The organism is Pseudarthrobacter sp. NamE5, assembly GCF_005796225.1.
Taxonomy (GTDB): domain Bacteria; phylum Actinomycetota; class Actinomycetes; order Actinomycetales; family Micrococcaceae; genus Arthrobacter.
In genome coordinates, this window is the sequence record NZ_VAHO01000014.1 from 1 (window position 1) to 114397 (window position 114397).

Annotated in this window: 100 protein-coding genes, 1 tRNA gene, 2 pseudogenes and 2 riboswitches (1 of these 105 cut by a window edge); of the genes and pseudogenes, 43 read left to right on the plus strand and 60 right to left on the minus strand. The window is 64.8% G+C overall.

Annotation, left to right across the window (positions count from 1 at the left end):
* Nucleotides 1-405: 405 nt before the first annotated feature.
* The 3 genes from FDW84_RS15145 to FDW84_RS15155 all read left to right on the plus strand — a co-directional run bounded on the left by FDW84_RS15145 (nucleotide 406) and on the right by FDW84_RS15155 (nucleotide 4964).
* On the plus strand, nucleotides 406-693 hold the full coding sequence (locus tag FDW84_RS15145; protein ID WP_009358243.1) for an HU family DNA-binding protein: 288 nt from the start codon (nucleotides 406-408) through the stop codon (nucleotides 691-693).
* A gap of 123 nt (nucleotides 694-816) precedes the next feature.
* Complete coding sequence (locus FDW84_RS15150; RefSeq protein WP_138610343.1) at nucleotides 817-2991, plus strand: bifunctional copper resistance protein CopD/cytochrome c oxidase assembly protein; 2175 nt, start codon at nucleotides 817-819, stop codon at nucleotides 2989-2991.
* Nucleotides 2991-4964 carry an NHL domain-containing thioredoxin family protein gene (locus FDW84_RS15155; RefSeq protein ID WP_138610344.1) on the plus strand — a complete coding sequence of 658 codons (1974 nt, stop codon included), beginning with the start codon at nucleotides 2991-2993 and terminating at the stop codon, nucleotides 4962-4964. Before FDW84_RS15150 ends, FDW84_RS15155 begins: the two co-directional genes overlap by 1 nt.
* Nucleotides 4965-5041: 77 nt before the next feature.
* On the opposite strand, the gene FDW84_RS15160 is transcribed toward FDW84_RS15155, so the two are convergent.
* The 3 genes from FDW84_RS15160 to FDW84_RS15170 form a co-directional block, all read right to left on the minus strand.
* On the minus strand, nucleotides 5042-6034 hold the full coding sequence (locus FDW84_RS15160; RefSeq protein WP_171046800.1) for a hypothetical protein: 993 nt from the start codon (nucleotides 6032-6034) through the stop codon (nucleotides 5042-5044).
* A 160-nt stretch (nucleotides 6035-6194) separates the two neighbouring features.
* Nucleotides 6195-7886, minus strand: coding sequence for a helicase HerA-like domain-containing protein (locus tag FDW84_RS15165; RefSeq protein WP_138610345.1), 1692 nt, complete (start codon nucleotides 7884-7886; stop codon nucleotides 6195-6197).
* 101 nt (nucleotides 7887-7987) lie between these two features.
* Nucleotides 7988-8203 carry a hypothetical protein gene (locus tag FDW84_RS15170; RefSeq protein ID WP_138610346.1) on the minus strand — a complete coding sequence of 72 codons (216 nt, stop codon included), beginning with the start codon at nucleotides 8201-8203 and terminating at the stop codon, nucleotides 7988-7990.
* A 389-nt stretch (nucleotides 8204-8592) separates the two neighbouring features.
* On the opposite strand from FDW84_RS15170, the gene FDW84_RS15175 reads away from it, so the two are divergent.
* Nucleotides 8593-10638, plus strand: a complete 2046-nt coding sequence (locus FDW84_RS15175; protein ID WP_138610347.1) for a PxKF domain-containing protein — start codon at nucleotides 8593-8595, stop codon at nucleotides 10636-10638.
* Between the two features lie 93 nt (nucleotides 10639-10731).
* Here the strand turns inward: FDW84_RS15175 and FDW84_RS15180 are convergent, their stop codons facing one another.
* The gene (locus FDW84_RS15180) at nucleotides 10732-11430 is read right to left on the minus strand and encodes a type 1 glutamine amidotransferase domain-containing protein (protein WP_138610348.1); all 699 of its coding nucleotides are present in this window, start codon (nucleotides 11428-11430) and stop codon (nucleotides 10732-10734) included.
* 54 nt (nucleotides 11431-11484) lie between these two features.
* Entirely contained in the window at nucleotides 11485-12357 is an 873-nt protein-coding gene (locus tag FDW84_RS15185; protein ID WP_138610349.1) for an aldo/keto reductase, read from the minus strand.
* A gap of 140 nt (nucleotides 12358-12497) precedes the next feature.
* On the opposite strand from FDW84_RS15185, the gene FDW84_RS15190 reads away from it, so the two are divergent.
* Both FDW84_RS15190 and FDW84_RS15195 read left to right on the plus strand, forming a co-directional pair.
* Nucleotides 12498-13487, plus strand: coding sequence for an LLM class flavin-dependent oxidoreductase (locus FDW84_RS15190; RefSeq protein ID WP_138610350.1), 990 nt, complete (start codon nucleotides 12498-12500; stop codon nucleotides 13485-13487).
* 80 nt (nucleotides 13488-13567) lie between these two features.
* Entirely contained in the window at nucleotides 13568-15034 is a 1467-nt protein-coding gene (locus FDW84_RS15195) for an MFS transporter (protein ID WP_240721552.1), read from the plus strand.
* Nucleotides 15035-15075: 41 nt separating this feature from the next.
* On the opposite strand, the gene FDW84_RS15200 is transcribed toward FDW84_RS15195, so the two are convergent.
* From FDW84_RS15200 to FDW84_RS15215, 4 genes are all read right to left on the minus strand, one after another.
* Entirely contained in the window at nucleotides 15076-16230 is a 1155-nt protein-coding gene (locus FDW84_RS15200; RefSeq protein ID WP_138610352.1) for an FAD-dependent oxidoreductase, read from the minus strand.
* 19 nt (nucleotides 16231-16249) lie between these two features.
* Nucleotides 16250-17176 carry an AEC family transporter gene (locus FDW84_RS15205; RefSeq protein ID WP_138610353.1) on the minus strand — a complete coding sequence of 309 codons (927 nt, stop codon included), beginning with the start codon at nucleotides 17174-17176 and terminating at the stop codon, nucleotides 16250-16252.
* A gap of 66 nt (nucleotides 17177-17242) precedes the next feature.
* On the minus strand, nucleotides 17243-17668 hold the full coding sequence (gene panD / locus FDW84_RS15210) for an aspartate 1-decarboxylase (protein ID WP_171046801.1): 426 nt from the start codon (nucleotides 17666-17668) through the stop codon (nucleotides 17243-17245).
* A 148-nt stretch (nucleotides 17669-17816) separates the two neighbouring features.
* Nucleotides 17817-18740 carry a LysR substrate-binding domain-containing protein gene (locus FDW84_RS15215; protein ID WP_138610355.1) on the minus strand — a complete coding sequence of 308 codons (924 nt, stop codon included), beginning with the start codon at nucleotides 18738-18740 and terminating at the stop codon, nucleotides 17817-17819.
* Nucleotides 18741-18894: 154 nt separating this feature from the next.
* Between FDW84_RS15215 and FDW84_RS15220 the strand changes: the two genes are divergently transcribed.
* Entirely contained in the window at nucleotides 18895-20358 is a 1464-nt protein-coding gene (locus FDW84_RS15220) for an amino acid permease (RefSeq protein WP_138610356.1), read from the plus strand.
* A gap of 359 nt (nucleotides 20359-20717) precedes the next feature.
* Nucleotides 20718-24224 carry a proline dehydrogenase family protein gene (locus FDW84_RS15225; RefSeq protein WP_138610357.1) on the plus strand — a complete coding sequence of 1169 codons (3507 nt, stop codon included), beginning with the start codon at nucleotides 20718-20720 and terminating at the stop codon, nucleotides 24222-24224.
* A gap of 86 nt (nucleotides 24225-24310) precedes the next feature.
* Here the strand turns inward: FDW84_RS15225 and FDW84_RS15230 are convergent, their stop codons facing one another.
* Together FDW84_RS15230 and FDW84_RS15235 are read right to left on the minus strand one after the other, a co-directional pair.
* Nucleotides 24311-24628, minus strand: a complete 318-nt coding sequence (locus FDW84_RS15230) for a hypothetical protein (protein WP_138610358.1) — start codon at nucleotides 24626-24628, stop codon at nucleotides 24311-24313.
* Nucleotides 24629-24786: 158 nt separating this feature from the next.
* The gene (locus FDW84_RS15235) at nucleotides 24787-25641 is read right to left on the minus strand and encodes a LysR family transcriptional regulator (RefSeq protein ID WP_138610359.1); all 855 of its coding nucleotides are present in this window, start codon (nucleotides 25639-25641) and stop codon (nucleotides 24787-24789) included.
* A gap of 144 nt (nucleotides 25642-25785) precedes the next feature.
* Between FDW84_RS15235 and FDW84_RS15240 the strand changes: the two genes are divergently transcribed.
* The gene (locus tag FDW84_RS15240) at nucleotides 25786-27234 is read left to right on the plus strand and encodes an MFS transporter (protein ID WP_138610360.1); all 1449 of its coding nucleotides are present in this window, start codon (nucleotides 25786-25788) and stop codon (nucleotides 27232-27234) included.
* Between the two features lie 21 nt (nucleotides 27235-27255).
* On the opposite strand, the gene FDW84_RS15245 is transcribed toward FDW84_RS15240, so the two are convergent.
* A tRNA-Gly gene (locus FDW84_RS15245) sits at nucleotides 27256-27329 on the minus strand.
* A 240-nt stretch (nucleotides 27330-27569) separates the two neighbouring features.
* On the opposite strand from FDW84_RS15245, the gene FDW84_RS15250 reads away from it, so the two are divergent.
* Nucleotides 27570-28049, plus strand: coding sequence for an SRPBCC family protein (locus FDW84_RS15250; protein ID WP_138610361.1), 480 nt, complete (start codon nucleotides 27570-27572; stop codon nucleotides 28047-28049).
* 71 nt (nucleotides 28050-28120) lie between these two features.
* Here the strand turns inward: FDW84_RS15250 and FDW84_RS15255 are convergent, their stop codons facing one another.
* Nucleotides 28121-29863 (minus strand): CAP domain-containing protein, encoded by a 1743-nt coding sequence (locus FDW84_RS15255; protein ID WP_240721541.1) that lies wholly within the window; start codon nucleotides 29861-29863, stop codon nucleotides 28121-28123.
* Between the two features lie 148 nt (nucleotides 29864-30011).
* Here FDW84_RS15255 and dcd point away from each other — a divergent pair, with 148 nt between their 5' ends.
* Nucleotides 30012-30587: a dCTP deaminase gene (gene dcd / locus FDW84_RS15260; protein ID WP_138610362.1), complete on the plus strand. Its 576-nt coding sequence runs from the start codon at nucleotides 30012-30014 to the stop codon at nucleotides 30585-30587.
* A 99-nt stretch (nucleotides 30588-30686) separates the two neighbouring features.
* Here the strand turns inward: dcd and FDW84_RS15265 are convergent, their stop codons facing one another.
* From FDW84_RS15265 to FDW84_RS15295, 7 genes are all read right to left on the minus strand, one after another.
* Nucleotides 30687-31868, minus strand: coding sequence for a cation:proton antiporter (locus tag FDW84_RS15265; RefSeq protein ID WP_138610363.1), 1182 nt, complete (start codon nucleotides 31866-31868; stop codon nucleotides 30687-30689).
* A gap of 5 nt (nucleotides 31869-31873) precedes the next feature.
* Nucleotides 31874-32356 carry a cation:proton antiporter regulatory subunit gene (locus FDW84_RS15270; protein WP_138135122.1) on the minus strand — a complete coding sequence of 161 codons (483 nt, stop codon included), beginning with the start codon at nucleotides 32354-32356 and terminating at the stop codon, nucleotides 31874-31876.
* Entirely contained in the window at nucleotides 32353-33408 is a 1056-nt protein-coding gene (locus tag FDW84_RS15275) for a LacI family DNA-binding transcriptional regulator (RefSeq protein ID WP_171046802.1), read from the minus strand. Before FDW84_RS15275 ends, FDW84_RS15270 begins: the two co-directional genes overlap by 4 nt.
* Entirely contained in the window at nucleotides 33405-34139 is a 735-nt protein-coding gene (locus tag FDW84_RS15280; protein WP_138610365.1) for a cupin domain-containing protein, read from the minus strand. The genes FDW84_RS15275 and FDW84_RS15280 overlap by 4 nt, the downstream gene beginning before the upstream one ends.
* Nucleotides 34136-35107 carry a DUF6807 domain-containing protein gene (locus FDW84_RS15285; protein WP_138610366.1) on the minus strand — a complete coding sequence of 324 codons (972 nt, stop codon included), beginning with the start codon at nucleotides 35105-35107 and terminating at the stop codon, nucleotides 34136-34138. Before FDW84_RS15285 ends, FDW84_RS15280 begins: the two co-directional genes overlap by 4 nt.
* Nucleotides 35104-36204 (minus strand): Gfo/Idh/MocA family protein, encoded by a 1101-nt coding sequence (locus FDW84_RS15290; protein ID WP_138610367.1) that lies wholly within the window; start codon nucleotides 36202-36204, stop codon nucleotides 35104-35106. Before FDW84_RS15290 ends, FDW84_RS15285 begins: the two co-directional genes overlap by 4 nt.
* Before the next feature lie 146 nt (nucleotides 36205-36350).
* Nucleotides 36351-37754: an MFS transporter gene (locus FDW84_RS15295; protein WP_138610368.1), complete on the minus strand. Its 1404-nt coding sequence runs from the start codon at nucleotides 37752-37754 to the stop codon at nucleotides 36351-36353.
* A gap of 195 nt (nucleotides 37755-37949) precedes the next feature.
* Here FDW84_RS15295 and FDW84_RS15300 point away from each other — a divergent pair, with 195 nt between their 5' ends.
* Genes FDW84_RS15300 through mnhG form a run of 6 tightly spaced genes read left to right on the plus strand, consistent with a single transcriptional unit; the run spans nucleotide 37950 to nucleotide 44405 of the window.
* A complete protein-coding gene (locus FDW84_RS15300) occupies nucleotides 37950-41027 on the plus strand; it encodes a Na+/H+ antiporter subunit A (RefSeq protein ID WP_138610369.1) in 3078 nt (1025 codons plus the stop codon).
* Nucleotides 41024-41545 carry a Na(+)/H(+) antiporter subunit C gene (locus FDW84_RS15305; protein WP_138610370.1) on the plus strand — a complete coding sequence of 174 codons (522 nt, stop codon included), beginning with the start codon at nucleotides 41024-41026 and terminating at the stop codon, nucleotides 41543-41545. The genes FDW84_RS15300 and FDW84_RS15305 overlap by 4 nt, the downstream gene beginning before the upstream one ends.
* Nucleotides 41542-43188 (plus strand): Na+/H+ antiporter subunit D, encoded by a 1647-nt coding sequence (locus FDW84_RS15310; RefSeq protein ID WP_138610371.1) that lies wholly within the window; start codon nucleotides 41542-41544, stop codon nucleotides 43186-43188. Before FDW84_RS15305 ends, FDW84_RS15310 begins: the two co-directional genes overlap by 4 nt.
* Complete coding sequence (locus FDW84_RS15315; protein ID WP_138610372.1) at nucleotides 43185-43730, plus strand: Na+/H+ antiporter subunit E; 546 nt, start codon at nucleotides 43185-43187, stop codon at nucleotides 43728-43730. Before FDW84_RS15310 ends, FDW84_RS15315 begins: the two co-directional genes overlap by 4 nt.
* A complete protein-coding gene (locus tag FDW84_RS15320) occupies nucleotides 43727-44005 on the plus strand; it encodes an MrpF/PhaF family protein (protein ID WP_138610373.1) in 279 nt (92 codons plus the stop codon). Before FDW84_RS15315 ends, FDW84_RS15320 begins: the two co-directional genes overlap by 4 nt.
* Complete coding sequence (gene mnhG / locus FDW84_RS15325) at nucleotides 43995-44405, plus strand: monovalent cation/H(+) antiporter subunit G (protein WP_138610374.1); 411 nt, start codon at nucleotides 43995-43997, stop codon at nucleotides 44403-44405. The genes FDW84_RS15320 and mnhG overlap by 11 nt, the downstream gene beginning before the upstream one ends.
* A 20-nt stretch (nucleotides 44406-44425) precedes the next feature.
* Here mnhG and FDW84_RS15330 read toward each other — a convergent pair whose 3' ends face one another.
* From FDW84_RS15330 to FDW84_RS15360, 7 genes are all read right to left on the minus strand, one after another.
* Nucleotides 44426-44689, minus strand: coding sequence for a DUF4235 domain-containing protein (locus FDW84_RS15330; protein WP_138610375.1), 264 nt, complete (start codon nucleotides 44687-44689; stop codon nucleotides 44426-44428).
* Between the two features lie 82 nt (nucleotides 44690-44771).
* Nucleotides 44772-44987 (minus strand): CDGSH iron-sulfur domain-containing protein, encoded by a 216-nt coding sequence (locus FDW84_RS15335; protein WP_138610376.1) that lies wholly within the window; start codon nucleotides 44985-44987, stop codon nucleotides 44772-44774.
* Nucleotides 44984-46099: a glycosyltransferase family 2 protein gene (locus FDW84_RS15340; RefSeq protein WP_171046803.1), complete on the minus strand. Its 1116-nt coding sequence runs from the start codon at nucleotides 46097-46099 to the stop codon at nucleotides 44984-44986. The genes FDW84_RS15335 and FDW84_RS15340 overlap by 4 nt, the downstream gene beginning before the upstream one ends.
* Nucleotides 46096-47151 carry an iron-containing redox enzyme family protein gene (locus tag FDW84_RS15345; protein WP_138610377.1) on the minus strand — a complete coding sequence of 352 codons (1056 nt, stop codon included), beginning with the start codon at nucleotides 47149-47151 and terminating at the stop codon, nucleotides 46096-46098. The genes FDW84_RS15340 and FDW84_RS15345 overlap by 4 nt, the downstream gene beginning before the upstream one ends.
* A gap of 72 nt (nucleotides 47152-47223) precedes the next feature.
* A complete protein-coding gene (locus FDW84_RS15350; protein ID WP_138610378.1) occupies nucleotides 47224-47730 on the minus strand; it encodes a DUF4383 domain-containing protein in 507 nt (168 codons plus the stop codon).
* Between the two features lie 148 nt (nucleotides 47731-47878).
* Nucleotides 47879-48088 carry a hypothetical protein gene (locus FDW84_RS15355; protein WP_138610379.1) on the minus strand — a complete coding sequence of 70 codons (210 nt, stop codon included), beginning with the start codon at nucleotides 48086-48088 and terminating at the stop codon, nucleotides 47879-47881.
* Nucleotides 48085-48636, minus strand: a complete 552-nt coding sequence (locus tag FDW84_RS15360) for a heme-degrading domain-containing protein (protein WP_138610380.1) — start codon at nucleotides 48634-48636, stop codon at nucleotides 48085-48087. Before FDW84_RS15360 ends, FDW84_RS15355 begins: the two co-directional genes overlap by 4 nt.
* Before the next feature lie 72 nt (nucleotides 48637-48708).
* Nucleotides 48709-48845, plus strand: a riboswitch (TPP riboswitch).
* A gap of 62 nt (nucleotides 48846-48907) precedes the next feature.
* On the opposite strand from FDW84_RS15360, the gene FDW84_RS15365 reads away from it, so the two are divergent.
* From FDW84_RS15365 to FDW84_RS15375, 3 genes are read left to right on the plus strand one after another with little or no spacing between them, the layout of a single operon-like run.
* Entirely contained in the window at nucleotides 48908-49531 is a 624-nt protein-coding gene (locus FDW84_RS15365; protein WP_138610381.1) for an ECF transporter S component, read from the plus strand.
* Complete coding sequence (locus FDW84_RS15370; RefSeq protein WP_138610382.1) at nucleotides 49531-51084, plus strand: ABC transporter ATP-binding protein; 1554 nt, start codon at nucleotides 49531-49533, stop codon at nucleotides 51082-51084. The genes FDW84_RS15365 and FDW84_RS15370 overlap by 1 nt, the downstream gene beginning before the upstream one ends.
* Nucleotides 51081-51881, plus strand: a complete 801-nt coding sequence (locus tag FDW84_RS15375) for an energy-coupling factor transporter transmembrane component T family protein (protein WP_138610383.1) — start codon at nucleotides 51081-51083, stop codon at nucleotides 51879-51881. Before FDW84_RS15370 ends, FDW84_RS15375 begins: the two co-directional genes overlap by 4 nt.
* A 12-nt stretch (nucleotides 51882-51893) precedes the next feature.
* On the opposite strand, the gene FDW84_RS15380 is transcribed toward FDW84_RS15375, so the two are convergent.
* Entirely contained in the window at nucleotides 51894-52733 is an 840-nt protein-coding gene (locus FDW84_RS15380) for a glycoside hydrolase family 25 domain-containing protein (protein ID WP_240721542.1), read from the minus strand.
* Nucleotides 52734-52910: 177 nt separating this feature from the next.
* Between FDW84_RS15380 and FDW84_RS15385 the strand changes: the two genes are divergently transcribed.
* Both FDW84_RS15385 and FDW84_RS15390 read left to right on the plus strand, forming a co-directional pair.
* Nucleotides 52911-54434, plus strand: a complete 1524-nt coding sequence (locus FDW84_RS15385) for a UDP-N-acetylglucosamine 1-carboxyvinyltransferase (protein WP_138610384.1) — start codon at nucleotides 52911-52913, stop codon at nucleotides 54432-54434.
* A gap of 77 nt (nucleotides 54435-54511) precedes the next feature.
* Nucleotides 54512-55735, plus strand: coding sequence for a glutamate--cysteine ligase 2 (locus tag FDW84_RS15390; RefSeq protein WP_138610385.1), 1224 nt, complete (start codon nucleotides 54512-54514; stop codon nucleotides 55733-55735).
* 11 nt (nucleotides 55736-55746) lie between these two features.
* On the opposite strand, the pseudogene FDW84_RS15395 reads toward FDW84_RS15390, so the two are convergent.
* A pseudogene (locus tag FDW84_RS15395) lies at nucleotides 55747-57207 on the minus strand (DUF222 domain-containing protein).
* 125 nt (nucleotides 57208-57332) lie between these two features.
* Between FDW84_RS15395 and FDW84_RS15400 the strand changes: the two are divergent.
* Nucleotides 57333-57650 (plus strand): DUF1905 domain-containing protein, encoded by a 318-nt coding sequence (locus FDW84_RS15400; RefSeq protein ID WP_138610386.1) that lies wholly within the window; start codon nucleotides 57333-57335, stop codon nucleotides 57648-57650.
* A gap of 44 nt (nucleotides 57651-57694) precedes the next feature.
* On the opposite strand, the gene FDW84_RS15405 is transcribed toward FDW84_RS15400, so the two are convergent.
* The 3 genes from FDW84_RS15405 to FDW84_RS15415 are packed head-to-tail and all read right to left on the minus strand — an operon-like array spanning nucleotide 57695 to nucleotide 59589.
* A complete protein-coding gene (locus tag FDW84_RS15405; protein ID WP_138610387.1) occupies nucleotides 57695-58903 on the minus strand; it encodes an O-succinylhomoserine sulfhydrylase in 1209 nt (402 codons plus the stop codon).
* Nucleotides 58904-59314 (minus strand): rhodanese-like domain-containing protein, encoded by a 411-nt coding sequence (locus tag FDW84_RS15410; protein WP_138610388.1) that lies wholly within the window; start codon nucleotides 59312-59314, stop codon nucleotides 58904-58906.
* Nucleotides 59311-59589, minus strand: a complete 279-nt coding sequence (locus tag FDW84_RS15415; RefSeq protein ID WP_138610389.1) for a DUF1737 domain-containing protein — start codon at nucleotides 59587-59589, stop codon at nucleotides 59311-59313. The genes FDW84_RS15410 and FDW84_RS15415 overlap by 4 nt, the downstream gene beginning before the upstream one ends.
* A gap of 13 nt (nucleotides 59590-59602) precedes the next feature.
* Nucleotides 59603-59717: riboswitch (SAM riboswitch) on the minus strand.
* Between the two features lie 226 nt (nucleotides 59718-59943).
* Here FDW84_RS15415 and opgC point away from each other — a divergent pair.
* Nucleotides 59944-62409, plus strand: coding sequence for an OpgC domain-containing protein (opgC, locus tag FDW84_RS15420; RefSeq protein ID WP_138610390.1), 2466 nt, complete (start codon nucleotides 59944-59946; stop codon nucleotides 62407-62409).
* Nucleotides 62410-62492: 83 nt separating this feature from the next.
* Here opgC and FDW84_RS15425 read toward each other — a convergent pair whose 3' ends face one another.
* Entirely contained in the window at nucleotides 62493-62747 is a 255-nt protein-coding gene (locus FDW84_RS15425; RefSeq protein ID WP_138610391.1) for a hypothetical protein, read from the minus strand.
* 295 nt (nucleotides 62748-63042) lie between these two features.
* Here FDW84_RS15425 and FDW84_RS15430 point away from each other — a divergent pair.
* Nucleotides 63043-63258: pseudogene (locus FDW84_RS15430) on the plus strand (TetR/AcrR family transcriptional regulator); the annotation flags it as partial.
* Nucleotides 63259-63365: 107 nt separating this feature from the next.
* On the opposite strand, the gene FDW84_RS15435 reads toward FDW84_RS15430, so the two are convergent.
* Nucleotides 63366-64295: an aminodeoxychorismate lyase gene (locus FDW84_RS15435; RefSeq protein ID WP_138610392.1), complete on the minus strand. Its 930-nt coding sequence runs from the start codon at nucleotides 64293-64295 to the stop codon at nucleotides 63366-63368.
* A gap of 129 nt (nucleotides 64296-64424) precedes the next feature.
* Here FDW84_RS15435 and cls point away from each other — a divergent pair, with 129 nt between their 5' ends.
* Nucleotides 64425-65864, plus strand: coding sequence for a cardiolipin synthase (gene cls / locus FDW84_RS15440; RefSeq protein ID WP_138610430.1), 1440 nt, complete (start codon nucleotides 64425-64427; stop codon nucleotides 65862-65864).
* Between the two features lie 17 nt (nucleotides 65865-65881).
* Here cls and FDW84_RS15445 read toward each other — a convergent pair whose 3' ends face one another.
* From FDW84_RS15445 to FDW84_RS15470, 6 genes are all read right to left on the minus strand, one after another.
* Nucleotides 65882-67156, minus strand: a complete 1275-nt coding sequence (locus FDW84_RS15445; protein WP_138610393.1) for a multidrug effflux MFS transporter — start codon at nucleotides 67154-67156, stop codon at nucleotides 65882-65884.
* 62 nt (nucleotides 67157-67218) lie between these two features.
* A complete protein-coding gene (locus FDW84_RS15450) occupies nucleotides 67219-67446 on the minus strand; it encodes a hypothetical protein (RefSeq protein ID WP_138610394.1) in 228 nt (75 codons plus the stop codon).
* 76 nt (nucleotides 67447-67522) lie between these two features.
* Nucleotides 67523-69886, minus strand: coding sequence for a beta-xylosidase/alpha-l-arabinosidase (locus FDW84_RS15455; RefSeq protein WP_138610395.1), 2364 nt, complete (start codon nucleotides 69884-69886; stop codon nucleotides 67523-67525).
* A 2-nt stretch (nucleotides 69887-69888) separates the two neighbouring features.
* A complete protein-coding gene (locus FDW84_RS15460) occupies nucleotides 69889-70707 on the minus strand; it encodes a carbohydrate ABC transporter permease (protein WP_138610396.1) in 819 nt (272 codons plus the stop codon).
* A complete protein-coding gene (locus tag FDW84_RS15465) occupies nucleotides 70708-71661 on the minus strand; it encodes a carbohydrate ABC transporter permease (RefSeq protein WP_138610397.1) in 954 nt (317 codons plus the stop codon).
* A 9-nt stretch (nucleotides 71662-71670) separates the two neighbouring features.
* The gene (locus FDW84_RS15470) at nucleotides 71671-72969 is read right to left on the minus strand and encodes an extracellular solute-binding protein (protein WP_138610398.1); all 1299 of its coding nucleotides are present in this window, start codon (nucleotides 72967-72969) and stop codon (nucleotides 71671-71673) included.
* A 133-nt stretch (nucleotides 72970-73102) separates the two neighbouring features.
* Between FDW84_RS15470 and FDW84_RS15475 the strand changes: the two genes are divergently transcribed.
* Nucleotides 73103-74131, plus strand: coding sequence for a LacI family DNA-binding transcriptional regulator (locus FDW84_RS15475; protein WP_138610431.1), 1029 nt, complete (start codon nucleotides 73103-73105; stop codon nucleotides 74129-74131).
* 32 nt (nucleotides 74132-74163) lie between these two features.
* On the plus strand, nucleotides 74164-75075 hold the full coding sequence (locus FDW84_RS15480; RefSeq protein ID WP_138610399.1) for an aldose-1-epimerase: 912 nt from the start codon (nucleotides 74164-74166) through the stop codon (nucleotides 75073-75075).
* A gap of 82 nt (nucleotides 75076-75157) precedes the next feature.
* On the opposite strand, the gene FDW84_RS15485 is transcribed toward FDW84_RS15480, so the two are convergent.
* Nucleotides 75158-76324, minus strand: a complete 1167-nt coding sequence (locus tag FDW84_RS15485; RefSeq protein ID WP_138610400.1) for an endo-1,4-beta-xylanase — start codon at nucleotides 76322-76324, stop codon at nucleotides 75158-75160.
* Between the two features lie 186 nt (nucleotides 76325-76510).
* Here FDW84_RS15485 and FDW84_RS15490 point away from each other — a divergent pair, with 186 nt between their 5' ends.
* Entirely contained in the window at nucleotides 76511-77539 is a 1029-nt protein-coding gene (locus FDW84_RS15490) for a LacI family DNA-binding transcriptional regulator (protein WP_138610401.1), read from the plus strand.
* Between the two features lie 217 nt (nucleotides 77540-77756).
* Complete coding sequence (locus FDW84_RS15495) at nucleotides 77757-78488, plus strand: polysaccharide deacetylase family protein (RefSeq protein WP_240721543.1); 732 nt, start codon at nucleotides 77757-77759, stop codon at nucleotides 78486-78488.
* A gap of 19 nt (nucleotides 78489-78507) precedes the next feature.
* Here FDW84_RS15495 and pabB read toward each other — a convergent pair whose 3' ends face one another.
* The 5 genes from pabB to FDW84_RS15520 all read right to left on the minus strand — a co-directional run bounded on the left by pabB (nucleotide 78508) and on the right by FDW84_RS15520 (nucleotide 83370).
* Entirely contained in the window at nucleotides 78508-80574 is a 2067-nt protein-coding gene (gene pabB, locus FDW84_RS15500; protein WP_138610403.1) for an aminodeoxychorismate synthase component I, read from the minus strand.
* The gene (locus FDW84_RS15505) at nucleotides 80571-81134 is read right to left on the minus strand and encodes a low molecular weight protein-tyrosine-phosphatase (RefSeq protein WP_138610404.1); all 564 of its coding nucleotides are present in this window, start codon (nucleotides 81132-81134) and stop codon (nucleotides 80571-80573) included. The genes pabB and FDW84_RS15505 overlap by 4 nt, the downstream gene beginning before the upstream one ends.
* A 122-nt stretch (nucleotides 81135-81256) precedes the next feature.
* Complete coding sequence (locus FDW84_RS15510; protein ID WP_138610405.1) at nucleotides 81257-81880, minus strand: LysE family transporter; 624 nt, start codon at nucleotides 81878-81880, stop codon at nucleotides 81257-81259.
* A gap of 62 nt (nucleotides 81881-81942) precedes the next feature.
* Complete coding sequence (locus FDW84_RS15515) at nucleotides 81943-82761, minus strand: methyltransferase domain-containing protein (protein ID WP_138610406.1); 819 nt, start codon at nucleotides 82759-82761, stop codon at nucleotides 81943-81945.
* Between the two features lie 75 nt (nucleotides 82762-82836).
* Entirely contained in the window at nucleotides 82837-83370 is a 534-nt protein-coding gene (locus FDW84_RS15520) for a MarR family winged helix-turn-helix transcriptional regulator (RefSeq protein WP_138610407.1), read from the minus strand.
* A 209-nt stretch (nucleotides 83371-83579) separates the two neighbouring features.
* Here FDW84_RS15520 and FDW84_RS15525 point away from each other — a divergent pair, with 209 nt between their 5' ends.
* The 7 genes from FDW84_RS15525 (at nucleotide 83580) to FDW84_RS15555 (ending at nucleotide 91263) form a co-directional block, all read left to right on the plus strand.
* The gene (locus tag FDW84_RS15525; protein WP_138610408.1) at nucleotides 83580-85772 is read left to right on the plus strand and encodes an MMPL family transporter; all 2193 of its coding nucleotides are present in this window, start codon (nucleotides 83580-83582) and stop codon (nucleotides 85770-85772) included.
* A gap of 48 nt (nucleotides 85773-85820) precedes the next feature.
* Complete coding sequence (locus FDW84_RS15530) at nucleotides 85821-86255, plus strand: hypothetical protein (protein ID WP_138610409.1); 435 nt, start codon at nucleotides 85821-85823, stop codon at nucleotides 86253-86255.
* A gap of 250 nt (nucleotides 86256-86505) precedes the next feature.
* Nucleotides 86506-88377: a molecular chaperone DnaK gene (gene dnaK, locus FDW84_RS15535; protein ID WP_138610410.1), complete on the plus strand. Its 1872-nt coding sequence runs from the start codon at nucleotides 86506-86508 to the stop codon at nucleotides 88375-88377.
* Nucleotides 88378-88379: 2 nt separating this feature from the next.
* A complete protein-coding gene (locus FDW84_RS15540; RefSeq protein WP_138610411.1) occupies nucleotides 88380-89075 on the plus strand; it encodes a nucleotide exchange factor GrpE in 696 nt (231 codons plus the stop codon).
* Nucleotides 89076-89248: 173 nt separating this feature from the next.
* Nucleotides 89249-90220, plus strand: a complete 972-nt coding sequence (locus tag FDW84_RS15545) for a DnaJ C-terminal domain-containing protein (protein ID WP_171046804.1) — start codon at nucleotides 89249-89251, stop codon at nucleotides 90218-90220.
* 15 nt (nucleotides 90221-90235) lie between these two features.
* Nucleotides 90236-90661, plus strand: coding sequence for a heat shock protein transcriptional repressor HspR (locus FDW84_RS15550; RefSeq protein WP_138610412.1), 426 nt, complete (start codon nucleotides 90236-90238; stop codon nucleotides 90659-90661).
* Between the two features lie 215 nt (nucleotides 90662-90876).
* Nucleotides 90877-91263, plus strand: coding sequence for a hypothetical protein (locus FDW84_RS15555; RefSeq protein WP_138610413.1), 387 nt, complete (start codon nucleotides 90877-90879; stop codon nucleotides 91261-91263).
* 6 nt (nucleotides 91264-91269) lie between these two features.
* Here FDW84_RS15555 and trxB read toward each other — a convergent pair whose 3' ends face one another.
* From trxB to arsB, 3 genes are read right to left on the minus strand one after another with little or no spacing between them, the layout of a single operon-like run.
* Nucleotides 91270-92247, minus strand: a complete 978-nt coding sequence (gene trxB, locus FDW84_RS15560; RefSeq protein WP_138610433.1) for a thioredoxin-disulfide reductase — start codon at nucleotides 92245-92247, stop codon at nucleotides 91270-91272.
* 55 nt (nucleotides 92248-92302) lie between these two features.
* A complete protein-coding gene (locus FDW84_RS15565; protein ID WP_138610414.1) occupies nucleotides 92303-92725 on the minus strand; it encodes an arsenate reductase ArsC in 423 nt (140 codons plus the stop codon).
* Nucleotides 92726-92751: 26 nt separating this feature from the next.
* Complete coding sequence (gene arsB, locus FDW84_RS15570; RefSeq protein WP_138610434.1) at nucleotides 92752-93825, minus strand: ACR3 family arsenite efflux transporter; 1074 nt, start codon at nucleotides 93823-93825, stop codon at nucleotides 92752-92754.
* A gap of 111 nt (nucleotides 93826-93936) precedes the next feature.
* On the opposite strand from arsB, the gene FDW84_RS15575 reads away from it, so the two are divergent.
* The 3 genes from FDW84_RS15575 (at nucleotide 93937) to FDW84_RS20070 (ending at nucleotide 95704) form a co-directional block, all read left to right on the plus strand.
* The gene (locus FDW84_RS15575) at nucleotides 93937-94287 is read left to right on the plus strand and encodes an ArsR/SmtB family transcription factor (protein ID WP_138610415.1); all 351 of its coding nucleotides are present in this window, start codon (nucleotides 93937-93939) and stop codon (nucleotides 94285-94287) included.
* Between the two features lie 369 nt (nucleotides 94288-94656).
* Entirely contained in the window at nucleotides 94657-94887 is a 231-nt protein-coding gene (locus FDW84_RS15580) for a histone-like nucleoid-structuring protein Lsr2 (protein WP_138610416.1), read from the plus strand.
* A 445-nt stretch (nucleotides 94888-95332) separates the two neighbouring features.
* On the plus strand, nucleotides 95333-95704 hold the full coding sequence (locus FDW84_RS20070) for an MscL family protein (RefSeq protein WP_171046805.1): 372 nt from the start codon (nucleotides 95333-95335) through the stop codon (nucleotides 95702-95704).
* Nucleotides 95705-95717: 13 nt separating this feature from the next.
* On the opposite strand, the gene FDW84_RS15590 is transcribed toward FDW84_RS20070, so the two are convergent.
* The 5 genes from FDW84_RS15590 to FDW84_RS15610 form a co-directional block, all read right to left on the minus strand.
* The gene (locus FDW84_RS15590) at nucleotides 95718-96737 is read right to left on the minus strand and encodes a class C sortase (RefSeq protein ID WP_240721545.1); all 1020 of its coding nucleotides are present in this window, start codon (nucleotides 96735-96737) and stop codon (nucleotides 95718-95720) included.
* A gap of 9 nt (nucleotides 96738-96746) precedes the next feature.
* Nucleotides 96747-98249 carry a SpaH/EbpB family LPXTG-anchored major pilin gene (locus tag FDW84_RS15595; protein WP_138610417.1) on the minus strand — a complete coding sequence of 501 codons (1503 nt, stop codon included), beginning with the start codon at nucleotides 98247-98249 and terminating at the stop codon, nucleotides 96747-96749.
* A 71-nt stretch (nucleotides 98250-98320) separates the two neighbouring features.
* Nucleotides 98321-102229, minus strand: a complete 3909-nt coding sequence (locus tag FDW84_RS15600; protein WP_138610418.1) for a DUF7933 domain-containing protein — start codon at nucleotides 102227-102229, stop codon at nucleotides 98321-98323.
* A gap of 838 nt (nucleotides 102230-103067) precedes the next feature.
* On the minus strand, nucleotides 103068-104339 hold the full coding sequence (locus FDW84_RS15605; RefSeq protein ID WP_371419178.1) for a glycoside hydrolase family 26 protein: 1272 nt from the start codon (nucleotides 104337-104339) through the stop codon (nucleotides 103068-103070).
* A gap of 291 nt (nucleotides 104340-104630) precedes the next feature.
* A complete protein-coding gene (locus FDW84_RS15610) occupies nucleotides 104631-105305 on the minus strand; it encodes a fasciclin domain-containing protein (RefSeq protein ID WP_138610419.1) in 675 nt (224 codons plus the stop codon).
* Nucleotides 105306-105680: 375 nt separating this feature from the next.
* Here FDW84_RS15610 and FDW84_RS15615 point away from each other — a divergent pair, with 375 nt between their 5' ends.
* Nucleotides 105681-106772, plus strand: coding sequence for a LamG domain-containing protein (locus FDW84_RS15615; protein WP_240721547.1), 1092 nt, complete (start codon nucleotides 105681-105683; stop codon nucleotides 106770-106772).
* An 84-nt stretch (nucleotides 106773-106856) separates the two neighbouring features.
* Here FDW84_RS15615 and FDW84_RS15620 read toward each other — a convergent pair whose 3' ends face one another.
* Together FDW84_RS15620 and FDW84_RS15625 are read right to left on the minus strand one after the other, a co-directional pair.
* A complete protein-coding gene (locus FDW84_RS15620) occupies nucleotides 106857-107624 on the minus strand; it encodes a hypothetical protein (protein WP_138610420.1) in 768 nt (255 codons plus the stop codon).
* Between the two features lie 124 nt (nucleotides 107625-107748).
* Complete coding sequence (locus FDW84_RS15625; protein ID WP_371419179.1) at nucleotides 107749-108633, minus strand: response regulator transcription factor; 885 nt, start codon at nucleotides 108631-108633, stop codon at nucleotides 107749-107751.
* A 318-nt stretch (nucleotides 108634-108951) separates the two neighbouring features.
* On the opposite strand from FDW84_RS15625, the gene FDW84_RS15630 reads away from it, so the two are divergent.
* Nucleotides 108952-109611 carry a LamG domain-containing protein gene (locus FDW84_RS15630; RefSeq protein WP_240721549.1) on the plus strand — a complete coding sequence of 220 codons (660 nt, stop codon included), beginning with the start codon at nucleotides 108952-108954 and terminating at the stop codon, nucleotides 109609-109611.
* 147 nt (nucleotides 109612-109758) lie between these two features.
* Here FDW84_RS15630 and FDW84_RS19375 read toward each other — a convergent pair whose 3' ends face one another.
* The 4 genes from FDW84_RS19375 to FDW84_RS15640 form a co-directional block, all read right to left on the minus strand.
* A complete protein-coding gene (locus FDW84_RS19375) occupies nucleotides 109759-109923 on the minus strand; it encodes a hypothetical protein (RefSeq protein ID WP_171046806.1) in 165 nt (54 codons plus the stop codon).
* A gap of 6 nt (nucleotides 109924-109929) precedes the next feature.
* Nucleotides 109930-110979 (minus strand): glycosyltransferase family 2 protein, encoded by a 1050-nt coding sequence (locus FDW84_RS15635; protein ID WP_138610422.1) that lies wholly within the window; start codon nucleotides 110977-110979, stop codon nucleotides 109930-109932.
* 294 nt (nucleotides 110980-111273) lie between these two features.
* Nucleotides 111274-111432 carry a hypothetical protein gene (locus FDW84_RS19380; RefSeq protein WP_171046807.1) on the minus strand — a complete coding sequence of 53 codons (159 nt, stop codon included), beginning with the start codon at nucleotides 111430-111432 and terminating at the stop codon, nucleotides 111274-111276.
* Between the two features lie 147 nt (nucleotides 111433-111579).
* Nucleotides 111580-112689, minus strand: coding sequence for a hypothetical protein (locus FDW84_RS15640; protein WP_138610423.1), 1110 nt, complete (start codon nucleotides 112687-112689; stop codon nucleotides 111580-111582).
* 1426 nt (nucleotides 112690-114115) lie between these two features.
* Here FDW84_RS15640 and FDW84_RS15645 point away from each other — a divergent pair.
* A protein-coding gene (locus tag FDW84_RS15645; protein ID WP_138610424.1) for a PAS domain-containing protein crosses the window boundary here: on the plus strand, nucleotides 114116-114397 show its 5' portion. Its footprint extends 69 nt past the window's final position; the window shows 282 of its 351 coding nt (coding positions 1-282); it begins with the start codon at nucleotides 114116-114118; its stop codon lies off the right edge, out of view.

Below are 114397 nucleotides of genomic sequence, written 5' to 3' on the forward strand. Positions count from 1 at the left end.
CCACACCCAACACACCCAATCCCGGGGACCCTCTCTCAGTCGATGAGCCCTTTCCCGTGACGCTCCAACACCTCTCCCTGAACACTCCAAGGCCACCCGCCCACCGCAGCCGCCCGCCGTCGACACCCCCTAACTGATAGAGCGTCGAAGGCTGACAGAGCGTTGCAGGAAAACACACATCGAGTGAGAGAGCGTCGCAGGAAAACACACATCAACTGAGAGAGCGTCCTCTGGGGCGGTAATCGGGGACGGGAAACTCGAAAAACCCGGTGATTAACCTCAAGAAGTGGCGGAAACACGCGGAATTTGCGGACCGCAGGTGCCCAAGCTGGTAAGTTTTCGAACAGTGGCTTGTGCGCACGCCGCGTGCAGGCTCCAGAATGATGACCGTCCAGGAGGACATAAATGGCTAAGAACCGTAGTGAACTTGTTGCAGAGGTAGCGGGCAAGGCCGGCACCAGCCAGGCAGCCGTCAACTCCGTCCTCGATGCACTGTTCGAGGTTTTCGAGACTTCTGTCGCCGCGGGCGAGAAGATCACTATCCCGGGCTGGCTCGCCGTCGAGCGCACCGACCGTGCAGCGCGCACCGGCCGCAACCCGCAGACGGGTGAGACCATCCAGATCGCCGCAGGCCACAGCGTGAAGCTGACCGCCGGCTCCAAGCTGAAGGCTGCTGTCTCCAACAAGAAGTAAGCTTTTCCCCCGGCGCGGCTCTAAATCGATGCCCGGCGCGGACAAAGGAGCGGCAGCCGCAGGGTTGCCGCTCCTTTTGCTTTAAGCCGATTCGCGGCGCGGGCAGCCGTAGCGGACAATGGAATGGTGTCTTCTGCCGCAACACCACGTTCCACCCAGCCCCAGTCCGCTCCCGGCAAGGGAGAGCGGGGCAACGGTGTGCCGGGTAAGGGCAACAGCGCCTTGGGAATCTCCCTGGGTTGGCAGCTGGCGGGGCTCGCGGCACTGTTCCTGGGGCTTGCCGCGGCGCTGATCTTTGCGGGTGCCGCCGGTGCCCGTGCCGTCGCCGATCCTGGGACACTGGTCCGCTGGGGCCTGCCCATCAGCAAGGCTATCCACAACGTCTCGCTGGCAACGGTCATCGGCGGCCTGATCTTTGCCGTCGCCATCCTGCCGAAGAGCCTGTCCCCGCGCAGCCGGGGCAGGGAACCCGCCGGTGATGAGGGACCGGAGCATCCTGCCTTCGCCCGTGCCCTGGCTGTCGCTTCCGCTGCAGGTGCGGCGTGGACGCTGTCCGCCATCGCCGTTCTGGTCCTCACCTACGCGGATGTGGCCGGACAAGGCCTCTCCGGCGACGCCGAGTTCACCCAGGCGCTGGTCTTCTTCATGACGGACATCGATACGGGACGGGCGTGGCTGGCCGTCACCATCATCGCCGCAGTGGTCACCACTGCCCTGTTTGGCGTGAGGTCCCTCGGCGGACTGGCGCTGACCCTGGTCCTTGCCTTCGTAGGACTGGTGCCCACGGCGCTGATCGGCCACTCCTCAAGCTCCTCCGACCACGAGGGCGCCATCAACTCCCTGGGCCTGCACCTGGTGGGCGTCAGCACTTGGGTTGGCGGCATCATCATGCTGGTCCTGTTGTCCGGCATCCTGACCGGCCCCAAAGCCGGTGCTGCCGCGGACATCACCGAACCCACACTGCGCCGGTTCTCCTCCCTTGCCGGCTTCGCTTTTGTGCTGGTCTTCGCTTCCGGCATCATCAACGCCAGCATCAGGATCACCAGCTGGAGCGACCTCTTTGGCTCTCCGTACGGGCAGCTGATCCTGGCCAAGTCCGTGGCCACCCTGGTACTGGGCGGCATCGGATTCATGCACCGGCAATGGGTCATCCCGCAGCTGGCCCGCAAGGGCTCCACCATGTCCTCACGCCGGGTCCTGTGGCAGCTGGTCTTGGCGGAATTCCTGGTAATGGGGGCAACGTCCGGGATCGCAGTCGCTCTGGGCCGCTCCGCACCGCCTGAGCCCGCCACCTATGCCCCTGATGCCTCCCCGGCGTTCATCCTTACCGGGTACGAGCTTCCCCCGGAACTGACGCCTGAAAGGTGGCTTACCGAGTGGCGCTTGGACTGGATCTGGATTTTCGTGGCGCTCTTCGGGCTGGTCTCTTACTTCCTGGGCGTGGCAAAGGTCCACCAGCGGGGTGACAAGTGGCAATGGTTCCGCTCGGTGAACTGGGTCATCGGCCTGCTGGTGCTTACCTACATCACGTCCGGCCCGCCGTCGGTCTACGGCCGTGTGCTGTTTTCGGCGCACATGGTGGACCACATGGCGCTGACCATGGTGGCACCCATCTTCCTGGTCCTCGGGGCGCCGGTAACCCTCGCCCTCCGGGCACTGCCGGCCCGCCGGGACGGTTCACGCGGGGTGCGGGAATGGCTGCTGGTGTTCGTTCACTCGAAGTTCTCGCAGCTGGTGACCCACCCGCTGTTCGCGGCGGCGAACTTTGCGGGCTCCATTGTCCTTTTTTACTACTCGGACCTGTTCGGCTTCGCCATGCGTGAGCACGTGGGCCATGAGCTGATGATCGTGCACTTCCTGCTCACCGGGTACATCTTCGTCCTGAGCATGATCGGCACGGATCCCCTGCCCAGGCGGGCGCCATACCCCATGCGGCTCCTCCTGCTCCTGGCCACCATGGGCTTCCACGCCTTCTTCGGTGTTGCCATCATGGGTGGGAGCAATCTCCTCGCCGCCGACTACTTCGGCAACCTTGGACGGGACTGGGGACAATCCGCGCTGGAAGACCAGCAAACCGGCGGCGCGGTGGCCTGGGGCATAGGTGAGGTGCCCACCCTCCTGGTGGCGATCGGCGTCGCCATTATGTGGTCCCGTTCGGACCAGCGGGAAACAAAACGCGTGGACCGCGCGGCGGACAGGAATAACGACGCCGATCTCACCGCTTACAACGATATGTTTGCCAAATTGGCCGAACGCGACGCCAGGCTGGCTGAACGAAACAAGCTGGAAGGACGCTGATGAGCGAAACCGTACGAACCCACCACCGGGTCCGAGCCTCCGAACTGGTGGGCCGTAACTGGTTGAACACCGGCGGTAAAACACTCGACCTTGAGGCGCTGCGCGGCAAGATCGTGCTGCTGGACTTCTGGACCTTTTGCTGCATCAACTGCCTGCACGTCCTGGACGAATTGCGGCCGCTCGAGGAACAGTATTCGGACGTCCTGGTCACCGTGGGCGTCCATTCGCCCAAGTTCGAGCATGAAGCCGACCCGGTGGCGCTGGCCGCGGCCGTGGAACGCTACGAGATCCATCACCCCGTGCTGGACGATCCCGAGCTGGAGACCTGGAAGGCGTACACCGCGCGTGCCTGGCCCACCCTGGTGGTCATTGACCCCGAGGGCTACATCGTTGCCCACCTCTCCGGCGAGGGCCACGCAGACGGCTTGGCCGTGCTGATCTCCGAGCTCGTCGCCCAGCATGAGGCCAAGGGCACCCTGCACCGCGGTTCCGGTCCGTACGTTGCGCCTGAACCCACCTCCGGCACCCTGCGCTTTCCCGGCAAGGCGCTGTTCCTGCCGCCCGGGCGGGGCTCCAGTGCTGCGGACGAGCGTGGCTCCTGGCTGGTAACCGACACGGGCCACCACCGGCTGGTGGAACTGGGCACAGACTTCCAGACTGTCCTGGGCACGTTCGGCTCCGGCACCAAGGGCTACGCGGACGGCCCTGCAGCCGGTGATGCGGCCGTAGCGCAGTTCAACGAGCCCCAAGGCCTGGTCCTGCTGCCGGAAGACGTGGCAGCCAAGGCGGGTTACGACGTCGTCATTGCGGACTCCGTCAACCACCGCCTCCGGGGCCTTTCCCTGGCAGACGGCAAAGCCTCCACCCTTGCCGGCAGCGGTGTCCAGCGGCTGCTGGAGGCGGGACCCGCCCGTGTTGATGAGGACGCCGTGGGCTTCACGGGGGAACTCGGCGGGCATCCGCTGGACGTTGCCCTGAGCTCGCCGTGGGACCTCGTCTGGTCCCGCAAGCTGAACGCCGTGGTGATTGCCATGGCCGGCACGCATCAGATCTTCAGCTTTGATCCGCTCACCGGTGCCGTGGCCATCATCGCAGGCAACGGACTGGAGGGCCTGCTGGACGGTGCCCCGCACGAGGCGTGGTTTGCCCAGCCTTCCGGTCTTGCCGAGGACGCTGAGGGCAGCATCTGGGTGGCGGACTCTGAGACGTCGGCCCTCCGCAAGCTGGTTATTGACGACGACGGCGCCATCACCGTGGAGTCGGCCATCGGCAAGGGCCTGTTCGACTTCGGCTTCCGGGACGGGCCTGCCGCCGAGGCCCGGCTGCAGCACCCGCTGGGAGTGACCGTGCTGCCGGACGGCTCCGTGGCGATCGCCGACACCTACAACGGGGCCGTGCGCCGCTACGACCCCGCTTCCGGCACAGTGTCCACGCTGGCACGCAGCCTCCTGGAGCCCTCCGACGTGATTGTGGACCACACACAGTCGGCCGGCTCCGAGCCGTTGCTGGTGGTGGTTGAGGCGAACCAGCACCAGCTGGTGTACGTCCCCATCCCCAAGGAAGCCCAGCAGGTGGATGAAGGTGCGGTGCAGACGCACCGGCCCAGAAGCCCCATGGCGCCGGGCCCGCTGGAACTGACCGTGCGCTTCACCGCCCCCACCGGGCAGAAACTGGACGACCGCTGGGGCGATCCCACCCAGCTGAAGATCTCGTCCACGCCGCCTGAGCTGCTGGTCTCCGGCGGCGGGACTTCGGTGGGGCTGCTCCGGACGCTGGAGCTGTCCTCCGAGGTGCCGGAGGGCGTCCTGCACATCACGGCGCGGGCTGCCGCCTGCGACGGGCCGGAGACGGAGGACGGCGAGATCCCGGACCACGCTGCGTGCCACCTCTACCAGCAGGACTGGGGCATCCCCGTGGTGCTGCAGGGTGACGGTGACTCCGAGCTGGTACTGGACCTGCGCGGCATGGACTGACGCGTCCTTTGTCGTCCAACTGGCCCGGTTTATAGCCCCATTCGGTTCAAGACCGGGCCAGCGTGCGAGGGAACGGACTAGAAACTCAGCACCGGCGTGACTTTGACCGTGTCCCCGGAAACGTCCAGCCGGGTGGTGAAGCTGAAGTCCACCTCTTCGTCCAGGGGGTACCAGGCGCCGGTGAACAGGTTCTGCTGGAGGGCTTCCACCTTGGCCTTGCCGTCCAAGGGAGCCACCACCCAGCGCCCGTCAAAGGGCTCAATGGACACGTTGGGGTACTCGGTGACGGTCCACCTGATGCTGCCGTCCTGCACCCTGTTGTTGCTGGCGTAGTAGAAGGGGCAGTCGGGCTGGAGCCGCTGTTCCTTGACTGCAACAGCAGCGCAGTTGTCCAAGAACTCCCTCACCTTGGCCGCCACGTCCTTTTTCAGGTTGTCCGTGGCCTGGGTGAGGAGGTTGAGCGGCGCAACGGGTACGTCCCGGGCGGTGACAGTGGCCCGGGTGGGGGCAGCTGAGAAGTACTGTCCATTAACGGTGGCCTCATACTCACCTGGGTAGAACACCGCAAAGGAGTTCCGGCCGTTCGGCATGTTCACGGGCACGCCGTTGACCGTGGCTTCGCTGGCGTTGACCACGGTGATGTCCAACGTGGGCAGGCGGGATGGGACGAAGGCCCAGGTGTTGAAGAAGATCCACTCGGTTCCGGTTTTCTGGAGCAGGAACTCAGTGCGGAGCCGGCTGCCGTCAATGGTGTACTCGATGGGCACCATGACCTGGTTGTTTGCGCGTTCCTCCGCTTCGCCGATTTCCACGTTCCCAAAACGGGCAGCGGCAGTCTGCAGGGCTGTCCCGTCGAGCATCGCCGCGTTGCTGGGCGGGACGGTGGCCCGCAGGAGCCCCAACGCTTTCCCGCCGTCGCCGCTTTGCAGCGCGTCCAGGTATTCGCGGACCGGCTGCTGCGGACTGGCCACCGTGTTGTTGACCAGGTTCACCGCAACCACGGCGCCGGCGACGGCAAGCATGAGTCCCAGCAGCCATCCGGCCGCGATCCTCACCAAAGCTTGACTCATCTGCACGTTCCTTACAGTACTAACGTTGAGATGGATCGCCCTAAAGTTGAGCGGCCTGGGGGCAGGGCGGACGGGCATGGAAAGGCGCGACGGCGGCGCCTGGGTCAGGCATATGCGGCAGGGCCGGCGGCGGCAACAGCCAGCGTCGGCATCAGCGTTGTCAGCGGCGGCGCCGGCGGGACGAGGTGCCGAACACCCCGCGCATCAGCTCCCGCCCGAGCTGAGTGCCGATGGACCTGGCCATGCTTTGCAGGCCGCCGCCGAGCGCGCCGCCCAGCACTCCGCCGAGATCGCCCATGGGACCGCCGGCGGAGGAGCGTGACGGGCCGGGCTTCCCGGCCTGGGGCCGCCGCCGCTTTTCTTGCCCAGCAGCAGGCCTGCTGCTCGGCCGGCCCAGGATCTCCTCCTCGATACGGCGGGCTTCTTCGTCGATGTCGGAGGTCTCCCCAGCGGCGGGAACGGGCGGTTCAGCAGTCACCGCCGGCCCGGTGGAGGCGGACGGCTTCCCGGAAAGTTTCTCGTAGGCGGAGGGATTGTCGACGGCGGTTCCGTACTTCGGCAGCAGGGCGGAGGCGGCCACGGTGCTCCTGACCACGGATGGGTCGCTGGGTCCCATCACCGATTCCGGTGCCCTCAGCCGGGTGTGCGCCACGGGCGTGGGGGAGCCCTTCTCGTTCAGGACGGTGACCACAGCTTCACCGATTCCCGCAGACGTTAAGGTCTCCTCGAGGTCGTAGTCGCTCACCGGGAAGGTGGACACCGTTGCCTTGAGTGCTTTGGCATCCTCTGGGGTGAAGGCGCGAAGGGCGTGCTGCACCCGGTTGGCCAGCTGGCCCAGGACCTCGGCGGGGACGTCTTTGGGCGTCTGCGTGACGAAGAAAATGCCCACGCCTTTGGACCGGATCAACCGAACCGTGGTGGTGATGGCTTCAAGAAAGGCGTCAGAGGCGTCGTTGAACAGCAGGTGCGCCTCGTCCAGGAAGAACACCAGCTTGGGCTTGTCCAGGTCGCCGGCCTCCGGGAGGTCCTCGAATAGGTCGGCCAGGAGCCACATCAGGAAGGTGGAGAACAGCATGGGCTTGGTCTGCAGGGTGGGCAGCTCCAGGCAGGTGATGACGCCGCGGCCATCGGGTGCGGTGCGCAGCAGCTCAGCGGTATCAAACTCCGGTTCGCCAAAGAACTTCTCCAGTCCCTGCGCCTCAAGGGTGACAAGCTCGCGCAGGATGACGCCTGCGGTGGCCTTGGACAGTCCGCCAAGTTCCGCCAGCGCCTGTTTTCCTTCGGCCGAGGTGAGGAACTGGATCACCGCCCGGAGGTCCTTGAGGTCTGTGAGTTCCAAGCCGTTCTTGTCAGCGAAGTAGAACACCAGCTGCAGGCTGGATTCCTGCGTGTCGTTAAGCTCCATGATCCGCGAGAGCAGGATGGGCCCAAATGACGATACCGTTGCCCTCACGGGCGCCCCGTCGCCGTCGCCGCCCAGCGCCAGGAACTCCACCGGAAACGCCTTCCCCTGCCAAGGCTGTCCAATACTCTCGGTGCGGGACGTGAGCTTGTCATTGCCGGCGGCGGCGGTGGCCAGCCCGGAAAGGTCACCTTTGATGTCGGCCAGGAAGACCGGCACCCCGGCGGTGGAGAGTTGTTCGGCCATCATGTGCAGCGTGACGGTTTTGCCTGTGCCGGTGGCGCCGGCCACCAGCCCATGCCGGTTCATCATGGCCAGCGGCAGCCGCACGGGCGCGTCCTTGCGGAGTTCGCCGTCGACGATGGCGGCCCCCAGCTCGATTGTGGCGCCCCCCAGGGTGTAGCCCTTCTGGATGGTAGCAAGCTTTTCTTCTGTAGTTTTCCCTGCCATCACGCCAGCTTAGCGGCGCCTGTTCCGGGAACCGAGGTACTGGAGCCGCAAGCCTCAAGGCATCCTTGTCCATAACACCGCTGTCGACCGCGGGGGACGTTCTATTGCTGTACATCCCCGTCCAGGCGGCGGAGGTTTTCAAGCCGCTGCCGCGCCAGTTCGATATCGGTGGAGTTGACCAGTTGCGCCTTGTCGGTCCGATTTCCAGGACCTCGCAGCTCGCCGCTGTTGAGCATTCCCAGTACCTGACTTATGTCGACCTTCAGCGCTTGGGATGCCTGTTCAATGGTGAGGTAGCGGTGGTAGCGGCGGGTCATGTCTCACTCCCTGTCGGGTGCAGCCCGAGTGTGAAAATAAAGCGGCCCTGCTGCTGAACCTTGGGAAGCCCGGTACGAACGCAAGCTCTGGCTCAATGGTAGAGCGGAACAGCAGCGCGAGCCACTGTCTGGACCGGCCCGCACTGACCAAGGCCGCGCAACGCTGGGATACAGGGGGTAATGGCCGTTAACTGGGCGACCACGGCGGTCATATTAGGAGCGGTGCTGCGGGCGCAAAACCAAGTAGTGCCGCCGCTTGGCTGCTTCAGAAAACGAGTACTCGGGGAGCAAAGATAGGTGGGCCATTACGCGTGTGCTCTCTTCATGTCGGAACTTACGGTGAAGTACGTTGCGCCCAAGGAGGGCGCTTGGCCTTGAGGGAGACGCGCATGAACAGTTCGCCAAGTGGGAAAACTGCTGCCGGGGGGAAGATCCTGCTGAGGCGGACCAGCACCAGGACAGCTGCAGCGGTTGCTGCGGGAAGCCTCCTGCTCGCGGGTGGAGGAGTGGCTTTCGCCGATGACATTTACAACAACCTGGACGCGTCCATTGATTCGATGGCAGAGATCATGCCACTCAATGTTGGTGGTGCCAGCGGCAGCACCACACTGGCTGTGGCGCCCCAAGGTGGGGATGGCAAGGAGGGATGTAACCTGACGCGGCAGAGCACGCTCACGCTGCACCTGTCATCCAGTAACCCCTCAGTCGCCACAGTGTCCCCCTCTACAGTCACCTTTGATTCCTGCGGTGCGACCAAGGCGCTGACTATCGATCCTTTAGCCGCTGGTTCAGCAACGGTACTTGCGAAACAGGTCAGCAACACTTCGGGCGGATCGTTCAACCTCGCACCCGCCACCTTCACGGTGAACGTGACGGCACCGGCGCCTTCGAACACCGCGCCGGTACTTAACATCTCAGGTGTAGCCAACGGCGGCTCCTACCCGAAGGGTTCCGTCCCCGCGGCCCTCTGCAACGTCACGGACGCGGAGGACGGCAACAGCACATTGGATGCCAAACTCAGTGCCATTTCCGGAACCGACGCCGCGACCGGCATCGGTTCCCAGACGGCGTTCTGCAGCTACATGGACAAGGGTGGCCTCACCGTCGCCGGTTCGGTCACCTACAGCATCACCGACGGATCGGCGCCGGAAATTTCCTACACCCTCTCACCCGTTGACCCGGACGGCTCAAACGGCTGGTACCAGAGCGCCGTGGCCCTCCATTGGATCGTCACCGAACCGGACTCAAACAGCACCCTGAAGGTGACGGGCTGTGAGGACCAGACCATCACTGCCGACCAGATGGCCACCGACTACAGCTGCTCCGCCTCCAGCTCCGGCGGTACGTCTGAGCCAGTCACCGTGAACCTCAAAAAGGATGCAACTGCTCCCACCGTTGCCGCCAATGGCGGAAAAGGGACCCTTGGCAACAACGGCTGGTACACCTCCGACGTCGAAGCCTCCTTCACCGGCACCGACGCCACTTCGGGTCTGCTCGCCGCAACCCAAACGGTGACTTCTGCCGGTGAGGGCGTCGCAGTGAAGGTGGACAGCCCAGCGTTCACGGACATTGCCGGCAACACAACGCCCGCGGGCACTGCCTCACAGACCTTCAAGATCGACAAGACTGCACCCGAGGTGGAGTACAGCGGCACCACGACTCAGCCCAACACCTACGGCTGGTACAACACTGATGTCACGGCCACCTTCGCAGCAACCGACCTCACCTCCGGACCGGCTACGCCAACCCAAACGGTAACCTCGTCCGGTGAGGGCGAAACTGTGGTGGTGCTGAGCCCAGCCTTCAGTGACAACGCCGGCAACGCCACTCCCGAGGGTGTGGTTTCCAGGAGCTTCAAGATCGACAAGACGGCCCCCGCCGTTTCCTTCGACTCCGTGGTCGGGGACAGCTACTTTGGTTCAACCGCGGCGCAGCCGACCTGCACGGCTACGGATGGATTGTCTGGGCTCGTCGGAACCTGTGAGGTCATGGGGTACAAAACGGGAGTTGGCATGCACATCCTGACAGCGACAGCGACCGACCTGGCCGGCAACACCACCAGGGTCACCCAGCCCTACCAGGTGAAGGCATGGACGCTAAAGGGCTTTTACCAGCCGGTGGACATGAACGGGGTCCTGAACACTGTTAAGTCGGGCAGCACGGTTCCTGCGAAGTTTGAGATCTTCGCAGGTGGCACTGAGCTGACCGATCCCAGCCTGGCCAAATTCACCATGCAGCAGTCCACGTGCTCTCTGTCGGCCCTTCAGGATGCCATCGAGACCACCGCAACAGGCAACACGTCCTTGCGGTACGACGCCACCGCCAGCCAATTCATTTACAACTGGAAGACGCCCACCGCCGCCGGTACCTGCTACAAGCTGACCATGACGGCGAACGACGGCAGCTCCATCAGTGCCAACTTCAAGCTGAAGTAGCGCGGCAGTCCGGCGCCCAATGGGTGCGCCGGACAGAGGGGACCAGTCACTGCGACTGGTCCCCTCTGTCATTGGCTATTGAGTGTTGCCCTCTCAGCCCAGGGCCTTAATAACTTCCTTGGCCACGTCCTCGCTGGACTGCGGGTTCTGGCCGGTGATGAGGTTGCCGTCACGGACCACGTTTGAAGTCCACGCAGCGGCGTTCTCCACCACCGCGCCCTTTTCCTTCAGCGCGTCCTCCACGAGCCACGGCGTGTTCGCACCCGTGCCGCCGCCCAGCTCCTCCTCATTGGTGAAGACGGTCAGGCGCCGGCCGGCAAACGCGAACGTGCCGTCGTCGTCCGTTGCGCTCAGCAGCCCGGCGGGACCGTGGCAGAACGGCGCGATGACCTTGCCGTCCTTGTCCGCGGCCACCAGCAGCCGGCCAAGCTCGGCGTCCTTGTACAGGTCCGCCATCGGGCCGTGCCCGCCGGGCATCACCACGGCGTCATAGCCGGAAGGGTCGACGTCGGCCAGCACCAGCGGGTGCGACAGTTCGCCGTCAATCTGCTCGAGGTAGTCCCGGAAGCCTTTCGCCCGCTCCTCGCCGCCGGCGGAGTCGGCCGCCAGGCTGACTTGGTCGGCGGTGGGCTTGCGCCCACCCGGAGTAGCCAGGTGGACGGTGTGGCCGGCGTCGCGCAGGGTCTGGTGGGCCACCACCAGTTCCTCGACCCAAAACCCGGTGGGGTGCTCGCTGCCGTCCTTCATGGTGAGGGAATCGGCTGCGGATACGACCATCAGAATGTTTGCCATGGTGTTGCTCCTGTCGTTGCGGTTACGTGCACGCTGATTCCTGAAGGGGCGGTTCTATTCGCCCGCTGCCTCAAGTTCAGCGTAGGTGTCGTCGTCGAGGATGATGCCGGCGGCAGCCATGTTTTCTTCCAGGTGCTTCACCGAGCCGGTGCCGGGAATCGGCATCATCACCGGGGAGCGGCGCAGCAGCCAGGCGAGGGCAACCTGGGAGGTGGTGGCGCCCAGACGTTTGGCGGCCTCGTCCAGCTGGCCGCCCGGCTGCGCCAGTTGGCCGGCGGAAATGGGAGCCCACGGAACGAACCCAATGCCGTTCTCCTCGGAATACCGCAGGACGTCCTCCGAGCTCCGGTCCGTCAGGTTGTACCGGTTCTGGACCGTGGAGACGGTGAAGTGCTTCCCGGCTTCCTCGAGTTCCTCAACGCTGACCTGCGACAGGCCCAGCGCCCGGACCTTGCCCTCGTCCTGCAGTTCGCGCAGCACGCCGAACTGCTCCTCGGCATCCACCTTGGGGTCGATCCGGTGCAGCTGCAGCAGGTCCAGGGTGTCCACCTTGAGCTTGCGCAGGCTCAGCTCCGTCTGCTGGCGCAGGTATTCCGGGCGGCCCACAGGAATCCACTTGTTGGGCCCAGTGCGGGTGAAGCCGACCTTTGTGGCGATCTTCAGCCCGTCCTTGTACGGATGCAATGCCTCGGCCAGGATCTCCTCGCTGATGTTGGGGCCGTAGGAATCAGCGGTGTCGATGAAGTCAACGCCAAGTTCGACGGCGCGGCGCACCACGTCCACAGCAGCGCGGCGGTCCGCCGGCTCGCCCCAGACCCCATCACCGACAATGCGCATGGCACCAAAGCCGAGCCGGTGGACGGTTCCCAGGTCCTTCAGTTCAATCGTTTCGGACAGTTCCAACTGGTTCGTTGTCTCTAGGCTCATAGGGGCGGCAACATACTCAGCCTGCTGAGTATTCCGCAGATCACAGAAATAAGCCGGGCTCCGCCGTCGTTATGCCCATCGTGCGCGCCGTGACCCGGCGGGCAAAACTACGCAACTTTTTTGAAAGGCCGGCACTAAACGTGACTCTTCCGCTTTCCATTCTTGACCTGGCAACCATCGGCAAAGGCCAGACGGCGGCGGAGAGCTTCGCGGGCAGCGTGGCCATGGCGCAGAGCGCCGAGAAGCTGGGGTACCGGCGCGTCTGGTACGCCGAGCACCACAACATGTCCTCCATTGCCTCCTCGGCCACCAGCGTCCTGATTGCCCACGTCGCCGCGCACACCGAGAGCATCAGGCTGGGTGCCGGCGGCGTCATGCTGCCCAACCACTCCCCGCTCACCATCGCCGAACAGTTCGGGACACTGGAAACCCTGCACCCCGGCCGGATCGACCTCGGCCTGGGCCGCGCCCCCGGCAGCGACCAGAACACCATGCGCGCGCTGCGTCGCGACCCGATGTCCGCTGACAGCTTCCCCCAGGATGTCCTGGAACTGCAGGGCTACCTCACCGGGCCCACCCGTATCCAGGGTGTGGAGGCAACCCCGGGCAAGGGCACCAACGTGCCGCTGTATATCCTGGGCTCGTCCCTGTTCGGCGCCCGGCTTGCCGCCCAGCTGGGCCTGCCGTACGCCTTTGCCTCGCACTTCGCCCCGAACGCGCTGCAGGACGCCGTGGCCCTCTACCGCCGCGAGTTCAAGCCGTCTGCCCAGCTGGATGCGCCGTATGTGATCGCCGGTGTCAACGTACTCGCCGCCGATTCTGCCTCCGAAGCCCAGGCCATGCTGAGGGCTACCATGCGCGCCCGGGTGTCCCTGTTCTTCGGCAACGGCCGGGAGTTCACCGACGACGAAGCGGACATGATCCTCGATTCCCCGCAGGGCCAGCACGTCTCGCAGATGATGACCTACTCGGCAGTGGGGACGCCCGACGTCGTGCTCGATTACCTGGACGGCTTTGGCAAGCACGCGGACGCCGACGAACTCATCGTGGCGCACCAGAGCCCGGGAACAGAGGACCGGCTCCGCTCCGTCGAGCTGCTGGCCGAGGCGGCAGGACTGGCCCGGGTGTGAGCGGCCGCAACCAGGCTGCAACGGCCAAAGCAGAGGGCGTAGGGTTCCGCTCCGACCGCGGACCCATCCTGATCGCCCTGATGCTGGCCACCGGGCTGGTGGCCATCGACTCCACCATTGTTGCCACCGCCGTTCCGTCCATCGTCCGGGACGTGGGCGGCTTCGAGTCCTTCCCCTGGCTCTTCTCCGCCTACCTGCTGGCCCAGGCGGTGTCGGTGCCGATCTACGGCAAGCTCTCCGACATGCTGGGCCGCAAACCCATCATCCTGGCCGGAATCGGGCTCTTCCTGCTCGGGTCCATCCTCTGCGGCGTCGCCTGGAGCATGCCCGCCCTGATCGCCTTCCGCGCCCTCCAGGGACTGGGGGCGGGCGCAGTGCTGCCGGTCTCCATCACCATCGCCGGTGACATCTATTCGCTCGAGGAGCGCGCCAAAGTCCAGGGCTACCTGGCCAGTGTCTGGGCGGCGTCCTCCGTGGTTGGCCCCAGCCTCGGCGGCATCTTTGCCGCACTGGGTTTCTGGCGCGGCATCTTCCTGGTCAACATCCCGCTCTGCCTGCTGGCAGGGTGGATGCTGGTCCGCACCCTGCACGAGAACGTGGACCGGGCGAAGCACCGGGTGGACTACGCAGGCGCTGCCCTGCTGGCGGTCTCCCTCGGCCTGCTGATCCTCGGCGCCCTCCAGGGCGGCCAGGCCTGGGCCTGGAACTCGCCCGTCAGCATCGCGATTTTCGCGGTGGGCACGGTGCTCCTGGCACTGTTCCTGCTGGTGGAGCGGCGGGCAGCCGAACCGATCCTGCCCTCCTGGGTCATTTCGCGGCGGCTCCTCGGCACCACAGCCCTGGTGTCCTTCGGCGTCGGTGCGGTCATGATCGGGCTGACGTCCTACGTGCCCACCTTCCTCGAAGGCGCGCTGGCCACCTCGCCTCTGGTTGCCGGGCTGGCCCTGGCGGCACTGACGCTCGGCTGGCCGATCAGCGCCTCACAGGCCGGCCGCTTCTACCTGCGGATCGGATTCAAGGCCACGGCCCTGATCGGTATTTCCGTCACCGTGGCGGGGCTGCTGGTGCTGACCCTCACGTCACCGACGCCCAACGTGGCGCTGGTCGCCCTCGGCTGTTTCGTCGTCGGACTCGGCCTGGGCCTGGTGGCAACCCCAACCCTGATTGCCGCCCAGTCCAGCGTGCACTGGCACGAGCGTGGCGTGGTAACCAGCACCAACATGTTCGCCCGGTCCATCGGCAGCGCCTTGGGCGTGGCCCTGTTCGGGGCGGTGGCGAACGCAATCTACTCCGGCACAGGGGGAGGCGACAGCAACGGGCCGGCCGTGGTGGCCGCGTCCGGCGCCGTCTTCCTCGCCGCCGCGGTTGCGGGCCTGCTCACCGTCGCGGCGGTGCTGGCCATGCCCGCCGTCCGCGCTGGCGCCAGGGGATCCGGCGAGGACGACGGCGGAAAGGACGACGGCAGCACCGTCAACGGCGGCAGCGCGGACGACGGCGGCACAGACGGCGGGCCGGTCCTCACCGAAGCGGAAGAGAGACCGCGCTGAGGGCGCCTGCCGGCTGACCGTAGCCGCTGACGCGCGTGCAGCTAGCGACCCGCCCGGAAGATCTGTGGCGCCGGGCGGGTGCCCGTTGCCAGGTCCGCGAGCATCCGGCCGATCACGGGCGTGAACTTGAAGCCGTGGCCCGAAAACCCTGCGCCGATGACCACCGGCCCGATCCGGTCAAGGACGAAATCCTCATCCGGAGTGGTGGTGTACGTGCAGCTGATCGTTTCGAAGGCGTCCGGGTCCACCCCGGGAAGCCAGGTGCGGGCGTAATCCTGCAGGGCGGCGAGCTGCACCGGCTCCGGCAGGAAGGAACGCCGGTCCGGGTCTGTCACCGGACCCACCCCGTGCCACCCGGCCTTGATCCCCTCGCCGGGCGTATGCATCCCGTAGACAGGCGAGTACCAGTTCCGGTATTCGGCACCAGCGCCCGGGTAGTGGTTGAATCCGGGCCAGACCGCGCCCTCGTCTGCAATCCGGAAATGCGCCGGCTGCTCCTGGGTGACGCGAAGCTGTGGTATCCGCAGCCCGGCACCGCCGCCCGCAAGTGCATAACCCGCAAATGCGCCGCCCAGCAGCTTTTCCGTCCACCCACCGGCGGTCACTACTGCCTGGGCTGCGGTGACAGCCTCGGTACCGGCAGCGGACTCGAGAACCAGCCGGACGCCGTCGTTCATCACCTGGAAGTCCACCACCTTGGTGTGGTGCCTGATGTCGGCTCCCCGGGCGGCGGCGAGCCGCTGGAATGCCGGCAGGGCAGCGTCCGGGTTGAGCTGGCCGCCGTCGGGCATGTGCAGGACCTGCTGGTCGAAGCGGATTCCGCGCCAGCGCTCGCCGGCCTCAGCAGGGGAGAGGAATTCGGCGCGGATGCCGGCCTCGTTCAAGGCAGCGGCAACGTCGGTGAACCGCGGCTCAGGTCCGTGATTGACCACGCCCGTGCGTGCCAGCAGCTGTTCGCCGCTTTCCTGCTCAAGCTCGTCCCACAGGGCAAGTCCCTCAGCGAGTATGGCCACGTATTCCGGCCGGTGGTAACCCGGGTTCAGGTTGCGCGTGGTGCCGTGGGAGGCGCCGATCTTGTGGCCCGGCCCGAACTGCTCCACCAGCGTCACGTGCCGTCCCCGTCGGGACAAAGCCCACGCGGCGGCCGAACCCATGGCCCCGCCACCGATCACCACGGTGTCCAGAACAGTATTCATCAGCCCTCCCTAGCTGTGGTCAGGTCAGCAGCAGCGCCAGGCCGATCATCGCCGGAACGGCCACCACGGTGGTAATCAGCACGGTGTCCTTGGCTACGGTTAGCCCGGTTTTGTAGCGGCTTGCGGCCACAAAGACATTCTGCGCCGTGGGCAGGGCAGCGGTCACCACGACGGCGAACAGGACATGGCCTTCCAGCCCCAGCGCGAACCGGGCAAAGACATACGCAAGCGCCGGCTGGACTGTCAGTTTGAACCCGCTGGCCAGCAGGGTGTCCAGACGGCGGGCCTCCGAAGCCTGCAACGGGCGGCTGCCGTTCAGGCTCATGCCAAAAGCGATCAGCATGGCCGGAATCGCTGCACCGCCGATCAGATGGATTGGCTCCATAACCAGCTCAGGCACCTTGAAACCCGTGCCCGCCACCAGCAGCCCCAGGGCCGAACCGACAATCATCGGGTTCCGCAGGATCATCACAACGAAGGTCAGGGGCGTGGTGCGGTGCTTGCTGGTGCTGGAGTCCAGAATCATCAGGAACAGCGGCGTGAAGAAGGCCAACTGGAAGATCAGCAGCGGCGCCACATAGCTCGCATCGCCCAGAACATAGACCGCAACCGGGATGCCCAGGTTCGCGGAGTTGACCAGCGACGCCGCCATGGAGGACATCAGCGCTTCCGGCAGGGACCGTCTGAGCCAGAACTTGGCGATGGCGAAAAAGATGACGGCGGTGGCGACGGCGGATACGGCCGCCACCAGCAGGGGAGCTGCGAAAACCTCGGCGAGGCGGGCGTTGCTGAGGGTTTCGAACAACAGGGCGGGACTGGCCACGAAGAAGGTGAGGGAGCTCAGGACCTGGCGGGCGTTGTCGCCCAAAATGTTCTGCCGGCCCACGAACCAGCCCACCAGGATGATGCACCAGACCACGAAGAAGCCAGCCAGTACGCCTAGCAAGGTGTGGCTTCCAGGAAGTGATCCCGCAGGGCGCAGCGGGGCAGGGGACCGGGGCTCACGCTCCGGTTACAGTGCGGCGTTGTTAAGCGCGAAAGGGGGGCGCAGCAAACCGGGTGTGAGGCCCTCGGCGGGGTCGTTGCCGAGCTGGACCACCCTGTTGTTCTCGTCCACGTGGACCACCTTGGGCTCGTAGGCCTTCGCTTCCTGGGTGGTCATCTGCGCGTAGGTAATCAGAATGACAATGTCGTTTTCCTGCATCAGGTGCGCCGCCGCGCCGTTGATGCCGATCACGCCGGAACCGCGCTCGCCGGCGATCGTGTACGTCTCCAGACGGGCGCCGTTGGTCACGTCCACAATGGAGACCAGCTCGCCGGGCAGGATGTCGGCAGCCTCAAGCAGGTCCAGGTCAACGGTGACTGAGCCTACGTAATGCAGGTCAGCATGGGTGACGGTGGCCCGGTGGATTTTGGACTTGAACATTGTTCGATTCATAACGGCATCAGTCTAGCGCCGGGCGCGCACTGGCGCAGTGACGCACGGAACAGTTGCGCGGGGACGGTCCCGGCGCGTGGACGCCAGAAGTCGCGGTGCAGGGAGGAGCGGAACCACCTTCGAAAGCCAGCGCACGACGGCGCGGCCCTCACCCGCCGTCGTTATCTGCCGCCGCTGCCACCGCTTCCGCCGCGGCAGCAAGCGTCTCCCGGGCTGCCAAAATCGCGGGGCGCTTTGCACTGGAGCGTCGGACCGACGTGAAGATGGTGCGATGCGGCCTGCCGGGCAGGTCCAGCAGTTGGGCGGTGGTGCCTCGTCCCGTCCATACCAGGTCCGGCATCAGTGCCACGGCATTCCCCGATTCGATGAGCCTGATCTGGGCCTGCAGGTCCGCCGTTTCAAAGCGCACGTCCGGTTCGAAACCCGCGCTTCGGCAGGCCTGCTCGGCCCAATGCCTGGACGCCGCACCTCGCGGTTCCATTACCCAGGCAAGGTGCGCAGTGTCCTCGATGGAGTGGATGGCGGGCCGGCCGTCGGACTGCGGTGGAACGGCCAGCCGGATGGCATCCTTGGTCAGTTTTATCCGGTCCAGCTCGGGGTACCGCGGCGCGGCGTGGCCCGGGTACTGCTCGGCAATGACCAGGTCGAAGTCGCGTGCCCAGGTTTCGTGAAGTGCTGTTTCCGGCTCGCGCTGGATCATCTCGATCCGGACCTCGGGGTACTCGCGGGCCATGCGGGTCAAGGTTTCCGGCATGAGCGCCAGCGCCGCGGACTGGAAAACGGCGATCCGCACGGTGCCCGTGACGGTGGTCAGCGATGCCGCCAGATCCGCCTCGGCCTGCTCCATGGTCTGGAGCAGCTGCGCGGTGTGCGCCACCAGGACCTCCGCCTGCGGGGTCAGCTGCACCCGCCGGCCCGTCTTGCGGAGCAGCTCCACGCCCACTTCCTTCTCCAGCAGTGCCAGTTGCTGGGAAACCGACGACGGGCTGTATTGGAGGGCGTCCGCCACCTCCGCCAGCGTTCCCCGAATGCTTAATTCGCGGAGCAGGCGCAGCCTGCGCACGTCGAGCATGGGGAATTCCTAACTGAAACTAACGAATATAGGTTAGAAGTAGCCACTTTATCTAACGCAACCCCGCTTGCATACTGTTGGAACCGAGTTACCCCCGTCACAAGCGATTTCTTCGCGCGCCGTGACGGGGTCGCACCCCAAGCAGGAGTTCCTGATGAGCACTAGAGATATGACCCAGTCGATCATGCGGCGGAAGCCCATTGACGACATTGAAGAAGAGAACAAGCACAGCGGCCTCTTCAAGTCACTCGGGCTGTGGCAGCTGACCGCAATCGGCGTCGGCGGCATTATCGGCGTCGGCATTTTCTCCCTGGCCGGCCTGGTGGCCGCCGGAAGCGAAGGAACACCCGGGGTGGGGCCCGCGGTGCTGATTTCCTTCCTGATCGCAGGCCTCGCCTCGGCGGCGGCCGCACTGTCCTACGCCGAATTTGCGGGCATGATCCCGCGCGCCGGCTCCGCGTACACCTATGGCTATGTGGCCCTAGGCGAAATCGTTGGCTGGTTCATCGGCTGGGACCTGCTGCTCGAATACATTGCCATCGTGGCCGTGGTGGCCATCGGTATCTCGGGCTACTTCGACGCGTTCCTGTCCGGCATCGGCATCAACATGCCGGCCTGGATGACCTCGACGCCGGATGAAGGCAAGGGCGGCATCGTCAACATCCCCGCCATCCTGGTCTGCCTGCTGGTCACCTGGATCCTGTCCCGCGGCACCAAGGCCTTTGGCCGGTTTGAACTCGTGGCCGTGGCCATCAAGGTCCTCCTGATCCTCTTCATCATCGGCCTGGGTGTCTTCTACATCGACACCAACAACTACAACCCGTTCATGCCCAGCGGCTTCGGCCCGGTTCTCGCCGGTGCAGCCACCGTCTTCTTTGCGGTCTTCGGCTACGACGCCATGAGCACCGCCGCCGAGGAAGCCACCGACGGCAAAAAGCACATGCCCAAGGCCATCGTGCTGTCCCTGATCATCGCCATGCTGCTCTACGTGGCCGCCACCCTGGTGCTGACCGGCATGCAGAACTACAGGGACATCGATCCCACCGCCGGCTTCGCCTCGGCCTTCACGGGGGTTGGACTGCCAGTGATCGCGACCATCATTTCGGTGTTCGCTGTGCTGTCCATCCTCACCGTGATGCTGACGTTCCTCCTGGGTGTGACCCGCGTGTGGTTCGCCATGAGCCGCGATGGTCTCCTGCCGGGCTGGTTCGCCAAGACGGACCGCCACGGCACCCCGCAGCGCGTCACGTGGATTGCCGGCGTCGGCTCCGCGTTCCTGGCCGGCGTGTTCCCCATTAAGGAAGTGGCCGACTTGACGAATATCGGCATCCTGGCCGCGTTCGTCGTCGTCTGCGTTTCGGTGATCATCTTCCGCTACAAGCGCCCGGATGCACCGCGCACCTTCCGCCTGCCGCTGATGCCGTTTATCCCCGCCTTCGGCGTCCTGGCGTCCGCGTTCCTGATGTTCCAGCTCCATTGGGAGACCTGGGCGCGCTTCGGGGTGTGGCTGGTCATTGGCCTGGCCATTTACTTCTTCTATGGCAAGAAGCACTCGCTGATGAACCCAAACAGTCCGCGGCACGAGGAGCTGGTGGAGATGCACCGCCCCATCGGCTGACGCTGCCACCGCCCTTCCGACGCTCTCCCATTTGATGTGCGTTTTTACGGGACGCTCTTTCACTTTCCTTAGGAAAGTGAAAGAGCGTCTCTGTTTTTCCTGCGTCAAGCGAGAGAGCGTCACCAGGAAGGCGACGTTAAGTGAGAGAGCGTCCTGGGGGTGGTTGAGGGAGGGGGCGAGGGGGAGGGCCGGCGGGAGTGCAGGCCCGCCTTTTCCCTTTTTAAGCCGGGGGCGGGGCCCCGTGGAAAGCTTTGGTTTTTCTAACCTGTATTACTTAGGAAAGATCGCTTTATCTTATGTGAGTGGAAGCTCATACTGGTGGAAAGACCTTCTCGAAAACAAGAAAGTACGGGAAAACCATGACCCACGTAGCAATGGAATCGGCAGTTGCCGCCGGTACCGTTCCGCAGGCTGTCGACGTCGATGTCCCCCAGGCCAAGGCGCTCGCCAATGAAGCAGTGGCACTGGTCCGCCACTGGTTGACCGAGGCCTCGAGGGTCCCCGTTGACGCCTCCGCCCAGCAGCTGGCCGGCGTGTTGAAGGACCCCAACGGGCTGGAATTCACCGTCGGCTTCGTTGACGGCGTGGTCCGTCCCGAGGATCTGCACGTCGCCGCACGGAACCTGGCAGCACTCGCACCCAAGGTCCCCGCCTTCCTTCCGTGGTACATGCGCCGTGCCGTGCAGGTTGGCGGTGCCATGGCCCCGGTGCTCCCGCAGGTTGTTATCCCGGTTGCCCGCAAGGTCCTGCGCGAAATGGTGGGCCACCTGATCGTGGACGCCACCGACGCCAAGCTCGGCCCCGCCATCGCCAAGATCAGGAAGGACGGCATCAAGCTCAACGTCAACCTCCTCGGCGAAGCTGTCCTCGGTGAGCACGAGGCCTCCCGCCGACTTGAAGGCACGCACACCCTCCTCGCCCGCCCGGACGTGGACTACGTGTCCATCAAGGTGTCCTCCACCGTGGCCCCGCACTCCGCCTGGGCCTTTGACGAAGCCGTGGAGCACGTCGTCGAAAAGCTCACTCCGCTGTTCCGGCGCGCCAACTCCTTCGCGGCCGGTGGCGGCAAGGCCAAGTTCATCAACCTGGACATGGAGGAGTACAAGGACCTGGACATGACCATCGCGGTCTTTACCCGGATCCTCGACAAGCCCGAGTTCAAGAACCTTGAGGCCGGCATCGTGCTCCAGGCCTACCTCCCGGATGCCCTCTCCGCTATGATCCGGCTGCAGGACTGGGCCGCAGAGCGGCGCGCCAACGGCGGCGCCGGCATCAAGGTCCGCGTGGTCAAGGGCGCCAACCTGCCCATGGAACAGGTTGAATCCTCCCTGCACGACTGGCCGCTGGCCACCTGGGGCACCAAGCAGGACTCCGACACCAGCTACAAGAGCGTCATCAACTACTCCCTGCATCCGGAGCGGATCAAGAACATCCGGATCGGCGTGGCCGGCCACAACCTGTTCGACATCGCCTTCGCCTGGCTTCTGGCCAAGCAGCGCGGCGTGGAATCCGGCATCGAGTTCGAGATGCTGCTGGGCATGGCACAGGGCCAGGCCGAAGCCGTCAAGAAGGACGTCGGTTCGCTGCTGCTCTATACCCCCGTGGTGCACCCGTCCGAGTTCGACGTCGCCATCGCCTATCTGATCCGCCGCCTCGAAGAGGGCGCCAGCCAGGACAACTTCATGTCCGCCGTGTTCGAACTGAGCGAGAACGAGGTCCTGTTCGAGCGCGAGAAGCAGCGCTTCCTCGCCTCCCTCGCCGCGCTGGACAACAGCGTCCCGCCGGCCAACCGCCAGCAGAACCGCAGCCTCCCGCCGGCCCCGATGCCACACGACCACTTCGAGAACACCCCGGACACCGATCCGTCCCTGCCGGCTAACCGCGACTGGGGCCGGGCCATCCTGGAGCGCGTCCCGTCCTCCACCCTGGGCAACGCCTCCGTTGCAGCTGCCTTCATCAACGACGAAGCGACGCTCAACAAGGCGATCGGGACCGCCGTCGAAAAGGGCAAGGCCTGGGGCGAGCTCTCCGGCGACGAACGCGCCGAGATCCTGCACCGCGCCGGCGACGTCCTGGAGGCCCGCCGCGCCGACCTGCTCGAGGTCATGGCCAGCGAGACCGGCAAGACCATCGACCAGGGCGATCCCGAGGTCAGCGAGGCGGTTGACTTCGCCCACTACTACGCGGAATCCGCGCGAAAGCTGGACAGGGTCGACGGCGCCACGTTCGTCCCTGCCAAGCTCACCGTTGTCACCCCGCCCTGGAACTTCCCGGTCGCCATCCCGGCAGGGTCCACCCTCGCGGCACTGGCCGCCGGTTCCGCCGTCGTCATCAAGCCTGCCAAGCAGGCTGCCCGCAGCGGTGCAGTGATGATCGAAGCCCTGTGGGAAGCCGGCGTGCCCCGGGACGTGCTGACCATGGTGCAGCTCGGGGAGCGGGAGCTCGGCAAGCAGCTGATCTCCCACCCGGCCGTTGACCGCGTGATCCTCACCGGCGGCTACGAGACCGCAGAGCTGTTCCGTTCCTTCCGCCAGGACCTGCCGCTGCTGGCCGAAACCAGCGGCAAGAACGCCATCATCGTCACCCCCAGCGCAGACCTGGACCTGGCAGCCAAGGACGTGGCCTACTCCGCGTTCGGCCATGCCGGCCAGAAGTGCTCCGCCGCCTCACTGGTGATCCTGGTGGGCTCCGTGGCAAAGTCCAAGCGGTTCCACAACCAGCTGATCGACGCCGTCACCTCCCTAAAGGTGGGCTACCCGCAGGATCCCACCACCCAGATGGGCCCCATCATCGAGCCCGCCAACGGCAAGCTCCTCGACGCCCTCACCACCCTGGGCGAAGGCGAGAACTGGGCAGTGGAACCGAAGAAGCTGGACGGCACAGGCAAGCTGTGGAGCCCGGGCGTGCGCTACGGCGTCAAGCGCGGCTCCTACTTCCACCTGACCGAATTCTTCGGACCGGTCCTGGGCGTGATGACGGCGGAGACCCTTGAAGAGGCCATCGCCATCCAGAACCAGATTGAGTACGGCCTCACCGCCGGCCTGCACTCCCTCAATTCGGAGGAGCTGGGCATCTGGCTCAACTCCATCCAGGCCGGCAACCTGTACGTCAACCGCGGCATCACCGGCGCCATCGTGCAGCGCCAGCCGTTCGGCGGCTGGAAGAAGTCCGCTGTCGGTGCCGGCACCAAGGCGGGCGGACCCAACTACCTGGCCGGCCTGGGCGAGTGGGTCCCTGCCCGCAGCACTGCAACGGCCGCGGTCACGCAGCCCGGTGTCCGCCGGATCCTTAGCGCCGCCGGCCCCGCACTGGAGCCCGCCGACCTTGAGTCCGTCCAGCGCGCCCTGGCATCCGACGCCGAGGCGTGGGCCGAGGAATTCGGCACCGCCAAGGACGTGTCTGGCCTGAGCGCGGAACGCAACATCTTCCGCTACCGCAGCCTGCCGGTCACCGTCCGCCTCTCGGAAGGTGCGCCGCTGGCCCACCTCGTCCGGACGGTAGCGGCCGGCGTGCTGGCCGGCTCGGAACTCACCGTGTCCACCGCTGTCGAACTCCCCGCCCAGCTGCGCTCCGTGCTCACCGCGCTGGACATCGAGGTGGCGGTGGAGTCCGACATTGAGTGGCTGGTTTCGGCTGGGCGCCTCGCTTCCGCGGGCAAGCTGTCCAACGGACGCGTCCGCCTGATCGGCGGGGATTCCGCTGAGCTGGCGAAGGCCACCGGCGGCCGCCCGGATATCGCGGTTTACGCCCACCCGGTTACTGAAGCCGGACGCGTGGAACTGCTGCCGTTCCTGCACGAACAGGCCGTCAGCATCACCGCCCACCGGTTCGGAACCCCCAACCACCTGTCCGATGCGCTGATCTAATCCAGTCCCCCGGACGCCACTCAAGAAGGCCGGGCCCTCACCTTTCGGTGAGGGCCCGGCCTTCTTGTCCTGCTGTGTTACTCGTGTCAGCCCAGGTACCACCCGGGCGGCGCCCACGTAACCGGAACGCTGTGGGCCGAAAAATCCTCGCAGCGGGTGCAGGTGTAGGCGACTTCACCCAGGGCGGCTACCGACCCGTCACGCCGGTAGGTGGGCGGGATGTAGGACTCGAGGTAGACGAATTCGTCGGTCCGGCACCTGTCGCAGGTGGGTTTGCCGATGTATCCGGAATCGGTGGTGGCTATGCCTGCACCGAGCTTGGCGTTACGGGTGCCAAGCGGCCGCGCAGTGGTGTGCACGCGGGTATGGGCCGGGCTGTAGTGGGAATTCTTGGCTGTCGTCATTGGCTGCCTGTCCCGAGCTGGGATCCTGGCATTCAGGAGCACGCTCGTGTTGATGAACGGCCAGCTGCTTGACCCTGGGAAAATCAGCATAAGTGATGCAACCTTCCGCAATCAATGGAAAACTGCTTGTCGCTGCACGCAACGGGCTGATACCGGCGTTATGCTGGGCGGTTAATGGTCCGGCCCACAATGGACTGCGTCAGGGCATCAATGACTTCTGTGTTGGCCAGCGGGTTGCGGATCAGGGTGAAGTCGACATCCCCCACCGCCGGCAAGTCAAAGCGCCGGGTGATGATCTTCAGGTCCCCGGGAACCAGCGACGACGGCATCACCGCTACGCCGATCCCTGCCCTGACTGCCGCGAGCACACCACTGATCTGCCGCGTGGTGCAGGTGATCCGCCAGGTCCTGCCATGGGACTCGAGGGCATCAATGGCAAGCTTCCTGCTCAGGCTCGGCGACGGGTAGGCGATCAGCGGCACGGGAGCCCCGGGGTCCAAGGTGGTTTGCTCCAGCCCAACCCAGGAGAACGAATCATGCTGGACCACCGTTCCGTCCTTGGCGCCGGCCACCCACTTCACGAAAACCAGGTCGAGTTGGCCTGCATTCAGCTTCCTGTACAGCTGGTCGCTCTGGCCCACCGTCAGCTCCAGGTTGATCTGCGGGTAGATCTGCCGGAATTCCCGCAGGATCCGGGGCAGGCCCGTGATGGCCAGGTCATCCGCGGTGCCGAACCGGAGCCTACCGCGCATCGCAGACCCCGAAAAGTAGCGGGACGCGGAGTCGTGGGCGGCCAGGATGTTCCGGGCGAAACCGGCCATTGCGTCCCCGTTGTCGGTCAGCCGCACATCACGGGTATCCCTGCTGACCAGGACCCTTTTGGCAGCCGCCTCCAGCTTGCGCACATGCTGGCTTACCGTGGGCTGGGCCAGGCCAAGCCGGTCGGCCGCCTTGGTGAAACTGAGCGTTTCCGCAACGGCAAGGAAGGAGCGCAATTGGGCTGGTTCAAACATTGGGGACTCCGGAGGGCATCGGGACGGGCGTCGGCGACATTGCATTCTGCAATAGGAGTTATAGGGACGATAGGTCTCTATAATCCGTGAGCCCAGCCTAGCGTTAAGGGCATTCCAGACCGCACGCACTGTGAGGACATACCTGTGGCACCCCCACCGCCTTCAACGGCAACCGTCACCCAGCCCGTCGTCGACTCCGCAGGATCTGCGCCGCCAGGCCCTCCAGCACCCCAAGGCCCTCCGGTGCCGCAAGACGCTCGAGCCCAGCCAGGCCCTTCAGCCCAGCACCCGCAAACCCAGCCCCTCGCCGTCGTCAGCGAGCGGCTGCCGTGGAAACACACCTTCATTTCGCTCAAGGTGCCCAACTTCCGCATCTTCGCCATCGGGCATTTCATCGCTGTCATCGCCACCTGGATGCAGCGGATCGCCCAGGACTGGATGGTGCTGGAACTGTCGGGTTCCGTCACCGCTGTGGGAATCACGGTGGCGCTGCAGTTCCTGCCGTCCCTCCTGCTGGGCCCTTGGGGTGGCATGATCGCCGACCGGTTCGCCAAGCGGAAAATCCTGATCCTGTGCCAAAGCATCGCCGCAGTGCTGGCGGCGGCGCTGGCAGCCCTTGCGCTCAGCGGCGCCATCGAGGTGTGGCACGTCTACGTCATCGCACTGGTGCTTGGCTTGGTGACTGTCCTTGACCAGCCGGCCCGGCAGGTGTTCGTCCACGAACTGGTGGGGCCTGCCTATCTCCGCAACGCCATCAGCGTCAATTCCACCACCTTCCAGCTCGGCGGCCTGATTGGTCCCGCCCTGGCAGGATGGCTGCTCACCACGGTGGGGGCAGGATGGGCGTTCGCCGGCAACGCCCTCGCCTGCTGCTCCACCGTTGCCATGCTGCTCATCCTGCGGAAGGACCAGCTGTATGTCAGCGCGCCGGCGCCCAAGAGCAAGGGGATGCTCCGCGAGGGCCTGAGGTACGCGCTCAGCAAGCCCACCATCTATTGGCCCTGGCTGATGGCCGGCTTCATCGCGGTGTTCGCCATGGGCCTGCCAGTGGTGCTCGCCGCCTTCGCGGACCATGTGTTCGAGGTGGGCGCCGGCGGGTACGGGCTGCTGAACGCCCTGGTGGCGCTTGGCGCACTGACAGGTGCAGTGGCCTCCACCCGGCGCCGACAGCTGCGGCTGCGCTCCGTGGTGTTCTGCGCAGGGATGTACGGTGCCACGCTGTGCCTTGCGGCCCTGGCGCCGTCGATGCCGGTGTTCGGCGCGGTGATGGTGCTGTCCGGCTTCTGGTGCCTGATGTTCCTCACCGGATCCAACCAGCTGGTCCAGGTGAGCACCAATATGGGCATCAGGGGCAGGGTGATGAGCCTGTACATCATGGTGCTGATAGGCGGCCAGGCCATCGGCGGGCCCATGCTGGGCTGGATCGCCGAGCATGCCGGCCCCCATCTGGCCCTGCTGGTGTCCGGTGGCGTGCCGGCCTTGGCTGCCTTGACGGTGGCGGTGATCCTCGCACGGAAGGGCTCGCTGCTGCTGAAGATCAACATCAGGGACCGCAGGCAACCGGTACAGATCATCCGCCGGGTTGCCGCGTAGCCTCCGGGGGAACAGCAGGCGTGGAGCGGCTGACGGGAATCGAACCCGCGTATCAAGCTTGGGAAGCTAGCGCTCTACCATTGAGCTACAGCCGCAGCGCCCCGCTTGTGGAGGGGCAGAACATAGCTTAGCGCAGAAGTCTGCCCGCTTTGCCCACCACGCCTTCAACCGCTCCGTGTCACTGCGGCCTGCGCGTCATCCAGTAACTCTTCAATAACGTCCCCGGCTGTGGCTAGGTGGGCGTACGGAGCGCTGGCTAACCTGATCCGGGTAGCTGCAGTGCCGGGGGGATGCAGCTGCTGCGGCAGGGCGACGTCAACCACAGAAAGATTCCGATGGCATTCGCAGAGCACGAGGTCCTCATCCGGCGGGACGCCATGGCTGTGTATCTGTACCTGCTGGACGCGGCCAACCTTCCGCTTTGGCGCGACAGCGTCCGCAGCGTCAAGCTGGTGCAGGGAGCTGCCGCATCCAAGGGCGCGGTGTACCGGAAGATGGTGGCAGGGCGCTCCGGACTCAGCATTCCGGCAGAACTGGAAATTACCCAGGCGCGGCCCGGTGCGGAAATCCAGTTCACGGTCGTCTCCGGCCCCGCGCACCGGACGGGCGGCTACTATCTGAGCACCGAGGCGGCGGGGACCCGGGTCCGGTTTGCCCTGGAAGCCCGCCCGGAGGGGCCGCTTGGCTTCGTTGACAAGCTCGGCTTCCTGAGCCGGCTGGGCTTCCTGAACAGGATGCTGCAGCGGAGCGTCAGCTCTGACGTAGCCCAGCTGGAGCGCCTCAAGGACGCCCTGGAGCTCCAGCCGGCGATCTAGCTGCCGGCTGGCCACTCACTGACCGTGCCCCGCTGTTCCCGCCTTGCCGCTCCAGCCTTACTGGTTAGGCCCTACTGCGCCAGGCGCTGGCCAGCCCAGGGACCGGCAATGTTCGACGGCGAGGCGAGGCTTCCGGAGGTCAGGTCCCAGTACTGCACCACATCAGAGGCCCGACGAAGCGCCAGCCCGGTGGAGTTCAGCCCCGTAACGTCCCGCAGCGGCCTGATGCCGGTGACGTCTCCCCAGCCGGTGGCCACTGTGGCCCTTGCCTCTGCGCGCAGCGCCGTGGTCCCCAAGCCGCGGTAGAGCTGGACCGCGCCGTCGGCCCGGAGCGCCAGGACGTCCTGGAAGCCGTCGGCGTCGTAATCCACCATGGACAACTTCCGGGCGGTGCCCACCGAGCCCACAAACGTGCGGACGGACAGGTCGCCCATGCCCTTGTTGGGGTACAGGTAGAGGTTCCCGGCGCCGTCCAGCGCCAAAATCTGGGGCATCCTGTTGTTGGCGCACCAGCCGCCGACCGCCAGCGTCAGTGTTTCCCACCCCCCGTTGCCCAAAGTGACCGGCGCGTGGAAGCCTCCGCCGGCTATGCCACGGTGCAGTGTCAGGGTGCCGTTCGTCCGCTGTGCCAAGAGATCGTATGCGCCGTCACGGTCCCAGTCCGTGGTGAACACTTCCTTGGCGCCGGCGAAGCCCGACCCGATCACCCGGGCCGCACCAAAAGTCCGCGCCCCCGTGGCCGCCTTGCCAAGGAGCTGCCCGGCGGAGTCCACCGTCACCAGGTCGCCTGGCCCCTTGATGGCCGCGGCCGAGAGGTCAAGCGTGGGCGGCATGTGCCGGACCGGGGCGTCGCACATGGAGGGTGCCGGCGACGGAAGAGCGGTGCTGGGAGCACTGCCGCCGGGGGAGTTGGTGGTGCCTGCAGGAAGGGTGGTGTAGCCGAAGAAGTTAACCACGCCCCAGATCTGGTACGTCCTGTCCGTATAGCTGATCCCGGCGCCCATCACGTTGAAGCGGGGATCAAGCAGCATGGCGTTGTGGCCGGGAGAGCCCTTCCACCATTCGACCAGCAGCGCCGCATCCCGGTCAGTGCGGATGGCGATGACCTCGCCGGCGCCGTTGTTGGGGCTCAAGGCACGCGGATCGGTCCAGAAACTGGCCCGGTGCTCTATCACCTCGCGGGACGCGATGTTGTCCGACCACTCCTGCGCCAGGGCCGCGACGGTGGCGTGATAATTGACCGGGTTCAGGCCCCTGGATACCCGGTATTCGTTGATTTTGTTGAATACGGTCAGGACGGCGGCCGCATTGTTGTCCGGAACCAGCGCCTCTGCCGCGGGAACGGCTGTGGATTCAGGAGCGGCCTGCCGGGAAACTGAGGGGGAGGCCAGTTCCTCGTCCGGAGCCCACAGCGGCGGAATGGAGGGGACCTCGGTTCCTGTCCCTGCCGGCTCGGCTTCGGGGGTGGCTGTTGGCGCCGCTGGTGCCGTTGCCCCGCCGGCCCTGGCGGTTGCGCCAGCATCCGGGGCGCCAGGGGTGGCCGGTTCCGGTGCGGTTCCGGATCCAGCAGCAGTCACCAAGGGCTCCGTGGGTGACGCCGGGCGGATGTCCGGTTCCACGGCGGGGGTGAGCGGGGACCCGGTTGCGCCTGCCCCGGAGGGGGAATGGCCGTCGTCATGGACAACGGAAGGAGCGAAGGCAACGCTGTTGGCGCCGGAAGCCGTGACAAGCCCGCTCCCGGCAGGGGGCAGGGAAGACGTGCCCCCGGAGGTGGCCAGCACCAATGCACAGAGCACGCCAATGAAAGACGGCACGACCTTTTTATTCACAACATCCCCAGCTCTGTTGGGCCATCCGGGAGACCATCCGGCGCCTGAATCACTGAAGCAACATTAGCCCCACTGGGCATCAGCAACAACGAAAAAATGCAGCTGTGGATAACCGATACGGTAATTTGGGACGGTGCTGATCTCTGACCGCGACATTCGTGCCGAAATAGACTCCCAGCGGATCGTGCTCGAGCCGTACGATCCCGCGATGGTCCAGCCGTCGTCGGTGGATGTCCGGATCGACAAGTTTTTCCGCCTGTTCGACAACCACAAGTACGCACACATCGACCCCGCAGAGGAGCAGCCGGAGCTGACCCGGCTCGTTGAGGTGGAGCAGAATGAGCCTTTCATCCTGCATCCGGGCGAGTTTGTCCTTGGTTCCACCTTTGAGACAGTTACGCTGCCCGACGACATTGCAGCCCGGCTGGAGGGGAAGTCGTCCCTGGGCCGGCTGGGACTGCTGACCCACTCCACTGCCGGATTCATCGATCCCGGCTTCTCAGGCCATGTCACGCTGGAGCTGTCCAACATGGCCACGCTCCCCATCAAGCTGTGGCCCGGCATGAAGATCGGCCAGCTGTGCTTCTTCCGGCTTTCCTCGTCTGCGGAGTACCCCTACGGCTCAGGCGAATACGGCAACCGTTACCAGGGCCAGCGCGGGCCTACCGCCAGCCGCAGCCACCTGAACTTCCACCGCACCGGCATCTGACGCAGCAGGACTTCCGCAGCCGGCCCAAGGGGACCCGGCCAGCCAGCAGTCCGTTCCAGGCCTTCGCAGCCAACTGGCAGCCGAAGCGCCACCGCGTGGTCAGGCCTTCGCGGCCACCCTCGGAGCAGGCAGGACGGCCTTGGCCAGCGGCTCCGCATAGCGTGCGGCGAGCGGGCCCGTGACGGCCAGGAGCAGCACGTAGGCGGTGGCAAGGGCGGCAAGTTCGCCGGGTATCGCTCCGGATGCCACTGCCAGTCCGGCGATGACGATCGAGAACTCGCCGCGGGCTATCAAGGTAGCCCCCGCACGGAACCGGCCCGGCCTGGCAATGCCCACGCGCTTCGCTGCCCAGATCCCTGTCGCCATCTTGGTGGCAGCGGTGACAACCGCCAGCACCAGGGCCCAGCCGAGCACCGGCGGAATGGATGAGGGATCGGTATTGAGCCCGAACGCCACGAAGAAGATGGCGGCGAAGAGGTCGCGCAGCGGTTCAAGGATGCGGGTGGCGTTGTGCGCCGTCGCGCCTGAAATTGCGATCCCGAGCATGAAGGCGCCAACTGCCGCGGAAACCTGCATGGCAGAGGCCAGGCCGGCCACCAGGAGAGCGGCACCCAGCACGTTCAGCAGGAACACTTCGGAGTTTTCGCTGTGGACGGCCTTGGACACCTGGTGCCCGTGGCGCAGTGCCACCATCAGCACCAGGCTGACGACGGCCAGCGCGATGCCGACGGTGGTAAGGCCGCCGAGGAAGCTGACCCCGGCAAGGATGGTGGTGAGGACCGGAAGATAGACGGCCATGGCCAGGTCCTCAAAAACCAGGATGGAGAGCACCACCGGGGTTTCCCGGTTGCCGATCCGGCCCAGGTCCGTGATGACCTTTGCTGCGATTCCTGACGAGGAGATGTAGGTGACCCCGCCCAGCACCATGGCTCCTACCCCGCCCCAGCCCAGCAGGTAGGCAAGAGCCGCCCCCGGAAGGAAGTTAAGGACCAGGTCAAGCACGCCCGCCTGCCAGGATCTCCTCAATCCGGTGAAAAGCTCTGCGGCCGTATATTCCAAACCGAGCATCAGCAGCAGAAGGATAACGCCGATTTCGCCGGAAAGGTGCGCAAACTCGTGCATCCCCTCAAGCTTGATAATCCCGCCGGCCCCAAAGGCAAGCCCGCCAAGAAGGTACAGCGGGATAGGCGACATTCCGATCCGTCCGGCCAGCCTGGCCAACAGGCCGAGGCAGAACACAACGGCCCCCAGTTCAATGAGGGTCAGGGCCAACGGGTCCATAGCGTTTATCCGTTACGAAGGATATCGGCCGCCGTATCGAGGCCTTCCTGGGTGCCGACAGCTATCAGCAGGTCACCGGTGTGAAGAACGACGTCGGGCCCCGGCGACGGCAGCACCTCACCTTCACGCATGATCGCCACGATGGAAACGCCGCAGCGGGTGCGGATACAAGCCTTTCCCATGGGCTGGTTTTGGAACGGGGAGTCCGGCGTGATGGAAAATTGCCGGGTGACGATGCCGGGGACATCTTTGTGCTCCTCCGACAGTTTCATGGCCAGGTGCTGTCCGCCGAGCAGGTTGCCCAGCGTTGCTGCCTCTTCCGCCGTCAGCGGGATGGAAGCCTGGCAGGTATCGGGATCGTCCCAGGTGGACACGATAAGTTCCGTCTGGCCCTCCCGCAGCTCCACGACGCCGATCCGGCGGCCCGAAGCCGTCATGAAGTCCTTCCGCCGGCCAAGGCCCGGAAGGTTCGTCTCATCCACGTTCATGGTTCCAGCCTAGTCTCCCGCGGCGCCCTTGGGGCGGGCCCGGACGATTCGCGAAGGACCAGCCGCGTGCCTGCGGTTCCAGCTTCCGTCGGCAGGGTGCCGCCGGGCTTCAGCGCCGCGAGCAGCTGCTTCATGGCATGGCCGCCCTGTGCCTCGAGGTCCATGTGGACGGTGGTCAGTGACGGGACCAGGAAAGCAGACTCCGGGTGGTCGTCCCAGCCCACCACACTCACATCGTCAGGGACCCTGCGGCCTTCTTCGTGAAGGGCCCGGATGGCTCCGATGGCCAACTGGTCGTTGGCGGCGAAGATGGCGGTGATGGACCGGTCAGCAATGAGGGTTTGCGCGGCGGCGTAGCCGGAAGCTGCGCTCCACTCTGCTTCGGCCACCCCGCCGTCCTCCAGCCCGGCATGCTGGACCGCCCGCCGGTAGACACTGAGGCGGTTCCTCGCTGCCGGCCATGCCTGCGGACCTGCGATGTGGGCGATCCGCCGGTGCCCCAGGGCGGCGAGGTGCGCCACGATGGCCTGTGCCGCCGATCCGTCCGACATCCTGCCCTGGCCGCGCATCTGGTCGTCATATTCCCCGGCAACCACGACCGGGATCCGTTCCTGCGCCTGCAGGAGATCGGTTCCGGCAAGGGGAACGAAGGACAGCGCACCTGCGAAAGGACCGCCGTCGAGAATCCTGCGGAGCCGTTCTGTCCGCTCCGGTCCGCTTCCCTCAAGGGCGACGACGTCCAGGTGGTAGCCGGCGTCCTGGGCTGTTGCCGCGGCACCGGTCAGCATTCGGGACGGAAAGAACGGCGAGGCCCCTGGCACCAGGGCAAGGAGGCGGTAGGTGGCCCTGGTGCGCAGCGAACGGGCCGCGAGGTTGGGCGTGTAGTTCAGTTCCGCCATGGCCCGCTCAACCTTGTCGGACGTCGCGGCCTTCAGTTTTGAACGGTCAGCCATATACCGCGAGACTGTCTGGTGCGAGACCCCGGCGAGCCGCGCCACTTCGTAAATTGTGGCTGCGCGGCCCGGCCCGGCGCCGGCTGGCGTGGGTTTCACAGCCGGGCATCCTCCCAGGTGGTGAGGCGGCCGCACATGCCGTACCCCTCGCCCGTCCGCCGGCCGCCCCGCGCCACGGCTGCGCCCGCCAAGGATGCAGCTGATCCCTCGGCCAGTTCCTCCAGTGCCTGTCCGGTCGCCCTGACCTGGGCCAGGACGTTCGCTTCCCACAGTTCTTTCCATCGTTCTACGCGGGGACGGACCAGGCGGGCTGCGGCGCGGTGGAATTCTGCCAGGGCGCCAGGGCCATCCGTGAGCACGGAAGTATGCAGTTGTGCGTATCCTTCCAGGGCAAGGTCACGCCGACGGCGGGAGGCGGCGGCCAGGACGGACTCCTCCACGTCGCGCGGCAGGACAGCATGCTCCGCGTACAGGTCCGGGTCCTGCACGATGTGGCGTGGAAACGTCAGGACCGCGTCTCCGGCCTCAGGCAACCCGGCGTTGGACATGATGACCGTCAGGGTCAGGTCTTCCGTGTTCACCAGGCGGTGGACGGTGCCGGGGCTGAACCAGAGCAGGGCTCCCGCCGCCAGGCTGTGTTCCTCGGCGCCTGCCATGGAAAGGGTATGCACCTCGCCCCTGCCGGCCGTGACCAGGTAGGCCTCGGACGACACCGTGTGCAGGTGCGGCGAACCCCCGCACAGCCCGTCGACGGACTCCCAGTCATAAACCCGAAGCCCGCTGACAGCAGTGCCGCCCGGAAAGCGGGGAACCGGGGCAGTGCTGCTCACTTGTCTGCCCGCGCCCGGGAGGTGCCGGCCAGTACTTCACGGGCGGCAGTGGCCAGGGATTCTGCCCGCGCTGCATCTGACTGCCCGTCAGCGATGACCACGGCATGCCGGAAGCGCAGGGTTGAGTCTGCTGGAAACAGGACTTCCTTGCTGAAGAAGGGAGCCGGGCCCATGCAGGCAAACGGCTCGGAGCGGGCAAACCACTCGGGTTCCGGGTGGGCGCTCCCCGGATCGTCCACCATGACCACGGTGGAGAAACGGCAGGTTTCGTCGTGCTGCCCCACGAAGGACAACCACGGTGCTCGCTGGCCGCGGAGTTCCTCGCCGGTAGCACCGCCGGGGCCAATGATGGTCCCCCCGGCAAAGGACCGCGGGCCGCGCCAGAACAGCCCGCCGTATCCTGCATTGTCCCGTCCCTCGGTGGTGGGGGAGCCAATATGGATCTCTTCGCCGGAGACGTTGGTCATTGCAGTCTCGAAGATCAGGGTGTAGCTGCCGTCAGTCCCCGGCACAACCTGGAAGGACCGCTCCTCCTCAACCACGAGCGACCCCTGCTGGGTGACCCACTGCAGCGTATGGGCAAAAGCGAACGTCCCGCCGTCGTCCGTTGCCTTGACGAGCTCGCGGTGCCGCATGGCGCCGTTGTTCGGCAGCCACTGGTAGTCCTGGCCGCGCCGGTAGCTGGGGCCGCCCCAGAAGTTGTCCGCACCCAGATGCGGCAGGGACCAGGCGATGCCCTTATGCCACACGTGGTCGTGGGGGCGGTAGGCGCTGACCAGATCGCCGGACCTGGTGCGGACGGGGTGGAAATACGGCCTGGGCGATTCCTCCTGGGGATCGTCGGCGGTGTAGGTGTAGGTGAGTACATCCATTCCGTCAAGGAAAATCACGACGGCGGTACCATCGTCCGTCCAGGTGACCTGGTTTTTGGGGGCTTCGGCAGCAGTTGTTCCGGCGGAGGCGTTCATGCGTGGCTCGTTTCCAGTTTCCAAGGTTCCAGCCGGCCGTCGGCACGGTCGAAGAACGGGTTTCCTTCAGTGATTTCGCCCCGCCGTACGGTCTTGCCCGTGATGGCGGAGGCATAGATTGCGGCGGCCAGTTCCATGGTGGGGTAAGCGTCTGCCAAAGTAACCGGCGGTACCGTTCCGGAGCTGACGGCCTCGATGATCCGTGCGTACTGCGCGGGGTGGCCGCTGGGCGTCGCCGTCCGGCCGTCCGCCCACAGGTCCGCCAGGTGCTCCTGCCCGGGCGCGGGGGTTAAGCGCCAGTGTGACTCGTCATATCCGTAGAGATGCTCCAGTTCCACGGTGGCATGCTCGTAGTCAAAGCGGAGCTGGGAAGTTTCCCGGGGCGAAATGACGGAGTTTATGACGGTGCTGAGGGCTCCGGATTCGAACCGGACGATCGCAGTGGACACGTCCTCCGTTTCCGTGCGGCGGGCGAGCCTCCCCGCGAAGGCTGTCACCTCCTGCCACGGACCCCACAGGTGGAGAAGAAGGTCGAACTGGTGGATGCCGTGCCCCATGGTGGGTCCGCCGCCCTCAACGTCCCACTGGCCGCGCCACGGTACGTCGAAATACTCCTGTTTGCGGAACCACAGCGTATTGCAGAAGCCTGTCAGCGGATTGCCCAGGGCCCCGGACTCCTGCAGCTCCGCCAGCCTGCCGGCACCCGTGCCGAAGCGGTGCTGGAAAATGCAGCTGACGCGTTTCCCGGTGGTGCGTTCGGCTCCCTGGAGCTCATGCAGCTGCCGCAGTGACAGCGCCGGTGGCTTCTCCAGCACCACGTTCAGGCCAAGTGCGAGTGCTTCCAGGGCCAGCGGGGCATGCGACGACGGCGGGGTGCAGACAGCAACCAGGTCCAGTCCCGCTTCCGCGGCTGCGGCCAGGCTGGGAGCAGTGCCGGCGAATCCCATCTCCTCAGCGAACCCGGCGGCGCGGCCCTGGTCGATATCCACCGCAACCACCAGTTCTGCTCCTGCAAGCCTCAGTGCCTCTGCATGAGCGTGGGCTATGCCGCCCGTGCCGATGATTCCCGCTCGGGGACGTGGTGGGGCCTCACCCATGGGTTCTCCTCATCCTTGAGAAATTTGAAAGGTTTCATTCATTGGTGGCATCCATTATGTGATCGATAACAAGGAGCAGTCAAGGGTCTGCGGAAACCTGCTTCATTTAGAGGAAGCGCTTGGGCGCCCCTAAAGCCGCCAGCCGCTCAGGCCGCGGGAACCACCGCGATGGGAGCCTTTCCGGGGGATTTCACCGGCAGCAGGACCAGCAGGCCGGCCAGGAGGACCACCATGATGCCCAAAATGCCCCACCGCTGTGCTTCACCGGGTGATACGAAGGGGGTGGCCAGGGTAATGCTGAGGGTAAAGAGGGCCGGTGCCAGGAAGCTGACCGCGCGGCCGGTGGTGGCGTACAGGCCGAACAGTTCGCCGGACTCGCCGTGCGGGGCAAGCCGTGCCAGATAGGCCCGGGACGAGGACTGTGCCGGGCCCACGAAGAGGCAAAGGAACAGTCCGAAAACCCAGAAGGTGGTGCTGCCCGGCCAGGCCATGCCCAGGAAGACGTAGTCGCCGTTGCCGAGGACCAGGATGACCGTGCCGGCGATCAGCAGGCCCACGAGGGAACCGGTGATCACCCGCTTGGGACCGATCCGGTCGTCCAGGAAGCCGCCGATGACAGCCCCCGCAGCGGCCACGACGTTTCCGAAGATGGCGAAGAAGATGACCTGGGACAGTTCAAAGCCAAAGGTGCCTGCAGCGATGATTCCGCCGAATGTGAAGACAGCCGCCAGCCCGTCCCGGAAGACTGCGCTCGCCAGCAGGAAATAGATGGTGTGCGGGCTGGTGGCATAGATCGCCTTGATTCGCCGGACCAACAGCCCGTAGCTGGCCAGGACCCCGAGCCGCTTTGCCTGCGGTGCCTTGGGAAGCTCCGGGACGGCAAACAGCACCGGCAGGGCGAAGATGAAAAACCACAGGGCTGAGAACACGGCCACCAGCCGGATGTTCAGGCTGTCCTCTGTGGAGGCGCCGAACCATTCGATGCTGGGCTGGACGAACAGCTGCAGGACGATCAGCAGGGCAACGATGCCCCCGAGGTAGCCGGCGCCCCAGCCGAAGCCGCTGACTTTGCCGATGTTCCGCGGCGTGGAGACCTGGGCCAGCATGGCGTTGTAGTTGACGCCCGCGAATTCGAAGAACACGTTGCCCAGCGCGATGAGGGACACTCCCAGCAGCAGGAATTCAGGCTGCGGGAATACGAAGAAGCACAGTGCCGTCAGGAGGGCGACGGCGGCCGTGTTGACTCCCAGCCACAGCTTCCGCCTGCCGCCGGCATCCGAACGCTGGCCCGTAACGGGCGCCAGGAGCGCGATGGCCAGGCCGGCAACAGCCAGGGCGCTGCCGAGGACTGCCGATGCCTGGTCCTCGCCGCCGAAAGCGTCCGAGGTGAGGTACACGGTGAAGACGAACGTTGTCATCACCGCATTGAAGGCAGCTGAGCCCCAGTCCCAGGAAGCCCAGGCCAAAACCCGCCCCTTGCTGGCGGCCTGATTCCCGGATTTGAGTTCCGAGGACGGCTGCGTTGCCCCGGGAGCGCTGGCGCTGTTCATATGCAGCATCGTATCCGCCGGGGGTGAACATCCGGCGGAGATAGGGCCCATCAGGCCGGGGAAAGCAGGGAAGGATACAACATTGGCGGCGGAAGCGGTACAGACGGCTTGATAAACTGAACCTTCCCGGACCTAACTTATGAACCGCCTGCTCCAACTTTTGACAATCGAATCCCTGACGTTGCGGAGATACCAGTGATTACAGTCCTTGCCGTGCACTTTTCGGTGGCTGCCCTGGCACCTTTCCTCTTCAGGGCCTGGGGCCGGAACGCCTTCTACGCGCTCGCTGCTGTTCCCGCCGCCTCCTTTGCCTGGCTGCTGTTCCAGCATGGGTCCGTCTACTCGGAGCAGGGTGCAGTCGAAGAGACGGTCCCGTGGATTCCGGGCCTCCAGCTTGAGTTCGCCTTCCGGATGGACGCCCTGGCCTGGGTCATGTCGCTGCTGGTGCTTGGTGTCGGTGCCCTGGTGCTGGTCTACTGCGCCAGGTACTTCAAGAAGAGAGACCAGGACCTCGGCGCCTTCGGTGCCCAGCTGCTGGCCTTCGCCGGCGCCATGTTCGGACTGGTGGTGGCGGATGACCTGCTGCTGCTGTTCATCTTCTGGGAACTCACCACCATCCTGTCCTACCTCCTGATCGGGTACGCGCGGACCCGGCTGGCGGCACGGCGCTCCGCGCTGCAGGCGCTCATGGTCACCACCGCCGGCGGGCTTGCGATGCTCGTGGGGCTCATCATGCTGGGCCACGCCGCAGGAACCTACCGCATCTCCGCCATCATGGAGCAGGCGCCCGCCCTGGTGGACGGAGCCGCGGGCCCAATGCTGGGTGCCGCCGTCGTCCTCATCCTGGTGGGCGCGATCACCAAGTCCGCCCTGGTCCCGTTCCACTTCTGGCTTCCCGGCGCCATGGCGGCCCCCACCCCCGTCAGCGCCTACCTGCACGCCGCCGCCATGGTCAAGGCCGGGATCTACCTCGTGGCGAGGCTGGCCCCCGGTTTCTCCGAGACGGCCTACTGGCAGCCGGTGGTGCTGGGGCTGGGCCTCGCCACCATGCTGGTGGGCGGCTACCGGGCACTGCGGCAGACTGACATCAAGCTCATCCTGGCCTACGGCACCGTCAGCCAGCTTGGCTTCCTCACCATGGTGGTGGGTTTGGGCACCCCCGACGCGGCGCTCGCCGGCCTGGCGATGCTCCTGGCCCACGGACTGTTCAAGGCCACCCTGTTCCTGGTGGTGGGCATCATCGACCACCAGTCAGGGACACGCGATGTCCGCAAGCTCTCCGGCGTCTTCAGATCCTCCCGCGCCCTGGGCATCGTGGCGGGAATTGGGGCGGCCTCCATGGCCGGAGTCCCCCTGCTCGGCGGCTTCGTGGCCAAGGAATCGGTGCTGGAGGCCTTCGTCCACCATGCGGCTAGCCCTGCGGCAGGAGCGTGGGGAGCGGTGGTGCTTGCCGGAATCGTCATTGGTTCCGTCCTCACCTTTGCCTACAGTGCGCGCTTCATGTGGGGTGCCTTCGCCGTCAAACCGGGCGTGGAACACACGCCCTTCAAGGCCGTCAGGCCCTCCTTCCTCGCCGCGCCGGCCGTCCTGAGCCTCCTGACCATCATCTACGGGGTATGGCCAGTCCCCGTGGACGGGTGGATCCAGCCGTACGCCGCGTTGTTTGCCTCCACCGATCCCGACGCCGGCACTCTGGCTGAACGGGCCGGCCACCTTGCGCTTTGGCACGGTTTCACGCCTGCCCTGGGGCTGACGGCTCTCACCTTTGCACTGGGCTTGGCGATGTACTTTGGCCGCGACGCCGTTTCACGGGTTCAGTCCCTGGTGCCGGCGTGGGTGGACGGGGACAAGGCGTACCAGTACACCATCGGCGCGCTTGACGATGTGGCGGTGTGGATTACGGGCCGCACCCAGCGCGGTTCCCTCTACTACTACCTCGCGGTCATCCTGAGTGTCGCGTTCATCCTTCCCCTGTCCGCCATCCTGCTGGCGGGCAAACCACTGCCGGACGACATCTACCTGGTGGACCCCAACTCCCCGCTCCAGCTGGTGGTGGGTGCGGCAATCGTGATCGGCGCGCTGGCCGCCGTCAAGGCCAACAAGCGGTTCCTTGCGGTCCTGATGGTCTCGGTCACCGGATACGGCATCGCCTTAATGTTTGCGCTGCAGGGCGCCCCGGACCTCGCGCTGACGCAGATGCTGGTGGAGACCATCATCCTGGTGGCTTTCGTCCTGGCACTGCGCAGCCTGCCGCCCGAACTCCGCGACCGCACCGGCGGCAAGTACCGGGTAGTCCGGGTGATCATCGGGCTCAGCTTCGGCGTCACCATGGTGTTCGCCGCGATCTATTCGATGGGTGCCCGGACCGCAATACCGGTCTCCCTCGAGTTCCCGCGCCTCGCCTATGAGGGCGGCGGCGGACTCAACATTGTTAACGTGACGCTCGTTGACATCCGGGCATGGGACACGTTTGGCGAGATCACAGTCCTGGCCCTCGCAGCCACCGGCGTTGCGAGCCTGATCTTCATCCGCGGACGCGGTGACCGGATCAAGAACGCCGCCACGGTGGCGGAGGGAACGGTGGGCCGCTACCGCCTGGCCAATGCCGGTTCCCGCGATGCCGCCGCACTGGCCGTCAGCAGAAGGTTCGCCGCTGCGGCCCGGGACGCGTGGATCGTGGCAGGCAGGACGCTTGCCCCGGAACGCCGGTCCATCATTTTTGAGGTGGTCACCAGGCTGGTCTTCCACTCCATGATCATCTTCTCGCTCTACCTCTTGCTGGCAGGCCATAACCTGCCCGGCGGCGGCTTCGCCGGCGGGCTCACCGCGGGCCTGGCACTGACCATTCGTTACCTCGCAGGCGGGCGGTTCGAGCTCAGCGAGGCCACGCCGGTGAGCGCCGGCACGCTTCTGGGGATCGGGCTGGCCGTTGCCGCAGCGTCCGGGGTGGTGCCACTGCTGCTGGGCGGCCAGGTGTTCCAGACGGCCATCATCGAACTCTGGCTTCCGGTGTTCGAGGACATCAAGTTCGTCACCTCCACCATCTTCGATATCGGCGTGTACATCGTGGTGGTGGGCCTGGTGCTGGATGTCCTGAGGAGCCTCGGGGCCGAGATCGACGAACACGTTGAAGAGCGGTCGGCCGCCGAGCACGGCGAGGGACCGGCCGGGCAGCAGGAATTTGTCCTTGGTGCTTCCGCCGCCTCTGTGGCCAAAGAACAGGATTTCAGCGGCAACACAGCCGGGACCACCGCAAAGGGCGGGCAAGCATGAGCGTGAACCTGACACTGCTGATCGTGATGGGTGCGCTGTACGCCTGCGGCATCTACCTGATCCTGGAACGCAGCCTGACGCGGGTCCTGCTGGGCCTGATGCTGCTGGCCAACGCCACCAACCTGCTGATCCTTGCCACCGGCGGGTACGCCGGGCTGGCCCCGCTGTATGCGAAGGACGCCGCTGCCGGGGACTACAACGATCCCCTCCCACAGGCACTGATCCTGACATCCATCGTCATCTCCTTCGCCGTGACCGCCTTCATGCTCGGCATCATTTACCGCACCTGGGTCCTGGCACGCCGCGATGAGATCCAGGCCGACGTCGAAGACCTCCGGGTGGCGGAAACTCCCAGCTTCGATGCTGAGGACGATGCCGTGATCCCCGCAGAGACGTCCGAGTTCCCGGTTACCACCGTCATGGCCGGCGGCCGCGAAATGCCTGCCGAAGCCGCAGCCGAAGAAGAAAAACCCGGTTCCGCCAACGTAGCCCCCAGCCCGGAAGGAGGCGGAAGGTGAACCTCGCATCCCTGGCCCCGCTCGCCGTCGTACTTCCCATCCTGGGCGCCGCCCTGACCTTCCTGCTGATCCGGCATTCACGCGCCCAGCGCGCCGTCAGCATTGGATTGCTGTCCCTCACCCTCCTGCTGGAATGCCTCCTGCTGGGATCCGTGTGGGACGGCGGCACGGTGGCCGTGACCCTCGGCGGCTGGCTGCCGCCGTGGGGCATCGTGCTGGTGGTGGACCAGTTCTCGTCCCTGATGCTGGTGGTTTCCTCGGCGGTCAGCCTAGCCGTGCTGGTGTATGCCACCGGGCAGGGCATGGCCGACGGCGACCAGGACGCGCCGGTGTCGATCTTCCACCCCACCTACCTCATCCTGGTGGCCGGGGTGTCCAACGCCTTCCTCTCCGGCGACCTCTTCAACCTCTATGTGGGCTTTGAAATCCTGCTGACTGCGAGCTATGTGCTGATGACGCTGGGCGGCACCGGGCCCCGCATCCGGGCCGGCGTCACCTATGTGGTGGTGTCCGTGGTGTCCTCGGTGCTGTTCCTGATCTCCATAGCCATGGTTTACGGGGCCACCGGAACCGTCAACATGGCGGACCTTGCCATCAAGCTGAGTGAGCTGGACGAGGGGACCAGGACACTCCTTCACGTGATGCTGCTCGTGGCGTTCGGCATCAAGGCCGCTGTGTTCCCGCTGTCCTTCTGGCTGCCGGACTCCTACCCAACAGCGCCGGCACCGGTGACGGCAGTGTTCGCCGGCCTGCTGACCAAAGTGGGCGTCTATGCCATGGTGCGGACGGAAACCCTGCTCTTTCCCGGCGACTCCCTCAACGCCCCGCTGATGGTGGCGGCGCTGCTGACCATGGTGGTGGGGATCCTGGGTGCCCTGGCGCAAAGCGACATCAAGCGTCTGCTCTCCTTCACCCTGGTGAGTCATATCGGCTACATGGTGTTCGGTTTGGCCATGTCCTCGGTTGCAGGGCTGGGGGCCGCGGTCTTCTACGTGGCACACCACATCACCATCCAGACCAGCCTGTTCCTGGTGACGGGCCTGATCGAGCGAAGGGGCGGCAGCTCGTCCGTGGACCGGCTGGGCGGCCTGGCCAAGCTCTCGCCGCTGCTGGCACTGCTGTTCTTCGTTCCGGCCATGAACCTGGCCGGCATTCCGCCGTTCTCCGGTTTCCTGGGGAAAGTGGGCCTCATGCAGGCCGGCATCGAGCTTGGGACGCCGCTGGCGTACGCCCTGGTGATCGGCGGCGTGGTCACCAGCCTCCTGACCCTGCTGGCCATTGCCAGGGTGTGGAACCGTGCGTTCTGGCGGAGGCCTTCCGACGCTGAACACCCGGACCCTGTGCTGCTGGCGACACCTGCCGCACCTGCTGCCCGGACCATGGCCGGGCCGGGCGCAAAACGGAACAGCGCAAAACGGAACGCCGCCAATCAGGACGCTGTCACCCTACTGCCCCGCACCATGGTTGGCCCCACTGCGGGGCTGGTGGTGCTCGGCGTAGCCCTGACCGTTTTTGCCGGGCCGCTGTTCACGGTCTCCGACCAGGCCGCGGAGGACATGCTGGACAGGTCCGCCTACGTCCACGCCGTGCTCGGTGATGACACTGTGGTGCCGCCGGCCCCGACCTCGGGAGGAGGGCGATGAGCCGCCGTCGGATTTCACTTCGCCAGGAGTTGCCGCTCCTGGTGTGGCTGGTGATTGTCTGGGGTGCCCTGTGGCAGGATTTCAGCCCGGGCAACCTCTTGTTCGGAGCGCTGCTGGCCGTGGCAGTGGCACGGCTGTTCTACCTTCCGCCGGTGGAACTCAGCGGCCGCTTCAACATCCTTTTCGCCATCCCCTTTGCGCTCGTGTTCCTGGGAAAGGTTGCCGCCGCCAGCGCACAGCTCCTCTACCTCGCGGTCGCGCGGGGACCAAGGGTGACCAACGCCGTCGTCGCTGTGCCGCTGCGGAGCCGGCAGGACCTGATGGTCACGGCCACCGGTCACGTAATTTCCCTGATTCCGGGTTCGCTGGTGGTGGAGGTGGACCGGTCAACCTCCACCCTCTACCTGCACGCCCTGAACATCAGCTCGGCCCAGCGCGTCCAGGCACTGAAGCAGGAAGTGCGGTCCATTGAGGCGGGGTTGATCAGGATCATGGGCACCAAGGAAGAACTGGAAACCCTGCGTATGGAGGCAGCCGCATGATGAACTTTGTCCTGGTGGTAACCGCCGTGATTTTTTCGCTTGCTGCCGCCGGCGCTATCGTGCGGATCTCCCGCGGACCCTCCCTGCTGGACCGGGTACTGGCAACGGATGTCCTGCTGGCCATCCTGGGCGGCGCCCTGTGCGTTGACATGGCCGTCAACCGGCACCTGAACAACCTGATGCTGGTGGTTGCCATCTCGGTCATTGGCTTCATCGGGTCCGTGACGGTGGCAAGGTTCGTGGCAGACCGGAGGGAGCAGCCCAATGAATCCTGATCCCACCAGCCCGGATGCCTGGGTGGACATGCTGTCAGCGGTATTCATGATTGTTGGCGCCATCATGTCCCTGGGCGCGGCCATCGGCCTGCTGCGGTTCCCGGACCTGTTGAGCCGGATGCACGCTGCCACCAAGCCGCAGGTGCTGGGCCTGTTCCTGCTCCTGGCGTCCATCGGGCTGCAGATGCGTACCTGGTGGGTATGGCCCGTCCTGTTGGTGGCCTGGATCTTCCAGCTGCTCACCGCGCCGGTGTCGGCCCACATGGTGGGCCGTGCGGGCTACCGCACCAAGCACCTGCACCGCGAGCTCCTCACCTCCGATGAGTTGGAAGCCGTAGTGCAGAAAGCCGCCGCCAGGGCCGCCCGGGAGGGCGGTTCCGACGACGGCCGGGGAGACTGATCTCCCTGCTGCACTAAGCCTTAGACGATGTCCTGGGTCTTGGCGAACCGGGTGATGGCACGCTGGGTGCCGCGGTTGGCCAGGACCTGGATGATGGTGCTGACTGAAGCGGAAATCAGCGCGAACGTCAGCGCGGACTGCAGGCTGGTGGGAACATCCTCGTCCTTGCCAGTGGGCGGCTTCCGTCCGGTGGTCTTTTCCCAGATGGTGTTGACCAGCTTGGTCCCGAGGAAGCCGGCGCCGAGGCTGATTCCGGTGCCAAGCAGCTTGATGAAGAAATTCATTCCTAGTACTCCTTGCGGGCGGTAAACGGACTGCCACCAGCCTAGCTGCACAGCAGCCGGGCGAATGGCACGAGGCGGCGAATCAGGGGGAGGGCGGTTCCGTCCGGAACTTGATCATTTTGTGGGTACCGTCGCAGTACGGCTTGATGGCCGAAGCGCCGCACCGGCACAGCGCTACTGTCTTCCTCTCGCGCGGAACCGGATCCCCGGAAGGCGTCACGATTTCGAAGTCCCCGCGCACAATGAGCGGTCCGTCCGGGCAGACCACGATGGAGCTTTCCGGTGGTTCCTGGTTCATGCTTGCTCCTGCTCTGTTGTGCTGGTGGAAACCTGTACATCCCGCTGGCCCGTTCCAGCGAGTTTGCCGTAGTGCCGCCGCCGGAGCTCGGCTTGCGGATGGGCTGCGGTCTTGAGCCTGGTTCCCGCGTACGGCACGCCGCCGGCCAGCCGGTACCCTAGCGCAATCCACATGCATACGGCCCGTTCCAGGGCCCACAGCGGAGCGAACGGTACCGCACCCAGCGGAAAGACCGCACTTCCGTGGTGCCGCCGCCGGCCAACCTCGGCGGCAACTGCGGGCGCGGCGGCCAGTGCCAGCAAGGCGTTCCGGCGGTGCCGCCCGGGCAGGCAGGCTGCGCCAACAAGCAGCGGAAGCAGCGCGAGCTCCGCGGCAAGCCTTCGCGGCTGGGCGAAGTTGTCGTACGCCTGCCGGACGCGTTGTTTCAGGAAATGCCGTGCCTTGGGCGGCCTGCGGGCCACGAACAGGGCCGAAAGGATTTTCTCCCGGCCTCCTGCTGCCTTCACGGTCCTGATCAGCTCAAGGTTCTCGAACAGCACGGGCTCGTAACCGCCGGTTGCCAGCAGCGCGCTCCGGCGCACCCCCAGCGTTCCGGGAAAGTCGTCCGACCAGGCCCGGTTGATCAGGGTCCGGGAGGTGTCCCACCAGGCGTGCCACGGCAGGGGATCGAAGTAGTTCTGCGGCCGCACAACCTCTGCCGAACCAAGGTGATGGACGACGGCGGCGAGGGACTCGCGCGTGTAACGCACGTCGTCGTCGGCTATCACCAGCAGCTCCGCCGCGGCGGCGCGCACACCGGTCATCACCCCGGCAACCTTGCCGTTGCCTCCGCGCGGCGCCGGCCCTGCGTCCTGTCCTGATTCCGGCCCTGGTTCATGGCCTGGTTCAGGCCGGATATGCCGGACGGCAGGGGGGAACAGTGCACGGTGGCGTTCAAAAAGGGCGGGGGGTGAGCCGTCCACCACCGTAACCATGATCCAGCCAGTGAGCTCCCGGAGGTAGGCAACCAGTTCCGGCAGGTCTGCATCGTCAGTCCAGCGCAGCGGCAGGATGTACTCCGCCGGCTGGTCCAAGGGCTCACCTGATGGCTGGTCGCGTGGCGCCGTGCTCATGCTGCCGCCGGTACTGCCGCCCTCAGTGACGTCCTGCCGCTCTCCCAGGCCTTCAGGATGTGCGCTGACAGCCTGCCGTCAATGGCCATGACAGCGGTGGCGCCAAAGAGGACGTCATCGAGCAGTCCGGGCTCGGCCTCCACCAGGCCGCCGGCCAGGTCGCGGCCTGCGATCTGCTCGTGGACGGCGTCGGCTTCCACGTGCTCATCGAAGTAATGGGTCACCTGGGCATCGAAGCCGAGCCGGCGGAAGCCGTTGCCGTACAGGCGGTTGGGCTGGGAGGACGTCATTTCGTAGATGGCCAGGTGTCCGGTGATCGCACCGCGCAGGCGCCGGTTCAAGCCGAACAGGGACATCAGGTTGACTGCTGCCAGGGAGACGGCGGGGACGTCGTTGACGTAGGCGCCGTAGTCATCAGTCATGCCCAGGCCGCGCATGGTGCGGGCGAAAAGTGCGCTGTGCATCCGTTCGGGCCGTCCGCCCCCGTACTCATCGGCCTGGATTTCCACCAGTGCCGCCTTCGCACGTCCGGAGAGCCGGGGGATGGCGAAGGTGTGCGGGTCCGCTTCCTTCAGCTGGTAGATGGACTTATGGATCAGGAATTCCTTCAGCTGTTCCAGGGTCGCCTTCTTCGCCACATAGCGGGAGAGGCTGGGGCCGCCGTCACGCGCCGCCAGGCCAAACAGCACGTCTGCCACGGCATCACTGGTGAGCCCCGACGCCGGGGGAAGATCCAGGTCACCGGCCGCCTGGGCAGCGGCGTCCCGCAGGGCTGCTTCGAAAGGCTTCTCGAGCAACTGGCGGACCCGGACAAGTTCCGGTGCCCACTCCCACTCGTCACTTACGCCCTCAAGCCCGGAGTAGTGGAGTTCATAGAGGCAGAACAGCGCCAGCTGGAGGTCGTCGTCGGCAATGATGTCCGGGCTTGCGGCGAGCTGGCTGGCCACCAGCCGCTGCAGCTCTTCAAGGCCGCCGGCTTGGATGTCAGGTGCCTCAGCAAGAACGCCAAACAGGGCGGTGCTGACAGGGCCTCGCGGTTCTGGGATTTTCATGATGCTCCTTCAGGTCTGGCTTGGTGCCGGTCCTGGCCGTCTTCCCTGACGGCCGGGGGTCGGGGACAGGGGTCAATGGCGACGGGTGCCGGGCGGGGAAGAGCTGGTGGCAGGCGCGGTACTGTTTTCGGTGGTTGTGCTGGGGGCCGGGCCGCGGGCCAGCATGACGGCCAGGGCGATCATGGCCAGGCCCAGGGAAAGGTGCAGCCAGTTGTCCGCATTATTCGCGGGGACGAAGTTGGCGGGCGTAGTGTCGCCCACCAGGAGGCCATACAGCCACAGGACCAGGTAAACGACGCCGCCATAGACCAGGAAATTCCTGGCCTGTGCGTGGGTGGCCGCCATCAGGACGCCGGCAACCCCAAAGAGCAGGTGGACCAGGTTATGCAAAACGGAAACCTGGAAGATTCCCAGCAGCAGGGCTCCGGAGCCATGCCCGGCCGGGCTGAGGGACTCCAGGTTGGAGGTGACGCCGGGAATGAAACCCAGGATGCCGGCCAGGCAGAAGACGGCACCGGTTCCAAGTGCGGCCCTTTGCAGGCCTGTCCGCGCGCCTCTCAGTCGGGTGCTGGCTGCCATGTACTGTACTCCTCAAAACCCGGGAGACAACATAGTAAGCATGATTACTAATATATGCTAAGCAGCCTTGGTGCTTGTTCGCTGCTGGACACCAGGGCGCGCTTCCCGAATTCTCCCACAACCGGATGATCCGGGGCGCAAGGCAGCTCTACCCTTCCGGACTGTTCCAAGCATAGGGGTTCGCATGCTGGCCGCCACGGCGGCCGTGCTCATACCCCTGCTGCCAGGACTTTCCGACGGCGGTCACCAGCTCCGCCAGCAAGGGGTAGTAGGGGTGGTCCGGGCCGATGTAGATCATCTCCTCCGAGGCCTTGTCCAGCGCCGCCCGGACGGGGTTCTCGGCCTGCCCGCCTGTCACGGCGCACCGTCAGCCGCTGCGGATTGCAGGACCTCACGCAGGGCTTCCACCACCAGGTTGTGGTCCTGTACCTGGGGAAGGCCGGAAACGGTGACGGTGGCTACGGATCCCACCCCGGTGACATAGATGGGAAAGGAACCGCCATGCGCGGCGTAGACGGTTTCGTCGAACCAGCCCTCGTCCTCAATCCGGCCGCCTCGGAGCCGGCCGCGCAGGCCCACCAGCAGCGAAGGGACCTCGTACCGGGCCGCTGTCCGCTGCTTCGCCCGGATCCAGTGTCCGTTATCAGGGGTGGCGCCGGGCAGGGCCACATGGAAAAGGACCTGCTCGCCCTTGGTGATGTCGATGGCTATGGGCAGCGCGCGTTCCTTGCCCAGCTCGACCAGGAGCAGCCCCAGGTTGAGGGCGTCATCCAGGGAGAACCCGGGAAACTGCAGTTGGTGGATTTCCCCTTCGATCCGGCCAATGAGTTGTTCCAGCGAGCCCTCCGGCTGCACGGCATCGGAGTCGGGATCGTAGCCGGTCACATCCGGCAGATTGGCAGTCATGGCCCACAATCTACTCCTCCTGGGATGTAAACTGGACCACGCCCAACAGGGTGAAGCATTACCGACAGAATCATTCAACGACAGGGGAGCGCCGCCGTCGGAGCTGGCCATGCCAGGGACCGCAGGTGGGCGCTGAGAGTGCGGACAGCCGCAGACCCTCGAACCTGATCCGGTTAGTACCGGCGCAAGGGAGTCGAGTTTCTCGAAGTCCGGCAAACGGCAGTCCCTGCCTTTTGCCGCGCTTTCCCCTCCTGTTCCTCAGGAGGATCACATGGCAACTACAGCTATCAAGAAGACCACAAGCAAGTCGTGGCGCGTCGTGGACATCGTGGTGGCGGCCCTCATCGCCATCGCCGGCGGTGTCATTTTCTGGGCCTGGTCCCAGGGCGCCGCCGCCGTGTCCGCACCCATGAACGCCGTCTACCCGCCCCTGACCGGCCTGATCGCCGGCGGCTGGATGATCCCCGCAGTGCTGGGCATGCTCATCATCCGCAAGCCCGGCGCGGCACTGTTCTGCGAGACCGTCGCGGCCACCGGCGAGCTCCTCATGGGCTCCCAGTACGGGGCGTCCGTACTGTTCTCCGGCTTCGTCCAAGGCCTGGGCGCCGAAATCATCTTCGCTTTCTTCGTCTACCGGAAGTTCAACCTGCCGGTCTCGCTGCTGGCCGGCGCCGCGGCCGGTCTCTTCTGCGGCCTGAACGACTCCTTTGCGCCGTGGGGCTGGAACATCGCCTACTCGGGCGGGGACAAGCTGGCCTACATCATCTTCACCATGATCTCCGGAGCAGTCATCGCCGGCGCCCTGTCCTGGATTGCCACCCGCGGGCTGGCGAGGACCGGCGTCCTCAGCTCCTTTGCCTCCCGCAAGGCGGCAACGGAGCCCGTCTTCTCCTGATGACGGCCACGTCCCATCACAGCACCCCGGTTGTAGCGCGGCCGGCTGCCATCAGCGCCCGGGGGTGGGGCTGGCGGCATGCCGGGCGCGCCAGGCCTGCCGTCCGTGCCCTGGACCTGGACATCCGGCCGGGGGAGCGGGTGCTGCTCCTTGGCCCGTCCGGCGCCGGGAAGTCCACGCTCCTCCACGCCTTGGCGGGGGTGCTGGGAGATGTTAACGACGACGGCGAGGCCGGCGACTCTGATGAGTCCGGTTCGCTGCTCGTTGACGGCGCCTACCCCCGGGAACAGCGTGGGCGCGCCGGCCTGATGCAGCAGGACCCGGAGACCCAGGTGGTCCTTTCCCGCGTGGGCGACGACGTCGCCTTCGGCGCCGAGAACCTCGCGGTGCCCCGGGACGCCATCTGGGCCCGCGTGCATGAGGCGCTGGACGACGTCGGACTTTGCCACCTGCCGCTGGACCACCCGACGTCGGCCCTGTCCGGGGGGCAGAAGCAGCGGCTCGCGCTCGCCGGCATCCTGGCCATGCGGCCGGGGCTCATCCTCCTTGATGAGCCGACAGCCAACCTGGACCCTGCCGGCGTGCTGGAAGTCCGTGATGCCGTGGCCCGCTGCCTGGATAAGACCGGTGCCACGCTGCTGGTGGTGGAGCACCGGGTGTCCGTATGGAAGGACTTGGTGGACCGGATCGTGGTGCTGCAGCCGGGCAGCGCCACGGACGGCGCCGTGCTGCTGGATGGCCCGCCGGACCAGGTGCTTGCCGACGCGCGGGCCATGCTCACGGCCGCCGGCGTTTGGGTGCCCGGGTACGTCCCCGAAACGCGCTTGCGTGCGGGCAGCCCTGCCCGGGGAACGGGAAACCTCCTGATCGCCGCGGAAAAACTGGCAGTATCCCGTGAACGCCCTCGCCGCAGCGGCTTCCGCAAACTGCCGCCGGTGCCCGTGCAGGAGGACATCGCAGCCCAGGTCCGGGCCGGGCAGGCGCTGACCGTTACCGGGCCGAACGGTGCGGGAAAGTCGACGTTCGCCCTGACCCTTGCCGGCCTGCTTGAACCGGTGGACGGCGCGGTTTCGGCAACCACTGACCTGAGCCGTGGAGCCGGCATAGATCCCTACAAATGGAAAGCCGAGCAGCTCATCGAGCGGATCGGCACGGTGTTCCAGGAGCCGGAGCACCAGTTCGTCACCGGGAAGGTCCTGGACGAACTGCTGTTTGGCCCGCGGCACCTGGGCCATGGCAAGGAGCGTGTGGACGAACTCTTGGAGCGGCTGAGGCTCACCCACCTCGTGGACGCAAACCCCTACACACTCTCCGGCGGGGAGAAGCGGCGGCTCTCGGTGGCTACGGTCCTGGCGGCGCATCCGCAGGTGCTGGTCCTGGACGAGCCCACCTTCGGGCAGGATGCCAACACTTGGGCGGAGCTGGCCTCCTTCCTGTCGGAGTTGCTGGACGCCGGCACCGCCGTAGTTTCGGTGACCCACGACGCCGAATTCACGGCTGCCCTGGGCGGAACGGAGCTGAGGCTGGTACCCGCGGAACCGGTGGCGCCATGAGGCAGGAGCTGAACCTGCGCGGCAGCCAGGCCCTGCTGAACCGCGCCAATCCCCTGAGCAAGTTCGCCGCCGTCTTCCTGATCACTGCCGTGCTGGCACTTTCGATCGACTGGGTTTCAGCCTCGGTGGCCCTGGTGTTCGAGCTCCTGCTGTTCCCGCTGGCAGGCCTCACGCTGACGCTGCTGTGGCAGCGCGGCTGGCCCCTTATTATCGCCGCTGCCATCGGCGGATGGAGCACCTCCATCCTGGCGCCGGACAGCGGAAGGACGCTGATCGACGTCGGCATCTGGACGATGAGTGAAGGTTCGCTGGAACTGGGGGTGGGGTTCATGCTGCGCGGACTGGCAATCGCGCTGCCCGCCGTGCTGCTGATGAGCTGCACCGACCCCACCGACCTCGCCGATGCGCTGGCCCAGAAGGCGCGCCTTCCACACCGGTTCGTGCTGGGAACGCTCGCTGCCATGCGCCTGGTGGGCCTAATGGCCGAGGAGTGGCAGGCCATCGGCATGGCCCGCCGTGCCAGGGGAGTGGGTTCCCGTGGGAGTGTGCTGCAGCGGGTGAAAGCCACCCTTGGCCAGAGCTTCGGACTCCTGGTCCAGGCAATCCGCCGGGCATCGAGGCTGGCGATAACCATGGAAGCCCGCGGTTTCGGCGGGGGGCCGCGGACGTGGGCCCGCGAATCAACCTACAGTGCGTTGGACGCGTGGGTGCTGGCCGGGGGTGTGGTGATGGCGGCAGCGGCGGTTGTTGCTGCGGTGGCCCTTGGCACGTGGAATATGGTGTGGCTGGGCAGCTGATTTCCAGGCGGGTTATGGGCAGGGGTAGTTGTAATCGAAACCCTGCAGGACGAACTGGGTAAGGGCCACCCTGCCGCCGCCGGTGAGGGGTGCGTTCGAGCAGGCGCTGGCCGCACCCGAGGCGTTGAGGGAGCCTGCCAGCCAGCTCGGCAGGGAGTACAAATTGCTTGAACTGCTGACTGTTCCAACAATTTGTTCCCACTGCTGGCCTGTGGAGTAGATCCCCACTTTCGCGCCGATGCTGTGAAAGAAGTCCGTCATGCCTTCCAGGACGGCCCGGTTGGCATTTTTGTCCGTGCCGGACCAAGTGTTTTCGGTTTCTACGTCCAGCCACCAGAAATAGCCGGCGGGATTGGATACCCCACGGAGGTAGGCGTCGTCGTAGGCCTTTGCGTAGCCGTACATGTAAGCGCAGGCCTTGCCATGGTCGCCGGGCGTGCAAGGGCCGTAAGGGTTGTGGACCGCCCGGCCGGCAGGATATTCGTCATTGTCCGGCCACCAGGAGCCTGCGGCGGTCGGGTTGGCAGTGTTCACGTACAGCGATACGGTGGGCTGTTCCGGATGGCCGGCCGAGTCCTCCGCCCACCTGAGCTGTTCTGCCAGGCAGGGGTTGGAGTTGTTGGCCAGGCCGTTGTTGACACCGACAATGGCAAAGGCTTGTCCGGTGGGTAAGCCGGTGGTGCACTGCGGCCAGGAGATGTCGTTGCCGAGCACGGACTGTTTTCCTTCCCCGGGCGAGGGTGACGCAAAGGAGGGGGAGCCCGACAACTGCAGGAGGGCAGGCACCAGCAGGAAGAGCAGCCACAGCGCAACTCCTATGGGCGGTGCCGGACTGGAACGGGTGCGGCGCATGCTGCCTCCGTTGCCGCTGGACGAAGAACGTACTCTCCAGTGTCCTGCCCCTTTTGGAGCGCGGTCAAGGAGCTGAAAGTCCTATTTCTATCGCATGTAGTGGGTAAACGCTCTCCGTTCTTCAATTGTGAGGGGCGAATTGATGACAAGTAAATCATTTATGATATACATTGGATCATGACGCAGGAAACCGCTGAGCACGTTGCCGCCATGTTGAGGGATGCCCGGAGCGAGAAGGGCTGGACCCAGGGCCAGCTGGCTGCCGAGCTGGGAACGAGCCAGAGCGCAGTGGCCCGGATGGAGCAGGGCAAGCAGAACCTGAGCCTCAAAATGATCCAGCGCCTCGAAACCATTTTCGGCCGGAGCATCGTCAACGTGGGCAAGCCCCAGATGACCCACCTGCGGGTGGAAGGCGGCCGCACCCTCTCCGGGGCCGTGGATGTCAACAGCAGCAAGAATGCGGGCGTGGCGCTGCTTTGCGCCAGCCTCATCAACCGCGGAACCACCATTCTCCGCCGCCTCGCACGGATCGAGGAAGTGAACCGGATCGTCGAGGTGCTTTCCAGCATCGGTGTGGAGTGCACCTGGCTCAACGACACAGACCTGGAGCTTCGCCGGCCAGCCGTACTGGATCTGGGTGCCATGGATGTAGAGGCTGCCCGGCGCACACGCAGCGTCATCATGCTGCTGGGACCCCTGCTGGATGAATCGGCCAACTACCAGTTGCCGTATGCGGGCGGCTGCGACCTTGGCACCCGCACCGTTGAACCCCATATGCAGGCACTGCGCCAATTTGGGCTTTCGGTGGAGGCCACAGCTGGTTTTTACTCCGTCCAGGCCCCCTCCGCGGACACCCGCGACCGCTCCTTCGTCCTGACGGAGCGCGGAGACACTGTCACCGAGAATGCCATCATGGCCGCAGCCCACCGCGAGGGTACAACCGTCATCCGGAACGCCAGCCCCAACTACATGGTCCAGGACCTCTGCTTCTACCTGCAGATGCTGGGGGTGACCATCGAGGGTGTGGGCACAACTACCCTAAGCATCACAGGACGCACGTCCATCAATGCCGACATTGAGTACTTCCCTTCCGAGGACCCCATTGAGGCCATGAGCCTTATCACCGCGGGCATCGTCACCAACTCTGAGGTGACCATCCGGCGCGTTCCCATCGAATTCATGGAAATTGAACTCGCCACCCTGGAACAGATGGGCCAGCAGCTGGAAATCTCCGGCGAGTATATGGCCCGCAACGGCAGGACCCGCCTGGTGGACGTCACCACCAAGCCCTCCGAGCTGCGTGCCCCGGAGGACAAGATCCACCCGATGCCTTTCCCGGGACTCAATATTGACAATTTGCCCTTCTTCGCCGTCATTGCGGCAAATGCCCAGGGGCAAACCATGATCCACGACTGGGTGTACGAGAACCGGGCCATCTACCTCACGGAGCTGAACCGTCTCGGAGCCCAGGTGCAGCTCCTGGACCCGCACCGGATCTACGTCAACGGACCCACCAAGTGGCGGGCTGCCGAGGTGGGATGCCCGCCGGCGCTGCGGCCGGCCGCATGCCTGCTGTTGGCAATGCTTGCTGCCCGCGGAGTCTCGGAGCTGCGGAACATCTACGTCATCGAGCGCGGATACGAGGACCTCGCGGAGCGGCTGAATACCATCGGCGCGAAAGTGGAGTACTTCCAGGACTGATTCCCACCTTCTTTTCACGCTTCGTCATGAAGGCTCCATTGCCTCCAAAACCCCTCAGTCTGGCGCAGAATGGCAGTATGCGAACATTCGGCGTCGAGGAAGAGCTCCTGATCGTTGATCCGGAGACGGGGGAGCCTCTTGCCCTTGCTGACGCCCTGCTCTCGGGGCATGGCACGGCGACGGATCACGTGCCTGATCAACACGCCCTGGAAACCGAAGACAAGACGGTTTACGACGACGAGAAGATGGGCCTGAGCGCCGAGCTCAAGCTTGAGCAGATCGAGACCCAGACGCGGCCCTGCCTGGAGTACGGCGTCCTGTTGGAGCAGATCAGGGCCGGCAGGACGCTCGCAGACCAGGCGGCGAGGAAGAACGGGGCAAGGGTGGCGGCCCTTGCCACCTCGCCGCTGGCGTCCATGAGCCATACGACGCCGGATCCCCGGTACGCCCTGATGCTGGAGCGGTTCGGCCTCACGGCGCAGGAGCAGCTGACCTGCGGTTTCCACGTCCATACCTACATCGAGTCGCCGGAGGAAGGGGTAGCGGTCCTGGACCGTATCCGGGACAAGCTTGCCGTGCTGACGGCTTTGAGCGCCAACTCTCCCTTCTGGAACAGCGTTCCCACTGGTTTCGAGAGTTACCGCACCCAGGCGTGGAACCGCTGGCCTACCGCGGGTCCGGCTGGTGTATACGGGACGTACCCCGCGTACCGGCGGGTGGTCACCCGCCTACTGGACAGTGGAGTGATGCTGGACGAAGGGATGCTTTACTTCGATGCCCGGCTGTCACGGCACCATCCCACCGTGGAAGTCCGGGTGGCGGATGTCTGCTTGCGGGCAGAGGACGCCGCGCTCATCGCTATCCTCGTGCGCGCGCTGGTGGAAACGGCAAGCCGTGAGTGGCGCGACGGCATCGACCCGACGCCGGTGCCTACCGTGCTTTTGCGCATGGCATCGTGGCAGGCGAGCAGTGCCGGGCTGAGCGGAGAGCTGCTGGACTTCGGCAACTTCCGGCCCGCACCGGCTCCGTATGTTGTCCGGTCCCTGGTGGAATACCTGGCGCCGGTCCTGGACGAACAGGGCGAGCTCGCCCTGGCGCGGCACGGCGTGGAGGACGTCATCGCGCGGGGGACAGGGGCGGCTGAACAACGCCGGGTACGGGATAAGGCCCTGGTTGCGCAGCCGGACGATTTCGGCTTCGGTGCAGTAGTGCGGCACGCCGTAAACATCACGATGCGGGACACACTTGACCTTTCTGAGGTGACCGCGGTTCCGGAGCTAATCCGGGTGCGGCAGCCCTAGAGGGCGGCGTCCTACGCGGACAGCCTCTCCCGCAACGCCTCTTCCAAAAGACTTGTCTTGCTACTTAGTATTCCGGGTTGCCAGAGGGGTGGTTCCCAGTCCTGGTGCTCGCTTTTGTACCTTCGGCGGGTGGGTGAGATCCAGCCGGGTGGTTCGTTCTTGGTGGCCGGGGTTGGTTTCCAGCCGCTGGTGTGGCGGAGCCGGTGGTGTTTGGGGCAGGGTTGTCCGAGGTTGCTGATCCCGGTGGTGCCGCCCTTGGCCCAGGCGAGGAGGTGGTCTGCTTCGTTGTCCAGGGAGTGGCTGCTGCAGCCGGGGAAGGGGCATTTGCCGTCCCGCAACCGCAGCCAGTTCCGCATTGCCTTGGTCACCCGGTAGCTGGTCCGGCCAATTTCCAGCGGTACCCCGTCCCAGGGGTCGACCAGCACGCGGTGGAACGACTCGGCCCCGTCCGCGACGAGTCTGCGCGCCATTGAGGCCGGGATGGGGCCGTGGCCATCGAGCATGGCCGGTTCCTCGGTGAAGCCGAGCAGCGAGCACGGGCACTGTGACCAGCACCTGCGCCCACGGCGCCTGTGGCTCGGCAGGAGTGGTACTGGTTCCGCTGGCGAGGAGGGCTGTCGCGGGACGTCTGCCATCAGTTGTGGAAGGGTGCGGCGTTCGTCCGGTCCCTGTAGTCCGCGAGCCAGGGCCCGGGTCCGGTTCCAGGCGGCGTTGGCCTGATCCGCCGTCAGGTACATGGAAACCCACGCCATCGCGTCCCGGTCCGGGGCGTATTCCATCCGCCGGTCCGTGACACGTTTGAGGTGGCGCTTTTCGATCGAGTCGGGGTGGTGGTGTTCCCGCCACGAGCGTACCTTCCGCCGCAGCCTCGCCGGCGGCAGCACACCTGCGATGCCCCCAGGGCCTGCACCCGGAGCATCGTTCAGGAAGTGCCTTTCCAGGGCTGCGGTGGCGGCCGGGTCCAGTCCGGTGGTCTCGTCCACCAGGACCCTGGCGTTCTGCCAGGGGACCTCCCCGGACTGCAATGCGCCCAGCGCTGCCGGCAACGAACTGGTCAACGCATGCGCTTCACCGATCAGTGCCCCGGCTGCACGCTCACCGATGGTCAAGACGCACGCCACCTCCGCCACCATAGCCATCTCCCGGCCCGAGACCCACTCCGGACGAGAAGCAGGATCCTCCATGGCTGCGGTTGCCTTCACATGGCCGTCCACCAGCCGCACCTTCAATGCGGCGGTTGCGGCCTCAATCTTGCGGACCAGCGCCAGCCCGTCCAAACAGTCATCAGCGAACTCCTGGAGCGGATCAGCATCGGCGGCAGGCACGGCATCCACGGGGGCGGCATCAGGAGAACCGACGACGATGCGCGTAAGCTCACCCACGAAACCGGCCACGGAGGCAACGGCAGCCGCAACCCCGGCCTTGTCCCCCAGGTCCGGGCTCGCTGCTCTGTGGGCTGCTCCGCTTTCCATACCCCAAGCATGCCAAGGGGGTCTGACATTTGGTGGTGCGGTTACAAGGGCTGGCATGAGATGGGGTCGACAAGCCCAACCACCAACCCATAGCGCCCTGGAAGGGGACGTGCGATACTCGGCGCGTGACGCCGTCATACGCATTCACAGCCGAACTGTGGCTCTACCCGGGCGAGGCTGCCTGGCATTTCCTCACGCTGCCGGCCGACGTGGCAGACGGCATCGCGGACCACATCGCGGAGCGAAGCATCGGCAGGAAAGCCTTCGGATCGGTGAAGGTGACAGCGGAGATCGGGAGCCAGACCTGGCAGACGTCGATTTTCCCGGACACCAAGGCCGGTTCCTACCTGCTGCCGGTGAAAAAGGCAGTCAGGGACAAAGCCCGCATCAAGGCCGGGGACAGCGTCGCTGTCCGGCTGGAACTCCAGCCGGACAGCGCATAGGCGGACAGGACAGCGCCGGAGGAAGCACCACCGCAGAGAACCAGCTAGATCTGCTTGAGTGCCTGCTCAAGGTCGCGGATCAGGTCGTCGGCGTCTTCGAGGCCCACGGACAGCCGCACCACACCGTCGGTGAGGCCGATGGCGGCGCGGCCCTCGGGACCCATGGCGCGATGCGTAGTGGTGGCCGGGTGGGTGATGAGGGATTTCGCATCGCCGAGGTTGTTGGAGATGTCGATGATCCGCAGGGCGTCCAGCAGCGCAAAGGCCGCCTCCTTGCCCGAACGTCCGCCGGAAGGGGCCAGCTCCAGCGTCAGCACCGTGCCGCCGGCGCTCATCTGCCTCGCCGCGAGGTCATACTGCGGGTGCGACTTCAGGAGCGGGTACTTCACCCAGCTCACGGCCGGCTGCTGTTCCAGCCACTCGGCCAGCCGCAGGGCCGTGGCGGAGGAGTGGTTGACGCGCAGGGACATGGTTTCCAGCCCCTTGGTCAGAACCCACGCATTGAAGGCGGACAACGCCGGGCCCGTGTGGCGCATCAGCTGCTTCACCGGGCCGTCGATAAATTCCTTCGTGCCCAGGATGGCGCCGCCCAGAACCCTGCCCTGGCCGTCGATGTGCTTGGTCCCGGAGTAGACAATGACGTCGGCCCCGAGCTGGCCGCAGCGCTGCAGCAGGGGAGTGGCAAAGACATTGTCGACGACGACCTGCGCGCCCGCGGCGTGCGCCAGTTCGCTGACTGCGGCGATGTCCACAATCTCCTGCATGGGGTTGGACGGGGATTCGAAGAAGACGGCGGTGGTGGACTTGGAGAGCGCCTCGCGCCACTGCCCAAGGTCCGGGCCGTCCACGAACACCGTTTCCACACCCCACCGCGGCAGGATTTCGTTGAGGATCACGAAGCAGGAGCCGAACAGCGAACGGGCAGCCACCACGCGGTCCCCGGCAGCCAGCAGGGCACCCAAGGCGGTGAACACGGCAGACATGCCGGATGCAGTCGCAAAGCATGCCTCTGCGCCTTCCAAAAGGCGCAGCCGCTCCTGGAAGGTGGCCACGGAGGGGTTGCCATAGCGGGAGTAGACGAAGCGCTCCTCCTCGCCGGTGAAGGCCCGCTCGGCAGCAGCGGCGGACTCATACACGAAACCTGAGTTCAGGAAGATGGCCTCGCTGGTTTCCTGGAAATTGGTGCGGTCCAGCCCGCCGCGGACGGCCTGGGTATCAGGGCTCCAGCCAGCGGCGTCTTCGTTGAAGGTCACTTAGTTTTTTCCCAGGTTGGTCGGCAGGCCGCGGTTCTTCCAGCCGTTGACGGTGCGTTCGCCGTAGCGGTCCGGCTCACCCTCAAAGCCCTCCAGCACGTTGTAGGAGGTGAAGCCCGCTTGCGTGGCGGCAATCGCCGCGGCAATGGAACGCTGCCCGGAGCGGCACAGGAAAACCAACTCAGTGGCCGGGTCCTCCGGCGCCTGCTGGGTGAGGTCGTTGATGAAGTCGGGGTTGGGGATGCCGCCCGGGAAAGTCCACTGGATGAACAGCGGATCGTTGTCCGTGGCCTTGGTGTCAGGGATGCCGATGTGGGCCCATTCGCCCTCGGTGCGCACATCCACCAGTATGGCGCCCTGCTCCAGCTTCTCCCAGGCCTCCTGCGGCGTCAGGTCTCCTGCGTAGCTCATGCGTGGCCCTCGCCGTCAAACTCGAGGTCCTCGCCGGCGGAGTCGAGGTCGTCAACTGCGTTAGCCACGGCGGCGTCCGCCGAGGCAATCGCTGCCGGCAGGACAACCGCCTGCGCCACGATCACGCTGGTGCCGTTGAAGGTTGCTGCCGGGCTGCCGTGCAGTACGTATCCCTCGGCCAGGGCGTTCGAGATCCGTTCGCAGAATTCGCGGTTGTCCGCGCCACTGATCAGGCGGTAAGACAGTTTTTCTTCAAGGGCGGGTGCGTCGGACACGACGGATCTCCTTCTCTCACGCTTGCAGCTCGAATGGGTCGATATGCCGAGTACTCACCTGAGGCACCCCGCCGCGGAAGGAGGGTTGCCGACCGGCCAGTCAGGGCTTGGCACCGGTACTCATTACTCCCCCAAAAAGTAACACTTGGCGCCGGAAGCCGCACCGCCGTCGTCGTCATGTTGCGTAACTGAAGGCAAAAGCTGCCTTGGCCCGAGCCTCGCCCGAGGAATGGACGACGGCGCAATCACCTCGGGTGGTCCGCTTTCCTGTCCTGTCGCGGGCCGCCGGACGGATAAAGTTTTACCGGGGCAACGCCCCGTCATCCGGTCTCAGCCTCGGGGGTTCCCATCAGCATGCCTACTGCCGCGCCGCGCCGCCGGCCCACTCCGTCCCGGAAGCTCCGGACGCCGGCCGCCTGGGTACTCCTTGCCACGCTCCTGATGGCCCTGGTTGCCCTGCCGGCAGGTCCGGCGGCTGCGGAGGAACTAAGTCCCCAGGAGGGCAAACCGCTGCTCGGCGCCGTCCTGGAATGGGGCGAGGACTCGGCGGCCGGTTTCACGGAAAGGCTCGGCGCCGCTCCGGCCGTGTTCGGCCATGACATCGCGATGCCCTACCGTTCCTCCGAACGGAACGATATTCAGGGCTTCCTTGAGCAGTCCTCGCTGCAGGGCGCCCATGCCATGCTTACGGTCAAGCCCACAGTGCCGCTGGACCAGCTCGACGCCGCCGCTGCTGCTTCATTCGCGGAGAAGGTGGGGGAGCTGACGGCCGGCTTCAGGGGGCAGCTGCTGATTCGCTTCGCCCCGGACGCGAATGCCAGCTGGGTGGAGTGGGGCCAGCAGCCTGCCGCTTATCGGGACGCTTTCCGGGCGGTCGCGGAGGCCTTCATGAAGGACGACGGCAACCGGGCGATTATGGTTTGGGAACCGTACCTGGGCAAGGACTACCCCTTCGACCGGCACCGGAATGCACCTGCGCCGGGAACCGAAGGCTTCAACCTGCTGGACACCAACGGTGACGGGGAGTGGAACGCTTCCGACGCGGCCTACGAGCCGTACTACCCCGGGGACGACGCCGTGGACTGGGTGGGCCTGACGGCGTACCACGATGACACCGCGGGCCGCTCTGCCGTCAACACCATGCCGCGGACTGGTGAGCTGCAGGAGATGCTGGCGGCCCCGGAAGGCGAGAACTTTTACGCCACCTACGCGCAGGGCAGGGACAAGCCGTTCCTGCTGCACACAGCGGCCTTCTACAGTCCGGCGGCGGGTGGCGTCGCCGAAGCGGACATCAAGAAGAGTTGGTGGGACCAGGTCCTTGGAACTGTCACGTCCACTGAGTTCGCCAATACTGCAGCTGTGGTCTGGGACGAGCGCACCGGTACACGGGACACCGGTGTTGTCGGCATTGACTGGCGGCTCACCGGGAATTCCGCTGTTGCAGACGCCGCCCGTAGCAGGCTGGAAGCATCGCCGATGGTCACCGGCCCCGTAACCGAAGTGGCTTCCGGGGCAGGCTACTCCCGCTCCAACACCCTGTCTGGAGCCGCGGCCTGGACCGTCGGGGCAGCGCTGGTGGTGCTCCTGGTGGCACTGTGGCAAATCCCGCGCCGGGTCAGCGCCGTAGCCGGCTGGGGCTACAGTGACCCGTCCAGCAGGGACTCGCGGGTGGACCTGCTGCGGGGCATGGCCATCGTTTTCGTGGTGGTTAACCACTTGGGGATGACCTCCCTGTTCCAGCTGCTTACCCAGGAAGCGGTGGGCTTTGTCTCGGGTGCGGAACTGTTCGTCCTGTTCTCCGGCCTAGTGGTAGGCATGGTGTACGGGCCCAGAGTCAAAAAAGACTTTGGGACGGTAGTGGACCTCACCTCCCGGCGCGCCGGAAAGCTCTATGTGACCGCACTCGTGGTGCTGGTCGGCGTCTTCCTGCTATCCCTGGTTCCGGTCTTCCGGACCGAGGCCCTGACCACTTTCGTTGACCAGGGCACCGGGGGTGCCGGGCATGGCGGCGCCGGACGGACCTACGATCTGTACGCGGGCATGGAAACGCTGTTCCAGTTTCCCGTGCCGCCGCAGGTCCTGCCCGCCGTCCTGCTGCTCCAGTTCGGACCCTGGCAGTTCAACGTCATGGGACTGTACGTGGTGCTGCTGCTGGCCAGCCCACTGATCCTCTGGTCGCTCAACCGGGGCAAGGCGCTCTGGGTGCTGGCGGGAACGCTCGCGGTATACGCGGTGGGCACCGTGACGCGGTTCCGGATCCTGCCGTCCCAGTTCGAGGATTCGTTCCCCCTCCTGGTGTGGCAGGTGCTTTTCGTGATCGGGCTCGTGGCCGGGTTCCACCGCCGCCGCATCGTTGCCTGGCTCTCCGCCCATACCTGGGCGGTAGCTGCTTGCACTGCTGCCGCTTTCGCCTTCGCCTTCCTGTCCTGGGGCAACCCCTACCTGGCCAACGGTTTAGACGTCCGGCTTTCGGTGGTTCCGGAGACGCTGTACCGGAACATGTACGACCTGCTCTTCGCCCGGACGTACCTGGCCCCGGGCCGGCTGCTCAACGTCCTGGTCCTGGTGGTGGCGGCCTACGCCTTCCTCACCGCCTACTGGAAGCCGGTGCAACGGGCCCTGGGCTGGCTCCTGATCCCCTTGGGCCGGGCCACCCTCTACGTGTTCATCATGCACGTGGTGCTCATCGCCGTGGTTGCCAACATCCCGGTACTGCAGCAGGGGGACATTTTCATCAACACACTCGGCTACGCGCTCGTGCTCGGACTTCTCTGGGCCATGGTGCGGACCCGGTTCCTTTTCAGGATCATTCCGACGTGAGGCTGCTGAGGGCCCAAAAGAAAGGCGTGGACCGCTTGCCGGGAAAGGCAGCGGTCCACGCCTGATCAGTTCAGCAGGTTCTCCTAGACGAGCCCGGGGTAGCTTGCCAGGATGTAGTCGGCAGCTGCCGGTCCCTTCATACGCAGGCCGTAGTGACCGGGCGTAATCCGCTGATTCATGGCCGACCAGAAAATCGACTCGCGGCCCGGCTTGTGCTGGTTAATGAAGCACCAGCTGGTGTACAGCCCATAAAGGCGATCCCGGTCCAGTGTCGCTTCCGAGGCTTGGTCGATGTAGGTGGCTTCCTGGAGAAAGAGGTCGAACTGCGAATGCGCCATGATGGCTTCCCTTCGCTCAGGTGCGGTGGTGCCGCCGTTCGGCTACAGCAGCGAGCTCAAATGCCCTGCACGGGGCAATGGCGTTTCGGAACCCCTCCAGATCAAGGGGCCAACGGGCGGTCTCACTTCCGCATCTACAATGTAGACTTTACTCGTAGGCTACATATGCGGCAAGCGTATGCATTTAGCCTTGGACAGCTTGCCGCCCGCACCCTCTCGGACGGAAGCCTTGGCCCCCCTGAAAGCGCCCGCCACAGCGGGGGCTGCCAGGAAACCCCGGCTAAGCAGGGAGATCGTGCTCATCACGGCAGGCTTCAGCCCGGTCGGCGCCCTGCACGTCTACCGCGCCTACTACGGCTTCCTCTACGACCATATCCTCAACGAACTGCAGGAATTCGTGGTGGATCCGGAGGAGAACGAGGTGCTGCTGCGGCTGGGCCAGGGGCTGACAATTCTGCTGTCCGGCCTCGAATCCCAGCTCTCGCTGCAGCATACGCCCGCCGGGAACTAGCCGCTCTCTGGGGTTGACCTGTTGGGGGCGGTGGAAGCGCTGCTCGACAGAGCATGCCAAAAATCACCGCGTGGCCATCGCCCGGCCCCACCGGGCCTCCACGGCGTTTACTGGATCCCGGCGAACAGTTCATTCAGTTCGGCGGTCAGCTCCTTCTGCAGCGAGGCCCTACCAATCTCCTTGCCGTCAATGCGGTTGACCGGAGCCAGCAGGCGGACGCTCGAGATTAGCCATACGGCGTCCGCGTCCAGCAGGTCCTGTGGCTCCAGCGGGCCGTAGCCGAGTTCCCAGCCCGCGGCCTTCGCCGCGGTGAACAATGCGCCCTGCGAGGTTCCCGGCAGGATGCCGCTGTCCAGCTGGGGTGTGACAAGGCGCTTAACGGAGGTGCCGTCGTCGGACGTTTCAACGTGGGCCAGCAGCACCGTGGACGTGGGTCCTTCGAGCACACGCCCGTCCGAGGAGATGAAGATGACGTCGTCAGCTCCCTGCTTGTGGGCGTGGCGAAGCGCGGCCATGTTCACAGCATAGGAGAGGGTCTTGGCGCCCAGCAGCAGCCAGGGGGCGCGCTCGGCGGCGCTGCTGTCGTAGCCGCGATCCAGGAGTATGACGTCGATGCCCGTCTCCCGCTGGCGCCGCGCGGCTGCCCCTGCAGGCGATACCTGGACCCAGGCGGTAGGCGACGCCGCGCCCTCCACGCCGCGGGTGACCACCAGCTTGACCACGAGTTCGTCTCCTGCAGTGTCTGCGGACGGATACTGCAGCCGGTGCTCCGCGAGGGCGGTAGCAATGGCCCGGCGCCACTCTTCCTCGCTGGGGATTACCAGGTCGAGTGCCGTTGCAGACCCGGCAAGCCGGCTCAAGTGGGCCTGGATCTTCCGCACTGTCCCGCCCACCGCCAGCATGGTTTCAAAGATCCCGTCCCCCCGGGTGGCACCCTGGTCTGTCACCAGGAGCTGGGGTTTGGAGGCATCGGCGAGCCGGCCGTCAGGGAAGGCGGGGTCGAGGAAAACGAGAACCACGGGAGCTGGAGAGGTCATGGCTCCAGCTTAGTGCGGCGCCGCGGATAAGCTGGGCAGAGTGCCCCGGCCGGAACAGTCCGCCGGGAGCCCGTCCTCCGGGGGTTATTTTTCGTGTTGTGGCCATTTTCGCTTGCCGGTACCGCGCCGATGTGGGTTGTGGTGCTGCTGGGCGTAGCCGACCTGGTCATCAGAGTGCTGGCCGTGGGAATCATCCCTGGAAACCGGCGCCCCACCACGGCCATGGCGTGGCTGCTGGGCATCTTCTTTGTCCCGTTCGTGGGCATCATCCTGTTCCTGCTGTTCGGCAACTTTAGGCTGTCCAGCCGGCGGCGGCAGCAGCAGCAGGAAGTCAACGACAGGGTGCGGGCCGGAACCTCGTCCCTCGCCGACGTCGAAAGCGACTACCCCGGCCCCGAATGGGTGAAGTCCGCTGCGGAACTGAACCGGAGGCTGGGGTCCCTGCCCATGGTGGACGGAAACTCCGTGGACCTGCTGCAGGGATACCCGGACTCGATCCTGGACATGACCAAGGCGGTGCGGAAGGCCAGGAGATTCGTCAACGCCGAGTTCTACATCATGAGCACGGACCACATCACCGATGAGCTTCTCACCGCCCTGGAGGAAGCGGCCGAGCGCGGCGTGGAAGTGCGTGTGCTGTTCGACCACATCGGTACCCTCCGGGTCCAGGGCTACCGGAAGCTCCTCAAACGGCTTCGGGCGGGCAAGATCCAGTGGAAGCGCATGCTTCCACTGCTGCCTATCCACGGACAGTGGCGCCGGCCCGACCTGCGGAACCACCGCAAGATCATGGTGATCGACGGCGAAATCGCCTTCACCGGGTCGCAGAACCTGATTGAGCCCTCCTACAACAACCCCCGCCACCGTAAAGCAGGGCGGGAGTGGGTGGAGCTGATGGCGTGCCTGCGGGGGCCGATCGTCACCACGCTGAACGTCGTTTTCGCCACGGACTGGCTCAGCGAGACCGACGAGTCGCTGGAGCACCAGTTGCAGCTCCCGGCGAATCCCGAGCCGGGGGACGTCACCGCGCAGGTGGTTCCCAGCGGCCCGGGGTTCATCACCGAAAACAACCTGCGGCTCTTCAACACCCTCATCTATTCCGCCCAGCACCGGATCTCAATCTGCAGCCCCTACTTCGTCCCGGACGATTCCCTGCTCTACGCGATCACCACCGCTGCCCAGCGCGGCGTGGACGTGGAGCTGTTCGTGTCCGAGAAGGGTGACCAGTTCCTGGTCCACCACGCGCAGCAGTCCTACTACGAGGCCCTGCTGGAGGCCGGCGTCAGGATCTACCTCTACAAGGCCCCGTTCGTGCTCCACGCCAAACACTTCACCATCGACGACGAGGTGGCGGTCCTGGGCTCAAGCAACATGGACATGCGTTCCTTCTCCCTCAACCTGGAGGTGTCCGTGATGCTGCTGGGCGAGGACATCGTCACCAAGATGCGCGCCGTGGAGGACACGTACCGGGACATCTCGCACGAGCTCAAGCTTCCCATCTGGCGCCAGCGTCCGTTCGCGGCGCGCTACGTGGACAACGTGGCAAGGCTGACGGCAACGGTGCAGTAGCTCCCAAACCGCGGGACTCAGTCCTCGGCAGCCACACGCTCGTCATTGCTGCGGTTTCCGTGCTCCGGCCAGCCGCCCCTGCGGTAGGCCGGCGTTCCAATCGCCAGCACCATCACTGTGAGGACACAGCTGCCGATCATGACGCCCACCATGGACAGCGCGGTTCCGCCCAGCAGTCCCACCAGGGGGCTCACCAGGCCGGCCACGCCGGACTGCAGGGCACCGATGACGGCTGCAGCGGTCCCGGCCATGTGCCCATAGTTGTGCAGGGCCAGCACGGAGGCGTTGGCCGGAATCATTCCCTGCGCACCCAGCACGAGCCAGAGCCCTGCCATCAGGCCCAGTGCGCCGCCGGCACCCGTGCCCACCGCCGCCAGCAGGAGCAGGGAAAGGGCCAGCTGGACGAGGACGGCGGTCCGCAGGAGACGCACGGGAGGGAACTTCCGGACCAAGGCGGCATTGAGCTGCGCCGAGAGGACCAGCGCGGCGCCATTCACCGCGAAGGCGAGCGCGAACTGTTGCTCGGTAAAGCCGTACTCATTCTGGAAAACGAAGGGGGATCCCACCACATAGCTCATGATCAGGGCGAGCCCCAGACCCGGGATGACGGCCAGGGCCATGAAGTGCTTGTCCCGCAGCAGGGACCAGTAGGCCCCGACGACATGCCCGGGGCGGCCCGGGCTGCGCCTGTCCGCGGGCAGCGTTTCGGGCATGAACTTCCAAACGATGGCCACCAGGACGACGCCGATGAGCGCCAGTACGTAGAAGACGGCCCGCCATTGCCATAGTTCGGCCACGGCCTGGCCCACGGTCGGGGCGAAAAGGGGAGCGACGCCGATTACCAGCATCAGGCGGGACAGCAGGCGGGCCGCGGCCGCGCCGACGAAACGGTCGCGGATGACGGCGATGGCCACCACTGCGGCCGCAGCATTGAAGAAGCCCTGCAGGACGCGCAGCCCGGTGAGGGCCTCAATGTTGGGCGTGATGGAGCACAGCAGCGAGATCACCACGTGCAGTGAGATGCCGATGACCAGCGGCAGGCGCCGTCCGAAGCGGTCCGAGAACGGGCCGATGACCAGCTGGCCTATTCCGGCGCCAAGGAGCGTTCCTGACAGCGTCAGCTGTGCAGCCGCCTGGGTGGTCTCAAGATCCTCCACCACGGCCGGCAGCGAGGGCAGGTACATGTCCGTCGTGACTGCGGGAAGTGCGGCCAGGGCGCCAAGCATCAGGACGTACTTGATGGAGCGGGGCGGCTGGGGGTTGGCAGTGGGGGATTGGTGGGTGTCCGTCACGCGGGAAACCTAACTCGTATGGAAGCACTGATGGTGTGGGTCCGCCGCGTGGCTTGAGCGGTTCAGCTGGCGGAGTCCAGGTGGTTCACGGATTCCCATGTCTGCCCATAGGGCACCTGGTCGCTGAGTTCCACTGTGAAATGCCCCGCACCCCGCTTTGTCACGAGAATACCCCTGGTGGGGTTTTCCATGGCGAGGGCGCGGAGCTTCTGAACCGAGGCGTTGAGCTTTTCATCCGCCTCTGAGCGGGTCGTCGCAGAAATGGTCAGGCAGTGCGGTCCGGTGTCCATCTGGGTTCCTTTCGCTCGTGGATTGTGCTGCAAAGGGTGGGCGGCCGGGGCACCGGAAGGCGCCCCGGCCTGGATGTCAGGTGCCAGGTGTCACCTTGACGCCGCAGTGCAGCCTGCGGGTGTGGTCCACCACGCGGGTTTCTCCGGTGAGGGCGACCGTTGCCTTCAGGCGGATGTCTCCGCTGGAGGCGCCGAAGCCAAGTTCGAGGTCGCCTGGTTCGACGATCCGGCGGCCGTCCCGTCCCGTGAAGGATGCGACGTCGGCCGGTACCGTGAAGGCAACACGGGCGGATTCCCCGGGCTCAAGGTGAACCCGGGCATAGCCAACAAGCCGCTGCTCGGGGCGGACAACCGACGCCACCGGATCGTGGAGGTACAGCTGGACCAGTTCCGTCCCTGCCCGGTCCCCGGTGTTGGTGACGGTGAGGCTTGCCTTTGCTTCGCCGTCCGCGGGGATGGCCGCAGGCCCGTCCACAGTCAGTCCGTTCCACTCAAAAGTGGTGTAGCTGAGGCCATGACCAAAGGGGTAGGCGGCGGCGGGATCGATATTGGACACGCTGCTGGCCTTGGCCAGCCGTGACGCCAGGTAGGTGGAGGGCTGTGCCCCCGGCCGGGCAGGGATGCTGACGGGCAGCCGGCCGCTCGGGTTGACGCGGCCGCTGAGGACCTTGGCCACGGCGGGCCCGCCCTCCTCGCCGGGGAAGAATGCCTGGACGATCGCTGCGGCATCCTGGACGGCGGAACCCACAGCGTAGGGGCGCCCGGTGAGGAGCACCAGCACCACGGGCTTGCCGGTCTGGATCAGCCGGTCCAGCAGTTGCTGCTGGACACCCGGAAGCACCAGGGATTCCACGTCGCAGCCTTCGCCGCTGGTTCCCCTTCCGAAGAGTCCTGCCCGGTCGCCCAGGACGGCGACCACGACATCCGCATCGGCGGCGGCAGCAACGGCGTCGTCAAATCCGTCGGTGGACGCGCCGTCCACCGAGCAGCCGGCGGTGACGGAAATGGCACTGCCGGAGAACTCGGCCCGCAGGGCCTCGGCCACGGTGGGAAGCTCGATGCCGACCGGAACGTCCGGGTGCTGCCCGCCGACGTGTGCCGGGAAGGAGTAGCAGCCCAGGAAGGCTTGGGTGTTGTCCGCGTTGGGTCCCACGACGGCGATGCGGGCCGGGTTCTGCAGCGGCAGGATGCCGTTGTTGCTGGCCAGGATAATGGATTCCTCGGCTATCCGGGCTGCGAGTTCCCGGTTGGCCGCGGTGTCCAGGGTGATGCTGCCTTCCAGGGCTGCACTGTCCTGCAGGTTGGCGTTCTCCAGGGCAGTCGGAACCGCTGACCAGCCCTCGTCCAGCAGGCCGAGTTCGATCTTCTGCACCAGCACCCTGTGCAGGGCACGGTCCACCATGCTGACGGGGAGCCGGCCCGCCTCGATTTCTGCGATCAGGTGCTCGCCGAAAGCGTGCACGGTGGGGAGTTCGACGTCGACGCCCGCGGCCAGCGCGGCGGCGGCGGCTTCACCAAGGGTACCGGCGACGCCGTGCAGGTTCTTCAGGAAGGCGATGCCGAAGTAGTCTGCCACAACCGTGCCGCTGAAACCCCAGGTCTCACGGAGGAGACCGGTGAGCAGCGCGGCGTCCGCGGCGGTAGGAACGCCGTCCATGTCGGTGTAGGCGTGCATCACCGAGCGGACGCCGGACTCGCGGACTGCCATTTCGAAGGGCGGGAGCAGGACGTCCGCCTGCTCCCGGCTGCCGACGGACACCGGTGCCAGGTTCCGGCCGGCCTTGGATGCCGAATAACCCACGAAATGCTTCAGCGTAGCGATGATGCCGCTGCTCTCCAGGCCCTGGATATAGGCGGTGGCAAGGGTTCCAATCAGGTAGGGGTCCTCGCCAATGGTTTCCTCCACCCGCCCCCAGCGGGCGTCACGCACGACGTCGAGCACGGGCGCGAGGCCCTGGTGCACACCTACCGAGCGCATGTCCTTGCCGATGGCGGCGCCCATGGTGCGGACGAGTTCCGGGTTGAATGTGGCGCCCCACGCCAGTGGGACGGGGTAGGCGGTGGCCTGCCACGTGGCAAAGCCTGCCAGGCATTCTTCGTGGACCAGTGCCGGGATGCCGAAACGGTTGGCGCCGGCAATGCGCTGCTGGGTCCGCTGGAGCGACAACGCGCCCAGTGCAGGATCGACGGGTGCCGTCCCGAAAGGCCTGGTCAACTGACCCAGGCCGTTCGGCAGGATCTCGTCCAGGTCGACGGGAGGGTTCATCTCATTCTGGTGCGGCGCCACTTCGCCGCCTTCAGTGGAGGCTCCCACCCAGACCCCGAAGAGCTGGGCTGTCTTCTCCCGCAGGGTCATGGCGTCGATGAGGCTGTCGGCACGTTCTTGCGGCGTCGCGGCGGTGTCGCGCCAGGGGGCGCTGTGGGTGGTGGTTTCGGTCATGATTACTTTCCGCCAGCGCCCATGAGGCCCTGGACAAGTGCGCGGCGCGCGAAGAGGTAGACGAGGAGTACCGGCACCATGGACAGGGTTACCGCGGCCAGGAGGCCGGGGATGTTGATGCCGAATTGGGTCTGGAAGTTGAACAGGCCAAGCGTGACCACCCGGGTGGATTCGGATTGCGTCAGGATCAGTGGAAAGAGGAAGCCGTTCCAGGCCTGGAGCGCCGAGAACACGGCAATGGTGGACAGGCCGCCCTTGGACAGTGGCAGGACCAGGCGCAGGAAGGAACGGGCGGGGGTTGCGCCGTCCATTGCCATGGCTTCATAAAGCTCGGGCGTGATGTCCCGCATGGTCCCGCTGAGGATGATGGTGCAGATCGGCAGGGCGAAGGCCGCGGTGGGGAGGATGACGCCCAGGAGGTTGTCATAGAGGCCCACGGTGTTAATGAGGTAGAACACGGGAACGATGACGGCCTGGGCGGGGATGGCGAGGCCCAGAAGGAACAGCCGGAAGATGGCTGAAGCGGCGCGGCTCTGGCTCCGGACAATGGCGTAGCTCAGGGGCGGAACCAACAGCAGGACCAGCCCCACGACGCCGACCGTGACAATGACGGTGTTCAGGAAGTAAAGGCCAAAACCGCTGGTGACGGCATCCACGTAGTTTTGGAGGGTGAAGGTGGTGGGCAGGGACAGCGGCCCGTTGTCGCCGAACCCGGCGCGGGTTTGGAAAGTCGCGGAGAGCATCACGTACAGCGGAACCGCCACGATTGCCAGCCAGATGAAGGCTCCGATGCCGGCGAGGTAATTCGGACGTGTTTTCATTTAGAGCCCCTCCAGGGAACTGCGCATCTTGTCGTAACCCGAGAGGCGGACCACAGCGAAGGAGATAACCGTGGAGATGACCACGAGTACCAGCGCAATGGCGCTGCCAGTGCCGAAATCGAACCGCCGGAAGGCTTCCTGGTACATGTGGAAGGCGGTGATGGTGGTACCCGTCCCCGGGCCGCCATTGGTCAGGATGAGGACGGTTTCAAAGGTGGTCAGGCCGCCGACCACCATGAGGATCACGGAGGTGATGATGCTGTTCTTCAGCTGCGGCAGCGTGATGCTGAAGAACTGCCGGACGGTGCCGGCGCCGTCAATCGAGGCGGCCTGGTACAGGACGGGCGGGATCTGCCTGGCGGCACCCTGGTAGATGAGGGTGTGGAACGGCGTGAACTGCCACATGCCCACGAAGATCAGCACCGCGATGGCACCGGTCTGCGTGCCGAGGACATTGCCGTCTCCAAACAGCCAGGACATCTGGCCGGGAAGTCCGAAGTTGGGGTCCAGCAGTGCCCGCCACAGAACGGAAATGGCGGCTGAGGAGAGCAGGAGCGGAACGAAGTAGATGGCGCTGAGGATGGCGCGGTTCCTCTGGTTGCCGGCAGCCCAGACGCCGAGCAGGATGCTGAGCGGGGTCTGCGTGACGATGCCGAGCACAATGAACAGCAGGCTGAGCCAAAGGCTCTGGAGCATGACCGGGTCCTCGAACAGGGCTTCCCAGTTCTTGAGCCCGACAAACTTCGGGTCGCCCAGGCCGCTCCAGCTGGTGAAGGAGAGCACGGCCACCGCGAGGAGCGGGACCAGCGCGAAAAGTGCAAAGAAAATGCTGGCAGGAAGGGCCCAGACAAAGCCGGGGCGGCCCACGGAGGAGCCGCCCCGGCTCGCAGGGCGGCCCTTAGTGGGGCCGCCCTGGCGTGCCGGGCGCCTGCGTGGTGCAAGCGTCGTCGTCATAGTTGTTTCCTAGAGGCTCTGCATGGCCTTGATGAAGCCGTCTTCGTCAATCTGTCCGCTGAAGAACTGCGAGACGGCGGTGAGGATGGTGACAGTTGCTTCCGGCGGGTACGCCTGGTCCCACGAGAGCTGGAAGGAAGGCGCTTCCTTGACCAGGTTGAACTGGAACTTGGCGTATTCAGGATCCGCCGCCTTGTCGAGGAACTTCTCGGTGTTCGTTGTAGTGGGCAGGTTTCCGATGCCCACCTGTTCCTGCACGAACTGGTCCGAGTACATGAGCTTCAGGAAGTCGCGGACGGCTTCCGGGTAGCGCGTGTTCTTGTGCACGGAGTAGAAGTTGTTGGTGTTGCCCACCAGGTTGTCCTCGTTGCCGAGGCCGCCTTCAATCTTGGGGAACTCGCTGTAGCCCAGTACATCGGCGGCGAAGGCCGGATCACTGCTCTGCTGGGTGGAGTACTCCCAGGAGCCCATCAGCTCGAAGCCTGCCTTGCCGCTGGCGAGCAGGGCGGGCGAACCGCCGTCGGTGAACTTCACGGAGTCGAAGTTCGTGCCGAACGCTCCTGCGTCAACCAGTTCACGAAGCATGCCCAGGGCCTTGCGGCTTTCCTCCGACTCCCAGACGCTGGTGTCTCCCTCCAGAGCCTTCTTGAACAGCCCTTCACCGGCCACCCGGTCGTAGACGTACTCAACCCACATCAGGGTGGGCCAGCGGTCCGCGCCACCGAGCGCGATGGGGGTGATGCCCTTGTCCTTGAGGATCTTGACGTCCTCAAGGAGTTCCTCCCACGTTTCGGGAGGGTTGGCAATGCCCGCGTCGGCAAGAACCTTCGAGTTATTGAAGAGCATGACGGGCTGGGTTCCACGCATGGGGATGCCATAGGCCTTGTCGTCAATGACTGCGGTCTCAAAGACAGACGGCAGGAAGGCGTCCTTCAGCTGCGGATCCTCCTTGATGAAGTCATCGAGCGGGAGGAGCAGATCGGCGTCCACGAAGTTCTTGATGCTTCCGCCGCCCCAGTTGAAGAAGATATCGGGAGCTGTGGGCGTGTCGATGATGGTCTGGAGTTTGGACTGGTACTCGGCGCCCGGGATCTTGTCCAGGACAACCTTGACCTCAGATGTTGCATTAAACGTGTCGATGATCTTTTGCTCGACAGTGTTGCCGGCGTCGCCGTACATCGCGATGTGAATTTCATTTTCGGGCCGGCTGGCTGCGCCGTTCCCTCCTGAGCATCCGGCCATGGTCAGGCCGAGGGCCAAAGCCGCGCCGCCTGCAAGGCTGCGGGCCACCCATCCATGCTTGTTCATCCTTGAACGCCTCTCGAAAGTTTCGATGTCTAGATCGAAAGTTGTTTTACCGATCACAGTCTAGGTGTGCCGTGGGCCACGCGCAAGACTTCCGCTAAGTTGCGTTACATATATCGAAACTCTCGCTATCATGATGTCCATGACCAGCCCTGTTTCCCCTTCTGATACGCGCGTAACCTTGGCCCAACTGGCCGACGAAGCGGGCGTCTCCCTCTCCACCATTTCAAAGGTCCTCAACGGGCGGTCGGATGTTTCGCGAAAAACGCGAACGAAAGTTGAGGAGCTTTTGGAGGAGCACGGCTACAAAAGAAGGAATGCGTCCTCGAAATCCGCGCTCCTGGAGCTCGTCTTTCCCGAACTTGAAAGCGCCTGGGCGCTGGAGATCATCCGCGGCGTCGAAAATGTCGCCAAGGCCAACGGCCTGAGCGTCGTGCTGACGGAAAGCGGCACCCGGCAGGCCCCGGCTGCCGGCTGGGTGGAAGGTGTCATGGCGCGGCGCCCCGCCGGTGTAGTCCTGGTATTTTCCGACCTGCCGCTCGAGTACCGGCAGCAACTGGAGTCACGTTCCATTCCCTTCGCCATCATCGACCCGGCCGGCGACCCGGCCCCCGATGTTCCGTCAGTTGGCTCAGCCAACTGGGCGGGGGGAATGATGGCAACCCGGCACCTGATCGAACTGGGGCACCGGCGCATTGCCGCCATCTCCGGACCGGAAGACATGATGTGCTCGCTGGCACGGATCGACGGCTACAGCTCCGCTCTGAACGCCGCCGGCATTCCGCTGGACCGCTCGCTCATCAGGTACGGCGACTTCCAGGTTGACGGCGGCCGCGCGCACGCGCTTGAACTGCTGAAGATGAAGGACCGCCCCAGTGCTATCTTCGCGGGCAGCGACCTCCAGGCGCTCGGTGTGCTCGATGCGGCCCGCCAGCTGGGACTGTCCGTTCCGGATCAGCTGTCCATCGTCGGATACGACGACCTCCAGGTCGCACGCTGGTCCAGTCCTGCCTTGACCACCGTCCACCAGCCACTGATTGAGATGGCAGAGGAGGCGGCCCGGATGGTCCTCCGACTCAGGGAAGGCGAACGGCCCCAGAATCTGCGCCTCGACCTTGCAACATCGCTCGTTGTCCGGCAAAGCACCGCAGCACCCGCCAGCTGATGCCTACCAACACTTCTCCTGAAAGGAACCGGATGTCACCTATCGCCAACCCCAACGGTGAGCTCATCACCCTCCACGCGGGCGACTATGCGGCAACAGTCACCACTGTGGGCGCGGGGCTGCAGCACCTTTCGTACCAGGGCAAGGACTTAGTGCTTCCCTTCCCGGCCCGTGAGCTGCCCCCGGCATATGCGGGAAAGACGCTCATGCCGTGGCCGAACCGCGTGGCGGGCGGCGCCTACGCCTTCGGCGGGCAGTCCTATGAACTGCCCGTCAACGAGGCAGCCACCGGCAGTGCCCTGCATGGGCTTGCACTGTGGAGCGAGTGGCTGGTGGAGCAGCGCTCTGCGGCCTCCGTGACCCTGACGCACCTCCTGCGCGGCGAACCCGGTTATCCCTTCCAGCTTGCCTTCTCAGCGTCCTACGTGCTGGACGCTGCGACAGGGCTGGGGGTTGAGCTCAAGGCCCGAAATTGCGGCACGGCGCCGGCACCCTATGGCTGCGGCTCCCACCCCTACGTCACGGTAGGAGGCGAGGATATTTCCAACTGCGAATTGGGCTTCCGGGCAGGCAAGGTTCTCCTGACGGACGAGAAGCTGCGGCCTGCCGGACTCCTTGACAGCCAGGGGACAGACTTTGATTTTTCGGCAGCACGGAAGATCGCCTCCCAGTCCCTGGACCACGCCTTCACCGATCTTCCCGAGGGGGAGTGGGACGTCACCCTGCGCAACCCTGGCTTGAAGCTTTCAGCCGTGCTGCGGTCGGCCACTGCTCAGGCGCCTTGGCTACAGCTCTACTCGGGCGAGCTGCGCGGCCGAAAAGGATTGGCTGTGGAGCCGATGAGCTGCCCGCCTGATGCCTTTAATTCCGGGCAGGACCTGGTCGTCCTGGAGCCCGGCCAGTCACACGCCCTTGAATACCGCATCCACGCGCTGGAGGGATAAGGAAACTCGCACCGGAGGGATAAGGAAAACGGCCCGGAACATATCGTTCCGGGCCGTTTCTTTGCTTCTAGGTTCCGTGCGTCTACCGCTGGTAGGCCGGGTGCTGGCTGTAGCGCTTTTCCCCACCCGGGTTTGCCGCGGCAAGGGTGGACTGCAGCGCGTAGTAGGAGGGCTTGCGGGTGTAGTCCTCCCACATCACCGTTGCCTCACCTTCTCCGCCGAAGAAGACAGGGACCCAGGAGTACTTGTCGTTGAAGCCCCAGATGGTGAAGGACTTGCATCCCTCAATGTTCAGGCATGCGTCCAGGGCCCGCTGGTAGTAGCTCGCCTGCTTGGCCAGCTGCTCGTCCGTGGGCTTGGTTCCGGCGGGAACGTCCATGCGGACGTCGATCTCAGTGACGGCCGTTTCCAGGCCAAGGTCCTCGAAGCGCTGGAGGTTTGCCTGCAGGTCCCCGGGGAAACCATAGCGGGTGCTCAGGTGGCCCTGGACGGCGAAGCCGTCGACCTTCACGCCCTGTGCCAGGAGCTTCGAAATGAGGTTGACGTAGGCGGTGCTCTTGGGGTTGATGCTTTCCACGCCATAGTCGTTGAAGAAGAGCTTGGCGCTGGGGTCCGCTTCGTGGGCCCAGTGGAAGGCATCGGCGATGATTTCAGGCCCGAGTTCCCGGATCCAGATGTTGTCTGTGGTGCGCAGCGTGCCGTCGCCATTGAAGATCTCGTTGGCCACATCCCACTGCTGGATCTTGCCGGCGTACCGTCCCACCACGGTAGTGATGTGGTCCTTCAGGATGGAGCGGAGTTCCTCCTTGCTGAAATTGCCCTGTTCCAGCCAGGCGGGGTTCTGGCTGTGCCAGAACAGCGTGTGGCCGCGCACCACCTGTCCATGCTGCTGCGCGAATTCCACGATGGCGTCCATCTCCGCGAACCGGTACTGGTCCCTCTGCGGGTGGATGAACTCCCACTTCGCCTGGTTTTCAGGGGAAACGGAGTTGAACTCCGCTGCCAGCACTTCGCGGTACTGGGCGTCAGAAGTGAAGGGGTTGGCATAGGGCATTGTGTCGTGGTGTCCGCCGCCGGCAACTGCAGTGCCGATCCGGACATCCTTGGGTGCGGCCCAGCGCAGGGTGTCCTGCTTGGCAAGGCCGGGGGGCTGCGGCTTGTCATCCTTGCCTGCCATCGCGGGCAAGGCCGTTGGAAGGACAAAGGTCGACGCCAGCACAGCGGCGGCAACTAGTTTGGCAACCTTCATGAAGAGCTCTCCTTTGAGGTACTGAGTAGATCGGCGATTAGACCGAGAAGCAGTTTCCGGAAGTTTCCGGAAGTAGCGTGCTTGTAGATTAGGAATATTCCGGGCCACACGTCAAGGGTTTCGACAAAACGAGATCCGCCTATGACGGCGGGAAGGCCTATACTTGCAGCGGACCAGGAGGAATGCGTGCAGGAAAGTCACCGCCCGGCAGTCACGATTTCGGCCATTGCCGCCGAGGCGGGGGTGTCTGTGCCCACTGTTTCCCGCGTGCTTAACGGGCGCGGTGACGTTGCCCCACGGACCCGCGAACGCGTGGAAATGCTGCTCAGGAATTACGGCTATCAGCGGCGGGGAGTACGTCCAGAGGCGCGGTCCGGCCTCATCGACCTCGTGTTTAACGACCTCGACAGTCCTTGGGCCGTGGAGATCATCCGCGGCGTGGAGGAAGCCGCCAATGAGGCGGGTGTTTCCATGGTGGTGTCCGCTATCCACCGCCAGACCAGCCCCACCTCAACCCGGCAGTGGCTCGACAACGTCAGCGCCAGGGCCAGCGACGGGGCAATCCTGGTGACCACCGACCTCGATTCCTTCCTGCGCGCGGAACTTCAGCGCCTTCAGGTACCTGCGGTAGTTGTTGACCCGGCCGGCGTGCCGGACCTCGATGTACCGACGATCGGCGCCACCAACTGGACGGGAGCGGTGGGCGCGACAGAGCACCTGACCGCGGCGGGCCACCGCCGCATTGGGTTTGTCGCCGGCGCGCCTGGACTCTGGTGCAGTCGGGCAAGGCTGGACGGCTACCGGGCGGGCCTGGATGCGGCGGGTATTGCTTTCGATCCAGCGCTGGTCTTGGAGGGCGACTTCGACTACCAGTCCGGATTCCGCGCCGGCTGCAGCCTGCTTGAGTTGCCCGAGCCGCCCTCTGCGGTCTTCGCCGCCAGCGACCAAATGGCCCTCGGAGTGTACGAAGCGGTCCGCAAGAAGGGCCTCCGGGTGCCCGAGGACGTCAGCGTCGTGGGGTTCGACGATCTTCCTGAGGCCCGCTGGGCTTCGCCTCCCCTCACCACCGTCCGGCAGCCGTTGGCCGAGATGGGCAAACTCGCCGCCCGTACCGTACTTCGGATGCTCCAGGGCGAAGGCCCCGAGAGTCCCCGGGTGGAACTGGCCACCCGGCTGCTGGTCCGGGAGAGCACTGCCGCACCGGCAAGGCACTAGTCCTGCCCCCAGCCCCTCTCTGAAACAAAGCCATCGTTTCCCGGCCGGACCCTTGACGGTGCCCGCGCGGGACTCTACGCTGAGCTGGTTCCGGAAATTACCGGAAGTTTGACGTGATTCTCGTAAGCCCTGCTGACGCCTTCGCGCGCCTCTTCGGAAAGCGGGCGCCGGGACCAGGAGTCGCGGGGCGGGGATCATGATGACAGAAAGGAAAGCAATGAAGCTACCGATTCGCCGCCCAGTTTCCCTCCGTAAGGCAGCCTTCCCGCTTGCAGCGGCAGTTCTCGCCCTGGCTGCTTCTGTTCCCGGGGGACTCGCCGGGGCAACGGCAGCACAGGCGGACGAGGCAACTTCCGCGATTGTCGACTCCACCCGCCACGACGGAAAATACACCAGTCTTACCTTTGACGACGGCCCGCACCCCGTGACCACCCCCAAGCTGCTGGAAGTCCTGGAGAAGCACCACGTCAAGGCGACGTTCTGCCTTTGGGGCGACCATGTGAAGCAGCACCCGGACATCGTGCGGCAGATCGCCGCCGCAGGCCACCTGCTGTGCAACCACACCATGCACCACGACAACATGGCGGCATGGAGCGCCGAGGCCATCAGGGCGGACCTGCTGGAAACCAGCGCAGCCATCCGGGAAGCCGTGCCGGATGCGAAGATCGGCTATTTCCGTGCCCCGTACGGCAGTTGGGGGCAAACACCGGAAGTGGCCGCGGAATTGGGGATGCAGCCGCTCGGCTGGCAGCTGACCATCAGTGACTGGGAGCCGCCCGGAACGCAGGAACTGGTCCGGCGGCTGCGTGAAGGCATCCGGCCCGGCGGGGTTGTGCTGCTGCACGATGGCGGCGGTGACAGAACGCAGACCGTGGAAGCCGTTGATGAGGTTATCCCGCAGCTCAAGGCCGAAGGGTGGAAGTTCGACAGGCCTGCCCGGCGCGGCTGACCGTGAAACTGCAGCTTTCCTAATGCTCCGGGAACTCCGCGCCGAGCGTTGAGAGGACGCCGAATGCCTTGGTCCGGATTTCCTCGTATTCCTCGTCCGGGACGGAATCGGACGTGATGGCGCCGCCGATGCCGAGGGTCAGCTCGGCGGTGCCGTCACCTTCCGCGCTGATTACCAGGGTCCGGATTGCGACGGCAAGGTCCGTGGCCCCGTTCAGGGAGAAATAGCCGATGGCGCCGGAGTAGACGCCGCGCGCCCCGCCCTCCAGCCGGTCCAAAATCGCCATGGTGCTGATTTTGGGTGCTCCGGTCATCGAGCCGGCAGGGAAGCAGGCAGCCACCGCCTCGGCCCGCGATGATCCCGGCAGCAGCCGGGCGTCAATGGTGCTGACCATCTGGTGCACGGTGGCGTAGCTCTCGATGGCGCACAGCCTGCTCACGGTGACCGAGCCGGGGACAGCGAAGTGGCTGAGGTCATTCCGCAGCAGATCGACGATCATGATGTTCTCTGCCCGGTCCTTCAGCGAGGTAGCGAGGTCCTCCCGCAGCTTCCGGTCCTCGTCCGGATCGCCGGCCCGGCGGCGGGTGCCCTTGATGGGCTCGGCGCGCATGCCGCCGTCGCGCGCTATCTTCAGGAACCGCTCCGGTGAGGTGCTGGCGACGGTGAGCCCGCCAAGTTTCAGGTAGCTGGCGAAGGGAGCGGGATTCCTGCCGCGCAGCGCGAGGTAGGTGCCCCACGGGTCCAGCGCGTCCACCGGTGCGCGTGCCGACAGGGTGGTGGTCAGGCAAACCTCGTAGGAGTTGCCTTCCGCAATGTCATGCTGGGCGGCCGCAACCTTTGCCAGATACCCCTCCCGGCTGTCCCGGCTGCGGAAGGATGGCGCCGCAGGAAGTACGACGCCGGTGCTGCCGCCGCCCGCCGCCGCCGGTTCCGCGGTTGCCACGGCCTCACGCGCGTCAGCCAACCACTCGTCCGCATCCGGAGCGTCAAGAGCCAGGAGCCAGGCAGTTCCTTCCTTGTGGTCCAGGACCACTGCCCTGGCGGCGAAGATCAGGGCGGCGTCCGGCGTGCTTGAGAAAAGGTCGGTACCGCCGGTTTCGCGCTTGAGTTCGTAGCCCAGGCAACCCAGCCAGCCCAGCGCGAAGTCGCCGGAATACCCTTCAGGATTGTCGACGGAGCGGGCGCCCCAGACGGTGCCGAGCCAGCGGAAGAAAGGTCCTTCCACCGTGGCGGTTGCGCAGCCGACACGGACGAGGCTGCGGCCCCGATGGTGGGTTACCGACTGGCCGAGGGCGCCGCCGTCGTCCGCCATGATGCTGAAGCGGCTGCGCTCCGAGGCGCCGGATGCCGCTGCTCCGGACTGGTGCGCCCCGGTTGTGTCCGCGTTCGAGGAGTCCAGCCAGACGGCATTGGCCGAGCCGGCATACAGGGCATGGAACAGCTTGGCGGAATCCGGCCGCCCCTCCAGCCGCTCCGACAGCAGGCGGATCCCGTAGCGGGATGAGAGCTCCGGCGCCAGGGCAGGTGCCAGCCGCGGGAGGTAGGGGAGGACCTGGAGTATGTCGCCGGGTGCAGAACCGTCGGCCGGGTTCTGCACCCGGAGGTCGGCGTGGCGGGGAACGTCATCACCTGCGAGCCACTCCTCCTCCTGTGATGCCCACTGGTCCCAGTACGGCTCGTAGGTTGCACCATCGCGCTGAAGCGCCCTGGTCCTGCGCACGTCCTCCGGGGCTTCCGCCCAGATGACAGCGCTCAGTAACGGCCGCGCATCGGCGGCGGCGGCGCCTACGCCCTCCACGATGACGATCTCGGCGGGCAGCGTCACCCGGGCATCGCCGTCGTAATGCCTTTCCCAGTCCCAGCTGACCCATGCTGCGGCCTCACCGCGGCTCAGCGGCGTCAGTACCGTTGAGACGTAGCGTTCGATGCCGGGCGCCAACCCGTTCCAGCCTGGGTAGATATCCTCCAGATGAAACAGCGACACCTTGTGGTGGACGCGCAGCCGGGCTGCAAGTTCGACGGCAAGAGTGGTCTTCCCAGCGCCGGAACGTCCGTCAATAGCGATGATGACGGGGGCTGGGCTCATGCAGTAGAGCGTACCGTTTTCAGTAAGCCTGCCGCTGAAGTTGCAGGGCTCCCCAGCAGGGCTGCCTTGATGTGGTCCACAATTCCAGGCAGGGCTGCATGGATCTGGTGCCAGACGGCGTCAAAGTCCGCATGCCCGCCATACCAGGGATCCTCGATGCCCTGGTCCAGGGGATCGCGGCCGGCCATGGCGGGGTCAAAGCTGCGGAGCATGCGGATCTTCTCCAGGGATTCCTGGTCGGGCGCCGCTTCGCTCAGCCAGGCGTAGTGGTCGATGTCCAGTGCAAGGATCAGGTCCCGCTCCTGGAACCATTCCCGAACCCATTCGCGGGCGACGTGCCGGTCCGACACAAGCTGGGTCAGGGCGAGCCTGCGGGCCGCTCTGGGATCGATGGGCCTGCCGGCCTCATACCCCGTGGTTCCGGCCGAGTCCACCGTCACCAGGCCGTCGAGACCTTCCCGCTCCAGGGCCGCCGTCAGCATGAGTTCGGCCATGGGGGACCGGCAGATGTTACCTGTGCAGACGGCGATGACGCGGTATGGGCTCGTCGTTGAGTTCATGGAACTAAGCATGAGCGCTAACAGCCTGATTGGCTAGAGGGGCATTCATAAAAGTTGACTGACTTGTAAAGAAGCATGACTTGCTTGGAAATGGGTAGGTAACAACGTCGGGACCTGTCCGGTCAGTGCATGAAGGCGAGCAGGATGCCGACTGCGATAAAGAGCACCCCAAAGACTTTGCTGAGGACCAGCTGGCCCTGTTCCGTACGGGTGAACCGCTGGAACGAACGGGCTGCCGCCGCGAAGAAGAACCACATCACCAGGATGTCGATTGCCACGATTGTTGCCGTCAGCACCGCGTACTGCGGCAGGAGCGGCTGCTCGGGTCGGATGAACTGGGGCATGAAGGCGAGGAAGAAGACGATGGCCTTGGGGTTTAGCAGGTTCACCCATAGCCCGCGCCGGAAGATGGACCAGGCCGGCTCGTTGCGGAGGACCGCAGCCTGCTTTTCCTCGACGTTGGGCCTGCTGAGGAACTGCCTGATGCCCAGGTACACGAGATAGGCCGCACCGGCGTAGCGGATCGCGTTGAACGCAACCGGCGAGCTGGCCACGAGCACGCCGACTCCCAGGGCCACGATCACCACATGGATCACGAGGGCTGCCTGCTGGCCGAGGATTCCCCAGATGGAGCGGCGGAAGCCCGCGTTCAGGGAATTGCTCATGGTGTTGATGGCTCCGGCGCCTGGGGTGAAACTGATCAGCGCGCCGGCGCCCGCGAGGGCCAGCCAAAGGGAAAATTGCACCCAACAATCCTACGCGTGCCCGCCCTTGCGATATGGCGTGCCGCCTGAATGGCTCCCGCAACTCAGGCCCTGGCGATGACCTCACCATTCGGGATCAGGAACCAGCCGTCTTCCGTGGAGCCCCAGCGGTGCCAGCCGGCGGAGATGCGGGCGAGGTCCGCGGGGTTGGCGAAGCCGTATTCCAGCGCCTGCTCCGCGAAGGCCGAATGCAGTACGCGCTCGCCCCACACCCGCGCCTGCCAGCGGCGCTGCTGGCCAGTGGCATAGAGCCAGTTGCTGCTGCTGGGGGCGACGTCGTTGAACCCCGCCGCCTGCGCCCAGCTGACCAGCCGCCGCCCGGCGTCGGGCTCCGCCCCGTTGCGGCGTGCGATCCGCTGGTATAGCTCCATCCATTCGTCCAGCTCGGGAATGGCGGGATACCAGCTCATGCCGTGGAAGTCGGCGTCCCGGACGGCAACAATGCCGCCTGGCTTGGCCACCCGCCGCATCTCACGCAGCGCTTCAACCGGATCTGTGAGGTGCTGGAGCACCTGGTGGGCGTGAACCACGTCGAAGGTATCGTCCCCGAAGTCCAGGTCGTAGATATTGCCGGCGACGAACTCAACGTTGGGCACCTCGCGCTCGACCGCCAGTGCCTGTGCCTGGGCGATGATGTCCGGAGACCGGTCCAGCCCTGTCACTTTGCCCGGAGCTACGAGGCCGGCGAAGTCGCACGTGATGGTGCCTGGTCCGCAGCCGACGTCAAGCACGCTTGTTCCCGGCGCGAGGTGCGGCAGGACAAAAGCTGCCGAGTTCTCGGCGGTCCTGGCCGCATGGGCGCGTACCACGGATTCGTGATGGCCGTGGGTATAAACGTCGTCTTCAGGCTGCTGCGCACTCATAACCAAACGCTACCCCCAATCAGGGCCGCCCTAACTGTCATTGCCGGGCGCCAAGGCGGCGGTCAGCCGTGGGTGTTACTTGGGCTGGGCAGGGGAGTCGGGTGCCGCAGCCGACGTATCCTCCCGCGCAGCCACCGTGGCATCCACCATCGCCGTCATGAACCGGGACACCGTGTCCAGTTCCTCAGGCGAAAAACCGGCCATGGCGCTGTCCATCTTTTGCGCAAGCGGGGCGAAGATGGCGCCCCCGTCCTGAAAGGCCTTGGGCGTCATCTTGAGCTGGACCTGACGGCGGTCCGAGGTGTGGCGTTCGCGGGTGACGTGCCCGGAATGGTCCAGCCGGTCAATGAGGGCGGTAGTTGCGGGCGAGCTGAGGTTCAGTTCCTTGCGCAGGAGCCCCGGCGTGACCACGTTCCCCTTGGCAGTGTGGCGCATGATCACTGCCAAGGCATTGAGGTCAGTGCGGTGCATGTCCCTGCGGCCGCCCGCTGCATCGACGTACCGGTTGGCCTCGAGGGTGAATTCCTGAAGGAGCCGGACCAGCGGATTCGTCCCGCCGGGCACTCCGGGCGGAGCTTCCTGCGGTGCTTTGTTGCTCTCGCCTGTCATGCCCCACCTCCTCGCTCCTGGCCGCAGTGATCGGCGCTGCCGGCAGGCGTCTGTGCCCTGATGGTTGCCGCCCTGAGGGATATTACTTCAGCCAGTCAAGGGCATCCGGCCCAGACCATCCGTCAAAAGCTAGCCAAGCACTTATCTCCAGCATAGAGATACTCTATGATGAAACAAATGTACTCCCGATTCCTCCTCCGGAAGGCATCATGAAAGCGAAGACCCAAGGCAAGGAGCGCGTCCCGTTCTGGCTGCGCTGGCTGCTTCCCGTCATCCTGGTCCTGGCGTGGCTGGCGCTCGCCGGCGTGGGCGGGCCAACCTTCGGCAGGCTAGAGGAGGTTTCCTCCAACGACCAGGCGTCCTTCCTGCCGGCCGGTGCCGAGGCCACAGCCGCCCAGGACTGGCAGGCCAGGTTCCGGGACTCGGATGAGGTTCCCGGCGTCACCGTGATCGAGAGTGGAGAGGCTTTCACTCCGGCACAGCTGGGAGAAGTCGCCGGGTTGCGGCAGGAGCTTGAAGAACTGCGGCTCGGCAGTTCAGTGATCGGGCCCATTCCCTCGGAGGACGGCAAGGCGGTCCAGTTCATCACACCCATCAGCGAATCGGCCGGGGTGCAGGAAGCCGTGCAGGAACTGCGGGACACCCTTGCCGAAGGCGCCCCTGAAGGGATGCAGACGTTTGTGACGGGGCCTGCCGGGCTCGCTGCGGACCTCACAGCCGCATTTGCAGGGATCGACGGAATCCTTCTGCTGGTGGCCCTGGCTGCAGTATTCGTGATCCTGCTGGTGGTCTACCGGTCCCTCCTGCTGCCGTTCATGGTGCTCCTGACGTCCGTCTTCGCACTGTGCGCCGCCATCCTGCTGGTGTTCGGCATGGCCAAGGCCGAGTGGATCCAGCTGAACGGCCAGAGCCAGGGCATCCTGTCCATCCTGGTGATCGGCGCCGCTACGGATTACGCCCTGCTGTACGTGGCAAGGTTCCGCGAGGCATTGACCCGCACCACCAACCGCACCGCAGCCGTCCTCACGGCCTGGAAGGCATCCTTCGAGCCGATCCTTGCCTCCGGCGCCACCGTGATTATCGCCCTGCCGTGCCTGCTTTTCTCCGACCTTAACTCGAACAAGGCCCTTGGCCCCGTGGCTGCGGCAGGCATCGTCTGTTCCCTGTTCGCCGCCCTCACGCTCCTGCCGTCCCTGATGGCGCTCCTGGGGAGGGCGGCCTTCTGGCCTTTCGTTCCCAAGCTGGTCCCTGCGGAGGAGCGCGAACCGGAACTGGCCACCGGGCTGGAGGGCCGGAAGGGATTGTGGCGTGCCACCGGTTCCCTGGTCGCCAGGCGGCCGCGGACTGTATGGGTTGCCTCGGTTCTGCTGCTGGTGGCCGCTTCCGCCGGCGTCCTGCAGCTCAAGGCCAACGGCGTCCCACAGACGGATGTCATCCTCAGCGCATCAAATGCCGTCGACGGCCAGGACGCGCTGGCGCGCCACTTCGACGCCGGCAGCGGCAGCCCCGCCGTCGTGGTGGCGGACCAGGGCAAGGCGCAGGAGGTGCTGGACACCGTGAAGGCGGCCGACGGCGTGGGCGAGGCTTACCTGTTGGCGCAGGGTTCGGTGCCCATCACCGGAGCCCCCGGAACGCCCAGCGCCCCTGACGTCCGCGAGGGCAAAGTGCTCATCAATGCCACACTGAACTCGGCTGCGGACTCGCTTGAAGCGGAGGAAGCAGTCAGGGCGCTGCGCGAGGACGTGAAAACGGTTGACCCGCAGGCCCTGGTGGGCGGCGTAACCGCGACGGCGCTGGACACCAACACCACGGCCCAGCGCGACCTGGTGGTCATTATCCCCGTGGTCCTGGTGGTGATCCTCTTCATCCTGATGCTGCTGCTGCGCTCCGTCCTGGCGCCGGTCCTGCTGGTGCTTTCCGTGGTGCTGTCTTACGGTGCCGCCATGGGAGTTTCCGCCCTCGTCTTCAACAACATCCTGGGCTTCCCCGGCGCGGACGCCACGGTGCCGCTTTTCGGCTTCGTTTTCCTGGTAGCCCTTGGCGTGGACTACAACATCTTCCTGATGAGCCGGGTCCGCGAGGAATCGCTTAAGCACGGCACCCGGCCCGGTATCCTCCGCGGATTGGGTGTCACCGGCGGGGTGATCACGTCCGCCGGCGTGGTGCTCGCTGCCACCTTCGCGGCCCTGGGCGTCATCCCCATCATGTTCCTGGTGCAGCTTGCCTTCATCGTGGCCTTCGGTGTGCTGCTGGACACCGTGCTGGTGCGCTCGCTGCTGGTGCCCGCCCTGGCCTACGACATCGGTCCCCGCATCTGGTGGCCCGGCAGACTGGCACGGCAGGAGCTTGAGGAGCGTCCGGGCCGGGCTGAGGCCCTGTTGGAGGAAACACCCGCTCGATAGACTGCCAATGCGCCCGCATGGACGCGGAACTCAAAGGAGAGATGCACCATGACTGAGAACCCGGAAATCCCTGGCGAGGAGCCGCGAAGGGGAAGCACCGCCCCCGGGCTGGAAGGCGAGGGTGGGCAGTATGTGGACGGCGACTATGGTGATGCAGGTGCGGCAGGCGCCCGTGGCGAAGAACTCGAGGGCGGCGAGTACCCGGACGGTGATTACGGTGCTGCAGGCGTCAGCGACACCCCTCGCAATGACCTCGAACAGGGCGGCTACGCCAGTGGCGACTACGGTACGGCCGGGGCCGTCGGTACCGAGCGCGAAGACCTCGAGGACGGGGAGTACCCGGACGGCGACTACGGTGACGCCGGGGCTGCCAGTTCCGCGCGCGCAACTGATGGCATCCGCGAGGGCCTCACGGACCGGCAGGTGAATACGACGGCCGAGGAACGCGGTCCGCTGCACGGCGGTGGCCAGGGCGAGCGCTAGCAGGTCGACGGAAAACAGTAGGGCGGCGGTTCTCCAATAGCGAAAAACGGAGAACCGCCGTCGCCTGTGTTTAAGCTGCACTTCCGCGCCGTTGCACGGATGAACACTTCTTTGACCGGCGCGGTGGATCAAAGTTGAGCGCACTTCACTCAACTTCTGATTGACATCTGAGGTGCGCTGAGTAGAGTTGAGTGCAGAACGCTCAATAAGCGGGCGCCAGCCAGTTTCCCAGGAAAGAAGGAAGCAACACATGTCACGTGCAGTAGGTATTGACCTCGGAACCACCAACTCCGTCGTCTCCGTTCTCGAAGGTGGCGAGCCCACCGTTATTGCCAACGCCGAGGGTGGCCGCACCACGCCGTCCGTCGTTGCGTTCTCCAAGTCCGGCGAGGTGCTGGTTGGCGAGATCGCCAAGCGCCAGGCCGTCAACAACATCGACCGCACCATCGCCTCCGTCAAGCGCCACATGGGCACCGACTGGAAGGTGGACATCGATGGCAAGAAGTACACCCCGCAGGAAATTTCCGCGCGTATCCTCATGAAGCTGAAGAACGACGCCGAGTCCTACCTGGGTGAGAAGGTTACCGACGCCGTCATCACCGTTCCGGCTTACTTCAATGACGCCGAGCGCCAGGCCACCAAGGAAGCCGGCGAGATTGCAGGCCTGAACGTCCTGCGCATCGTCAACGAGCCTACTGCGGCTGCACTGGCTTACGGCCTGGACAAGGGCAAGGAAGACGAACTCATCCTGGTCTTCGACCTCGGCGGCGGTACCTTCGACGTCTCGCTGCTGGAAGTCGGCAAGGACGAAGACAGCTTCTCCACCATCCAGGTCCGCGCCACCGCCGGCGACAACCGCCTCGGCGGCGACGACTGGGACCAGCGCGTCGTTGACTACCTGCTGAACCAGCTCAAGGTCAAGGGCATCGACCTGTCCAAGGACAAGATCGCCCTGCAGCGCCTCCGCGAAGCAGCTGAGCAGGCCAAGAAGGAACTGTCCTCCTCCACCAGCACCAACGTTTCGCTCCAGTACCTGTCCGTCACCCCCGACGGCCCGGTCCACCTGGACGAGCAGCTGACCCGCGCCAAGTTCCAGGACCTCACCAAGGACCTGCTCGAGCGCACCAAAAAGCCGTTCCACGATGTGATCAAGGAAGCCGGCATCAAGCTCTCCGACATCAACCACATCGTCCTCGTCGGTGGCTCCACCCGTATGCCCGCCGTCTACGACCTGGTCAAGGAACTTGCCGGCGGCAAGGAGCCGAACAAGGGCGTGAACCCGGATGAGGTTGTGGCCGTCGGTGCAGCCCTCCAGGCAGGCGTGCTGAAGGGTGAGCGCAAGGACGTGCTGCTGATCGACGTCACTCCGCTGTCCCTCGGCATCGAAACCAAGGGCGGCGTGATGACGCACCTGATCGAGCGCAACACGGCTATCCCCACCAAGCGGTCCGAGACCTTCACCACCGCTGACGACAACCAGCCGTCGGTAGCCATCCAGGTCTTCCAGGGCGAGCGCGAGTTCACCCGCGACAACAAGCCGCTGGGCACGTTCGAGCTGACCGGCATTGCCCCGGCACCGCGCGGCATCCCGCAGATCGAGGTCACCTTCGACATCGACGCCAACGGCATTGTCCACGTCTCCGCGAAGGACAAGGGCACCGGCAAGGAACAGTCCATGACCATCACCGGCGGCACCGCGCTCTCCAAGGAAGACATTGACCGCATGGTCCGTGACGCCGAGGAGCACGCAGCTGAGGACAAGGCCCGCCGCGAGGCAACCGACACCCGCAACTCCGCCGAGCAGCTTGCCTACTCCGTGGACAAGCTCATCGCCGACAACGCCGACAAGCTGCCGGAAGAGATCAAGACCCAGGTCCAGACCGACGTCGACGACCTCAAGAAGGCCCTTGAAGGCACCGATGACGCCGCTGTGAAGAGCGCGTTCGAGAAGCTGCAGGCTTCCCAGACGAAGCTGGGCGAGGCCATCTACGCCCAGGCCGGCTCCCCGGACGGAAACACCGGCGCCGCGGGTGCTGAAGGCGCGGCAGGCTCCGCAGGCGCTAAGGCTGACGAGGACATCGTCGACGCCGAAATCATCGACGAAGACGAAGCGAAGAAGTAATCATGCCCCATCACGGTAACGAGGAAGAGCACACTTCCACCGACCAGAGCAGGCACAACGATGAGCCGGTCATCAGGGACAACCGCAAGGTTGACCCGGTGACCGGACAGGCCCGGCACCCCGAAGGCGGCCACTCCGCCCCGGACGCCGGAACCGGGTCCGCCTCGGCCTCGCAGGATGCCGACGGCGACGCGCTGGCCCAGGCCGAGGAGATCCTCAACCGCGTCGAGGTGCCGGCGGAGGAATCCGTGGCCCAGGGCGCGGCGCCCGCCGGTTCTGCCAGTGCAGAAGCGGCTGAGCTGAGGAACGACCTGCTCCGCCTGCAGGCCGAGTACGTCAATTACCGCAAGCGGGTTGAACGCGACCGTGCCGTGGCAGGGGAGATGGCCGTGATCGGCGTCCTGAACTCCTTGCTTCCGGTCCTGGACGATGTTGATGCAGCCCGGCAGCACGGCGACCTGGCCGACGGTCCGTTCGCCGCGATCGCCAACAAGCTGGAGAACGCGCTGAAGACGTACGGCCTGACCCGGATCGACGAGACCGGCGTGGAGTTCGATCCCACGATCCACGAGGCCCTGATCCAGCAGCCCGGCGAGGACATCGAGGTGGACACCGTCAGCCAGGTGCTCCGCTCAGGCTACAAGTCAGGCGACCGCGTCCTTCGCGCGGCACAGGTCATCGTCGCGGTTCCGGCCTAGTCGCCTTACGCCTCGGCGGATGAGGGGGCCTCGCCCTACGCTGGGCGGCTTAGGATCTTCGATTCTCAGCCGCCCAGCTCCGGCAGGCCCGATGCCACTCCCGGGCCCCCTCATCCGCTCCGGCGTAGCGGTAGTCTCGCCTTAACGCTTTTGTACTTTGAAAGGAAACGCCATTGGCTAGCCAGGATTGGGTGGACAAGGACTTTTACAAGATCCTTGGTCTTGCCAAGGACGCTTCCGACGCCGACATCAAGAAGGCCTACCGGAAGCTCGCGCGGCAGCACCACCCTGATACGAACGCGGGGAACGCCGCTGCCGAGAAGAAGTTCAAGGACATTTCCGAGGCTTACTCGGTGCTCTCGGATCCCGATGAGCGCCAGCAGTACGACGCCATCAGGGCCATGGGCGGCGGTGCCCGCTTCGCTCCCGGGGGGGCAGGGGCCGGCAACGGCGGCTTCGAGGACCTGTTCGGCGGCCTCTTTACTGGCAACACCGGCCGGCATGCGGGCGGGTTCAACCCCTCCGCCGGCGGCATTCCGCCCGAGTTCGCCGACCTGTTCGGCAGTGGCTTCGGCCAGACCGGATACCAGCGGACACCGCAGAAGGGTGCCGACCGTACCGCTTCAACGAGCATTTCCTTTGCCGGGTCCATTCGCGGCACCACCATCGGCCTGCGGGAACCGAGCGGTGAAGTGATCGACGTGCGTGTTCCGGCCGGCATCAAGGACGGCCAGAAGGTGCGTGTGCGGGGCAAGGGCCAGCCCGGTGCCGCCGGCAACGGCGACCTGGTGGTGACCGTCTCTGTCCAGCCGCATCCGTTCTACACGCGCGATGGGGACAACCTCCGCATCCACGTTCCGGTTACCTTTCCCGAAGCTGCTTTGGGGGCGGACGTGGAGGTGCCCACCATTGACGGTGAAAGGGTGCGGGTCCGCGTTCCGGCGGGAACGCCGTCGGGCCGTACGCTGCGGGTCAAGGGCAAAGGCGTGAAGACGTCCAAAGGCACAGGTGACCTGCTGGTGACCATCGACGTCGCCGTTCCCAAAAACCTGAACAAGGAAGCCGAAGCGGCGGTCAAGGCGTTCGCCGAGGCCACTGCCGGCGCCGACGTCCGCGAGGGCCTGGCCGCCAAGGCCCGGTTGTAGCAGGGGAGGTGTGCCTTGGACGTTAGTGCTGACCAGCCCATCTTCGTGATTTCGGTGGCGGCTGAGCTCGCGGACATGCACCCCCAGACGCTGCGCCAGTACGACCGGCTGGGCATCGTTTCGCCCAGCCGCGCCCCCGGCAAGTCCCGCCGCTACTCCCAGCGGGACATCAACATGCTGCGTGAAGTGCAGCGGTTGTCCCAGGAAGGCGTCTCGCTGGAAGGGATCAAACGGATCCTGGAACTTGAAAACCAGGTGGCGGCCCTGCAGAGCCGGATTACGGAGCTGACCGAGGAGCTCGGCAGGCGCCGCCAGTCGCTGGACGCGCGGATCTTCGCCGCCGGCGCGGCGGGAGATGTGGTGAGCCTGGCACGTGGCCAACGTCCCCGGCCCCGGTCGCAGGCTGTGGTGCTGTGGCGGCCGAGGGTGACCGGCACTTAACCCGCTGCCGCAGACGCCGAAGCGGCCCAAGTACCGCGAAACGGGTGCCGTGCCGGAATTCGAGTACCCGCTACTCGTGACCGGCGAAGCCCCCGGAAACTTCAATGGAACCACTGCTGGATCAGCAGCAGTGGTTTCGAAGTTACTGGGGGTTTTTCCATGTGTGGTCCCGCTTTTTGCCGCCCTGCTGCCGGGGGTTACCGATGAGTCCGGGAATGGAGTCGGTTGCAGCGGTCAGCAGCTCGGTTCCCGGCCAAATCCTGCTCGCTATCGGTCAAGCCATAGTGGTGGTGTGCGTTTGCTTCGACATGGTGCGTGCCCTGTCCGTACCGAGGTCCCACCGGCGCTACCTGGCCAGCACCGTCTTCCGGACCCTCGCCATTCCGTCCATCATCGCCAACGGAGTAACGGTGCTGATTGCGTTGGTTCTGGCGTCCTGGGTCGATGTGGTGATGGGCATGTTCGTGCTGGTGGCCATCATCTTCCGGCTCCACCACGACAAGGACGAGGACAACTGGTGGAAGGGCAAAGGCAAAAAGCTCGCCCGCTGGGCACGCCGGCAGTTGGCCGGGCGGACCAGTGCCGCCCCGGCCATGGGGTAGATGGCGCTAGGCGTGGGTGGGTTCCTCCACCAGGGCGGTGGCGATGCTGTCCGCGTCCTCGAGGGCTGCCAGGTAGCGCTCGGCGTCAAGGGCGGCGGCGCAGCCGGTGCCGGCGGCGGTGATGGCCTGCCGGTAGCGGTGGTCCACTGCGTCCCCGCAGGCGAAGACGCCGGAGAGGTTGGTGACGGTGGTGGGCGAGTCCACCTTAATGTAGCCCTCGTCATCCAGCTCCACCTGCCCGGCCACCAGCTCAGTGCGGGGGACATGGCCGATGGCAACGAAGATGCCGGTGGCTGCCTGGTGCCGGGTCTCCCCGCTTCGGGTGTCAGTGAGCGTCACGCCGGTGACCTTGCCGTCACCGTGTATGGCGGTCACTGCGGAATTCCAGGCGAAGCTGATCTTGGGGTTGTCCTTGGCCCGCTGGGCCATAATGCGGGAGGCCCGCAGTTCCTCCCTGCGCACCACGACGGTGACGGACTTTCCGAACCTGGTCAGGAACATCGCTTCCTCCATCGCCGAATCGCCGCCGCCAACCACGATGATGTCCTGCTCGCGGAAGAAAAACCCGTCGCAGGTGGCGCACCAGGAAACTCCGTGGCCGCTGAACTTTTTCTCCTCGGGGAGGCCGAGCTCCTTGTAGGCGGAACCGGTGGCCAGGATGACCGCCGGAGCCTCATAGGTGTCCCCGCCGCCGGTGACCACGCGCTTGAGGTGGCCGGCCAGCGAAACCTCAGTGACGTCGTCGAACATCACCTGCGCGCCGAACTTTTCCGCCTGCTGCTGCAGCCCGTCCATGAGCTCCGGGCCCTGTATGCCGCCCGGGAAGCCCGGGAAGTTCTCCACTTCCGTGGTGTTCATCAGGGCGCCACCGGCGGTAACGGAGCCGGCCAGGACCAGGGGCTTGAGTCCGGCGCGCGCGGCGTAGATGGCTGCGGTGTAGCCGGCGGGGCCGGAGCCGATGATGATCAGCTGTTCGGTGTTCACGGTGTCGCTCACTGGAGTCTCCTGGTGGTCGGGGCTGGTGCTGGTTGGCGCGGTGCTACTTGGCGGCGGGGGTCAGGGATGCAATCAGTTCCTCAATGCGTCCCTTGATCTCGTCGCGGATGGGGCGGACGGAATCCACACCCTTGCCGGCCGGGTCCTCCAGGACCCAGTCCTCGTACCGCTTGCCGGGGAAGTAAGGGCATTCATCGCCACAGCCCATGGTAATCACCACGTCGGATTCCTTCACGGCCTCGGTGGTCAGGACCTTGGGGACCTCGGCGGACATGTCAATCCCCACCTCGGCCATGGCCTCGACGGCGGCCGGGTTGATCCTGTCCGCAGGCTGGGAGCCGGCGGAGCGGACCTCAATGGAGCCCTTGGACAGCGAGGTGAGGAAGGCTGCGGCCATCTGGGAGCGGCCGGCGTTGTGGACGCAGACGAACAGAACGGACGGCTTCTTGTCGGTTTCGGTGCTCATGATGTTCTCCGGGGATGTAGTGCGGGTCAGAGGGAGGCGGGGGCGGGGCTGAAGAAGCGCACGCGGGCCCAGAGGGCCGCATACACCAGTGCAACAAGTGCCGGCACCTCAATCAAGGGGCCAACGACGCCGGCAAGCGCCTGGCCGGACGTCACGCCGAAGGTGCCAATCGCCACGGCGATGGCCAGCTCGAAGTTATTGCCGGCAGCGGTAAAGGCAAGGGTGGTGGTCTTTGCGTAGCCAAGGTCCAGCCACTTGCCGACCAGCATCCCGGCACCGAAAACCACCACGAAGTAGACAAGCAGTGGAAGCGCGATCCGGGCAACATCCAGTGGGTGGGCGGTGATGGTCCCGCCCTGCAGGGCGAAGAGGAGGGTGATGGTGAACAGCAGGCCGTAGAGTGCCCACGGTCCGAGTTTGGGGAGGAACGTTCCTTCGTACCATTGGCGGCCCCTGGCTCTCTCGCCGAGGGTGCGGGTGAGGAAACCGGCCAGCAGCGGGATGCCCAGGAAGACCAGCACCGAGAGCATTATGCCCCAGAAGGAAAAGTCGGCGCTGGTGGTGGGCAGTCCCAGCCAGGACGGCAGGAGCTGCAGGTAGAACCAGCCGAGCGCGCCGAAAGCCGCCACCTGGAAAACAGCATTGATGGCGACCAGGACGGCCGCGGACTCCCGGTCCCCGCAGGCAAGGTCGTTCCAGATCATCACCATGGCGATGCAGCGGGCGAGACCCACGATGATCAGGCCTGTCCGGTATTCGGGAAGATCCGCCAGGAAGATCCATGCAAGGGCGAACATGAACGCCGGAGCCAGGACCCAGTTGATCACCAAGGAGGAGACCATAAGTTTCTTGTCCGCGATGACCCTATGGGCCTGGTCGTAGCGGACCTTGGCCAGCACGGGGTACATCATGACCAGCAGGCCGACTGCGATGGGCAGGGACACTTCGCCCACCTTGACCGCTTCCAATGCAGTGTTGAGGCCAGGGACCACATTGCCCAGCAGCAGTCCCAGCACCATGGCAGCGACAATCCATACCGGGAGGAAGTGGTCCACGGTGGAGAGTTTGCCGACGACGGCCTCTTTCCCGGGCGCGGGCATTGTCTCGGTCGGGGTGCTCACGTGGCTCCTGATGCCTAGATTGATGAAGATCGATATGTGCAGTATTCCCGGCTATATCGACGAATGTCAATCTATTGCATAATGGGAGTTATGAACCCGCTGCAGACTCTTGACGCCGCCGTCGACCCCTCCTGCTGCGTTCCCTCGGCCAAGCCGGCGCTGAGCGTCGAGGAGGCCCAGCAGAAAGCCCTCGTCTTCAAGGCGCTGGCCGATCCCAACCGCCTGCGCCTGCTGTCCATCGTGAAGGCTGAAGAGGCGGGGGAGTCCTGCGTGTGCGACCTGACAGGGCCCCTCGACCTGGGGCAGCCCACCGTCTCCCACCATTTGAAGATCCTGGTTGAGGCCGGGATCCTGCACCGGGAGAAGCGGGGCACCTGGGCCTACTACTCCCTGGTCCCCGGCGCGCTGGACGACGTTGCCGGGATCCTGTCCGGGCTATAGCACTCGTCCGGCTGCCCGGCTGGGCGCGGCGGGCAGCCGGTTCCGGATCCAGCAAATTCCAAGACCAGAAGCGCGTCGCAGTCTGGTTGACACCTGCGTCGGGCCAGAAGTGTCAGATTTGGCTCTTGGAGCTTCTTTTAGCTCCCGTCAGGAACGGACAAGCACATCCTATTCTGACGGTCTTTCGGGCTTGGCCTGCGTCCGGTTGGGGTGTGCTTTAGGTGCACAGCAATGCCAACGTGGTGAACTCACCCTTCAGAAACCTCGGGGCTGACCTCGCTGCAATCGCCTTCCCTTAGCTAAGCTGACGGCGGCCCTGGTGCAGCCCGGATTACGTGCCCAGGCCGGATTGCAAAGTATGCTTACCAGGTGGCTTTGAAGGCAGTGATAACACTTGAAGACGACATCGACGGGTCCGAAGCGGTCGAGACAATTACCTTCGCTTTGGATGGGGACGATTACGAGATTGATCTCAGCGCCGCGAACGCGGAAGGCCTGCGGGAAGCTATGAAGCCATACGTGTCCACCGCCCGCAAGACGACCGGGCGTAAGCGCAAAACAAGGCGAAACGCGACAAGGCCCTCTTCCTTCCCGATCTGACTCCTCAGCCTCGTCCCTTGCGAATGACACAACATAGCCGACCTCGTCGGCAGTTGTGTCTGCCGGTAACCCTAGGTACCGGTGGAAGGGGATTGCTTTTGCGGCTCACGGCCTACATCATCACGGCTGCCGAACCGGCATACGGTCCTCGGAGTTGTTGAACTGCCTGGGCTCAAGGCTGTGGCTCGAAGTGTGGACGTGATCATCGCGGTCGTGCAAACAGCCGCCGCACAACATACTGGCAGGCCCAGTGCAGACTTCATAATCGACATCGAATTCTGAATTAATCGCTAATGGATTTTTTAGGTGGCGGCAGATTTTGCCGCCAACGGGTTTAGCCTCATGCCATGTCGAGTATGTGCAAAGAATTCAAAGCCTTTGCCATGGGCGGCAACATGTTTGATTCGCCCTGGGGTTCATTATCGGTACGGCTTTCGCTGCACTCGTGGACAGCCTCGCCAATGACATTTTGCTGCAGTTCGTCGCTGCGATCTTCGGGGCGCCGGATTTCACTCAGTTGAGCTTCACAGTGAACGACGCCGAGATTAGATACGGCAGCTTCGTCACAGTGCTGATCCAGTTCCTGTTGCTGGGCCTGGCGCTGTTCGGGATCGTTAAGCTCCTCAAGCGCTTTGGCAGGGGCAACTTCCGTGCCCAAGGCCAGCAGGAATGCCTTGAGCCCCGGGACCGGCGACGGTACAGGAGATTGCTGTCTGCGCACTCGCTCGCTTGGCCGGCGCTGAAGCGGCCCTGGCAGTTGCCTGCACCTGAAGCCGTCCGATGGCGGGCGCGGTCGGACAGGTGCCCCTACGCGTGAGATCCACTCGGCTCTAACCGTTGACAGATTGCGCCTCACACTGTTGCGCGTGATGCGGCCGCGCGGCGCGTGGCGGTCGTCCTGAGACCCATACATAGGTGCCGGCGCCCAGAATCACTCCGCCAGCGATGAGCATCCACCAGGGAAAGCCGGGCACGTCAGGGGCTTGGCCCGCTGCATCGATATCGGTCTGTGGCGTGGGGATCACACGCTCCCCGGTGATCAGGATCCGGTGGCTGTTGATGCCCAAAGGAGTACAGGTAACGAGGGTCATCAGATCTTTACCGGGTTGGATGAGGAGGCTTTCGGTGTCGTCCGGCTCGACGACAAGGGTTTCGGTGACGCGGTAGGTGAGTGTCTCCCCGAAAACTTCAATGGTGAAGGTGTCCTCAACCATGACCTTGTCGAGCTTGCTGAAGAGCTCGGAGGTCGCAAGGCCTCTGTGTCCCGTGACGACGGAGTGGGTTGACTGCCCGCCCACCGGGAGCGCCGTGCCCTCAAGGTGACCGATGCCGCGTTGAAGGACAGCATCGCTCGTGCCGTGATAGATCGGCAGGTCGACCTTGATTGAGGGGATTTTGATGCGGGCCATGAGGCCTTCGGAATCGCCCCGGAGCATGGATAGGTACTGTTGCTCGTCATCAGGTCCGGGCTCGTTCATCAGGGGAAGTCGTTCGTTCGCTGCGACGGCCGCTCCACCGCTGACGCCCTGGTTGTATTCGCGTGCCTCGACGAGTCTTTCGCGTAAAGTCTCGGCGCCGAGGTCATTGATTCCTTGGGTGAGTTTGTCGATCTCGCGTGACTGCTCCACTGCGCTGAACCAGGCGGCAGCGGCCGGATACAGGAGGAGGGCGGATCCGGCGATGACCGCCAGCGCGGCCAGCAGTGGCAGTGCGGGCAGCTTCCAGCGAAGGTGTATGCTCCGTCCGCGCCCGGCCGGGGCTGAGGGCGGAGCGGTGGTGGTGGTTTGTGCTGTTTCGCCGGGAAAAAGCGAAGGCGGGGCGCTGTTTTGACGCCCCGCCTTCGCTTTCACAGTGCTACGTTACGCGTTTGCCGGTGCCAGGGTGTTACGACGACGACGCGCGGCGACCAGGCCGGTGCCGAGGGCGATTGCGATGAGTCCGATACCGCCGACGGTGAACCAGAGGGCGCCGTCACCACCGGTGAGGGGCAGCGCGAAGGCCGGAACCTGGTCGTGCTCGAACTCGACATAGTTCTGCACCGGGGCCGTGGTTGAGCTGGGCCCGGCGACGACCTGGGTCTGTACCTGGTTCGGCGTCGGCTGCTGGAAGCCGGCCGGCGCGGTGATCTCACGCACGTAGTAGTTGCCCGGCGTGATGATCGGGATCGCGACAGTGCCGTTCGCCCCGGTTGTCCAGTTCTGGATACCGTCGATGAAGACCGCGTTCTGGCCCAGGTTGGCGTCGTTCTGGTTGAGGAACACCTGGTACACGGCGCCGGCGAGCGGTGTTCGTACCCCGTTTTCGCTTTGGAAGGCGAAGACAGTGAGCTGGCCGATCGGGGTGCTGCCGGTGACCGTTTCGGTGGCACCGTTCACGACGCTCGTTGCCGTGTTCGTGATGACGCCGCTGGCGGGAATTGTCACCGCCCGGCTCAGCACGGTCAGTGTCACATCTCCGCCGGGCAGGCCCGCGAGCCGGGTGAGCCCGGCAGGGGTGAAGGTGGCGGTGACGTTACCTGCGGCTGCGTCAAAGGCGAGGGTGTAGTCGGTGCCGTCGACGAAGTTCTGGGTGACGCCGGCCGCGTTTGCGACCCGAACGCTTGTCGGTGCGACGCCGGTCGGGCCGGTCGCGAGGTATTCGAGCTCCGCGGGCAGCGTGTCGGTGAGCGTGAACGTATCGAGGGTGTCGCCGGCGGCCAGTGTCGGCACGTCGGAGTTAATCGCCCAACGAATCAGGTCGGGGTTGCGGGCCTCTACTGAGTTGGCGGGCGCCGGAACGCGCGTCTTCGTCAGGTCGGTGACAGCGTTCTTGGGGTAGGCATGCACGTCGTAGATCCACTGGTTCGCCGGTGCCCCGCCAGGGCCTGTCGGGAACGGCAACGTGACAAGGAACGGTGCGGAGGGGTTGGTAGCCTCGGCCGGCAGCTCGGTCTCGGTCACCAGGTACAGACCGATCGGCAGGCTGTTACCGCCGTTGAAAAGTGCCACGCCGTCAGTGCCGGTGGTCGCCGTGTAGGTGTCCTCGACCGTGACGCGTGTGGCTGCTGTGGCCGGGGTAAGCGTGGAGACCGCGGTCCAACCTTCCGGGGTGGTGAGGTCGACACCTTGGACGCGGGCGGCGGTAAAGGTAGCGCCCGAGAGCGGGGTGCCCGGGACGGTGACTTCCTGGCCGGTACCGATTTGCTGACCGTTATCGGGGCCAAGCGCAAACTTGTGGATGGTCAGTGTACGGGCGATCGCGGGGTCGATGTTGCCGGGATCGGTGACGGCTGTCGCTGGTGCGACGGTGACGAGGGCAGCCGCGGCAGTCAGCGCCAGCACGCCGACAGCAGCTGAGAGCCGCCCGAGGATGGGAATGGACATGAGTTCTCTCCTATAAGCGAAGTGATGGTTGTAGGGCTGAGACCAGTGGGAGCGGGTGAAGGGCAGGAATGTCACCGGAAGGCGCCCCGCCTTCTTTGACGCGTCTGCCACGCCAGGAGGGTGGATGCCAGGATGAGCAGCAATCCTCCTCCGAGGTAGAACGCGTCTGCGCTCGTGCCGCCTGTGAGCGGCAATCGTGTCGGCTCCACGGGGGCGTTGACGAAGCGGTAGACCGCCGTCTGCCCTGGCGCGGGAGCGGAAATGGTTCGTGAGGGCACCGGGGTCCACGTCGACCCGATCAGCTGTTCGAGCCGAAGTTCCTGGTACGCGAGCGGCCGTGCCGGGTCGGTGGCCGCCTGTGACAGCGTGTAGCTGTGGCCGGGCCGCACGTCGAAAGTGTTGGCCGGGTTGCCACCGCTGGCATACTCGGCGCCGGCCCGGCTCTCGGTTGGCAGGGTCCCTCCGGGTAGTACTGCCGGGGTCGCAGTGACCCTCCAGTCCGGGGCCTGGAAGCCTGCCTGCGGGTTTTGCACTTGGTTGAGCAACGTGATGGACGCCGTCGAGTTTGTGACAGTGCAGGTGACCGCGGTGGTGGCGGGCGGGACGAGATCCCCGGCGGCAGTGACGTCGACAGTGGCACCCGTTCCGGTGACGCATCGCCAGGTACCGGTCTGGACATAGGTGCCGGGGCCGCCGGCTTCAGCCAAGCGGTAGGCCACACCGGGCGTGACGGGAACCCCCGAGGCGGCTGCCGTGCCCGAACGCCCGGAGGGCCCGGTCAGCGCTCCGGGAGGGCCGCTTGCGCTCAGGGTCCAGTCTGTATGCAGCGCGGAGCCGAGGGCCACCTCCTTCACGAGGGTTAGGGATGCGGTGGGCCGGTTCATGATGGAGCATTCGATCGCCGACCCGGGGGCTATGGCCGTGAGGCTGGCACTGATTGTCGACCCGGCCTGGGTAAAGGTGACGGGCCGGGCGGAGCCGTTGACCGTGCACGATCCGCTGACGAACGCGAAGCCCTCCTGCTGGACCTCTGAGACGACGATGGTTGCCCGCGACGCAGTGGAACCGAACAGCACCGTCCAGCTGGCCTGGCCTGCAGCGTCCGTCTGCTGCCTCGACGCGCCGGCCGGAAGTGCGGTTACGGTGCCGGTGGTCGCCGTCGCCGTCGTGCCCACGCTCCAGTCCACGCCAGGGCGGGTGAGGCCCGAGAACTCCCGTATGGTCTTGGTGATCCGCACACTCGAGACCGGAGAAGGTGAGTTGAAGTAGGTGCAGTTCACGTTCGCGCTGAGCCTGTTCGGCATCGTGACGGTCCCGGTCGTGGTGGTCCCTGCGCTCAGACGCACCCCGTCGGACCAGCACTCGTAGATCGTCGTGTACGCACTGATGGGGGAGGAGGAGCCGGGGGCCACGGCTTCGGAGATCGTTATCGTGTTGCCGCTCGAGGTGGGGAAGGGCCCGATCTGCGCGGCCTGACGCCCGGTGGCCGTGCCGGTCGTCGTTGCCGTGGCAAACGCTGTCAGCGGTGACCCGGCCGATGCCGTGAGCGTGAACTGGTCGTTCGCGGATTGGCGGCCGACCACGTTCTTCTGCACGGTAATTGTCGGCGGCGACGAGCAGCCGGCCAGGTCGACGGAGTTGACTGCAACGCGCGGCGTGCCAGGCACGCGGCGCCATGTTGTGGCGTCGAACTCGTAGGCGCTGCCGGCGTTGGAGAGGTAGACGGTGCCGCGTGGCGAGAACGCGATGCCATTGATGTTGGCGAAGGCCGCCTCGGTGCCGGTCACCGCCGAGACGCTCGACGCGCTTACCGCCAGCGTGCCGCCGGAGGCCGCGGCGAGCGTCTCGGCCGTCACCGTGTAGATCGTTGCGCTGGACGTGGAGTTGACCGTGGCCGCGCCGACCACGTACAGGTTGCCGCGGGCGTCAAAAGCCATGTCACCGTTGCCGTTCGGCGCCGAGCCGGTGGGGAACGAACCCACGAAAGCGAAGCGGCTGGCGGCCGGGTTCATTTCGGTGAAGTTCCAGATGTAAAACTGCGAGTTTGCAAAAATCCCAAAAAGGTAGCGACCGTTTGACGGGTCAACAGCGCCGGCGACGATGCTGCCCACGACCTGGCTCCCGCCCGCCACAGTCGCGTATGAGGTGTTCGCCAGCTTTTGGAACCCGCCCCCCGCGGTCCACTTAAGGATTGAAGCCACGTCACTGGCATCGGCTGACCGGTCAAGCGCGTAGGCGATGTTTCCGTCCTGGCCGACACCGAGGGCGTTGGCGGCCGTCACACCCGCCCATGCACCGACTGGGGCAAGACTTCCCGAGACAATGTCACCCTGCTCCAAAGCGCCGGTGGCCGTGACCGAGTAGAAGTGGTTGGCGTCGCAGAAAAGGCGTGCCGGCTGCGTGGTGTTCGTGAAGGTGCACAGGACATCGATCCCTGCCTCATCGGGAATCGTGATCGCGCCAGATGCTCCTGACCCCGACGCGATGACCGTGCCAGCCCGGGTGCACTCGTAGCCGTTGGAGTAGCCAAGGCCTGCACCGGAGGTGGGTGCCTCATGGATCGTGTAGGTCGAACCGGGCTGAACGACCGAGCGGCTGATCTGTACGGCCTGGATGCCGGTGGCGGTGCCCGTGGTGGTGGCGGAGGCGATCACCGTTGTTCCCGTGCGCAGCGACAGGGTGAACTGGTCGCCCGGTGCAGTGCGCGCCGGCAAATTCTTGCGCACCGTGATCGTCGTCGCGGGCGCCACTGCGACGGTGGCGGGCGGTGAAGTGATCAGTCCCGAGGAGGTCACGGTCCCGCTGGTGTACGTTCCGGCACTCTCGGCCACTACAGCGACCGTGATCGTGCAGGAGTTAGTCCCTGCGGCGAGGTCTCCACCGACGGCAGAGATGTTGTCCGATCCGGCGGCGGCGGTAACGCCGAAGGCGGTCCCGGCAGCGTTCGTGCACGTGCCAGCGACCGAAGGGTTCGGTGCTACAACAAGCCCCCGTGGCAGCACGGCCGAAAATCCCCAGTCGGTTTTCGCAAGCAGGTCCGTGGTGTTGGTGACCGTATAGGTCAAGGTCGTTGGGACCGTAGCCGTCGCAGCCGCAGGATCAAAGGCCACATCCAGGGCCGGAGTGACATCGAGGACCCGGATGTTATCGACACCGAACCCGCTGCCTGTACCGGTCATCGTGTTCACGACCTGCACCTGGGCGGCGGAGATCTGCGCGGGCGTGAGGAGCGCCGCGTTCGACCCGTTGAAAGTCCCGGCACGGACGGAAGCCGACCATGCGGGATCAACGACGCCCGAAACCGTGCCAAGAGTGGGAAGGGCCGGGGACGTGTAGAAGACGTTGCCCGTCCTCGCACATGGCACAACAGGAGACGAAAACCCGGTCAAAAGGGTGGCAGCGCCCGAGACCAGGTTCAGCGAAAGCGATGCGTTGTTGGTACCGCACTGTGCGCCGACCGCGTTCATCCCCAGCATGTAGTACCGCGAATCCGGGGCGCTCACCCCGGCCCCACCCGTGGACTGCAGTACTGTCGTGCCTCCCGCAACCGTGGCGTACGGCAACGAGACCAGCGCATGGTTGGTCTGGGTTCCCGAGGTGGAGCCGTTCGCCGGTGATGTAGCGGAGGTAGAGCCGGTCACGCCCGCCGATACCTGCCCGAGCACGTCGGCCATGCGGCGGACTTCACGTGCCGCCAGTGACGACTGCCCGACACCCCCGACCTGCTGTGTGGGACAGAACGCCGGATTCGGGTACGGCGCGGCATAGTTCACAAGAACCCCGGTGCAGCTGGTTCCGTTTCTCCAACCCGTCGACGCCGTGTACCGGCCCCCCGAGTACGCGGATAGTCCGCTGGCAGTGTTCGTCAGGCCCTGTTCGAAGGCCTCAGTCCATACCTGGCGTGGGGCTTCCGCCACCCCGGCGGCAGCAATGCTTACCTCGGCAAAAGTTTCGAAGCGGCTGGTTGCGGCGGCCGTCATTGGTGGGGCCCTGCTGGGCCCGGGAACAGATTCAGCGCCGCTCAGGTTGGGGTCTGGGTTTGCCGCCGGCTCAGCGTGCGACTCGGACTCCGACGCGGTGGTTGGATCAGTCGGGAAAGGCTCCGGTCCGTCCGAAGTCGGCACCTGGGTGGCGTCTGCCTGCGTGGATGGCTGCTCAAGAGCGGGCGTAGGCGCTGAAACCAGCGTCGAGCCACCGGGTGCATCCTCCGCCGTGGTGGACTGGGGTGGAGAAGATGGCTCTTTCAAAGTGGTGCTCAGACTTGCTTCGGCCGACCGTGGAGGGGCAGCCGCTCCCCATCCGCTCATCACGACCACCAGAGCCAGCGTGGCGGCGACGACGCGAATACCACGCAACGTGCCCGGCCGGGCACCAATTTGCCTGCGGCCGTTCGCATGTTCCAACAGGTAGCGCCTCTCGGTTATGTGGTCGTCAGCCAGCCCGTCCATCAGGACTCGGGCGGCGGGGAAACCGGGCGCACTAGAAAGCTACAAGACCAACATGATTCCAACGATAAAGGCCCCCAGTGAGGACGCTAGCTTGGTATGACTAAAGCGGTCAAATGCAATTGAAAATCTGTAACCAAAGTCTCGGAGCCAATATGCGGAAGGGGATGAATGAGATCTGACCAGCGGAAACGAGTTCAACGCCTTTACCATCGACGTGCAAGAGCGTCACGTGCCCGGTCATACAGAATGGCGTACGGTGGATCTCAGGTGCTCCTTGGAGGATCGCTGGCTCCTTTTCCGATCCTCCCAGGGTGTTTATACCTGTCGTAGCCCGAAGCTGGTGAGTTTAAGTGTGGCTGCAACACATGCATTACGGTGCGGGTGCACAGCTGGGTCCGGGGCCGAAGTGCAGCCAGTCCGGCAGGGCGGCAGTGAAGGCACCGCGGATTTCCGGGGTCTTCGTTACGGTCCAGTCCACTCGGGCATTGACCTCGGTTTCTTCCTTGTCCCACTCGAACCAGTTGATCATTTTCAGTTGTGGGAACCGGTTTGCTGTGGTCGGGTCGAAGAGTTGAGTCCACCATGCTTGCTTGATGGCGAGTTCGTCTTGTCCGCCGAGTTCGGGAGCGAAAACGGCGGCGGACTCGGTGATTGCCAAGGGTTTGCCGTGATCCTGGGCGTAAACCCGGTAGAAGTCCGGGAGAGGCCTGTCATCGGCGTTGGCCCCGACATAAGAACCGGTGAGTTGGTCAGCGAACTTGTTGGCTTCCGGCAGGTCGTTGACACCCCAGGGGTAGGCGGTGCCCCAATGGAACAGGGAGATACCTACCCAGTCCACGGCGTCATCACCGGGGTAGTACGGTGCGTAAGGGTCATCATTGACGGTCAAGGCACCGTCCGCGTCTGTGTCCAACGCGGCAAAGTCCTGGCTGCCGGTCTGGGCCTCGTACTGGCCTCGGGAAAACGGGTAACCGCCGCCATAGTTTGGTGCCCACATCATCGCCGATCCGGGCACCTTGGCATGAACTGCGTCGGCTATGGTGCGGAAAGCTTCAATATAGCGGGCGGGCTGTTGGGCCCATGGGTGCCAGGAGCCATTCATTTCCTGACCAAAGCGCACGATCACCGGGACGCCGTTAGCGTTGTAAGCGCTCAGGTCGGCCGCCAGCGCGGCCGCTGATTCGGGGGTGATGGTGTTGAGGCCGCTGGCAGGTTCCAGGGTCAGCATCATGATCCACCCATTAGCCCGGGTCTGCTCCGCGGCCTGGTCCAGAGCGGTCTTTTCCGTCGCGGAGTAGGGGAAGCGACTGAAGGCCACACTAACCGCAGGTTTACGACCGAGGTCCCGGGCCAAGTCAGTCAGGGTTTTGGCCTGAGGGTCGAGGTTCACGCCAAACAACGCCCCGCTGCCCGGCACCAATGATGCTTTGTCTGCAGACTCGCACACGGGGGCGGTGATCACAAGTCCCTGATCCTGCACCTGCTGCGGGTGCTGTCCTTGTTCCCGGGCAGACAGTCCGCTGGTGATACCGGCGGCACCGATTGCCCCGGATACCAGAGCCACTGCCCCGGCCAGCCTGAACATACGGCCCGTTTCCGTCAGGCCCTTGCCTGCACTGCGGCCGCGCGTTTTACCTGTCACACGTGGCATACGTCCATAACCCCCAACTCGTGCGCTTTTTGCATCCCATTCTCAAGCATTCTCGAGCAGGCCAAATGCCGGCGGCCCCAAAGGAGCCGGACATGACGATGAAGCCGCTTTCTCGCAATCGCCGTAAGCCAACCCGCTAAGGAGTGTCGCCCGCGCGCTGAAAGGGCCTGGGCCCGGTGCGATACCGGGCCCAGGCCCTGCCAGTGCATCTTGCAGGCAGTAGTCCACTCCTAGACGAGTTCTATGCCTTTAAGGGCAACATCCCTGGACTTGCGAGGTGTCTTACTTGGGCATCAGTACCGAGTCGATGAGGTAAACGGTGGCGTTCTTGGTCTGCACGCCGCCGCAGATGACGCTGGCGTCGTCAACTTTGAGTGCGTCGCCGCTGCCGGTTACGGTCACGGAGCCGCCCTGGACGGTGGCATGGGTGCCGGCGATCTTGTCAGGGGTGATCTGGCCCGGAACGACGTGGTAGGTCAGGATTTTGCTCAGCAGCGCATCGTCGGTCTTCAGGGTTTCAATGGTTGCGGCGTCGATCTTCTTAAAGGCGTCATCCACCGGGGCGAAGACCGTGAATTCGCCGCCATTGAGGGTGTCCACCAAGTCAACTTTCGGGTTGAGCTTGCCGGAAACAGCGGCGGTGAGGGTGGTAAGGATCGGGTTGTTCGAGGCGGCGACAGCAACCGGATCCAGGGCCATGCCTTCGACGGAGCCGGCACCGGTGGGGACCTGCTCGGCGTAAGCGGCACAACCGGGACCAACAAGATTGGCGGCCGGATCCATAGTGGAAGCCGAGGCGCTGGCGGACGCTGACGGCGCCGCGCTGGAAGCAGAAGGCGCAGCGGCGGGGGCCGATGAACCTGAAGTGGTAGCCGAACCGCCGCAAGCGGTCAGGCTCAGCAGCGCCGCGGCTGCAACGCCTGCGACGGTAAGGGTTGTGCGCTTGATTGTTTGCATTCGACGTTCTCCTTGAATCGTGGCGGCCCCTAGCCGGGACCGATGTTCATGTGCTCTTGGCTCGTGTCTCAATGACTATTCGGCCGATGCAGAAACATGGATGGGTCAATTCAAGGAATTTTCTTACAACCGTTTTCGTGCGTCCTAGACCTTAAGAGGGGAAGCCGGGCGCAGGTTTGAATGCAGCTGTCGGCTGCCCATTTCTGTACTTGCCAATCGGTGGTTGAGATACTTCCCACCTTCAGAGGCACTTTCTTAAGGATTTGCGCAGGAACTCCCAAGGTTGTGGCTTTTCTCTGTTGTGTTGGCTCATGATCAAGGTGTGCTCAATGGGGGCGCGTAGTGCTCGCTGGGAGCGACTTGAGGGGGCGTTGCATGGCTCGTTTTGGCATGGCTGTTTTTCATCCTTCACGCCAGTGCAGACCTTTGGCCGTGCTCGCGGCCATTGCGCTGGTCACACTCGCAAACGTGGCGCCTGTCCAGGCCGCGGACGCGACGCCGCTTGATGCGAACCCCGGCTCTGCCGGCGACTTTTCGTGGAAGGGCTTTAACTGGGAGAAGCGCTTCTGGGGCGGTGCACCGCAATACAACAAGCTTTTCGCGGCCGCCAACGTCGGCAATCCGGACGCCAACGGCCATATCACCATGAACCTCACCAACCCAACTGGTGATGCGCCCGTGGGGGCGGAGTTTCAGTCCACGCGACAAGGATTTGGGTACGGAACCTACAGCACCACCGTGGAAAAGGACCTCTCAGCCCTTCAGAAAGAAGTGGTGTGGGGTTGTCTCTTTACTTACGATCCCCTTGCCGAACCCGGCTATAACGAGATCGACCTGTGCGAGGCCTCGGCCTGGGGCGGGGGCGCGGCTTACGGTGAGTCCTGGCCCGTCAGTCAGGGGCACGGGTACTGGTTTGCCGCCAGCAAAGCCCCAGGGGAGGGAAACAACACCACGGTCTTCGATGTGACGTCCAGCCCCATCACTACGCACCGGATGGTCTGGGAGCCACAACGTATCACTTTTGAGACTTTTGCCGGTGAAGGTCTCACCGGGACACTCCTGAAACGTACGGTCCTCGAAGGCGCAACCGTTCCGGTTCCGGCCAAAGAACAGATTCACTTCAACCTCTGGGTAACGGGCGGAGGCGGGGGCGATCCCGCTCGCGTGAAGCCGGAAAGCGTGGTGATCCGCGATTTCTCCTTTGTTCCCGCTGCTGCACCAGCTCCGGCGGAGCCGGTTCCGGCGATCTCGCTGAGCGCCTCAACCACCAAGAAAAAGTCAGTCAGCTCCACCACTTTGAAGTGGAGCGGGGCAACCGGGACGAACGTAACGGTGTGGATCAATGGTTCGCCCAAGATCGTTGCCAACACGGGAAGTTTCGTCAACAGCGTTAAAGGCGGACGGACGACGGCCTACAAGGTCTGCGATTCGGTCGGGTGCTCGAACGTTGTGACTGTGGTGACGTGACCGCCGATAAGCACGGACACGCACAAGCCACGGGAAAAGACCCCCTATCGGTGGCGGCGGGGTGGCAGAGGGTCGCCGGGTGAGCTACTGCTGGGAGAGGGTAGTTGTTATGCCTGTCGAGGCGCGTTTCCAGTCATACAGGGTCCCGTCCGGCTGGTAGGTGAGTTCCCATCTGTCGCCTGTTGTTAGAACTTTCCCGTCAGCACAAGGGATGAGGTAGCGGGCAGTGATCTGGAATTTTGTCACGTTGTAGGCTGTCGGTTCGCCGCCGCTTGCCGGAGCGTAGGGTTCGGCGGTGAGTCGTGGGTCCGAAAAGGTTGTTGCCCAGGGTTTGTCTGAGATCAGGCATTTCAGTTCAGTGCCGCCCTCCTTCGTCACCCAGTACTCTCCGCTCTCGGAGTCAAGGTTTGCAAGGTACAAGGGGCCGCTTTTGCGGACTTCCCACCGCTGGACGAAGTCCTTCCAAACAGGCTCGGATACCTTCGGCTTAATGTTCTTTTCGAAACTGGGCATGAGGGACATGTAGGTGTCATCGGTCAGAGCCCCTGACCGGGTTTGGTGAATCGCGTAATCGAGGGTGAAGACGCGGATGAGGCCCAGGCCGTGGGTGATAACAGCAAGTTGAGAGTCGCGGTCGGAGCCAAAGTCGCGGATGTGGGACGCAGTGGCCGGGACGCTGGCCGGCGTGATATCCGCCAGTTCTGTGGTGCCCTCGGTGTCAACCAGTGCAGATGCTGAAGTGCCTGTTGGAACGGGCTTAACCGGGATTGGTGGTGCTTGGACAGTGGCACAGGCTGCTAAAAAAAGCGCCAGGATACCGCCGATGGCAGCAAATTTGTATACGGATTTCAACTTATCCTCATGTGAATCTTGGGAAGCCTTGAGGGATTCGTAGTCTTCGCCGCTGCGGTTCAGGACATAGGTCCCCGGAGTTGCCCGCGTAGCGGCTAGGTGGGCGGGCGGTCCAGGTGATCAGTTACAAAGCCATCCGGTAACCGACACCCCGGACGGTTTCGACCCAACGGGGTGCGCGTGAGTTGTCGCCCAGTTTTTTGCGCAGGTATCCCAGATGGACTTCGAGGGTCCGCTGTTCTTGGGTACTGACGTAGGAACCGGTGTCGTAAGACTCTTTACGCAGCTGTTGGGCCAAATCTGTCTTGCTTTGGACTGCCCTGCCGTTTTTAACGAGGATCAGCAGCAGGTCGAATTGGGTTCGGGTGAGCTCGACAGGAACGCCGTTGATGGCAGCTGATCTGGACGCTTCGTGCAGGGTCAGCCCCTTGTATTCAAAGTCCCACCGGTCAGGATTGCCAGTGCGGGGGGTTCGGGGCCCGAAGCTTTCCTGCGCTGTTCCCCGGCCTGGTGATGCGGGCCCTGCAGGGTCTGTTGGTGACGCCGGCCCGGCTGGTGACCGGCCAGTATTAGCGTCTTTACAGGTGTTCTTCAAGTCCGCGGCGGAGGTCATGGTTCGGGGGCGCCGGAACATGGCGGCGATGCGGGCGCGGAGTTCCCGGGGTCGAAACGGCTTGGCGAGGACGTCGTCGGCTCCGGCTTCAAAGCCCATGAGCGTGTCGGCCTCGTCCGTGAGGCCTGTGACCATGATGACGTAGGCGTCGCTGAAGGTCCGGATTCGACGGGAGGCTTCGATACCGTCGAAATCCGGGAGGTCGACCTCCATGATGACAATTTCCGGGTTGTGCTCACGGACTGCTTCGACTCCTTCGGACCCCGAAAACGCCCCGTGAACCTCGAATCCTGCCTGCCGCAACACCGTCATCAAAGTTTCCCTTGCGTCGTTATCGTCGTCGACAATCACAGCACGTCCGCGCTTTGACAATTTGGTTTCCTCTTGATCTTTCACTGCAGGGCGCAATACACACCTGATTCAACAATTCATTCGGTATTCGCCCGTGTGTTAGGCATGGATGGGTGTTAATTCGCCCAAAAGAGGATCCTTGAGCAGAGCTTGATGTTTGCTTGAGAAAAAAAGGGAATTTTGCAATTAGCTTGAGCAGAACTTGCAGTTATTTTGAGGTGCCATTGGCTGACATCTTAGGAGGAATGTTTGGATTTTCGTGATTTTTTTGTTTTCCCGCCTGCGGGCGAGGCAGGACATAACGGCCCAGTGGCCCCGGTTTCTGGTCCGCCGGGTGATTTCAGTTGGAAGGGGTTCAACTGGGTGAAGCGGTTTTGGGGTGGGTCTCCGCAGTACAACGGGGTTTTCGCTTCGGCTAACGTCAGTGGCCCTGATACCAACGGCTACATCACTGTCAGCCTGACTAACCCCACCGGTGTAGCGCCGGCGGGTGCGGAGTTCCAGTCCACCCGGCAGGGCTTCGGGTACGGGACGTACAGCACCACGGTGGAAAAGAACCTGAGCACGTTGCAAAAGGAAGTGGTGTGGGGCGGCCTATTTACCTACGATCCCCTGACCGAACCTGGATATACCGAGATTGACTTGTGCGAAGCCTCGGCTTGGGGCGGCGGGGCCGGCTATGGCGAGTCCTGGCCGGTAACTCAGGGCCACGGCTACTGGTTTGACGCCACCAAAGCCCCGGGAGAAGGCAACAACACCACCGTCTTCGACGTGAGGTCAGACCCTGTCACGACCCATCGGATGGTCTGGGAGCCGGGCAAAATCACGTTCGAAACCTTTGCCGGTGAAGGCTTTAGCGGCATCCTGTTGAAGCGCACGGTCCTTGAAGGGGAGACCGTTCCAACGCCAGCGAAAGAGCGCGTCCACTTCAACCTGTGGGTTATCGGAGGAGGAGGGAACCCTGACAAGGTGGAACCGGAAAGCGTCGTAATCAGGGACTTCGCGTTCGTCCCCGCCCCGTAGTACGCCCAACCGTTGCCCGTCAGGGCAATTGCAGTAGATGCCGCTGTCGGGTGTCAGCTGAACTCCGGAGCGCAGGGACCTTGGGGGGAAGGTGCCCTGCGCTCGGGAGCTCCCCCTGGTTGTCTCAGCCCAAGGGAAGCTGGTTTGTCATGACTTGGCGCTGCGCACGGGGACGATTCTTTTGATGGCCAGGCCCAGGGCCAGGAGCGCGAACGCTGCAAGGGCGAACCAAAACATGTCGCCGGCGCCGGTCATGGCGAGCGTTCCCGAACCGGCTCCTGCTGCGGCTGGAACTGCTGGGTTGTTGTACATATGTCTCTACCAGGCTTTCTTTTTGTTGAACATTGCATCTGCGTAGGCCTTCGCGTGGACTACCTGCAGGAACAGGTCGATCACCATTTCGTACATGGTGGCGGCCGCGAGCATATACTTCCATCCCCGGAGCCTTACTGTTACCACTCGTTCGATCACGAAGACACCGGTCACGGCCAGCCAGAACGGCTGAATGTGCAGCCCTGCCCCCGTGCCCAGTGCAAACGCCACCGTGCCGACATAGGCGAACGTCACCAGGACACCGACCACGGACAGCGCCTGACGGCCCCAGTAAGGCCGGGTAACCTGCGTCCATCCATACTGCATGCAGTTCTCGACTGCTCCCCGCTTCCAGCGCAGGCGCTGCGCCCACAACTGCCGCCAGGTAGGCATGACCTCCGTGACCAGCGTGCAGTCCGCCGGTGACATGATCCTGTAGTTGAGCGTCAGCAGGGCAAAGGACAGCTCGTTGTCCTCAGTAAGAACGGATGTGTCATACACGCCTCCACGGCCATTACCTGGCGGCAAAGTCCCATCCAGCCTCGCCGCTTCAACATGGCGCAGCGTCCCCACTCGGAACAGAGCCGCCGTCCCGGTGACCACCAGGCACTTGCCGTGCAGCCGCCTTACGTCCCTGGCGTACCGGGCGTACTCGTTGCGCTGCAAGTGGCCCACAAACCCGCCACCCTCCGCTCCGCTGAACACTCCGCCGACTGCCCCCAACTCGGGATCGGCTTCCAGATGGCTCACGGAACGTTCGATGAAATCGGGGGAGAGCTGAGAGTCAGCGTCCTGCACCAGGATCATGTCCTCCGGAGCGCCCTGGAGCAACAAATTGGCCAGTACGAGGTTCAGGGCACCAGCCTTTTTATCGGTGTTGTCCACCGTTCGGATTACTTCAGCTCCGGCTGCTAAGGAAATCGCTTCAGTAGCGTCGGTGCAGTTATCGGCAACCACAATGACACGTTCAGGAGCCAGTGTCTGACCTGCAAGTGATCGCAGTGTGTCGCCTATGCCGACAGCCTCGTTATGGGCCGGAATGATAACGGTAATCATCGGCTAAACGTCCAATATGTAGCTTTGTATCGCAAAGAATAACGCATTGAATTCCCATGAGCGTTCTCGAATTTCCAGCTATAACTGTTTCATTTCAAACGCAAATGGATGCTAAAAACCTAATAAAAAAACTACAATTGTTGATCAGGAAAAGCTCAAAGAAGCGCTGTCGGACGGTGAAGCGGCGCGGTAGGTGAGAAACACGAGGGAGGGGCACGCGCTACGGCGCTTGCCCCTCCCTCAGCTCGGATAAGACCAGAGACCTCACACGCACTTACCAGCGCGTACCGGTGGCTATGCCCTTTCCGGGGGTTTGGGAGGCCGGACAATGATGACGTTGTTGGTGCAGCGCACTGTTGAAGCAGTTTTGCTTTCAACCATGTCTTTAGGGATCCAGTAGCCGTCCACGATTTCGAAGCGGGACGACAGGGGATGCTCGGGTGTCAGGGGCATTAAGGTCCTTGAAGGGCATGGGAGTGCCCGGCGGCAAGATTAGGTTTCCCGCCGCCGGGCTCACAATATGAAGAAGTTCAGCTCAAGAATTCGGCCCTACCGTGGTGTCGCTACCTTCGGAGGCAGGGCGGGAGTAAGAGGTGGGCGTCAGGAGACCCTGCGCTTGCGGAGCATTAGAAGCCCGGCGCCCAGCAGGAACAGGGCGAAGGGAACCAATGATGCGTTTAGGCCCGTGTTGGCCAGGGCACCACCGCGGTGGGTGGCAGCGCTGCGGTGAGTCGAATCCTGGGCAATCGCCCCGCCAACAGAGGTTGACCCGGCAGGGGCCACCGAGAAGTTGCTGGTAGCAGCCGTAACAGTAGTTCCGAGGCCCGCGGCCGCGTCACCGGTTCCGATGCTGACGTTGGCGTTGCCACTGTCGGTGCCGTTCCCACCACCGGTGCCGGGGTTGCCCGTATCGGAATCGACGGTGCCGCTGCCACCGGTGCCATTGTCCGGGCCATCAGTACCGGGGGTTCCATTACCCGGAGTCTCAACGCCGGTGTCTCCATTACCGGCCCCGATACCAAGGTCGACATCCAGGTCAATACCCGCATCAACACCGCCGGTACCACCCGTACCCAAATCCACACCGAGATCTACGCCAGCTTCCACCCCACCATCGGTGCCACCGAGGTTCAGGTCAACAACTGCGTCCACAACCGTGTCGAGTCCGGCATTGGTGCCGTCCGTGCCAGCGCCACCAAGGTTCACATCAACAACTACATCCACGAGAGAGGTAGTGCCGTTTCCGGTGGTACCGACAAGCACCTCGGCGTCCGTATCCACCAGGGACCCGGCGCCATTGGTGCCGTGAGTGTGGGGGAGGATATCAAGGTTCACTGCGGCATCAGCGAGGGAACCGGTGCCGTTTCCGGTGGTACCGACAAGCACCTCGGCGTCCGTATCCAGCAGGGACCCGGCGCCATTGGTGCCGTGGGTGTGGGGGAGGATATCAAGGTTCACTGCCGCATCAGCGAGGGAACCGGTGCCGTTTCCGGTGCCTGTGTGGGTGAGGACTTCGACGTCCGCTGCGGCGTCGGCCAGGGAGCCGGTGGCGGCGCCGGCGGTCTTGCCGATAGTCACGTTAGCGACTGCACCGACGAGGGTCTTGGTTTCGTTTGAAGTGTCCGCGGCGTTAGCGGCTGTACAGCCGAGGGCGAGGAGGCCCCCGGCAAAGAGGGTGCCAAGCAGCCCCCTGCGAAAATTGGAACTCATGATTGATGTCTCCTGAAAGTTTGAGGTAGGGCGCGCATGTGGTCGCCCTAATGACCCAGTGCTGCCAAGAAAAGGCAGAAGGACCTCAATTAGTCAGGAGAAGAACCCGGGTCAAAAGACACCGGTGAAGGAGCATGCTGTGAATACTCCCCGGCCCGTACAGGCCCGGAATAAGAAAGGTAGAAGTTAAAGGAGCTCAGCCAAGCGACCGAAGCAGAAAACCCGGCCGACGACGCACCGCTGCCAGCACCGGAGCCAGGAGCTGCGGGGACGCGGGCCAGGCCGGAAGAAGGATCAGATGCTTCAAGCCGCTCATCGTCGACGAGAGAAGCTGAGCCAGGTGTCACAGGGACAGAAGCCCCCGATGCGCCAGCCGCGCCGCTGGCGCTACTGAGTGCAGGGACCGGCCTTGAACCCAAGGACGGGCTTTTTGAGGACTGGTTCGGATCCGCTGAAACCAGGTCTCCACGCTCAGATGGAAACTGAACGGTCTCAGCTCCTTTCTCGTCCCCAAAGCCCGGAACGAGCACAGAAACAGACTCCTCGTCAAAGGCTGCTTCAAAGACGGCAGGAACCGTAACGGTCAGGGGCGTTGCCCCTGTCACCAAATCCGATACCGGCTCCAGAACAGGATCAAGCGCCGGAACGGTTTCGGTAACGGGCGGAACAACCACTTCCACAACAGCCGAAGCCGCTCCGTCTGCAATCTCTGCTATCGGCGCTGCGATGACAGTGATAGTGCCGGCGGGAACATGGTGCTGCACTACCGGCACTGAAGCGATGACGCCGTCCGCCAGCCCAGCGGCTGAACCGACTACAGGCTGGAGCAATCCTGCGGGCTGACCGGCTGGAGGCGTTGAAGGAACTGCCGGAGCAGTAGTCAGCAGCTTCTCAGAAACCGAGGACACGGAGCTGGATACTCCACCCAGAACGGAAGAAGTCTCCGGGAGCACATCGGCGGAGGCCGCGGTAGAAGAAAGCGTAAACCACGAGAGCGTAGCCGCTCCAGCAAGGAAAACGGGCCGCAGGGTACGCCAAGGAGAACGAGACCTAGCCATGCGTACCACCCCCCGGTGCAGTTCAGACGCCTGAAGAATAACCCAACCCACTGGATTAAGTCCACAAGAGCTAAAACCATCCCTGTGCCCAGGGTCGAAGCGTGTCGTAAAAATGATCATCGGCATCCCGGCGGCCGCCGACCCTGGCCAAGCCAGTTCGGACAACGGAATTTTGGGCAGAATTGCCACGAACGTATGACGCGAAACACCCCCTTTTGCAGGCACTCCCCCGGCCATTTTCGTAAGCCAATGATGGATATTCCGTCATGCTAGCGACCGCTCACCACGCTACTGCCAGCGCCTGAGCGGCACCTGCGCGCCCGGTGCACGTTTCGGTAGATGGGAAACGCGCAGGTAGGCTCCAGTGGATGGGGGAGAAATTGCTGCGCATGAAGCCGTCCGGATGGCTGGCGCTGAGCATGCTGTCCGCGTTCCTGCTGTTCTTGGTCTTCTTCCAGGGTGCTGCCGCCGGTGGGCTCGACGTCGCGGAGGCTTGCGCATTGCGCGCTGGCCAACCGTACGACCATGAGTACCGCAGGCTTCACAAGGACGAGCAGCTTCAGCTGTTCCCGCTGACCACCAAGTGCAACGCCGAGTACGACCTCGTTCCTCCGTGGACGAACCCGGCCCTGGCGGTCCTGGCTCTCCTG

Bases quoted from the DNA above. Each gene is read 5' to 3' on its own strand.
- FDW84_RS15540 (WP_138610411.1), top strand. From the start codon at position 88,380: ATGCCCCATCACGGTAACGAGGAAGAGCACACTTCCACCGACCAGAGC.
- FDW84_RS15330 (WP_138610375.1), bottom strand. From the start codon at position 44,689: ATGAATTTCTTCATCAAGCTGCTTGGCACCGGAATCAGCCTCGGCGCC.
- FDW84_RS15270 (WP_138135122.1), bottom strand. From the start codon at position 32,356: ATGAACGTGGATGAGACGAACCTTCCGGGCCTTGGCCGGCGGAAGGAC.
- opgC (WP_138610390.1), top strand. From the start codon at position 59,944: ATGCCTACTGCCGCGCCGCGCCGCCGGCCCACTCCGTCCCGGAAGCTC.
- FDW84_RS15335 (WP_138610376.1), bottom strand. From the start codon at position 44,987: ATGAACCAGGAACCACCGGAAAGCTCCATCGTGGTCTGCCCGGACGGA.
- FDW84_RS15155 (WP_138610344.1), top strand. From the start codon at position 2,991: ATGAGCGAAACCGTACGAACCCACCACCGGGTCCGAGCCTCCGAACTG.
- FDW84_RS15475 (WP_138610431.1), top strand. From the start codon at position 73,103: ATGTCCATGACCAGCCCTGTTTCCCCTTCTGATACGCGCGTAACCTTG.
- FDW84_RS15265 (WP_138610363.1), bottom strand. From the start codon at position 31,868: ATGGACCCGTTGGCCCTGACCCTCATTGAACTGGGGGCCGTTGTGTTC.
- FDW84_RS15235 (WP_138610359.1), bottom strand. From the start codon at position 25,641: ATGTTTGAACCAGCCCAATTGCGCTCCTTCCTTGCCGTTGCGGAAACG.
- FDW84_RS15150 (WP_138610343.1), top strand. From the start codon at position 817: ATGGTGTCTTCTGCCGCAACACCACGTTCCACCCAGCCCCAGTCCGCT.
- FDW84_RS15600 (WP_138610418.1), bottom strand. From the start codon at position 102,229: ATGACGGCCGCCGCAACCAGCCGCTTCGAAACTTTTGCCGAGGTAAGC.
- FDW84_RS15340 (WP_171046803.1), bottom strand. From the start codon at position 46,099: ATGAGCACGGCGCCACGCGACCAGCCATCAGGTGAGCCCTTGGACCAG.
- FDW84_RS15160 (WP_171046800.1), bottom strand. From the start codon at position 6,034: ATGAGTCAAGCTTTGGTGAGGATCGCGGCCGGATGGCTGCTGGGACTC.
- FDW84_RS15435 (WP_138610392.1), bottom strand. From the start codon at position 64,295: ATGACCTCTCCAGCTCCCGTGGTTCTCGTTTTCCTCGACCCCGCCTTC.
- FDW84_RS15200 (WP_138610352.1), bottom strand. From the start codon at position 16,230: ATGAATACTGTTCTGGACACCGTGGTGATCGGTGGCGGGGCCATGGGT.
- FDW84_RS15640 (WP_138610423.1), bottom strand. From the start codon at position 112,689: ATGAGTTCCAATTTTCGCAGGGGGCTGCTTGGCACCCTCTTTGCCGGG.
- FDW84_RS15410 (WP_138610388.1), bottom strand. From the start codon at position 59,314: ATGAGCTACGCAGGAGACCTGACGCCGCAGGAGGCCTGGGAGAAGCTG.
- pabB (WP_138610403.1), bottom strand. From the start codon at position 80,574: ATGAGCCCAGCCCCCGTCATCATCGCTATTGACGGACGTTCCGGCGCT.
- FDW84_RS15250 (WP_138610361.1), top strand. From the start codon at position 27,570: ATGGCATTCGCAGAGCACGAGGTCCTCATCCGGCGGGACGCCATGGCT.
- FDW84_RS15290 (WP_138610367.1), bottom strand. From the start codon at position 36,204: ATGGGTGAGGCCCCACCACGTCCCCGAGCGGGAATCATCGGCACGGGC.
- FDW84_RS15230 (WP_138610358.1), bottom strand. From the start codon at position 24,628: ATGACGACAGCCAAGAATTCCCACTACAGCCCGGCCCATACCCGCGTG.
- FDW84_RS15180 (WP_138610348.1), bottom strand. From the start codon at position 11,430: ATGGCAAACATTCTGATGGTCGTATCCGCAGCCGATTCCCTCACCATG.
- FDW84_RS15425 (WP_138610391.1), bottom strand. From the start codon at position 62,747: ATGGCGCATTCGCAGTTCGACCTCTTTCTCCAGGAAGCCACCTACATC.
- FDW84_RS15390 (WP_138610385.1), top strand. From the start codon at position 54,512: ATGCGAACATTCGGCGTCGAGGAAGAGCTCCTGATCGTTGATCCGGAG.
- FDW84_RS15385 (WP_138610384.1), top strand. From the start codon at position 52,911: ATGACGCAGGAAACCGCTGAGCACGTTGCCGCCATGTTGAGGGATGCC.
- FDW84_RS15175 (WP_138610347.1), top strand. From the start codon at position 8,593: ATGAACAGTTCGCCAAGTGGGAAAACTGCTGCCGGGGGGAAGATCCTG.
- FDW84_RS15495 (WP_240721543.1), top strand. From the start codon at position 77,757: ATGAAGCTACCGATTCGCCGCCCAGTTTCCCTCCGTAAGGCAGCCTTC.
- FDW84_RS15220 (WP_138610356.1), top strand. From the start codon at position 18,895: ATGAGCACTAGAGATATGACCCAGTCGATCATGCGGCGGAAGCCCATT.
- FDW84_RS15525 (WP_138610408.1), top strand. From the start codon at position 83,580: ATGAAAGCGAAGACCCAAGGCAAGGAGCGCGTCCCGTTCTGGCTGCGC.
- FDW84_RS15460 (WP_138610396.1), bottom strand. From the start codon at position 70,707: ATGAAAACACGTCCGAATTACCTCGCCGGCATCGGAGCCTTCATCTGG.
- dnaK (WP_138610410.1), top strand. From the start codon at position 86,506: ATGTCACGTGCAGTAGGTATTGACCTCGGAACCACCAACTCCGTCGTC.
- FDW84_RS15515 (WP_138610406.1), bottom strand. From the start codon at position 82,761: ATGAGTGCGCAGCAGCCTGAAGACGACGTTTATACCCACGGCCATCAC.
- FDW84_RS15610 (WP_138610419.1), bottom strand. From the start codon at position 105,305: ATGCAAACAATCAAGCGCACAACCCTTACCGTCGCAGGCGTTGCAGCC.
- FDW84_RS15370 (WP_138610382.1), top strand. From the start codon at position 49,531: ATGACGGCCACGTCCCATCACAGCACCCCGGTTGTAGCGCGGCCGGCT.
- FDW84_RS15470 (WP_138610398.1), bottom strand. From the start codon at position 72,969: ATGAACAAGCATGGATGGGTGGCCCGCAGCCTTGCAGGCGGCGCGGCT.
- FDW84_RS15365 (WP_138610381.1), top strand. From the start codon at position 48,908: ATGGCAACTACAGCTATCAAGAAGACCACAAGCAAGTCGTGGCGCGTC.
- FDW84_RS15595 (WP_138610417.1), bottom strand. From the start codon at position 98,249: ATGTCCATTCCCATCCTCGGGCGGCTCTCAGCTGCTGTCGGCGTGCTG.
- FDW84_RS19375 (WP_171046806.1), bottom strand. From the start codon at position 109,923: ATGTACAACAACCCAGCAGTTCCAGCCGCAGCAGGAGCCGGTTCGGGA.
- FDW84_RS15170 (WP_138610346.1), bottom strand. From the start codon at position 8,203: ATGACCCGCCGCTACCACCGCTACCTCACCATTGAACAGGCATCCCAA.
- FDW84_RS15320 (WP_138610373.1), top strand. From the start codon at position 43,727: ATGATGAACTTTGTCCTGGTGGTAACCGCCGTGATTTTTTCGCTTGCT.
- FDW84_RS19380 (WP_171046807.1), bottom strand. From the start codon at position 111,432: ATGCCCCTGACACCCGAGCATCCCCTGTCGTCCCGCTTCGAAATCGTG.
- FDW84_RS15455 (WP_138610395.1), bottom strand. From the start codon at position 69,886: ATGACCGAAACCACCACCCACAGCGCCCCCTGGCGCGACACCGCCGCG.
- FDW84_RS15635 (WP_138610422.1), bottom strand. From the start codon at position 110,979: ATGATTACCGTTATCATTCCGGCCCATAACGAGGCTGTCGGCATAGGC.
- FDW84_RS15480 (WP_138610399.1), top strand. From the start codon at position 74,164: ATGTCACCTATCGCCAACCCCAACGGTGAGCTCATCACCCTCCACGCG.
- FDW84_RS15215 (WP_138610355.1), bottom strand. From the start codon at position 18,740: ATGCTCGACGTGCGCAGGCTGCGCCTGCTCCGCGAATTAAGCATTCGG.
- panD (WP_171046801.1), bottom strand. From the start codon at position 17,668: ATGAATCGAACAATGTTCAAGTCCAAAATCCACCGGGCCACCGTCACC.
- FDW84_RS15615 (WP_240721547.1), top strand. From the start codon at position 105,681: ATGGCTCGTTTTGGCATGGCTGTTTTTCATCCTTCACGCCAGTGCAGA.
- FDW84_RS15145 (WP_009358243.1), top strand. From the start codon at position 406: ATGGCTAAGAACCGTAGTGAACTTGTTGCAGAGGTAGCGGGCAAGGCC.
- FDW84_RS15360 (WP_138610380.1), bottom strand. From the start codon at position 48,636: ATGACTGCCAATCTGCCGGATGTGACCGGCTACGATCCCGACTCCGAT.
- FDW84_RS15375 (WP_138610383.1), top strand. From the start codon at position 51,081: ATGAGGCAGGAGCTGAACCTGCGCGGCAGCCAGGCCCTGCTGAACCGC.
- FDW84_RS15505 (WP_138610404.1), bottom strand. From the start codon at position 81,134: ATGAACTCAACGACGAGCCCATACCGCGTCATCGCCGTCTGCACAGGT.
- FDW84_RS15450 (WP_138610394.1), bottom strand. From the start codon at position 67,446: ATGGACACCGGACCGCACTGCCTGACCATTTCTGCGACGACCCGCTCA.
- FDW84_RS15530 (WP_138610409.1), top strand. From the start codon at position 85,821: ATGACTGAGAACCCGGAAATCCCTGGCGAGGAGCCGCGAAGGGGAAGC.
- FDW84_RS15225 (WP_138610357.1), top strand. From the start codon at position 20,718: ATGACCCACGTAGCAATGGAATCGGCAGTTGCCGCCGGTACCGTTCCG.
- FDW84_RS15350 (WP_138610378.1), bottom strand. From the start codon at position 47,730: ATGGCAGCCAGCACCCGACTGAGAGGCGCGCGGACAGGCCTGCAAAGG.
- FDW84_RS15380 (WP_240721542.1), bottom strand. From the start codon at position 52,733: ATGCGCCGCACCCGTTCCAGTCCGGCACCGCCCATAGGAGTTGCGCTG.
- FDW84_RS15520 (WP_138610407.1), bottom strand. From the start codon at position 83,370: ATGACAGGCGAGAGCAACAAAGCACCGCAGGAAGCTCCGCCCGGAGTG.
- FDW84_RS15295 (WP_138610368.1), bottom strand. From the start codon at position 37,754: ATGAACAGCGCCAGCGCTCCCGGGGCAACGCAGCCGTCCTCGGAACTC.
- FDW84_RS15345 (WP_138610377.1), bottom strand. From the start codon at position 47,151: ATGAAAATCCCAGAACCGCGAGGCCCTGTCAGCACCGCCCTGTTTGGC.
- FDW84_RS15465 (WP_138610397.1), bottom strand. From the start codon at position 71,661: ATGACGACGACGCTTGCACCACGCAGGCGCCCGGCACGCCAGGGCGGC.
- FDW84_RS15315 (WP_138610372.1), top strand. From the start codon at position 43,185: ATGAGCCGCCGTCGGATTTCACTTCGCCAGGAGTTGCCGCTCCTGGTG.
- FDW84_RS15285 (WP_138610366.1), bottom strand. From the start codon at position 35,107: ATGAACGCCTCCGCCGGAACAACTGCTGCCGAAGCCCCCAAAAACCAG.
- mnhG (WP_138610374.1), top strand. From the start codon at position 43,995: ATGAATCCTGATCCCACCAGCCCGGATGCCTGGGTGGACATGCTGTCA.
- arsB (WP_138610434.1), bottom strand. From the start codon at position 93,825: ATGCCCGCGCCCGGGAAAGAGGCCGTCGTCGGCAAACTCTCCACCGTG.
- FDW84_RS15195 (WP_240721552.1), top strand. From the start codon at position 13,568: ATGCTGGCCACCGGGCTGGTGGCCATCGACTCCACCATTGTTGCCACC.
- FDW84_RS15555 (WP_138610413.1), top strand. From the start codon at position 90,877: ATGGAGTCGGTTGCAGCGGTCAGCAGCTCGGTTCCCGGCCAAATCCTG.
- FDW84_RS15565 (WP_138610414.1), bottom strand. From the start codon at position 92,725: ATGAGCACCGAAACCGACAAGAAGCCGTCCGTTCTGTTCGTCTGCGTC.
- FDW84_RS15485 (WP_138610400.1), bottom strand. From the start codon at position 76,324: ATGAAGGTTGCCAAACTAGTTGCCGCCGCTGTGCTGGCGTCGACCTTT.
- FDW84_RS15305 (WP_138610370.1), top strand. From the start codon at position 41,024: ATGAGCGTGAACCTGACACTGCTGATCGTGATGGGTGCGCTGTACGCC.
- FDW84_RS15185 (WP_138610349.1), bottom strand. From the start codon at position 12,357: ATGAGCCTAGAGACAACGAACCAGTTGGAACTGTCCGAAACGATTGAA.
- FDW84_RS15575 (WP_138610415.1), top strand. From the start codon at position 93,937: ATGAACCCGCTGCAGACTCTTGACGCCGCCGTCGACCCCTCCTGCTGC.
- cls (WP_138610430.1), top strand. From the start codon at position 64,425: ATGTGGGTTGTGGTGCTGCTGGGCGTAGCCGACCTGGTCATCAGAGTG.
- FDW84_RS15165 (WP_138610345.1), bottom strand. From the start codon at position 7,886: ATGGCAGGGAAAACTACAGAAGAAAAGCTTGCTACCATCCAGAAGGGC.